This is a genomic window from Amycolatopsis coloradensis (genome assembly GCF_037997115.1).
GTDB lineage: Bacteria > Actinomycetota > Actinomycetes > Mycobacteriales > Pseudonocardiaceae > Amycolatopsis > Amycolatopsis coloradensis_A.
On sequence record NZ_CP150484.1, the window covers coordinates 984,177 to 1,099,519 of the forward strand.

A 115,343-nucleotide genomic window follows, 5' to 3' on the forward strand; every position below is an offset into this window, starting at 1 on the left:
TCTTCCGATCTTTAGAACCGTCCTTACCACTCACGAGCCGGTCGGGCGGATCAGGCGCCGATGGTCGCCGCGTCGATGACGAACCGGTACCGGACGTCGCTGTTCTCGACCCGGTCGTAGGCCACGTTCACCTGGTCGGCCGAGATCGTCTCGATCTCCGCGCCGATCCCGTGCTCGGCGCAGAAGTCGAGCATCTCCTGGGTCTCGGCGATTCCGCCGATCATCGAACCGGCGAGCACCCTGTTCCCGCCGAGCAGCGAGAAGGCGTTGTACGACAACGGTTCGCCGGGCGCACCGACGTTCACCATCGCCCCGCCGACCCGCAGCATGCCGAGGTAGGAATCGACGGGCAGCGTCGCGGAAACGGTATTGAGGATCAGGTCGAAGCGGCCGCGCAGCGTCTTGAACGTCGACGCGTCACCGGTCGCGAAGTAGTCCTTCGCACCCAGCTTCAGGCCGTCTTCCTGCTTCTTCAGGCTCTGGCTGAGCACGGTGACCTCGGCGCCCATGGCGACCGCGATCTTGACCGCCATGTGGCCGAGCCCGCCGAGGCCGACGACGGCGACCTTCTTGCCCGGCCCGGCGCCCCAGCGGTTCAGCGGGGAGTAGGTGGTGATGCCCGCGCACAGCAGCGGAGCGGCGACGTCGAGGCCGATCCGTTCCGGGATACGGCAGACGAAGGCGTCCTTCACGACGATCTGCCTGCTGTAACCGCCGTAGGTGTTCTCGCCGTCGAACCCGACACCGTTGTACGTCTGGATGTTCCCCTTTACGCAGAACTGCTCGGTGCCCGCGAGACAGTATTCGCACTCGCCACAGGAATCGACCATGCAGCCGACCCCGACGCGGTCGCCGACCCGGTACTTCGTCACGTCGGAGCCGACCGCCGCGACGACGCCGGCGATCTCGTGACCGGGGACCATCGGGAAGATCGCGCTGCCCCAGTCCTCCTTCACCTGGTGGATGTCGCTGTGGCAGATCCCCGCGTACGCGATGTCGATCAACACGTCGTCCGGACGCAGGTCGCGACGCTCGATCGTCGTCGGCGACAGAGCGGCGCCCGGGGACGGCGCGGCGATGGCGTGCGTGGTCGTCGTCATGAAACCCTCCGAGAAACAGTGAGACCATGTAAGAGGTCACTTACAACGAGCGTAAGAGGGCTCTTACATATTCCGCGACCGGGACGGTGTGATCCACGACATGGGCGGCAAGTACCATCACGGCGACCTCCGCGCCGAACTCGTGCGGGTCTCGCTGGACCTGATCGCCGAACAGGGGCTCGGCGCGTTCTCGGTCGCCGAGGTCGCCAGGCGCGCGAAAGTCAGCCCGGGGGCGCCCTATCGACACTTCCCGGACAAGGAGAGCCTGCTGGCCGCGATCGCGGCCACCGTCGCCTGCCAGCTGGCCGACAGGGTGCAAGAAGCCATCGAGGCCGAGAGCGACCCCGTCGCCGCACTCGCCGCGGCCGCCGGCGCGTACACGGAATACCTCATCGAACGCCGGGCAGGGATGAACATCATCTACTCGGACGGCCTCCAGGGGCCCGAGCACGCCACCCTGCACGAGCAGACCCGCCGCCTGACCGACCAGTTCGTCATGCTCTGCCTGACCGTCGCGGACCGGCCGCAGGACGGGCTCGAACTGATGGAGCAGCTGTTCACTCAGGCGCACGGCTACGGCACGTTCTATCTCGATGGCGTCTTCACGAAACAGGGCTACTCCACGGAAGTCGTCGTCCGGAAGTCGGTAGAGGCCGCCCGCGCCGCCATCGAAGGCCGCACGAAAATGCGACCTGATTAACGTCTGATTTGTCCGATTACCGAGCCTCCCCGCGCCGACAGGATGCGAAGCGCAATTCCTTTCGACAACAAGGAGAACCGCGTGAGCATCGGGCAAGAGGTCGGATCGTGGCGGGAACTGGGCCGCCATACGAGCACCGGCAGGCGGCGGCCACGATCGCGACGATCCTGGCGATGTCGACCGCGTTCGGCGCGGCGGTCGCCGGTCTGCTGGTCAACTTCGGTGGTCACGTCTGCGAGGTGGCTGTTGCGGCCTGAGTCCGGTCAGTTCCGGGAGCGCCTCGTGCGCACGCGCGGGGGCGCTTCCGGACAACGGCCGTCGCACCGGATGTGCGCCCAGACGATCTTCCCGCCCCGCACCGGCTCACGCCGGACGCCCCACTGCACCGCCACCCCGTCGACGACGAGCAGCCCGCGGCCGCGGGGATCCTCGATCTGCGAACACCGCGCCCGGGGTTGCTCGACACTGACGTCCGCGACCTCGATGCGCACCGCGCAGGGTGTCACGCCACGCCACAGCTGGATGTGGCGCGCGCCACCCCCGTGCACGTACGCGTTGGCGACGAGTTCCGTCGCCGCCAGCAGAACGTCGTCGAGATGCTTCTCGCCGAGATCGGGAAGGCATCTGACCACCCAGGCACGCATGTCCGGCAACGCCCGTGGCGTCGTGGCTCGCAGGTCAAGCACCCAGGTTCCCGGCACCGGATGCTCCGCGATACTGATCATGGAGCCACCCTTTCCCGTCGCGCGCGGCCTCCCTGCTGAAGTCGCACATCCGGGTTACCCAGAACGCCCGCCGATCAACCCGTGTCGGACCCGGCACTCCGATCATCGGGCCGCGATACCCTCCAGCACCGTCCTGACCACGGCCTCCACCTCCGGCGAACCGGTCACCGAGGGGCCGTGCGGAAGCAGAGCGGAGAGCACTGTTTCGTGGCAGACACCGACCAGCATCGCCGCCGCCGCGCCGACATCGCCGTCCAGCCTGCCCAGTTCCCTTTCCGCCCGCAGGTATCCGGCGAGACGATCGCGCCAGGTCTCGCCGTCGCCTGTCCGTTCCCCGAACCGCGCGAGCACGACGGGACGGGCCAGCAGCCCGGCGAACGCGGGCAGGATCTCCTTGTGCAGAGCCAACCCGTACGCCACGTGAGCACGGAGATTGGCCTCGACCGTAGCCGAACCGGGGTCGGGCAGCTCGCCGAGTCCGGCTTCTACTCTCCGTACGTGTTCGGCCAGTGCGTCGGCGAGCAACTCCTCCTTGTCGGCGAAATGGTTGTACAGCACGCCATCGGCGACTCCAGCCGCACGCGCGATCACCCGCACCGTGAGTTCCGCGGTGCCGTGCGCGGAAATCAGGTCCGCAGCGGTGCCGATCAGGTGCTCGCGCAGGCTCCGGCCGTCTTCCGCGTGGCGCAGGGCGGCCGCTTTTCTCGGTGACATCAGGATTTCGCCCTGACCAGCCAGGCGGCGCCGCGCAACCGGACACCGCCGGAACCCTCAAAAGGCCCTAGCGCGGCGGAAAGCGCTTCTCGGACACTGTTCGCCGCTTCGGCGCTCACCTGGCCGAGGTGGTACTTGACCGGACCCCAGTCCGCGATGAATCCGGCCGCGTCGGGCACATCCCTTCCCCACACCTGGTCCGCCTCGACACGGTCGCAGGCGACATCGCGGAACCCGGCACCGGTCAGCACCGAGCGAACCCGCGCCGGGTCTGCGAACGCCGTCGGGCCCGTGCCGTCCTCGCCGGTCGGGGTCGGCAGAAACGGCGCCAGTGCACCGAAAACTGCACCGAGATCGGTTCCGGCGAGCGCGGTCATGCACAGAAAGGCGAGCCTGCCGCCCGGTTTCAGCGCCCGGCGGACGTTCGCGAAAGCGGCGACCGGATCGGCGAAGAACGTCACCGCGAACCGGCTGAGCGCGACGTCGAAAACCCCGTCCCCGAACGGGAAGACCTGGACATCACCCTGTTCGAACACCACGTTCGCGACACCTTCGGCCTCCGCGCGCGCCCGCGCCGTGGCGAGCATCGGCGCGGACAGGTCGATCCCGGTCGATCCCCCGAGGGGCGCACGGACGGCGGCGAGCCTGGTCACCTGCCCGTTGCCGCAGCCGATGTCGAGCACCCGGTCCCGCTCGCCGATTCCGGCGGCGTCGAACAGGAATTCGTTGAACCCACTGTTCACCGCGTCGTAGCGCTCGTCGTGCTCGGCCCAGTGCCGTCCCTCGTAGCCGTTCCACGCCTCGGACTGCGCGGTGTTGACGATGCCGGACATCCCAGAACCTCCTCCGTTATGAACCTGCGTTCATGAACATGTGTTCATACTGGAGGAGGTCTGGTCCGCTCGTCAAGCGGCACATGCCCCAGGGGTGTACCGCAGGGGCCTGCGGACACCTGGAGGGGGCATGGAGCAGCGACGTGCGTCATATACGGGGTAGGGGTAAGACTGAGTGGCGTCTCGATACAGCCAAGAGCGTCTTGGGTACCTGCTGGATTTGGCTGGGGCTGATCATGTGTCCGTGAAGGCCTCCTTGCCTACCTTGACGGTAGTGAAGGAGGCCTTCACTACCGTCAGGGTCGCCGCTCTCGTCCCAGGTACACCGCGACCACAGCAGGCACAACTGCCGCGCGTGAAGGCCCCCTTCACTTGCGTCAGGCGCAAGTGAAGGGGCCTTCATGTACTTAAGGCCGGCACGGGCGCCGGTAATGACGGCCTACGCCAGCCGAAGCTCCCTGCCCGGCAAGGAGCGCCGCCGGTCCGTCACCAGGATCATCGCCAGCGTCCCGATTCCCAGCCACACCACCAGCTGCACGATCCCCGACGCCAGGCCGTCCGTCCCCGTCAGCAGCGATCGCAGCGCGACCAGCGCGCCGTTGGTCGGCAGGATCCCCAGCACGGTCCCGAAGAAGCCGGGCACGGTCGAAATCAGCGAAGCGCCGACAGTGAGCACGAGAATCGCGAGGGCGGCGAAACGGCCAGGGCGTTTGAAGATCGCCACCAGCGCTTGGTTCACCACGGTGAACGTCCCCGCCGCGAGGACAAGGAGCACCAGCAGGGTCACGGCCTTTCCGAAACTCAGGCCGAGGAACGCCCAGAACACCCCGGTCAGGATCAACGCGGTCAGCACCGCCAGCGTCGCACCGGGGACGGCCGCGGCGAGGATGATCCGCCAGCTCGGTTCGCGGGTGGTGAGCACGCTCGGCGGCACCGCCTGGATCACCTGGTACGTCGCCAGCGCGCACACCCACAGCGCCAGCACGAGGATCAGCGCCACCGCGCCTTCGCCGAACGTTCCCGAGCCCGCGGTGTCGGCGATCGCGGGCGTGGCGGCGACCTGTTTGAGGTGATCGCGTTCGGCCTGGGTGTAGTCGGGCACCTTGCCCCGGCCGTCGTCGAGGCCCTTGGCCAACTCGGACGCGCCGGATTCGGCGCGCTCGGCGCCATCGGCGGCGGTGCGGGCACCGGTGGCGAGTTCACCCGCGCCGGTCGACAGGGTGGTCGCGCCACCGGCGAGCTGACCGGACCCGTCGGCGAGCTGCCGCGCACCCGAGTCTGCGGCCTTGACGCCGGCGTCGAGTTTCCGCGCACCGGCGGCCGCGGTGCCGATGCCGCCCGCGAGGTCCTTCGACCTGTCCGCGAGCTGCTTGTTGCCGTCGGCGACCTTCTGGGAGCCCGCCGAAAGGTCTTGCACCGCCTTCTTCGTCCGCACGACGGCGTCGCGGATCTCGGCGCGTTTGCCGTCGAGGATCGCGGCATCGGCCGTGAGCTTTTCCGAAGCGGCCTTCAGATCGGCGCAGAACTTGGTGTCCTGCTCGCACTTCTGCGCCAGCTCGGCGAACTTCCGCGCCGAATCGCCCGCCGTGGGCAGCGCGTCGATGATCCGCACGACCTTGTCCGCCAGCGGCGAGATCTTGTCGGCCAGCTGCTTGTTGCCGTTCGCGACCTGCTGCGCCCCGTCGGCCAGTTCTCTGGTCAACCGGGGCAGTTGCGCGGTGTCCTTCTCCGCCTGGGTCAGCCCCGACGACAACCGGCCGGAGCCGTCGGCGAGCTGCCCGGTGCCGTTCGCGAGCTTACGGGCGCCGTCCGCCAGCTGACCGGCCGCACCGCTGAGCTTTCCCGCCCCACCGGCGAGTTCTCCCGCTCCCGCGGCCAGTTTCCCGGTTCCGTCGGACAACTGGCGCAGCCCGACGACGAGCTGATCGCCGCCGTCGGCCGCGGTCACGAGCTGCTGGTGAATCGACGAGAATCCGACGTACAGATTGTCCACATAGGTCTCGACGATCTGGCGGTTCAGCGCGGTGAGCGTCGCGTTCGCGACTTCCCGGCTCGCCACCGGGTCGACGAGGCCGGTGCGCTGCGATGTTTCGACGCGCATGATCGCCTGCTTCGCGTCGAGCGGCTTCCCGGTCGTCGACGTGGCCTGTGCGGAGAAGTCCGGCGGGATGGTGACGACCGCCGAATACGTCCCGTCGGAGATGCCTTCCTTCGCGTCCTCGGCGTCGGTGAGCACCCAGGTGTACGCGGAATCCTCGCCATGCACGAGATTTCCGGCCAGCTCGCGGCCGAGCGGGATCACCTGGCCGTTCACGGTCACCGGCTCGTCGTTGTTGACCACGGCGGCCTTGGCCGCGCCATGGTCGCCGTCGGGCGACCAGAACGCCCACGCCAGACCGAGTGCGACGATCACCGGGACGAGCACGATCCCGAGCCAGGTCTTCCAGGTCAGCGGGCCGAAGGCGGTGGCACGGGCGGAGCCGGTGAAGAAGCGGGGCATCAGCGGACCTCGGCGGGGACGGTGGCGGGCGCCATGGCGAGGCCCGCGACGGCGGTGGTGGGCAGCAGATCCCGCACGATCGCGAGGCTCTGGCAGGACACGGCGAACGTCGCGGCCCTGCTCGCGAACGCCGCTCGCAACCCGGCGCGCTGCGCGGTGGCGACGACGGTGTCCAGGTCGTCGAGGAAGACGAGGCCGACGCCGTCGTCGAGCGCGCGGCGGACCTCCCCGGCCGGGTCGTCGGTCTCCTTGCAGGCGATGAAAGCGACCTTCCGCCGGACCGCGTGCGCGTGCTGTGGCAGCACCCGGCCGAGGACCTTCAGGTCACCGCGAACGTGCGGGACACGACCGGCCAGCGCGTAGAGCAGGGCGCTCTTGCCCGCCGGGCCGGAACCGTGCACGGCGAGGATCTCTCCCGGGCCGAGGTGCAGTTCGACGTCGCGGAAGACGGTGCGCCCGCGGTCGTCGTCGACGCGGAGACCGGCGGCGCTGATCACTTCGGCCGAGCCGGGCGCGGGCCAGTCGGCGAGCCGCAGTTCGTGGACGAGACCGTCGCCCTCGGCGTCGAACACCGGGAGTTTGCGGTCCAGCCACGGCGGCAGCCCCCAGGCGCGTGGGCCCAGCAGCGCCAGGATCGCCGGGACGAGGGTCATCCGCACGAGGAAGGCGTCCACGAACACGCCGACGGCGAGACTGAACGCGATCGGTTTGATCGTGGCGCTGCCGTCGGGCACGAACGCGGCGAACACGCCCAGCATGATCACCGCCGCCGCGGTCACGACCCTCGACGCGGACACGAACCCCGTCTCGATCGCCTTGTGCGCGTCGCCGTGATGGACGTAGTCCTCCCGGATCCGGGACACCAGGAACACCTCGTAGTCCATGGCGAGTCCGAAAAGGACACCCATCAGGATGATCGGCAGGAAGCTGATCACACTGCCGGTGCGGGTCACCCCGAGCGCCTCGGCCAGATGTCCTTGCCCGAACACGAACGACGTGGCGCCGAACGCGGCGCCGATCGACAGCAGGTATCCGAAGGTGGCTTTGAGCGGGACGAGGATCGAGCGGAACACCATCGCCAGCAGCACCAGCGAAAGCCCGACGACCAGGATGCCGAACGGCAGCAACGCGTCGCCGAGCTGCGTGGACACGTCGATGCCGACTGCGGTGAACCCGGTGACCGCGGTCTGCACGCCGTACCGCTCCTTGAACTGCCCTTCCATCGCGCGCAGTCGTTCGACGAGGTCGTCGGTCGCCTCGTCGTACGCGCCGGTCGTCGGCACGACCTGGATGATGGCGGTGTCGCCCTTGGGGTTCGGCGTGGCGAGCGGGACGACGGCGACGCCGGGCACCCCGCGGATGTCGTCGGCGATACCGCTGGTGATCCCGATCGGGTCGGTGGTCGACAGGATGTCCGCGGTGACGACCAGCGGGCCGTTGAAGCCGGGCCCGAAATGCTCGGCGACGACGTCGTAGGCGACGCGGGCAGGCGTGCCGTCCTCGTCGGTTCCGTTGTCCGGCAAGGCGAGCCGGAGATCCAGCGCGGGCGCCGACGCGACCAGGAGCACCCCGACGATCAGCGCGATCGTCACCCACGGCGATTTCGTGGCGAGCCGGACCCAGCGGAGGCTGAAACGCGGCTTCTTCTTGGTCTTCCTTGCCTTGCGCGGTTTCTTGGGCCGCAACCGCTCGCCGGCGAACGCCAGCAGCGCGGGGATGAGCGTGATGGCCACGATCACCGCGACGGCGACACCGCCCGCCGCCGCGACACCCATGGTGGTCAGGAACGGGATCCCCGCGACGAACAGGCCCAGCAGGGCGATCACCACGGTGAGCCCGGCGAAGATGACCGCGGATCCCGCGGTGGCGGTCGCCCTCGCGACGGACTCTTCGACTTCGAGTCCCTCGGCGAGCTGATCCCGGTGCCGGGAAAGCAGGAAGAGCGCGTAGTCGATGCCGACGGCGAGCCCGAGCATGACCGCGAGCATCGGCGCCGTGGAGGACACGGTCGCCACCGAGGTCGCCGCGTAGACCAGCGCCACCGAGACCCCGACGCCGAGGATCGCCGTCAGCAACGGCATTCCGGCCGCGATGAACGAACCGAACACCATCAGCAGCACCACGAGCGCGATGACGAGACCGATCCCCTCGGTGGGGCTGAGCTTCGGCACCTTGTCCGAGAACGCGTCGCCGCCGGTGAGCACCTCGGTGCCGTGGCCGATCCGGTTCTCCAGGTCCTGCGCGATCCCGGCGAGCGCGGTCCTCGTCGACGGCTGGATGTCGGCGAGCCCGACGTCGAGCTGCACGGTGACCAACGCGGCGCGGCCGTCCTTGGACACCGCGTCGTGCACGTTCGGGTCGAAGGGGTTCACCACCGTCGCGACCTGTGGGGCCCGGCTCAGCTCGGGCACCGCGGCGGAGACGGAGTCGCGCACGACGGCGGCATCCGCCCGCCGCCCTTCGGGAACGAGCACGACCAACTGTGCCGAAGTCCCGCTCACCTGCGGGAAAACCCGGCCGAGGTGGTCGAGTGCCTCTTGGGACTCCGAGCCCGGGATCGCGAACGTGTCGTCGGTCCCCTGGCCGAACAGCAGCGCCGCGCCGCCGGCGACACACAGCATGACCAGCCATAACGCGGTGACCAGCACGCGTCCGCGAGCGGCCAGCCTGCCGAGGCGGTAGAGGAATGACGACACGATCGGCTCCCGGCAGTCGTTGGATACATGGCGTATCGTAATGCACGGTGTATCCGATTCACGATGTATCCTGTCCCACAGCCGGGTGAACCGGGCCGATGCGAAAGAATGGCGAGATGACCGAGGAGCGGGGCGCCACCATGACCAGGCGCCGGGCGGATACCCGCCGACGGCTGATCGACGCGGCATACGAGGCCTTCTCCGAACGCGGCATCCGGGACACCCCGGTCGAGCTGATCTGCGAACGCGCCGGCTTCACCCGCGGCGCCTTCTACTCGAACTTCAGCTCGAAGGAAGACCTCTTCCTTGCCTTGTTCCAGGAGGAGAACACCCTCCGGCTCGAACGGTTCCGCGAGGCCACCGAGAGCGTGCTCGGCGAGGCCGCCGTCGGCGCGCACGAAGACCTCTCCCCCACCCTCGGGCGGATCGCCGAACTGTTCATGGTCGCGCTCAACGCGGACAAGGACTGGTACCTGCTGTGCGCGGAATTCCGCACGCAGGGCCTGCGGCAGCCGGAGATCCGCGACCGGATCGGCGCCGCGTTCCGGCATTTCCACACCGAACTGGGCGCGATCCTGGTCGGCACGCTCGACCGGATCGGCAGGCGGCTGACGATCTCCGCGGACGACGCGGTGCTCGTCCTGGTCGCCCTTTACGAGCAAGGACTGCAGAACTACCTGCTGGACGGCAGCGAACTCCCCGCCGACGGCCGGTTCGTCAGCGAGCTGATCCCGAAGGTGATGGCCTCGCTCATCGTCCCGGCGAACTGATCCTTCAGCACCGGGGCGGGAGCCAGCCGGGCGTGGTCACGACCTGCTCCGGCGCCACCGTCGGTTGCGAGGTCCCGAAACCGAACCCGACGAGCCCGCCGGGGCAGACCCGCACCGCGCGGGGCCCGCCCTGGGTGCCGGATTCGCGCCACGCGACGGGATCCAGCCCGACGCGCCACACCTTCCAGAACGGCGCGCCCTGCCGATGACCGGCACAGGCATCGTCGCCAGGAAGACCTTCGATGGCGCAGACGTAGCGAGAATCCCCATACGGTCCGGTTCCGCTCCCCAGCCGTACCGCGAGCCCGGAACGCTCGAGCGCGGCCAGCGCGTCACCGGGTGAGCCGGGCACGCATCGCACGAGCACTCCGGCCGCCATGCCGACCGCGACGGTCACCCCCTCGGTTCCCGCACAGGCACCGGTTCGCGAAACCGGGTCCACGGCGGGAAAAAGGGTCACCAGGGCGAGAAGCACAGACAAGATCGACACCTGCCGAAGACTACGGGTGTCCGACCAGATGCGCACAGTGACCATCTCGGGGAACGCCGGCACGAATCACATTCCGTTTCGCACGAAAGGAGAGAATATGTCGGAAATCGGCCGGATCAGGGGGCTTGCGCCTTCTTCGGCACAGGAAAAAGATGTGTTCTTCTCGTCCGCGCCACTACATCGGGTGCGGCCGAATTTGTCCGGATGATCATAGTTCGTCCGGGTCCTCGAAAGGTTCAGAGCGTGACGCGCAGGCGCCTTACCGCATTCGTCGTTCCCCTCGTCCTCACCGGATTCCTGCTCGCCGCGGGCGGTACCGCCCAATCGCGTCAGCCCACGCAGAGCCCGGTCGACATCTCCCCCGGCGCCATCAGGTTCGATCCCGCTCAGCCGAGGCTGGAGATCTCCTACGGCCATTCGGATCTCGACCTCGAATACATCCGGAAGGACACCTCGGACACCAACGGCTGCGGCACGAGGAATCACGAAGAAACCGAAGAGGCCGTGGTCCGGCCGGGCACCGGGCACGTCACCCTCGCCGGGGTTCGCTACGAACTCGAACAGTTCCATTTCCACACTCCGTCGGAGCACCGCTTCCAGGGCCGCGCCGATCCGTTGGAAATGCATTTCGTGCACCGCGGCGCCGCCGGGAAACTGCTGGTGATCGGCGTGCCCCTGCGCGCGGGCGCCGGGTCGCCGGTGGATCACGTCCTGGCGACGCTCGCCCCGGAATGCGGGGAACCGGTGGCACTGGCGGACTTCGACCTCGACACGCTCCTGCCCCGGAACAGGAGCACACTCCGGTATCAAGGCTCGCTCACCACGGCCCCGTTCTCCGAAGGCGTGCAGTGGTTCCTGATGTCCGAGCAGACCGTCTCGCCGTCGACGATCGCCCGGTTCCGTGGCCTGTTCGGCGACGGCAACGCCCGCGAGCCCCAGCCGCTCAACGGACGGAAGTTGACCGTGGTGCCGCAGAGCTCGTGAGTGGTAATGACGGTTGGAACCAAGGGTGTCTTAGTGCCTGCGGTTGATCCCGGGCCCCGGTCCGTGAAGGCCTCCTTGCCTACCTTGAGGGTAGGGAAGGAGGCCTTCACCACCTTGGCGACCGCCACGTGCGCTCCACCTGCATCAGCAGTCACGCGCAGCCGAGTACCGATCGGTCAGGTCTCGTTTCATCGGGATTTCATGGCTCCGCTTTACGGTTCCGGGCACGGATCCGCGGCCGCGGACCGGTGGTCCACGAGGAGACGTGCATGAGCCCGGCGAGCCGGACCCCCTACAACATGGTGCTGCCCAGGGAAGACTCGCCGAGTCCCGGGGAACGGGATGGGCTCGTCGGACCGGGCTGGAGCTGGGCCGCGTTCTCCACGCCGTGGGCCGACGGCCGCCCGTCGCCGAAGTACCGGTGGACGCTGTTCGAGACGGCCGCCCACGCCGTTGAAGACCTCCGTCACTGCCTCGACGACGGCAACGTCGGCAGACGCGGCGCCCTCTGCTCTTCCGTGCTCCGCAAGCGCGGGGCACCGCGGGAGCTGGTGCTGTGCGACGGCGCGGAATGGGCTTGCGTCGTCCACGAGGTCCGCGCCGGGGTGCACCTGGCCGACGCGGCCGACGCCTACTTCGCGCGCTGGCGGACGAGCATGGCGGGGCACCGCTTCACGATCATCAACGCCGGCGTGCCGACTGTCTGGTGAGGTCCAGACCTTCCAGCGCGAGAGTGCGCTGGAGGGAATCGCCGTCGGGACCGATGGTGGTCAGTACCCACTCGAAGTGTTCCCTGGCGGCCACCGGATCTCCCGCGGCGAGATGGGTGCGGCCGAGCCGGTTGCGGATCTCGGACTCCATCCCGACGATCGTCTCCTCGGTGACCGCTGTCAGCGCCCGCCGCTGGAGTTCGAAAGCCGCGTCGAGATTCCCCAGTTCCAGTTCCGCGGCGCCCATCCTGGCGAGGCTGGTGGCGGCCAGCAGGCCGTCCGTGGTCTCCTCGGCGAGTTCGACGGAGCGCCGGAAGTCCAGCACCGCTTCGGCGAACCTGCCGGTTTCGAGGCGGACGGTGCCGCTGTGGCACAGCACCCTGGCCAGCATCCCCGGACTGCCGATCTCCTCGCTCAGCTCACGAGCGCGGCCGAGGTGGACGAGCGCCTCTTCGTGCTCGCCCTGCAGGTAGGCGAGATACCCCAGGGCGGACAGCGACCGTTCGGCGAGCCAGCTGTCCCCCACCTCCTCGGCGAGGATCATCACCCGCCGCATCCCGGAAATGGCGAGATCGTGCCGCCCGGCGATCAGATCCGCCATGGTGAGCCCGCCGAGCGCCCGCGCCTCCACTCCGCGGTCGCCCGATGCCTGGCCCGCCCGCAGCGCGTCGTCGAACCAGCCACGAGCCCGGTCGAGTTGCCCTTGCATGGCATAGGCGTAGCCCAGGCAGAACCGCAACGACGAGACCAGGCGTTCGTCTTCGGCCTGTTCCGCGAGCGGCAGCGCGACCTGCAACGCCGTCCGGCATTCGTGGTACCGCTGCTGACGCGCGAGATAGTCGACCAGCCCCTCGGCGACCGAGCACGCGAGGTCGGCCAGCCCGGCTTCGGCCGCTTGCGAGACCACCTCCGGCAGGTCGCCGGCCGCGTCGAGCCAGGCGGAAGCGTCACGCTGGCCGGTGAACGGTCCTCCGGTCTCCACCGGGAATCGCGCGACACCCCACTCGCTCGCCCGGCGAGCGGCACTGAGGTAGAGCCCGTACACCCGTTTTCGCGCCGCCTCGGCGGCGCCTTCGGGCATCTCCCCGGCGAGCCGCCGGGCGTAGACCGCCACCAGGTCGTGCAGCCGGTATCGGCCGCTCGCGGGCTCCTGCACGAGGCTGGCGTCGACCAGACTTTCCAGCCGCCGCTCGGCTTCGGCGGGCGAGCAGTCCAGCAGGGCGGCGACCGACAGCCGGTCGAATTCGGTCGTCGGCGACAGGCCGAGCACGCTGAACGCGTTCTGCTCAGCGGGCCGCAACTGGTCGTACGACAGGCGAAGCGCTACCTCGACACTGCGGTCCTCGGCCGTCAGTTCACCGAGCCTGCGCTCGTCGTCCGACATCCGGTCGACCAGGTCCTTGAACGTCCACATCGGACGGTTCTGTAACCGGGCACCCGCGATCCGCAGCGCGAGCGGCAGCCGACCGCACAGCCCGGCGAGCGCGCGCACGGCGAACCGCTCCCCCTCCGCCCTCGGCGCCCCCACTATGCGGCCGAGCAGCCGCTCGGCCGCATCGAGACCCAGCGCGCCAAGGGAAACGCGGCGGTCGGCGTCCAAACCGGACAGCCGACGGCGGCTGGTCACCAGCACGCGGCTACCCGGCCCGGACGGCAGCAGCGGCCGCACCTGGCCTGCGGACTCGGCGTTGTCGAGAACCAGCAGCAACCGCAGCTGCGCGGTCGCCGCCCGCCACGACGCGGCCAGTTCGTCGAGATCGTCCGGCATCGCCCCGTCCTCGACACCGACCGCGCGCAGCAACCGCCGCAGCGCGCGCTCCGGCGTCACCGGCTCGCGACCTTCGGTGTAGCCGTGGAGATCCACGAACAACGCACCGTCCGGATAGGACTCACGGAGCCGGTGGGCCGCACGCACCGCGAGCGTGGTCTTCCCGGCACCGGGGACACCGTCGACGGCGTCGACCGAGACCGACTCCGGATCGCCGTCTTCGACGAGCAGCGCGAGTTCCCGGTCTCTGCCGACGAGTTCGCCGTTGGTGGCGGGCAGTTCGTTGCGGATCCGGCGGGACGGTTCGCGGCGCGGCGCTACACCGAGCAGCGTCTCGTCGCCGCGCAGCACCGCTTCCTGCACCTGCCGCAGTTCCTCACCCGGCTCGACGCCGAGCTGCTCGATCAGCCGCTCGCGGACGTCGGTGAACACCTCCAGCGCCTCCGCCTGCCGCCCGCCGCCGTAGAGCGCCCGCATCAGCAACGCGGCCAGCGGCTCGCTCGGCGGGTCGGCGGACACCAGCGCCGACAGCTCGCCGATCACCTCGTCGAACCGCCCGAGTTTCAGCTGGGCCCGCAGTTTCCGGCGCAGCAACAGAAGCCTGCGTTCCTCCAGCCGTCGCCGCTCGCCTTGGACGAACGCGCCGGGCAGCCCCGTCAGCGGCTCGCCGTGGAACAGCCGGAGCGCGTCGGCGAAGGTGTCCACCGCGGCGACGAGGTCGCCCGACTCCTCGGCGGCGGCCGCGACGGCGGCGACCTCCTCCAGCCGGACCACGTCCAGCCGGACCCCGCCGCTGGCGAACCGGTAGCCGCCGCGATCGGACACGATCACCGAGTCCCGCGGCTTCTGACCCGAGGTGTCCAGGCATTGCCGCAGTCGGCGGACGTACACCGGCAGCACGTTCGACTCCGGCGGCTTCTCCCAGAGCCCGTCGGTGAGTTCGTAGTGGCTGACGGTCACGTCCGGGCGCAGCAGCAGCGCGGCCAGCACTGCCTGCTGCCGGACCGGCCCCAGATCCAGCCGGGTCTCCCCGTGCCAGGCCCGCAACGGGCCGAGCAGTTCGAAGCGAAGTCGCGAGTCCGGCATGATCCCCCCGTCGTTGCGCATCAGCCCGGCACCACGATCCCGTGGTCGAACGCGTACACGATCGCCGCCGCCCGGTCCCGCAACTGGAGTTTGGTGAAGATCCGGCCGATATGGCTTTTCACGGTCACCTCCGAGATGACGAGGGTCGCGGCGATCTCCGCGTTGGTCAGCCCGCGGCCGATCGCCCTGAGCACGTCCTGCTCCCTCGGGGTCAGCAGCTCCGGTGAGCGTCCGCCACTGCCGTTCCCGGCGGCCTGCCGGTACGCGGCGAGCACCCGCCCGGTGACACCGGGGTCGAGCCACGCGTCGCCCGCGGCGACCGCCCGCACGGCCCGGATCAGGTCCTCGGCCGGGGAATCCTTGAGGACGTACCCGGCCGCGCCCGCCCGCAGCGCGTCGGCCAAGAGGTTGTCGTCGTCGAAGGTGGTCAGCGCGAGCACCGGCGGATGCCCGCCGGACCGCCGCAGCCGCCTGGTCGCCTCGACGCCGCCGACGTTCTTCATCCGCAGGTCCATCACGATGACGTCGACCTCGTGCGCGGCCAGCGCCGCCGGAACTTCCGAACCGTCGCCGCATTCCCCCGCGATGACGAACCCGTCGCGGCGCCGCAGGATGCGCCGCAGTCCGGACCGGACCAGCTCCTGGTCGTCGACCAGCAGCACCTGGATCTCGGCGGCGGTCACGGCTTGCCCCCCGGCACGGTGACCTGCACGATCCACTGCCTGCCGCTGGGCCCGGCACTGAGATCGGCGCCGAGCTGGGCCGCGCGGACGGCCATCCCCGCCAGTCCCGAACCGTCCTCCGCCGCGCGCCGGACGGTCGCGGGGAGGGTGTTGCTGACGATGAGCTTCAGCCCAGAACGGCCGGCGTTCAGCCGGACCTCCGCGGTCGCGCCGGGGGCATGCTTGACGACGTTGACAAGTGATTCCTGCACGATCCGGTAGAGGCCCAATCCTTCCGAGGCGCCTACCCGGCCGAGGTCGCCTTCCTGTGTATAGCGCACCGCCAGTCCGGCGCTGCGAGTGCGTTCCACCAGCGTCGCGATGTCCTCCACACCCGGCAGCGGGGCGCTGCCCGACGGGGAGTCGGCGAGCAGACCGACCGTGCGGCGGATGTCGGCCATCGCGGCCCGTCCCACCTGCTCGGCTTCGGTGAGCGCTTCGATCGCCTCGTCGACGTCGCGGTCCTGCTGCAGCGCGTGCCGGGCGCCGGTCAGGTGCAGCAGCGTGATGCTGAGCGAATGGCCGACGACGTCGTGCACCTCACGCGCGATCCGCTGGCGTTCGGCGAGCAGGGCCTTGTCACGGGAAGCGTCACGGTTGCCGCGTTCGGCGTCGAGCACCCTGGTGTACCAGCGGACCATGAGCCCGCCGCTGAGGCCGAGCAGGATCGCGACCATGTACACCGGCCCGCCGATCAGCCCGCCCCAGATCCCCGCCACGACCAAGACCGCTTCGCCCACGATGGTGACGAGGGCGATGCCCCACGTCGTCCGCAGGACACTGCCCGCTTCGGTGGCCGCGACCAGCAGCAGCAACGGCGCGAAATCCGGCAGCACGGGCTCGATGAGCAGCACCGAGGCGGCGATGATCAGCGCCGTCATCCGCACCCACGGCATGATCCAGTCGGTGACCACCCAGATCACCGACGGCGCGATCACGATCAGACCGGCCAGCGCGATCGGCTCGGGCGGCAGCAAGGCGTCCCTTTGCACCAACGCGACCACCGTGAACACGAAGCTCACGGCGCTCGCGCACAACGCCCCCCACCACGGCAGGGTCAGCCCGGCCCGGGTGAGACTCGCCTGCACCCGGGCCCGGAACCGGTCCCGCAAGATCTCCAGCACGGCATCAGCCTAGGAAGTCCCGCTGAACGAGTCATCGTGCGGCGGGCGGCACCCGTCTCCGCCCACGGTAGGAGGCCGGCCGAGCACGGTGGGATGAAATCCGGATGAAACCCGGGGCGGTCATTCCCGGCTGAGCGCCACCCAGTTCAGTTTCTCCTGTTCTCGTTTCGGCAGGCCCGCGACGACGAGGTCATAGGAGTCCTCGGTCAGCTCCCGTACGAAGTCGTCGGTCAGCGAGCCGTCCAGCTCGACGGTATTCCAGTGCCGTTTGTTCAGGTGGTAGCCGGGGACGATGGCCGGATGCTCGGCACGCAGCCGGACCGCCAGATCGGGCTCGCATTTGAGGCTGATCCGCAGCGGCTTCGCCTTGAGCGGGCCGAGCGCGAAGATCTTGCCCGCGACTTTGAACACGCTGATGTCCTCGCCGAAGGGGAACTCCTCCCGGGCGCCGGGGAAGCCGAGGCAGATCTTCCGGAGAGCGGCAGGTGTCATGGCGTTCAGGCTAACCGCCCCCTCCGACAGAAACCTGTCCTGTCCAGGGCGTTGACCGCTTGTCGGTGATTCCTTGACGATGAGTGGAGCCGACTGGGTGGAGGCGGAACCGACATGCGCGTGAAGTATCTCGCCATCGCGGGAATCCTGGTGCTGGGCTTGATGCCGGGTGCCGCGGCAGCCCAAGTGCGGAGCCCCGCCGGCAGCGGCTGGGTGGGAACCTGGGCGGCGGCGCCCGCGGCCGGGGTGGCCGGGACCGACAACGGCTACCCGAACTTCTCGATCCGCAACATCGTCCACACCAGCGCCGGCGGGCACGAGGTCCGCGTGCGGCTGTCCAACGCCTTCGGCCGGACTCCGGTGCTGTTCGGCCGCGTGACCGTCGCGGTCGCCGCGGGCCCGGACACCCCGCAGGCCGTGCCCGGCACGATGCGCACGCTGACCTTCGGCGGAGATCGCGAGGTCACCGTGCCGCCGGGCGCCGACATCGTCAGCGACGGCGCGGCGCTGACCGTGCCGAGGGACGGCGACCTGCTGGTCACCACGTACACCCCGACGCCGTCGGGTCCGGTCACCTACCACCCGCTCGCGATGCAGAACTCGTACTTCACCCGGAACGGCGACAAGGCGGCCGACGAGTCGGCGGCGGCGTTCCCGGAGAAGACCGCGGTCTGGCACTACGTGTCCGGTGTGGACGTCCGCGGCACCGGGTTGCGGGGCAGCGTCGTGGCGATCGGCGACTCGATCACCGACGGGGCGAATTCGACCTGGGGCGCGAACCTGCGCTGGCCCGATCAGTTCGCCGACAAGATCAGCGCGCGCCTCGGCGTGCTCAACGCCGGGATCAGCGGGAACCGCCTGCTGCTCGACGGCGGCAACTACGGCGTCAACGCGCTGGCCAGGCTCGACCGGGACGTCCTGAACCAGTCCGGGGTACGGACGGCGATCGTGTTCGAGGGCATCAACGACATCCAGCAGACCCCGCACCAGGCCGATCCGAACAAGATCATCTCGGCGCTGAAACAGATCGCGACGAGGGCGCACGACCGCGGCCTGCGGGTGCTGGGCGCGACGATCACGCCGTGGAAGGGCTGGGGTTCGTACACTCCGCAGCTCGAAGAGACCCGGCAGGCGGTGAACCGGTTCATCCGGACCAGCAGGCTCTTCGACGGATACATCGACTTCGACGCGGCGATCCGCGACCCCGCCGACCCGCAGCGGATGAAACCCGAGTACGACTCCGGCGATCACCTCCATCCCGGTGACAAAGGCTTCACCGCCATGGCGGACGCCGTCCCGCTGCACCGGCTCCGGCACGAATGAGGGCTGCGCCAGGCGGTTCAGTGGGGCACGATGAACTGATGGCGAGCGGCGACAGCGGTATCCGGGAGACGGCGCGGCTGGTCCGGTTCGCCGAACACGAAGCGCGGGCGGAAACGCTCCGCGCGCAGCTCGCCGATCTCCACGGCACGATCCGGCTGGCGAAGCGGACGTCGAACCTGTTCCGGGCACGGAAGGCGACCAGCACTCCGGGGCTGGACGTCTCGGGATTCACGCACGTGCTCGACGTCGATCCCTTGGCGCGTACGGCCGACGTCGAAGGCATGGTCACCTACGAGCAACTGGTGGACGCGACCCTGCTCCACGGGCTGATGCCGCTGGTCGTGCCGCAGCTCAAGACGATCACGCTCGGCGGCGCGGTCACCGGCCTCGGCATCGAGTCGTCCTCGTTCCGCAACGGGCTCGTGCACGAGTCGGTGCTGGAGATGGAGTTGCTCACCGGTGACGGCAGGATCGTCGTCGCGCGGCCGGACAACGAGCACAGCGACCTGTTCCACGGCTTCCCGAACTCGTATGGGACGCTCGGCTACGCGCTGCGGCTGAAGATCGAACTGGAGCCGGTCGAACCGTATGTGCGGCTCGACCACGTCCGCTACGAAGACACCGAGGAGTACTTCGCGGCACTCGGCGAAGCCTGTCGTAACGGGTCCGCCGACTTCGTCGACGGAACGGTCTTCGGGCCGGGCGAGCAGTACCTGACGCTGGGCACGTTCACCACCTCGGCGCCCGCGACCAGCGACTACACCTGGCTCGACATCTACTACAAGTCGATCCGCTCCCGCGAGACGGATCATCTGAGCGTCCGCGACTACCTGTGGCGCTGGGACACGGACTGGTTCTGGTGCTCGCGGGCGTTCGGCGTGCAGCACCGGCTCCCCCGGCTGCTGCTGGGAAGGCGGCTGCTGCGGTCTTCGGTCTATTGGAAGGTCGTGGCGCTCGACCGCCGGTTCGGGATCGCCGCGAAACTGCTCAAGCTGCGCGGGCTTCCCCCGGAAGAGACCATCGTCCAGGACATCGAAGTACCACTCTCGCGGGCGGCGGAGTTCCTGGACTTCTTCCGCCGCGAGATCCCGATCAGCCCGGTGTGGATCTGCCCGCTGAAGCAACGGCCGGGCGGCGTGAACTCGCCGCTGTACGAAATGGACCCCGAAACGCTGTACGTCAACTTCGGGTTCTGGTCCGCGGTCCCGCTGGAGCCCGGCGAGGCACCGGATACGCACAATCGGCTGATCGAGGCCGAAGTGACCCGGCTCGGCGGGCGGAAGTCTCTGTATTCCGACAGTTTCTATACCGAAGACGAGTTCTGGCGGCTGTACAACGGCGACGCCTACCGGAAACTGAAGACGGCCTACGACCCCGACGGCCGCCTGCTCGACCTGTACGCGAAATGCGTGCGGCGGCGGTGACCCGGGCCCGGAGAAGAGAGACGACCATGGCTGAGACGACAACCGTCGGCGAGATCTTCGAGCGGTTGCTCGGCCCGAGCACCGAAGTGTCGATCACCGCCTTTGACGGCAGCACGAGCGGACCCGCGGACGCACCTGTGTCGATCGAGGTGCGATCGCCGCTGGCGTTGACGTACCTGATGTCGTCCCCAGGGGACCTCGGTCTCGCGCGTGCCTACGTCGCCGGCGCGCTCGACGTCGACGGCGATCTCTACACGGCGTTGCGCGCGCTCGTTTCCCAGGTCGATCAGCTCAGCGCCGCCGACCGGCTGTGGCTGCTGCGCAAACTCGGTCCCACGCATCTGCGCCGCGTCGCCCCGCCCGCGGAGGAACTGCCGAGCCGCCTCAAGCGCACGGTCGATGGGCTGCGGCACTCGAAAGCGCGGGACAGCAACGCGATCTCCAACCACTATGACGTCTCGAACCGGTTCTACGAACTGGTGCTCGGGCCGTCGATGGCCTACACCTGCGCCGCGTATCCGTCCGCCGACGCGTCACTGGAAGAGGCGCAGGCACACAAATTCGACCTGGTGTGCCGGAAACTCGGCCTCCGGCCGGGGATGCGGCTGCTGGACGTCGGCTGCGGCTGGGGCGGGATGGTGGAGCACGCCGTCGCGAACTACGGTGTCGAGGCGCTGGGCGTGACCCTTTCGCGTGAGCAGGCGCAATGGGCGCAGAAGGACATCGTGGCCAAGGGGCTCGCGGACAAGGCCGAAGTACGGCATCTCGACTACCGCGATGTCACCGAAACGGGCTTCGACGCGGTGTCGTCGATCGGGCTCACCGAGCATATCGGCGCCCGCAACCTGCCGTCGTACTTCCGTTTCCTCGCCGGGAAACTGAAGCCGCACGGGCGTCTGCTGAACCACTGCATCACCAACCCGGACACCTCCGTCGCGCACCGGTCACGCGGGTTCATCGACCGGTACGTCTTCCCCGACGGGGAGCTGGAGTCCGTCGGGGAGATCGCCACCGCGATGCACGACAGCGGGCTGGAGGTGCGGCATTCGGAGAACCTCCGCGAGCACTACGCCACCACCCTCGGCGCGTGGTGCGCCAACCTCGACGCGAACTGGGACGCGGCCGTCGCCGAAGCGGGCGCCGGGCGAAGCCGCGTCTGGGCGTTGTACATGGCCGCGTGCCGTCTCGCCTTCGAGCGGCGAGAGATCGAACTGCACCAGGTGCTCGGGGTGAAGGTCGGCCCGGACGGTGACTCGGGCATGCCACTGAGGCCGGACTGGGGCGTTTAGCGGGCTCAATGCCGGAAGGCTTCGGCGAGCCACCACGAGCCGCCGTCGTCGGCGATCTTGGCGTCGACGACGAGCGGCGCGTCCCGTGGCCCGCCGAGCCATTCCGTGACGGCGGCCAGGTCCTCGACCGACCGCACGGTGATCCCGGCGCATCCGAAACCGCGCCCGACCGCCGCGACGTCGGTGTCGGGGAACCTGACGGTGGTCATGTCCGCGTCGCCGAAATGGTGGATCTCGGCGCCGGGCGCGGCTCGCGAGCTGGCGGGCGGCGGCCGGGGTGCGGTCGATGAGCGCGGCGATCTCGTCGAAGGGCACCGCGAACATGTCGTGCAGGACGAACGCGAGCCGCTCGGCGGGCGCGAGCGTGTCCAGGACGACCAGCATGGCCGGCCCGACCGAGTCGGCGAGCACGGCGTCGGCGGCTGGATCAGCTGTGGAGTCGATCGGTTCGGAGAGCTGGTCGTCGAGTGGTTCTTCCCGCCGGTGGTCACGCGAGCGCAGCACGTTCAGGCACACCCGCGCCACCACCGTGGTCAGCCAGCCGCCGAGGTTCTCGATCTCGGCCGTGTCGGTGCGGTCGAGCCGCAGCCAGGTCTCCTGTACGGCGTCTTCGGCCTCGCTGACCGAACCCAGCATCCGGTACGCCACCGCCCGCAGCCTGGTCCGATGTTCCTCGAAACGCTCAGTCAGCCGATCCACGGCTCCTATCTAACAGCCACCGAGATCGTCGGCGAACCGCACGCCCGAGGACCGGTACGACGCGGCCCGTTCGGTGGCGGCCTGCGGCGTCAGGACCTCGTTCTTCGCGTAGTAGACCCAGTCGACCTGCTCGAGGTAGGTACTCGTGCCGCCGCTGTGCTGCGTGAGATCGATGAACCACTGGTTGAAGTTCAGGGACATGTTCTGCCGCGGGTACACGTCGAACGGCCCGCTGCGGTCATGGTCGGCCACCAGGGCGCCGTCGATGTAATACCGCACATGGCCGCCGGACACGGTCGCGACGACGAAATGCCAGCCGTCGATGCTGCGGCGCTGGCTGTCGCTTTTGTTCTCGGCGTACCACGGCTCCGGGGTGTAGGTGTGCCAGCTGGTCTGGAAGTTCACCGGGCCCGCCTCGCCCCAGCCGCCGTTGGGCAGGTACTCCGAGAAGTCGAGCTCGCTGTAGATCGGGTCGTTGTCGTAGCGGAGCGGGCTGATGGTGAAGAACGTCTGGTTGATCCGGTCACCGTCCGGGCCTGACACCGGCGCGTCGGAGAAGCGGATCCGGGCCGCGTAGGTCCCCTCGAAGAACCGCCGGCCGGGTTGCATGATCTCGGTTTGCGTCGTGCCCGCGGGCGTGCCGTCGGTGGTGGAGGCGAGCTGCAGCACCTTGTCCCCGTCGGACGTCGGGAAGGTGATGCCCTCCGGAGCCCAGCGCGCACCGCCGACGCCGGGGCCGCCGGCGCCGGAACGCACCTGCCAGCCGTGCCGGCCGAGGAGCCCGTCGATGTGCGAGCCGTAGTGGAAATCGTCGAACAGTGCCCCGCAAGCGGCCGCTCCGGCCGCGGCACCCGGCGCCACCGCCAGTGCGGCGACCGACAACGCCGCGACGGCGGCAACGCGAAACTTCCCTGAGGTCGACATCTTCGTCTCCTTTACCACTGGTCAGTTTCTTTCACCGTCTCCCCCGCGAAGTGGTAAAGTCAATAGGTCTAGACAACTTGTCCACCAGCCAATTCACGCTGACCACTGGGTAGGCTGTGGTCATGCGGCGAACAGAGGTCAAGGACCGGCTCCGCCAGCTCATCGAGCGGCGGCAGCCGGGTGAGGTCCTGCCTTCCGAACGCGCGCTGAGCAGTGAAATCGGCGTCTCGCGCCCCACCCTGCGAGCCGCGATAGACGAACTGGAGCGCGACGGCCTCGTGGTCCGCGAGCACGGCCGCGGCACCTTCACCGCTCCGCGCAAGATCTCCCAGGACCTCGTTCCCGCCACCGGCGGCGAGCAGTTCGCCCCACCCGCCGAGGGGCACTGGACCAGCCGGGTGATCGAGTTCTCCACCACGCCGGCGGGCGCCCGGCTCGGCAAGCGCCTCGAGGTCTCCCCCGGCCAAACGCTGGTGGCCGTCACCCGCGTCCGCGTGGTCGAAGACGCGCCGATGGCGATCGAACGGATCCTGGTCCCCCGGGATCTCGTGCCGGACATCACGGCCGCGGGCTTCGAATCCGGTTCGTTCTACGAACTTCTCCGCACCCGGTACGAGGTCGTTCCCGCGACGGCCGTGCAGATCATCGAGCCGACCGTCACCGACCCCGACGAATCCGGCCTGCTCGGCGTCCCGCAGCATTCCCCCGCGCTGCTCTTCGAGCGCACCACCCGCGACGCGGGCGGCCGCGTGATCGAGTACACCCGCTCCCTCTACCGGGGCGACCGCTACCGGATAACCTCACATCTGAAGTTCGACCACACCTCCGGCTGACTCCGGCGCGCCGGGACCGTCCATCCGGGAGTCCGTGCGAGACTCCCGGGCGATGTACACCCCGTCCGATCTCGCCGACCTGCTCGAATGCGAGCACCGCAGCCTCCTGAACCAGGCGCTGGCCGCCGGCCTCCCGGGAACGCCGCGGCCGGGCTCCGGGCCGGATCAGCTGGCGGTCACGCACGGGCGCGCGCACGAGGCCGCGACGCTGGACAAGCTGCGAGGCGAACGGAGCGCCGTCGTCGAGATCGACGAACGCGACCCGGTCGTCGCCGCGAAGGCCACCGAAGAGGCGCTACGGGCCGGCGCGCCGGTGATCTACCAGGCGGTCTTCCACGACGGCGAGTTCTCTGGCCGCGCCGACTTCCTGATGCGGGACGAGGAAGGCCGTTACGAGGTCTACGACACGAAGCTGGCCAGGCACGCGAAGCCCGCCGCGGTCGTCCAGCTGACCGCGTACGCCGACGCGCTGCGCCGGGCGGGCTGGCCCGCCGGTCCGCGGATGCATCTGCTGCTGGGCGATCACAGCACGCGTTCGTTCCGCGTCGACGACTTCCTCCCGCTGGTAAACCGGCTCCGCGCCCGGCTGCGAAACCGGCCGCCGACCCTGCCGGTCCCGCTGTGGGCCGACGAGCGGCCCGCGTGCGGCGGCTGCTCCTACGCCGCGCACTGCGCGAGCGCCCGCGAAGCCGATCGCGATCTTTCTCTGGTCGCGGGGATGCGCGGCGATCAGCGGCGCAAACTCGTCGCCGCGGGTCTCGGCACCATCGACGCGCTCGCGGCCGCCGCACCGGAAGACCGGCCGCGCGACATCTCGACCACGTCGTTCACCACGCTGCGCGCCCAGGCCGCGATCCAGGTCCGGCAGGACGCCACCGGGCAGATCGCCTACGAGGTCATCGATCCGGACGCGCTGGCCGAACTCCCGCCACCCGCGCCCGGCGACGTGTTCTTCGACATGGAAGGCGACCCGTACGCCTTGGCGGGCGAAGGGCTCGAATACCTCTTCGGCGCCGTTACCGCCGAGGAGGGCACGAAGTTCACGCCGTTCTGGGCGCACAACCGGTCGCAGGAGAAACGGGCCTTCGAGGAGTTCGTCGACTTCGCCACCGCGAGGCTCGCGGAGCATCCCGGTTCGCACGTCTACCACTACGCCCCGTACGAGGTCACCGCGATCAAGCGGCTCGCCGCCGTGCACGGGACCCGCGAGGACGCCGTCGACCACCTGCTGCGCAGCGGTGGTCTGGTGGACCTGTATTCCGTGGTGCGCAAGGCACTCCGGGTCTCGCAGCGGTCGTACTCCATCAAGTACCTCGAACCGCTCTACATGCCCGAAGCCCGCGACGGCGACGTCAAGACCGCGGTTTCGAGCATCGAGGCCTACGAGGAATACCTGACGCTCACCGCCTCCGGCGAGACCGAACACGCGGAAGAAGTGCTGCGCGGGATCAGCGACTACAACGAATACGACTGCGTCTCCACGCTGCGGCTCTTCGAATTCCTCCACAAAGTCCGTGTGAAGGAAGAGATCGCGCTCGCCGAGCCGCCGGAAGAGTCCGATATGGACGCACTGCTCCGGCAGTCCGAGGAGGACGTCGCCGCCCAGAAACGCGCCGAACGCGCCGCTCAGCTGGCCGCGCTGGTCGATCCGCTGCTGGACGGGCTCCCCGACGATCCGGCCGAGTTCACCGGAGAGGATCGCGCCCGCGCGCTGCTGGCCGCGTCCGTCGGCTACCACCGCCGCGAGACGAATCCGGCGTGGTGGGAGTACTTTCGCCAGCTGGCCGCCCCGCTCGGCGATCTGGAGACCGACAACGCCTGCACCGTCCCGGTCTCGTTGGAGGCCGGGGAATGGGTGCCGCCGTCGGGCCGGGTCCGGAAGGCGAAGCGCTCGCTCGTGCTTCGCTGCGACCCGGACCGGCCGCATCCCTTCGCCCCCGGCGACGACGTCCGCCTGCGGTACGGAGCGGCCGCGAGGGACGCCAAGGTCGTCTCGGCCACCGCCGTCGAGCTGACCCTGGAAGAGAGCTGCCCGCCCGACGAGACCACCGCCGACCGGCCGGTCGCGGTGCTGCCCGGGAGCCCGGTCCGCCCCTCCCCCAAGGACGACGCGGTCGCGGATCTCGCCCGCCTCGTCGTCGACACGCTGCCGGTGCTGCCCGCCCATCCCGGCGTCGATCTCCTCCGGCGTACGACGCCGCGGCTGCGCGACGACCGGGGCTTGCCCGAACCCGGGCCGGACCTGGTGACCACGGTGATCGAGGCCGTCGAGGCGCTCGACGGCTCCACGCTCGCCGTCCAGGGCCCGCCCGGCGCGGGTAAGACGTACCTCGCGGGCAGGCTGATCGCGAAACTCGTGCGCGCGGGCAAGACGATCGCCGTCACGTCGACCAGTCACAAGGCCGTGGAGAACGTGCTGTCGGCCGCGCTCAAGAACGCGCCGGATCTGCCGTGCGCCAAACGCGCCAAGCGGACCCCGGATCCAGCCGCGCCGTGGGAGCAGCCGAAGACCAATCCCGCGCTGGTGAAATGGCGCGAGGAGCACGACACCGGCCATCTGGTCGGCGGGACGGCCTGGACGTTCGCGAACGCCGCGATCCGGGAAGAGCCGTTCGACCTGCTGATCATCGACGAGGCGGGCCAGTTCGCCCTCGCCGACGCGCTCGCGGTGTCGATGTGCGCCAAGAATCTCCTGCTGCTGGGCGATCCGCAGCAGTTGCCGCAGGTCGTGCAGGGTACGCATCCCGCGGGCGCCGAAGCGTCCGCGCTCGGACACCTGATCGGCGAGGCGGACATCATCCCGGCCGAGCTCGGGTACTTCCTCGACGAAACCCGCCGGATGCATCCGGCCGTCTGCGCGCCGGTGTCGCGGCTGTCCTACGCGGGCCGCCTGCACTCGCATCCCTCGGCGGCCGAGCGGTCGATCGACGGCGTCGAAGCGGGCCTGTACCTCGCCGAGGTCGACCACCACGGCAACACGACACGGTCGATCGAGGAGGCCGAGGCGGTCACCTCCCTCGTCGCCGAACTCCACGGCCGCGCCTGGACCGATCACGGCGAGCCCCGGCCGCTCGGCGACGCAGACATCCTGGTGGTGGCGCCGTACAACCTGCAGGCCAGGGTCGTGGCCCGCGCACTGGACCAGGCCGGGCACCCCGGCGTCAGGGTGGGCACCGTGGACCGGTTCCAGGGGCAGGAGGCGCCGGTGGTGATCACCACCATGACCTCGTCGTCGGCCGTCGATCTGCCGCGTGGCCTGGACTTCCTGCTCTCCCGCAACCGGCTCAACGTGGCGCTCTCACGGGCGCAGGCGCTCGCGATCGTGGTCTGCTCGCCGCGGCTGGTCGAAGCCGACATCCGCACGGTCGACCAGATGCGGCTGGTTTCGGGCATGCTCGGGTTGATGACCGAAGCCGTGCCGTGGCACGCAGGACGGAGTGGACGATGACCGAGAACAACCCGGACAAGAAGCCGGAGATCCTCGACGCCGAGATCGTCGAAGAGACCCCGACCGCGCCGGTCGAGGTCCCGGAGCCGGATTACAGCGAGAGCGGCGTGCCCTCGTTCGACCACGTGCGGGACCGGATCGAGCAGCGCTACACGACGTCGCTGGGCTCGACCGAGCTCGCCGGGCTCGGCGGCAAGGAAGACGTCGCTTCGCTCGACAAGAAGATCGCCGACCGCGACAAGGCCGCCAAGGACAAGCTGGCCGAGATCCGCCGCGCGATGCGCGAGCAGTGAGCTAACCCCAGTGCGGTGAACCGGCCTTCACCGCGATGTCCCGCGCCTTCCGATGGTGCTCGGCGGCCGCTTCTCGCAGGCCGAGGGCGGTGGCCAGCTCGCCGAGGTAGTACGCGACCGGGCGGAGGGTGAGCATCCCGCTCCCGGCGCCGGCGATCTCCCCTTCGGCGGGCAGGAGTTCGGCGTACAGGCTTTCCATCGTCGTCCGGTCACCGAGTTCGAGCGCGACGACGGCGTGCAGACAGGTGCGTGCCTCGAACAGCAGGTCTCTTGGCGAATCCGGGATCGGGAGCGCCGGGCGGCACCAGCTTTCGTAAGCGCCGTAGTCGTCTTCCCAAGCTTCCGGCGGCAAACCACGCTGGATCCGGTCGCAGTACAGCGCGAGCGCGAGGATCCCGTTGTCCACACCGGACATGGCCGTTCCCGCGAGACCCGCCGCCGCGGCGCGGTAGGCGGCCTCCCCACCGGGACCGGTCATCGCGGTCCGCATCGCGCGATACCACCGGGTGAACACGCCGACGAGCGGAAGACCGTATCGCTCGCCGAGTTCGTCCGCCGACGCGGCGTGCCGGTCCGCGGCGGCGAAATCCGCGAGCGCGCTTTTCGCCTGCAGGAGCACGAGGTGCCCGAGCACCTCGAACGTCACGAGCCCGTGCCGCGCGGCGAGGCCGACCAGTTCGGCGCCGATCGCGGCCCGCTCGGGGGCGAGACCGGCGCGGTCGAAGGACTGCAGGAACCGGGCGTTGAGCGCGAACGCCAGCAGAGCCGGATCTTCCAGCCGCCGGGCGAGCTCCTCGGCTTCCCGGGCCGCCTCGCGTGCCCGCGGTCCACCCGCGTTCCGCATCTCGACGGCGAGGGTCGCCAGCAGACGGCACCGCTCGGCCACGTGTTCGGCGGGCAAGGCGGCGAGGGTGCGCTCGACGGCTTCCGCGATCCGGGAAGCGAGTTCCCTGTCGTCGCTTTCGGTCCAGCTGGCGGGGACGTCGAAGGCACCGATCACCCGTGCGGTCAGCAGTGGATCGTCCAGCTTTTCGGCCAGTTCCAACGCTTCGGCCCGATGCTTCCGCGACTGGCCGAGCCCGCCGGCGACGGCCGAAGCGCGGGCCTTGCCCATGATCAGCTCCAGCCGCTTCGCCGTGTCGGAGGCGCCGAAGCGGTCGAACGCGGCGAGTGCGGCGTCCCAAAGGCGTGCCGCTTCCGTTGACGCGAAACGGTTCTCGGCCCGTTCGGCGGCGGCCTGCGCGTACCGCGCGGCACGGTCGTCGTGCTCCTCCGACAGGAGGAAGTGGTGCGCCAGGGCGTCGACGTCGTCCGGGCGGAGATCTTCCAGCGCTTCGGCGATCTCGCCGTGTTCGCGGGCGCGCCGTGAACGGGAGAGATCGTGGTAGAGCGTGTCCCGCACGAGCGCGTGCGCGAACCGGAACCGGCGCGGCGCCCGCTCGGTCAGGAATCCGCGCCGGACCGCGATCTCGGCGGCGTCGAGCGCGGTCTTCCCCACCAGGGTTTCGAGAAGGTCCAGATCGACGTCCGTCCCGATCACCGCCGCCCGCCGCACCACGCCGCGGACGTCGTCCGGCAGCGCGTCCACCCGGTGGCGGACGACGTCGCGGACGCCCGGCGGCACCGCGTCCAGGGCGGCCGCGCCTTCGGTGGCCAGCAGGCGGGCGAGTTCACGGACGAAGAACGCGTTCCCACCGGTGCGCCGATGGAGCACCGCGGCGGTGTCCGGATCGATCTCTTCTCCGGTCGTGGCACGGACCAGGCCGACGACCTCGGTCTCGGGCAAGCCGCCGAGATAGATCCGCGTCGGCTCGTGGCGAGCGGCCCTGGCGAGGAAGTCCGTCAGCCGGGCGGGCGGGTCGGTGCCGCGATAGGTCGCGATGATCGACACCGGTTCGGCCAGCACCGAGGTCAGCAGCGCCAAGGTCTCTTCGCCCGCCCAGTGCAGATCGTCGAGGACGAGCAGGAGCGGCGCGGCAGCGGACAGATGAGCCGCGACGGCGCGATGCCACCGCCAGCGCGCGGCCAGTGGGTCTTCGGTCCCCGGCTCCGCCGTCGGCGCCGGGCCGTACCCGGCGTCGGCGAGCGTGGTCAGGATCCGGGTCCAGGCGTAGGCGGGCGGCGCGCCCTCGTCGTCGGGATCGCTTCCCCACGCCGTGGTCCAGCCTCGCGCGGCGAGACGTGCGGAGAACGCTTCGGCGAGCGCGGTCTTCCCCACCCCGGCGTCGCCGGAGACGAGCACCAGCCGAGACCGCGTCACGGCTTCTTCGAGCTCGGCCAGCTCCGCGTCGCGCCCGACCAATGGCCGCTCGGCGATCTTGGGCGCGGACGGCTCCAGCCGAGGCGCTTGCGCGAGGATGTCGGCCTCCAGTTCCCGCAGGCCGGCGCCGGGATCGATGCCGAGTTCGTCGGCGAGGTGTTCGCGCGCCGTGCGCAACACCGCCAGCGCGTCACCCTGCCTCCCGGCGCGATAGAGCGCGAGCGCCAGAAGCCGGGAACCGTTCTCCCTCAGCGGATGCGCACGCACCAGCCCTTCCAGCCACGGGATCGCCTCGGCGGCGCGCCCGAGCGCGAGGAGCGCTTCGGCACGGAGTTCTCCCGCCAGCGAACGGAGTTCGGTCAAGCGGGAGACTTCGCCGACGGCCCAGCCCTCCTCGGCGAATTCGGCGTACGCGGGGCCGCGCCAGAGCGCGAGGGCGGTGTCCACTTGCGACAGTGCCGCGTCCGGCCGCCGGGCGTCGAGCAGTTCACGGGCCGCTGCGACGGCGGTCTCGAATTCCCACGCGTCGACGGAATCGGCGCGCAGGGCGTAGCCGCGGGCGACCGTGACGAGCAGCCGCGCGGGCTCACGAGGCGCGCGATCCGGCTCGAGGGCGCGGCGCAGGGCACCGACGAACGTCTGGACGGCGCCGACCGCGCCCTCGGGCGGGCGTTCCCACAGGTCGTCGACCAGGCGTTCCACCGGCACGACCCGGCCACGGGCGATCAGCAGCCTGGCCAGCACCGCGCGGTGCCGCGGGCCCTTGAGCCCGGCTTCGCCCCGCGCGTCCTCGGCCACGAGCGGACCGAGCACCCCGAACCGCATCGTCACCTCCTCGCTGCACCGACGGTGATCATCGTGCCCCGGCCGCTCGGTCGCCGCTGACCGGGTGCTGATTCGGACCGGGCACGCTGGCGATCGTCACGGAACGACCAGGAAGGTACCCATGCGCATCACCGGATTCGACTACCAGCGTGTGCCCGTCGCGGACGGCGTAGCGGTCAACGTCGCCGTCGCCGGGACGGGCAGCCCGATCGTGCTGTTGCACGGTTTCCCCGAGACCCATCTCATGTGGCGGCACGTCGCGGCCGATCTGGCGGCCGACCACACCGTCCTCTGCCTTGACCTGCGAGGATACGGCGAAAGCGACAAGCCCGCCGACACCGGCGAGACTTACTCGAAGCGGTCGATGGCGGACGATGTCGTCGCCGTCGCGAAGGCCTTCGGTCACGACCGATTCGCCCTCGCCGGGCACGATCGGGGCGCGCTGGTGGCGCTGCGCGCCGGCCTCGACCACCCGGACAAGGTGAGCCATCTCGCGATCCTCGACGTGCTGCCGACGCTGGACATGTGGGACGTCCTGCACGGCACCACCGCCGCGGTCGGCTTCCACCTCTACCTGATGGCCCAGCCGCCCGGACTGCCCGAACAGCTGATCGGCGCCGCTCCCGACGCGTTCTTCGGTCACTTCCTCGACGCGTGGACCCAGCGCGGCGACGCGATCCCGGCCGACGTCCGGGCCGCGTACCTGGAGGCGTCACGGAACGCGGTGACCTCGATCGTCGCCGACTACCGCGCGTCGGCCGGCATCGACGTCGAGCACGACCAGGCGGACCGCGCGGCGGGCAACCGGCTCACGATGCCGCTCACCGTGCTCCAGCAGGATTGGGGCGCCGCACTGGGCTACGACGCCGTCGCGCTCTGGCAGGCGTGGGCGACCGACTTGGACCACCGGACGGTCACGTCGGGGCACTTCATGGCCGAGGAATCACCGGCGGAGGTGGTGAAGGCGCTGCGGGACCTGCTCACGCGCTAGGGCCGCCTCCCAGGCAGAGGCGACGCGCCGCCAGTGTCCACAAAGGGTCGTGAGCGGTGAGGGGGTTGTGTGGTGATCATGCGGCGATGGGCAGAGCAGGGTTTGTCGCCGCGATCGTCAAGGCCGCCGCGGGCGAGAAGATCAACGTGGCGCGGTTCCAGGCCGAGGGGACCGTCGGGTTCGCCTGATGGTCCCGCCGCCCTCGCGGTCGTCGATCTACCGGATCCTGCGCGATCGCGGCCAGATCGAGCCTGCAGAAATGGCTCGCCGCCCGGCCACCAGCCGAGAACCTGGCCGCTCTGCAACACCTTCTCGACGATTACCGCCTGATCTACAGCAACCGGAGACACCAGAGCCTCGACGGCCACACCCCGCGGCAACGCTACGACGCCAGCCCCAAAGCCACTCCACTCGAAGGTTCCACAGCTCCCAGCGGAACCACCCAGCGCGCCGTCTCCAGCACCGGGGTCATCGCCTTCCCCGGCTGTTCCATCGTGCTAGGCCGACACCGTCTTCTGGCAGGGCGACCGCGTCGCCATCATGATCAACGACACAGTCGCCCGCCGGCTCACCCTCAACAGATCAGTACGCTACCGACCACTGACCAACCCAGAACTGTCCGACAAGTACTGAAACACAACTGTCCGTGAGGTCCTGAAACAGGACAGACGGTTAGAACCGCCTTTATCACTCACGACCCCCTCGCGAACCCACGCGAATGCCTCAAACCGGGCACTGGATTCAAAGAAGGGTGTCCCTTGTGGACGGTCGCTGGAACTTCGGTTCCGGCATGGACCTGCTCGGCGCGACGGTCGCGATCCGTCCTTGCGTCTCCATCCGCGCCCGAGCGTTGGGGTAACCGGCGTAGTAGCCGGGCACGACCCGTCCCACCATCAGCTCTTCGAAGGGACGAACTCCACGTCGGCTGACTTGAGCCGTTCGAGTGCCGGGCTTTCGCCCCGTTCCGCGGCGGGCGCGACCGCGAGATTCTGCTCGGCCGCCGCCCACGACGACGCGCCGAGGTAAAGGAGCTTACGGGCACGATCAGGGCGGTCAGGCACCACGGACACACTCGCCAGGCCAGGACGGTGCTGGCGAACTCCTGGAGACCTCGGATGTGGGTCAGCACCTTGTCGCGGAAGTCCTCGTCCGTGAGGAACCGGTCGGACAGCTTGTTGACCACGGCCCGCAGGGCGCGCAGGATTCGGCGCCTGCCGCGATACTTGGGCTCCAGCCAGGCGATGCTCCGGAGTCTCGACGCGCGGAACAGCGGGGTCACGACGGTGTCCAGCCAGTGCGTGACAGCGAGCGACAGGGTGCCGAGAAGGTAGGCGGCGAAAGTGGCGGCCGCGAAGACCGCGGCCTTTCCCGCCCAGGACCCGAGGTCCAGCAGGTCCCGGTAGACGCCGGAAGCCTGAGCCGATGGAGGCAGGCCCGGCCGCGGGGCGAGCCAGAGGCCGAGAAGCCAGACGTATCCCGCGGCGAGCGGTGCCCGGAGCTCCCGCAGCCCGGGAAGAAGACTCGACAGCATGGCCCTCCGCCCGCCGACGACCGGTCGCACCAGGCGATGTCACCCGGTCTCTCACCGTTACAGAACCCGCGACGTGAGCCGAACGGCGCAACCCGCACCTCCACCCGCGCCAATCCGGCGGGCCTTCGGGTTTAGCGCTCGCACCGCGGGGTAACGGGAATCGGCACGACGAATGAGGGGCCCGACATGACACCCACTGCCAAACGCGCGCACACCGTCGCCCGCGATCTCCTTTCGCTCACCAGATCGGGTGAAGCCGACCGGCTCGCCACCGCGCTGGTGTCCATCGCTTCCTCCACCCGGCGCGCACCGGCGTTCGGCGACGTCGTCGGACGACTGGTCGACACGTTCTCCTTGGCGGCCAAGGATCGCCGCCGGTCGCTGCGGATCGGTGAACCGTTCACCCTGCGACTGCGGGATCACGCGGGTATGGCGGTCCGGCCGGACCGGCTCGATCCCGGCGTGGCCGCGATCGTCCGCGCCATCGCCGCCAGTGTCCGCGACGACCGGGTCACCTGCGCCGACCAGATCGACGAGGCCTGCGAGAACGCCGATCTCGACCGGCGGATCCGGGTTCTCGCGCATTGCCTGGTCTGGACGTCGGATCTCCTCAGCACCGATACCACCGCCTATCCCCCAGTACTGTCCTGCTTCAAGGTGGCGCGCGACCAGTGTCCACAGTAGACATTGCGCGGTTCGGATGACTTCCGGCCCGTCGTGTGGACATCCCTCTCGGGGAGCGGCAAGCTGGACCACCGCGCACGAAGTCCCAGTCCCCGATGACGGGCGCACCTTGGCGGCCAGTTCCCCTGAACCAGGAGTGCAGACTTGGACGAGGTAGCGCCATCGACGGTCCCCGCGGACTCCCGTGCCGCCGCCACGGCGGGGCGACTGCCCAACCCGGACAGCAGAGTGGTCCGGGCGGCCGTGGCCGGTGATCCGGACGCGATCCAGGAGTTGACCCGTTTCCTTTGCCCACACGTGTTCCGCTACTGCGCGAGCAGGCTCGGGAGCGCTGGAACGGGCGCTTGCGACGCACAGGACTGCGCACAGGAGGTACTGCAGGCGGTCCTGATCGCCTTGCCCCGCTACCGGTACCGCCCGGACCGGTTCCTCGCGTTCGCCCTCGGGATCGCCGGGCACAAAGTGGCCGATCTGCACCGGCGCCGTTCCCGCGAACCGGTCGCCTCCGTCCCGGAGATCGGCGACGGGCTGCCACTCTGGACCCGCCGCGACCCGGACGAGATCGAACGCCTGGAACACCGGCTGCAGGCCGGTGTCCTGCTGGCGAGATTGCCGATGCCGCACCGGCAGGTGCTGGCGCTCCGGTTCGTGTTCGGGCTTTCGGCCGAGGAGACGGCCGAACGGCTCGGCCTGCCGAGCGCGGGAGCGGTCCGCGCGGCCCAGTTCCGCGCGCTCGCGCGGCTTCGGACACTGCTCACCGAGCGGAACGCCCGTTACGCGAATGATGTCCCAATCATCGAACAGGCCGCCGAACCGGAGCTCGTCCCGGTATAGAACCGTCCACTTCGGACGGTTGATTTCTTGTACGCGCCTTGTACGGGGATCCGCCATCCTGTCCCCCTATTCGGGGAAACCACTGGAGGACAGAGATGAAGATCCGATCGAGGATCGCCAGGGGCGCGGTGGGCACGATCGCCCTGGCCGGGGCGATCATGCTCGGCGGCGCGGGCGAGGCGCTCGCGGCGACGGGCACGGTGAACACCGACTCCGGGGTGGCGGTGACCGTGCGGTCGAGCCCGAGCACCAGCGCGAGTTCGGTCGGCACCGTCGCGAGCGGCACCGCCGTCACGATCGACTGCCAGACGAACGGCTCGACCGTGACCGGGAAGTACGGCACCACCGACATCTGGGACTACGTGCCGTCGAAGGGCGGCTACATCAGTGACGCCTACGTCTACACCGGTTCGGACGGCCGCGTCGCCCCGGACTGCGCCGGCAGCACCCTTTCCTGCTCCACCGCGGGCACCGGCAACCCGCGGACCTGCGCCGAAGCCGTCGCTTGGGCGAAGGCGCACGTGCACACGAACAACGATCCCGACTACTACCGCTGGTGCGACCGGATCAACGCGTGGGCCTACGGCTGGACCGCGAGCGGTTCGGAAACCGCCTATGTGCACTGGACCCAGATCCCGGGTTCGTACAAGCACCCCGGTGACACCCAGGTCCCCGCGGGCGGGCTCGCGTTCTTCAGCAACGGCGGCACCGGGCACACGATGATCTCCATCGGCGGTGGCAAGTTCCTGTCGAACGACATCCACGGTCCAGGCAGCTTCACCGAGACCACGATCTCGGAGATCAAGAACGCGTGGAACTACACCTATCTCGGCTGGTCGCAGCCGTGGTTCAAGATCAACCACTGAGCGCGCGAGTGGCCTCGAAACGCTGCCGGACGAAGGGGTCCTCGTCCGGCAGCGTTTCCTCCGCCCGCCAGGAGAACCTCTCGCCGGTCAGCTCGGAGAAGATCCACCGGCGCCGGACACCGTCGGTGTCGGCTTCGATCTCGAAGCCGTCCTCCGTCGGCTTCCCGAGGAACGGGATCACCCAGCCCTTGCCGGGGCCGAGCCAGGTCGACCGGAACGCGCCGATCTTCTCGTCGTAGAAGCGCAGGCTCATCCCCCACTCCCCGTCCATCCCGTCGCCCCTGCTCGCCCGGGCGGGACTGATCCACACGTCGGCCAGCGCACGGCCGTCGAGCGCCCAGCCGAAATGCCATTCACCGTCGACGGTTCGGACACTCCCGTCCTCGGCGTAGTTGTGCACCACGAGATCCCAGCTGCCGATCAGCGGCTCGAACACGCCCAGCCGTCCGGCGAGTTCGGGACGCGGCCCCTTGGCGGTGAAGACGGCGGCGATCCGTTCCGTGACGTCCATACGGGCCAGGATGACAATTTGACAGTATGCTGTCAAACATGACCGACTTCGTCCACGACTACCGGCTGCTGATCGCCGACGTCTACGAAGTGGCGGGCCTGAGCCGCCGGATCAGCGAGCGGGAGGCCAGCGGACTGGGCACCACGGTCGCACGCTGGCACGTGCTCAGCACGGTGTCCGAGGAACCGCTCGCCGTCCCCGCCATAGCGCGGCGACTCGGACAGGTCCGCCAAGCCGTGCAACGCGTCGCGGACGACCTCACCGAGGCGGGCCAGCTTCGCGCGGAGCCGAATCCCGCCCATCGCCGCTCGCCCCTGTACGCCATCACGCCCGAGGGCACACGGTTGCTGGAGCGCCTGTGGGACGCGAGTGAATCACGGCGTCGCGCCGTGCTCGACGACAGCGGTGTCACCCCCGATGAGCTGCGGCAAGCCCGCGACACACTCCGCAGGTTGTCAACGGCACTCAGCTCGTGAAACCGCCCTTTCGTCGCATCGTGATAAAAAGCGGCCACTCGATCGGGTTAGAGTTGACGGATGGGCACCGAAGCTCTCGCTACTCCCGCACCCCGGGAGCAGCGTGTGCTCATGCAGGCGATGCTCACCCGGCTGCCCGAATTCAGTGATCGGCTCGCCCAGCTCCTCAGCGACGAGGACGAGTTCTATCACCAGGTGGACAGCACCGCGCCGGACGAGTTGCGCAAGGTCTGCCGCGCGAATCTCGAACGGGCGCTGACCGCGCTCGTCGAGGGGCGGGGACTCCCGCTCGACGCGGCCCGCAAGACCGGGCTGGCCCAGGCCAGGCAGGGTATCCCGCTGCCGTCCGTACTCCGCGCGTTCCGGATCGGCGGGATCTTCGTCTACGAGCGTCTGCTGGAGCTGGCCGGCCCCGGCTTCATCAACCCCGCCCGCACGGTGGAGATCAACTCCAACGTGTGGAAGACCATCGACCTCTACTCCGACGCGCTGACCACCGCGTACAGCGAGGTCGCCGCCGAACTCTCCCAGGAGAAGCTCGCCCTGCTGGACGGCCTGCTGCAGGGCCGGTTCGCCACCCAGGCCGAGCTCGAGAACGCCGCCAAGGAACTCGACCTCCCGGCGTCGGGCACCTTCGTCGCCGTCGTGACCGAATCCATCGAACCGGACGAGCCGCCCGGCGTCGAAGCCCTGCTGCGAGCCCGGCGCTGGAAGTCGGCCTGGCGGCCCGGCGCCGGGGTCGGCCTGGTCGTGATCGACCGCGTCGAGGACGTCCGGCGGCTGCGCGACGTACTGGGCACCCTGCCGCTGGCGGCGGGGATGAGCAGACCTTTCAACGGATTCCTCGAGATACCGGACGCGGTACACCGCGCCCGGATCGCCCGCCGCTCACTGACCACCGGTGCCGCCGGCGTCGCCGTCTTCGGCGACTCCCCGGTCACCACGCTGGTCGCGAGCGCGCCGGAGATGTCGCGGGACGTCCTGCGCTCGGTGCTGGCCGGGCTCCTGGTGCTGCCCAAGCCGGAACGGCAGGTCCTGCTCGACACGCTGGTCGCGTGGTTCGCCGGGCACGGCTCGGCCAAGGAGGCCGCGGACCGGCTGATCGTCCATCCGAACACGGTCCGGTACCGGCTGCGCCGGGTGCAGGAACTGACCCGGCGCGACCTGTCCGACCCGGTCGACGTCGGCGAGCTCTACGTCGCGCTGGAGGCGGTCCGGCTGGCGGACGCCTAGCTCCTTCTCTCCGGCGCCATGTCGGCGTCGATGATCCTCGCGAGATCCAGCAGCGTGTGCCCAAGACCGGGCCGCGCGGTGAGCCGCACCGCGAGGGTCCGGCCGCGCGCGGTCGTGGCGACCGGCAGGGTCACCTCGGGGTTCGCCGATCTCGTCCACTGTGGACGTCTGCCGGCCGCGGACAGGACGATGTCGGGATGCGGGGACCGCCGCCCGGGGCGCCACCGTGATCTCCTGGCGTCGAGATCACGGATCACGTTGCCGTGCAACGAAAGCAGCGCGGCGACGTCGGCGACCGCGTCGCGGAGCTCGATGTCGGTGATCGAATCCGAGTAGGCGCCGATGTCCAGCGCGCGGGGATCGTCCAGGTCCTGCGGCACAGAGTTCCTTTCCACGCACCGGAAGTCGTCCGATGGTGGTCCCGCTCACGTTGTTCCCGGGAACAAACATGTTTGGCTGCCTGCGCCGAATGGCGGCGCGCGTACCGCCTTCCGGTCGCACGCGGTGCCTGTGACCGCCGGTCACACCTTTGACGCTGACCGGCCCAGGAGCCAGTATCTGGCGACTGATTACCGATGGGTAATGTGGATTTTTCCGTGGTCTCACCAGGAGGACCGTTGCGTCGAGCGTTGAGCCTGATCTTCTTGGCACTAGGGGTGTTCGCCGTCGCCGGCGCGGTGTTGCTGCCGACCTACGTGAAGCCCGAGCTCGCCAAGGTGCCGCTGAACCAGGAATCGACGTCGGTCCTCGAAGGCACCGCGTCCAAGGTGCTCGCGGTGAAGACCGAAGGCGGCAAGACCGTCACGGAGATCCGTGACGACGCCAAGCTGAAGGCGACCGCCCGCGTGGTGGCGAACTTCGCGCCGCCGGAGATGCGGGAGGGCACGGACGTCGCCGTGTGGCTGATGGCCGTCTCGGTCGTCGACACCAGCGACCAGACCGTGGTCAGCGCGAGCAAACGCCAGGTCTGCTTCGACCGCCGCACCGCGGAGGGGTACCTCCCGCCGGGCGGTGACCAGGAGGCGAAGTGCTCGGCCAACAGCAGCTTCGTCACCAAACTCAAGGAGAAGCCCGAAAAAGAGGGCGAGAAGCCCGAGGAGGTCCAGGAGTACAAGCCGCAGCCCGGCCTGAACTTCAAGTTCCCCTTCGGCACCGAACAGAAGGATTACCAGGTCTACGACGACAACACCGGCCGCCCCGTCCAGGCCCGCTTCAAGGGTGTCGAGGACATCAAGGGCGTCGAGGTCTACAAGTTCGTCCAGGAGATCCCCGACACGAAGATCTCGACCAAGAAGGTGCCGGGCTCGCTCATCGGCGCCGCCGGCGACTCCGTCGAGGCGGGCCAGTTCTACCAGGGCACCATCACGAGCTGGATCGAGCCGGTGACGGGGATCCAGGTCAAGCAGGAACAGCGGTCGCACCAGGAACTGCGGTCGGCCGCGAATCCCACGCCCACGGTGGTCTTCGACGGCAAGCTTGCCTTCACCGACGCGACGGTCGACGCGATGGTCAAGCAGGTGGACGAGAACAAGGGCAAGCTGGACTTCATCGGGAGCACCGGGCCGATCGTGCTCGGGATCGGCGGCGCGGCCTTCCTCGCGCTTGGGGTCTTCCTGCTGGTGAAGCGCCGCCCCGCACCCTCACGTCACTGACGCTTGCGCAGCACCATCACCAGATTCCACGACGCGACTTCCCGGATCCCGGGGACGTGCGCGATCCACTGGGCCCAGGAGGGGTGATAGCGCGGGTACACCTCCTGGAGATCGGCGAGCGGCGCGGCCTTCCCCCACCGGATGGCCGCGCCGGCGGAAAAGGCGAAAAGGCTCTCCCCGAATTTGTTCTTCGGCTCCTTGCCGTTCTTTTCGAGATAACGCCGCCGGGCGTAGTGGCCGCCGAGGAAATGCCACGGCGCCGTCTCGTGACCACCCCACGGCGAATACCACGGCGTGAACGAGGCGAAAATCGTGCCGCCGGGTTTGGTCACCCGGCACATCTCGGCCAGCATGACCTCGGGTTCGGAAACGTGTTCGAGGACGTTCGACGAATAGCAGACGTCCACGGACGCGGTGCGCACCGGCAGATTCGTCCCGCTGCCGCGGACCATGTTCTCACCTGCCTCTCCGCGCGCCGTCAGCTCTCCGACGTCGGGATCTATGCCGAGGTACGTGGCTCCGGCGGCACGAAACGCATCGGAGAAATAGCCGGGCCCGCCACCGACGTCGACGATGGTCCGTCCGTTCAACGGAGTGTGCCGCGCCAATTGACGGACCGAGTCACCGGCGAGCACCGAGTAGAAACCGTCCGGATCCGTCTGTTCGGTGAGAAAGGCCCGGAACAACGTCACCGATCTGCGCAAAGTGGCGCGATGAGGCATCGTTGCTGGGGTCACCGACCGATTACCGACCATCGAACCATCGCTTTCCGAGAATGATTCCTCTACCGTGTACGCACCGGTAACCTAGCATTGTCGCTAACAGGTTGGGAGAACCACGATGGAAAGGCCACGTGTGCTGCTCGTCAACTGGCGCGACACCGGGCATCCGGAGGGCGGCGGCTCCGAGCGGTACGTCGAGCGGATGGCCGAAGGACTCGCCAAAGCCGGATACCGGGTCGAGATCCAGTGCGCCGCGTACCCGGGCGCGAACGCCGGGGAATGGCGCGACGGTGTCCGCTATCGCCGCCGTGGCAACAAGTTCGGTGTCTACCTCCATGCGCTCCGGGCGATCCGTAAGGCGCACGCCGACCTCGTCGTCGACGTCCAAAACGGGATGCCGTTCTTCGCCAGGCTCGTCGCCGGCTGCCCGGTTCTCGTGCTGGTGCACCACGTCCACAAGGAACAGTGGATCAGCGCGCTCGGCGAGACGCTGGGCCGTATCGGCTGGTGGATCGAGTCGCGGCTGGCGCCGTGGCTGTTCCGGCACTGCCGCTACGTCACGGTTTCCGAGATCACCAAGGGCGAACTGGCCGGACTCGGTATCGAAGGCTCGCGGATCACCGTGGTACCGAACGGGTTGGACACTCCCCCGCGCGGCAAGGCCGTCCGCGAGACCGAGCCGACGCTGGTCGCGGTCAGCAGGCTGGTACCGCACAAGCGGATCGAGCACGCGATCGACGTCGTCGCGGAACTGAGCCGGCGCTGGCCGACGCTGAAGCTGGAGATCGTGGGCCAGGGACCGTGGGAAGAGGTCTTGCGCAAACACGCCCGCGACCGGGGCGTCGAAGACCGCGTGCGGCTGCACGGCTGGGTGGACGAGGACGAGAAGCACGAGATCCTGGAACGGTCCTGGCTGCACCTCTGCCCGTCGGTCAAGGAAGGCTGGGGAATCGTCATCATGGAGGCCGCCGCGCACGGCGTGCCCTCGGTGGCCTACCGGGCGGCGGGCGGGGTGGCCGAATCCATCGTGGAGGGCAAGACCGGGCTGCTGGCCGACGACTTCGCCGATTTCACCGCACAGGTGGACGGGCTGCTCGCCGACCGGGTACGGCGGACCGAGATGGGCAAGGCAGGCATCACGTGGGCGAGCCTGTTCGACTGGGAACACAGCGTGAACCGCTTCGAATCACTCGTGCGCGACGTGGCCGGGGTGACCATCCCCCACCCCAGGGTCCTGACGCCTGCCGGCGGAGCTGAGGTCTTGTCCGGAAAGTGACCATAGGCGTGAACCCGCTGTGTCGAATCACCGGCGGATTCACCTACAGACACTGACGCCGCAAGGCTTCCACGATCCCGTCGGCCAGGTCGGCCGTGGCGGCGTCGTCGAAGTCCTTGCGGCGTGCGCGCACGGTGACGGTGCTCGTCTCGCCGACGGTCACCGCACCGAACGCCACGCCTGAGCGGCCGCTGGCGGCGGGATAGAACGCGATCGACGTGACCGCGTCCGCCGCTGAAACGACGCCGAGATTGGAAACCAGGTAGGTCGAACCGAGCCTGCTCGCCAGCAGACGGGTGCCCAGCCGGGCGATCCTGCTGCTGCGGGCGGGAAAATCGGGTTCCGGCGGCTGCGCGGCCAGCAGCGCACCCACTTCGGCGACCGTGGGTTTTCCGCCGAGCCGCAACCGGAAGAACGCGCTGTCGTGCAAGGGTTCGGGCGCGGCTCCGCTTCGCCAGGACGCGCCGACCGCGGCCACCACCCTGACGGCCTCCTCGCCGTGCCGGGCGTTCCACGTCTCGGTCAGCTTGGCGGCGGCCGCCGCGAAGGCGGAGGATCCGAATCGCGAGCGAGGGAGAATCCTCGCACTGAACACGTCTCCTGAGCGACTTTCCGCCCGTTCCGGGGTGATTCTCGCCGGAGGCGCGAAAAGTGCTTCCGCGAGGCGCTGGAAGGCGGACACGAGAAAGGACCGATCGGCCGTGCGTGCGCCGATTCCCTTGGCGGCGGACGAGATCGGGATGTCCAGGGCCAGCCCGAGAACGGCGAGCAGGCCGAGACCGTCGAGGGCGCCGTGATGCGCGGCGATCAGCACGACGGGCTCGTCGACGCCGACCGCGACCCGGATCAAGGGCGCACCGCGTTCGTACGAGGTCTCGGCGAACCGATCGCGGATCGCCGGAAGTTCTTCGCCGGAAACGGCCACGACTTCGGGAGCGGCGCCGAGCCACGGCCGTTCCTCGACCGCGACCGCGAGCCGCATGCGCGCCTTTTCCGGCGTCAGCACCGAAGACAGTCTCGCTTCCAGGAGGATGCTCCAGGAAACGGTGGGGTCGCCGTAGAGCCCGACGACCCGGCCGGCGTGGTCGGAAGCGAGCTCGGACACCGGCTCAGCGGTTGCCGTAAATAACGTGCTCGGGGCTCGAGTTCGGGTTGAACTGCTCCTTGATCTTCGCCTGCACCTGAGGTGCGGCGTCCGGATCCGCGGTGTTCGTCAGCGCGTAACTCCCGCCCGCGGCCGTCGCGAGCCCGATGATGACGGCGGCTGCCGCGCCGATGAGGGTGCCCAAGACCTACTCCTTCCGAGACAGGGAATTCCTGCGTCGGCTCAATGTACGCACCGGTAACTTAAGGCACAACAGTGCGGCCGCGATCGATAACAGCGCTACTCCGTTTGCCAGCGCCACGGGGATCGGTGATCGCGCCCCGGTCACGACGGGCTCACCGGGAGTGCGGTGAAGCGTGAGCCAGTCACCGGACCACACCGGTTCCGCGCCGGTCAGCAACCGCGGGTCGACCCGGCCCGGCGTCCCGTGTTCGACCAGGATCCAGCCGATTCCCGCCGCTGACAGGTCTTCCGCCGACCGCGCGGCACGGACACGGTCCATTCTGGAATCCTCGCCGGAGATCTCCTCGCCGCCGACGCGCAGTGTGTCGTCGACGAGGACGGTCTCGGGCAGTGCCCGCGGCGCCGGATCCAGCTGTGTCCGGTGGTCGTTCCAGGCGAAACTCCGAAACGTGGACAGCGGTAGCGTGACGACGTCGCCGGGCCGGTCGTCTTCGGCGAGCACCCGATGGACGGCGTTCCAGTCATCCGGGTAGCGCACCGCTTCGAGCCTTCCCCAGCCGCCCCAGGCGAGATCGGGCATGGTGAGCAAGGGAAAGAGCCCGGCGGCCACGACGAGCGCCCCACGCGCCGCCCCGGTCCGCAGGCGCGCGGCGGCGGCTTCGACCGCCAGCGCGAACCCGAGCGCGACCGGAAGCGCCCACCAGGCCACCCATTTCTGCGCGTCCCGCAGCAGTCCCGCGCCGGGGACGTGTCCCATCGCCCAGGAGAGCACAGGCTCGCCGAACGGCAGTGTCGCCAGCGCGGCGAGCACGACACCGAGAACTCCCAGCAACAGCAACGCTCTCGCCGGCGGTGTCCCCCACTTTCGCGCGAGGGGGCGGAGCCCGGCCAGCGCCACGGCGACCGTGACGAGGATCAGCACCGGGGTTATCGGCGCGCCCCGGCTGCCGGGGACGACGTCACCGTTCCAGATCCCGCCGAGCCCCAGCACGCTCAGGATCGCCGGGCCCCAGCTTTCCGCGCGGGCACTGAAGGCGGCCACTCCGGCGGGATCGGACAGCGTGCCACCGTCGTGCAGGAGGGTCGGGACGAGCCACGGAAGGTTGAGCACGACAGCGAGACCGAGGGTATGGCCGAGTTTTCGCGGTCCGGCCAGCGCGATCGCGGTGAGCGCGGCCAGCACGCCGCCGGGTGGCGTGAGCACCGCGGGGGCACAGGCGAGCATCAGCCCTGCGAGCGCCCTCGGTTCGTTCCGGCGCAGCGAAAGCGCGGCGCGCACGATCCACGGGAGGCAGGCGTAGGTGAGCAGGAGCGGCCAATGCCCGATGAACAGGCGCTCCGCGAAATAGGCCGTCCACGCGTAACCGGTGGCCGCGACGATCCGCGTACCGAGTTGCTCCGTCGGGACCAGCCGCCCTGCACCGTATGCCGCAAGGAACAGCGAGAGCAGCAAAACGATTTTCTGGACGACGTCGCCGGGAACGACCGCTGTCGCGAGCGCGATCACGGCGTCGGCGGGAACCGATCGCGGCAGGGCGGAGCCGAGCCCGAGCGCGTCCGGGATCAGCGACTGACGCTGGGCGAACACCATGTCGTAACTCAGGACGAAACCGCGTCCGAGCACGGGCAGGAACACCAGCGACGCCAGCCCGGCCGACACCGCGGCCAAGGCGAGACGTTCGCGCCGTGCGTCCAACTGCTCTTCCCTTTCCGCCTCGATCGCGGTTATGGTCGCCCGATTACTCGCCGGTAATGGGAGCACCGTTGAGCGTAGACGTCGAGGTCGAAGAGACCAGGACCGACAAGCGTGTCGCGGCGATCCTCGTCTCGCTCGCGCTGGCGGCCAACAACGCCGGCGCCTACGCGCTGAGCATCATCGCCGCCCGGCTGCTCGCGCCGAGTGCGTTCGGCGAGCTGAGCTCGCTGCTGGCGGTGCTGGTGATCGGCGTCGTCCCCGCGATGGGTCTGCAAACCGTCGTCGCGCTGCGGGTCGCCCGCAAACCGCGGGACAGTGGGACACTCCTCGCGCTCGGCCTCACGACGAGTGCCATCGTGGCGACCATCGGCCTGCTCCTGGCGCCGGTGCTGGTCTTCGTGCTGCACCTGGATTCCGTGGTGCCCGCGCTGCTGCTCGCCGTCACACTCGGCCCGCTGACGCTGCTCGGCCTCTTCCACGGCCTTTTGCAGGGCAGCGGCCGCTTCGCCCTCCTGGCCGGACTCATGGCGCTCGAAGGGGCTGGGAAGGTCGGCGGCTCGCTGGTCGGCCTGCTGATCGGCGGTGACGCCACCGGCGCCCTGGCAGGCACCGCGATCGGCTCGTACCTGGTGATCTTCTGCGGCTGGGTCCTCTGTGGACGGCAGCGACCGCGGAAGGCGGGCTGGCACGCGGGCGAAGTCCTGCACGCGGCGCAGGCGATGCTGGCGCTGGTCCTGCTGGTGAACCTCGACCTGGTGCTGGCGCGCCACACCCTCCCCGCGACCGAAGCCGGCGAATACGCACTCGGCGCGATCGTCACGAAGATCGCCTACTGGCTCCCCCAAGCCGTCGGCGTCCTGGTCCTCCCCCGCTTCGCGAACGGCGACGACCGCCGCCGCATCCTGCCCGCCGCCCTGGCCGTCTGCGCCGCCCTCGACGCCGTCGTGCTCCTCGTCTCGGTGGTCGCCGGCCCACGCCTGCTCTCCTTCATCGGCGGCTCCGGCTACGCCGCCAGCACCATGCCGGTCTGGCCGTTCGCCCTCGCCGGCTCGATGCTCGCACTGGTGCAGATCCTGCTGTTCTCGCGCCTCGCCGCCGGTGACCGGCGGGTGACCGTGCTGATGTGGACGACCGTCGTGGTGGAAACGGTGCTGGTGACCGCTTGGCTGCACTCGTCGGCTGTTCAGGTGGTGACCGTCGCTGCCTGCTGCGCCGGGGGTCTGGCACTGTCCGGTGCCGTCCTGGAGTTGCGGTCGCGTCGCGCTTGACCGGCTCATCCGATGTGCACGTCGGGTCGTGGACGCCGCTGAGCACTGCGAAACGCTGCTCTGAGCTCGTCCAGGACCAGATTCGGTTCGGTACGGATACGGGACGGCAAGGTTTGGAGAACGACGATCCCTGCCGCGGCATAACGCGCGTTTCGCGCGAGGGTCGCACGGAACTGATCACCTCCGGAATGATAGCCGCGGGAATCGACTTCCCAGGCGAACCCGACCTCGTCGCACCAACCATCCGGCTTCGCGACGAACCGGCCTGTCGCATCGAAGACCTTCACGTTCCAGCGGAACGCCGGTAGCCCTGAACGCGCCCACAAGCTCCACGCGTCGGCCTCGGCGACAGAGTGCGCGCCGCCCAGAATCGGCGCCAGTCCCCGTAGCAGTCTCGCGTCGAATCGAGACCGCTCGTCGATCTCGACGGCGAGCGCCCGCGGCACGCAATGACGCTCTTGCACCGCTTCGGCCATCATCGCCACGATCGGATCTAGTTCGGGGGTTCGTCGTGCCGCGTCGATCACCGCCCGCGGCACGGGAGCGGTGGGAACACCGGCTCTGATCCGCGGTACCGGCAGGCGTCGCGTCCGTTCGACATGGACGAACCCGGTACTGGCGATTGCTCTTCCGGCCGGTACGAGGACATGCACGTCGCCGAAATCCGGCAACTTTTTCAAGCCATAACGCCTGAGCGCGGACACGCCGGTGAGCATCGAACTTTCACGCGCATGAATCAGGCCGGCCTCGATCCGCTGTTCTTCGGTCGGCTCACCGTTCCCGAGCAGCACGACTCCTGGCAGCAACATCCGCCACACACCACCGGGCTCACACCGGCGCCAGATCGTTCTTCTGGGCACACCGAGCTCTTCGAGCCGCTTTGCCTCGACCACGGCCTGGCCGCTCGTCATCAGTGGGTGCTGCGCCCACTCCCCTCTACGCACATGATCAGCTTGAGCCAGCCCACCGACAGAAAACGCGGACTCATGTCGTGACCGGTCCGGTGAAGCGGGGGTGTGTGGAAATAGGGACGTTCAGCGTCTCTATTTCCACACACCCCTCACGCTCAGTCACCCACGGGCTCGCGTCCACCGAACCAAGGCACACAAGTCGCCACCATCGCCGCCGCCGCCAGCAGCAGCGAAGCCTGGGTCATCGGACCGTAGGCCCACTCCTGACCGTGCCCCAGCAGCCGCCCCACCACCGCGACGAGCGTTCCCACGACCATGCCGCCGACAGCGAGGTACCGCGGCGCGCGTTCGCTGAACTGGCGGGCGAGCAGGACGGCGATCAGCAGCACGATCGGCAGCATCCCGCCCAGTACGGCCAGCAGTCCGATGAGGACCACCGGGACCACCCGCCCGGAGCCCGCCTCCACCGGAAGACGTCGCCGACGGGCAGGCCAGAGCGCACCGATCAGCACCAGCAGGATCGCGACCGCGCCGATCAGCAGACCCGACCGGTACTTCCAGTCCGGAGTGAACTCCAGCCGCACGACGCCACCGGAGCCGGCGGGCAGGATCCACGCCTGCTGCCAGCCGTCGACGCGCGTCTTCACCAGCGGAGTCCCGTTCAGCGAAGCGGCCCAGCCCGCGTTCGCGTTCTCCGGAACGGCCAAAATGGACTCCTCGCCGCCCGCCACGGTGACCGATCGGGACGTCGCGTCCCAGGACTCCACCGTGACGGCGCGATGCGCGGCGGGCGAAGCGGCCCGGCCGGCGGGTTTCAGCCAGAGATCCTGGACCACAAAGGACTCGGACCGGTCTGTCCGCAGTTCGTGTCCGCCCGCCGTCAGGTCGACGCCGCCCGCCGAATCGGGACACGCGGAGAGCGTCAGCGGCCGGTGCGCGACGAAATCGGCGAGGGTGCCGCGCACGGACGTGTCGTAGTCGAGGCCGTCCAGGCGGACGTTCGGGCCCGATCCGCAGGGTAGCGTGAATTCCGCTGCCGGGGTGGGGAGTTCGGCGCCGGTCAGGGACAGGCTCCCGATACCCAGCGAGTTCCGGGTCCGCTGGTCGTCGTCGAGACCGGCGAACGCGATCTTCAGCTGCGAGGTGTCCAAGGGGGCGAAGGTCGCGGCGCCGGAAGCGTCGAGTTCGACGGAGCGGCTCGACGTCGGTGTGGTCAGTTCCAACCGCGCGGGCGCGCCGGTGTCGGCCGCGACGCGGATTCCCGAGATCGTCTGGGGTTTCGCCCAATCCAGGGTCAACGTCGGCCGCAGGTCGGTGACGTCGGGCAGCCACGTGGTCGCGGGATTCCCGTCCACCGCGGCGAATCCGCTCGCCGAGGGATCCCCGCCCAGTTGCGAAGTCGCCGACACCTGCACGCCGGGCAAGGTCACCGGGAACCGGCCACCGCCGGCGGGCAGCACGGTGCCGCCGAACTCGTAGGCGCTCGGCGACGTCGTCGAGAACAGCCGCCGGATTCCGTCCGGTTCTTCACCGTCGCGGCCCGCGTTGGCATCGCAGCGGACATGCCCTCCGTCGGGCACGCACGCGTAACGCGGCTGCGCGCCCCTGGTGAACGCGAAGCCCGGCGCCGAACCAGGGCCGAGGTCGGCCGGGACTTCGAGCGCGCGTTGCGGGTCGACGCCGGGGATCGTCAGTTCCGAGATCCCGACGTTGCCGTCCTGCCTGCCGACCACGAGCGACAGCAACGTGATCCGCACCTTGCGCGTCACCCCCGCGGGCGCCGGGTAGGTATGCGCCCCCGCGCCCCGGACGACCTGGTGATCGACGGAACCGTTGTCCGTGGTGATCCGGATCCGGGTCGGCGGCCAGCCGACGCGGATGTCGTCGACCATCGCGAGATCCACCGAGTTCACCAGCCTCGGCGTATCGAGCTCGACTTCGAGCCATTCCCCGATCGGGCCGGTGAAACTCGACGAATGCCAAGCGGTGCGTGGATCCCCGTCCAGCGCGGCGAACGGCTGATGGCTCGGGTCCGAACCGCCGAACGCGTCCGCGAACGAAGCCGCCGTCGACGCGTTGACCGAACGGATCCCCCGGTAGGCGGCGACGGTCTGGTGCTGCTCGCCGGGGAACGGCAAGACGTCCAGCGCGGCTCGTTGCTGCCGCGCGGATTCCCCGGCGGTCAGGGTCTGGCTCAGGTTGTCCCGCACGCCGCCGACGTTGCGTTCGGCGCGACGCAGCCCGTCGGTGACCAGCCGCGGCCCGGTCGGCGAACCACCGTCCCCGGTCAGCACCGTCGGCGTGCCGGGGTCGAGCTGCCCGGAGTTCATCAGCGGCAGCAGGTTCTCCGGCCCGCCGCTCACCGTCGGGACGTCCTTCGCGGAAGTCGCGGTGACGAGCGGCACCGGCCGTTTCACCTCGAAGATCTCCAGCGGCCCGAACTGGGCCGACTTCTCGATCCCCGGCGACCCGGCCAGCCCGGCGCGCAACGTCGTGAAATCGGGCGCGCCGACCTTGGCGCGGTCGATGTCGCCGCGCAGCACCAGGAACCGGTAGCCCGACCGCGCGAGCAACTCCGCGAGCCCGGGATCCCCTCTGCCGTCGGCCAAAGCGGCGTCGACCGAGTCCATCAGGCGGGTGTTGCCCTCCGAGCCCAACGGCACATGATTGCGCACCGCCCACGGACTGTCCGCGATGGCCTGCGCAGGTTCGTCCACCGTGCGGCCCCAGTCGTACTCGCCGAACCCGGTCGCGGGCAGCAGCAGGGTACGTGTCGTCGCGTCGGTCTTGGCGACGTAGCCCATGGCGTCGTACCAGTATCCCGGCACTTCGTCCCAGCCCGGTCCTGGCCGCAACGTCAGCAACCACACCGGCGCGGCCATCGCCACCACCAGCAAGGCGCCCAGCGCGGGCCGCAGATTCCGGCGCGGCGCGGGCGCGGCGCTCGTGATGCCGTGGACGAACGCCAGCATCAACGGCAGTCGCAGCACCGGTTCGAACTTGTGCACGTTACGCAACGGCGCGAGCGGGCCGTCGAGCAGATGCCGCACCGGTTCCGCCAGCGGGCTGTCGAGCGTCCCGACATAGCCGACGGTCAGCAGCGTCAGCCCGGTCAGGACGCCGAGCACCAGGAAACGCCGTTCGGGCAGGCCACGCCGCGCGAGGCCGAGCAGCCCCACCGCGGCCACCAGCCCGGTGGCCGCCATCAGCACGGGATTGTCGATCAGCGCCCAGCCCGACGGCCACCACGGCGTGCCCTGCACGACGTAGGCGACCCACTGGTTCGTGCCGCGCAGCACCTCGAACAACGACATCGGCGCCGTGGTGTTGGTCGCGGATTCGATGTAGTCGAGGAACGGCAGGCTGTACTGGCCGAGCAGCACCAGCGGCAGGAACCACCACAGCACCACGCCGACGACGAAGACGAACCACCAGATGACCAGCGCGACGTGTGTGCTCCGCCATTTCCGGGTCAGCAACCACAACCCCGGGAGCACGAGCGCCATCACGACCATCGCGCCGTTGATCCCGCCCATGCACAGCACGGCGAGCGCGGACAACCCGGCGGCACGGCGCGGCGAGCCGATGCGGTCGGCGAGGATCAGCGGCAGCAGCACCCACGGCAGCAGGACGGCCGGTAGCATTTCCGAGGACAGCGAACCGATTTCGGTGACCATCCTCGGCGCGAGGGCGTAACCGACTGCTCCGATCAGCCGAGTCCGTTCGTTTCCTATTTTCAGCGCGCGGGCCACCAGCAGGGCGCCCCCGAAAGCGACCGAGAGCAGGATCGCGCACCACAACCGCTGCGCGATCCACACCGGGATCCCGACCGCCTGGCACAGCGCGAAGAACGGTCCCATCGGGAACAGGTAGCCGTACGCCTGGTTCTGCAACTCCCCCGCCGTCGCCTGGGGATTCCACAGGTGCAGCGCCCTGCCGAGGAAGGCGAGCGGATCCACGGCGAGATCGAGTTTCGTGTCGAAGGTCGTCCTGCCGGGACGCTGCACAAAGGACAGCACGGTCAGCGCCAGCACGATCCACGTGCTCGGCCGTTTCACGAGCGCCCCGGGGGTTACCATCCGGTAGATACTAGGCGGAAACGTGGCTACTATGCGCCTACCCATTCGTCCCCGCGACCTGAGCAGGTGCGTCATCACGCAGAAGCAAAGACCCCTGACGGACGGTTTCGAAGAAACGTGGTCGCTCGCCGAGCCGGTCAAAGGCTGGATGACCCGCGATCAGGGCCTGGCCTTGTGGAACGCGGCCCGCCGCCTGTCCGAAGGCGATCTGATCGTCGAAATCGGCAGCCACCAGGGCCGTTCGACGATCGTGCTCGCCAGTGCCGCCCGCACGGTCGGCGCGCGGGTGGTCGCCGTCGACCCGTTCGTCGACGGCCGCCTGTTCGGCGGATCGCCGACACGCCAACGGTTCGAGGCGAACCTGAGAAAGGCGGGTGTCGAGGACGTCGTGGAGCTCGTGGCGGAGTACAGCACGAAACTCCGCCCGACCTGGGACCGTCCGATCCAGCTGCTCTACATCGACGGCAAACACGACTACTGGACCTACACCGACGACCTGCGCTGGTCGGCCGACCTGGCCGATGGCCGGGAAATCCTGGTCCACGACTGTTTTTCGTCGATCGGCGTCACCCTCGGCACCATCGCCAAAGTCCTCTTCGGACGGCGCTACACCTATCTCGACCGCGCGACGTCGCTGGCCCGGTTCCGGCTCTCCCCACCGTCGTTCAAGGACAGGCTGCGCGTGCTCGCCCAGATGCCGTGGTTCCTGCGCAACGTCGGGATCAAGGTCCTGCTGCGGCTCCGGCTGGCGCCCGTGGCCAGGGTCTTCGGCCACGACAGCCCGTACGACCCCTACTGAGTGAGCGGCTTGCCGACGTCGACCTTCGCGAGACAGACGGGAGCACCCTTGGCGGACAACTGAAAGCCGATCTTGTCGAACAGGCCCTCGATCGGCAAATACATCGTGTGCAGGCCGGGCTGGAACCACACCGGCACGCGGAGTCCGTCGCGGTCCACGAACCCTTCGCCGCCGTCCGAGGTGAAATAGTCGATCCGCAGCAGGTGGCGGCCGAGAACGGGCGTGTCCAACGGAACGCGGACCAGGTGCTCGCCGACGGTGTACCCGCAGCCCGCCACCGGGCCGGGCACGCCGCGGGAAACCGGCTCCACACCGGTGATCGTCCGCGCGGTGCCCGCATCGTCCAAAAGGGACATCCGGCTCGTCGGCTGGTCGAACAGGAAGCCCGGGATCAGCCCCACCACCCGTGACGTGCGGGCGTTTTCGCCGAACCAGCCGTGCAGGACGTCGTTCGGCACCGCCGTGTCGAACAGCACGAGATCGGGATCCCGTTCGATCGAGGCCCGCGCGTTGGCGAGGAACTCACGGGAGTGGTCGAACCGCAGTCCGGGCGCCAGCCGGGAGAACCCCACGGCGGAACTCGCGAGCAGGGCGAGGCACAGCGCCAGGGCGATCGGGCGTTTCGCCGCGGACGGCACGATATCCGAAGGCCGGTCGAGCGGTCTCGGTTCCAGGAAGGCGAAAGCGAGACACAGCACGACGACGAGCGCCAGATCGGCGACGTAGCGGGGATCGCTGCCCAGTTCCGGGCCGACCTCGGTGAGCCGGGTGGCCGCCGAAAGCCCGATGTCCGCCACGAACACCAGCCCCAGCAGCAGCCACGCCTTCTTGGCCCGGAGCCCGCCCACGCGGATCCCGGCGACCAGCACCACGACGGCCAGGAGGAGCAGTGGAATCCGCACCGCCACGGGTGAAGCGGCGAACGTCGCCCCGGGCCCAGGGCCCGACCAAGGCCCGCCCACGAGTCCGGGGATCAGGGTGTCACCGAGCATCCGGCCCGTCATGTCCGCGACCGTGCCGACGGTGACCGCACCGCCGCCTTGCCCGACCTGGCTCGTGGTCAAGGCCAGGAAAACGACGGCGTAGCCCGCCAGGACGGCGGCGAGGACACCCATCAGCACGAGGTGACGGCGCAGGGAAATGCCGAGCAGCACGGTGATCCCGGCGATCAGCACCGGGATGAACACGGCCTTCTCGTAGAAGGCCAGCCCGAACACGGTCCAGGCAACGGTGGCGATCGCCCAGCGCCCACCGTCGGCGAGATACCGCACGTGCGCGTGGAGGGCGGCGGTGGCGGCCAGCAGTACGGGCGCGATCTGGATGGCGTACGCCCACCACAACGTCGGGACGAGCAGCAAGGTCGACGTCGTGAACATCGTGAACGGGACGAGAATCCCCCACCGGCGCCCGAAGCAGCGCACGAGTACCGCCCACAACAGCACCGAGGACGCCGCCTGCATCACCAGGACCGGCGCCATCAGCACGGCGAAGTTCAGGGGCGCCCACGCGGTCAGCACGTCGGCGAGCAGGAATCCGCCCGGCGCGAGATGGCCGTGGTAGTCCTGGAAGAAGTAGCCGAAGTCGAACGGGCCCGACTTCGCGGCGTGGTAGGTGATGACGAAATCGTCTTGTGCGAGGCTGCCGCGCAGGGCGGCCCACGCGTGCAGCACGAACGGGATCACACCGGCGGCGAACGCGGCCAATGTGACCGGCGAAGGTCTTTTCCCCCGGATAGCCACGGGTCGCCTCAATTCTTGCAGGTCGGCGGCTGGCACATGATCTTGCTCAGCGCCTGGTAGAAGACGTCCGAGATCTTCCTCGGATCGGGGGTGGTGAACGATTCCCCGCCGGTGGCGGTGGAAACCCGCCGCAGTTCGGACGCGTCGATATCCGGCCCGATGCCGATCCCGATGACGGGCAGCGGTTTCCTCGGGTCCTGGAGTTCGCCCAGTTCCTCCAGCAGCCGCGGCAGCCCGATCGTCTCGCCGTCCTCGTTGCGCCCGTCGGTGAGGACGACGACCAGGTTGATCCGGCCGGGTTTCCAGTTCTGCCTGGCGTTCTGGTACGCGGCGAGGATCGAATCGTAGAGCCCGGTCGCGCCACCGGCTTTCGGCCGCACGGCTTGCAGCCGCTCGACCCCGCCCGACGACTTCTGCTCGGCGATCGTCTTCATCGGCAACAGGATCCGATGGTCCTTGTCACCGTCCAATTTGGTCGAGAACAGCCACAACCCCAGCTCCGTGGAGGGTTTGAAGAGTCCGAGCCCCTGCGTCGCGGCCTGCAGGGTGAGCTCCATCCGGCTCTTCCCCGTACCCGGCACGGAGGCGGCCATCGAACCGGAGACGTCGAGCAGCACCTGGACCCGGGCGCTCAGGTTCGTCCCGGCCCAGGCCTGCAGCGCGGCGTACAGGTCGGTCACCGGCGGCGGTCCCGGCGGATGCGGCGCCGGGTCGGTCCGGCTGTCCTGCGCCCGCGGCACGGCGAACTGACCGCTGGGTGCCCGGAATCCTTCGTCGGCGAAGATGCTCCCGGCGAGCGGATCGAGCAGCAGCCGCAGAAAACGTTCCGCCGAGGTCCTCGACGCTTCGGATGCCTTGGGCAGCACGACATACGGGTAGTCGAACCCCTGCACCGGGACACCGGGGTACGCGGCGACCAGATTCCGTGCGAGTACCGCCTGTTCGGTCGCCGGGGCAGCCGCCGGGGCCTGGCCCGGCGCGGGGTTCAGCTTCCGCATGGCGGCGGTGAAGGCCGCGGCCGGATCGGGCTCCTTCTCGGTCAGCTTCCGCAGGGCGAGCAGGGTGCCGACGCCGAGCGGATCGCGCGCCGGGTCCGGGATCCCGACCGGGGAGCCGTCGAGGATCTCCTGCCAGGAGGGCGCCCTCCCCGGCCAGCCGAACCGCCGCGCGGTTTCGTCGGGAAGTCCCAGCACCACCGGGGAATTCGCCACCGACTGACCGGATTCCGGCAGGTTCCACGCGCCGGCGTCCCTGGCCTGCGACAACATCGTGCTCGACTCGGGAACCCAGACGTCGGGCCCGCCGGAGGCGGTGGTCCCGAGCAGATCGGCGACTTCGGCCGACTCGCGCGCGGTCACGTTGACACTGAAGCATTCTTCCTGCGGCACGGTCTTCGCGAGCCGCGTGAGCACCGGTGCCACGTCGGGCGCCGCGGTGATCTCGACCGGCGTCAGAGCGTCACAACCGTTGCCCGCCAACCGGGCCCGCAGATAGTCCACGCCCCACCAGGCACCGAGCGCGATCACCAGCAACAGGCTCAAGACGACGACGGGCGCGTTGAAACGCCCGCCACGCCTCGGGCCTACCTGCATGTGCATGCCTCCGAGGTGCGGGGTGAGGACCTGGGATGTTGCCCAATCCGCCCGCGAACGTCAACCCTCGGGTAACTTAGCGCCTTCGGCTGCGGCAAACGGCCTAACCGAAATCGTGTCGTCCGTCCGATCACGCGTGTCGTCCATCTGATCACGCGTGTCGTCCGCCTGATCACGCGAGATGAGCTTTCGCCTAACCGAAATACCTTCCGGCCCCGATGTGGGCACCGGCGTTCTGCCACCATCCCGCGTCGCCGGTCGAGTCGATCCCGTCCGCGATCACCGTCGCGCCCGCCATGGTCGCGGTATCGATGAGGTTCCGCAGCGAACGTTCCGCCAGTGGTTCCGTCCGCCGCTCCGCCAGCCGGGGCGCGATCCGGACCGTCCGCACGGGTACGTCGACGAGGCACACGACGTCACCGGCCGCGCCGAAGTCCTGCAGTTCCGCGTCCACGCCGATCTCGGCGAGGAGATGCAGGTTGTCGACCGTCTCGCCGAGTTCGGCGAGCACCGCGCCGGCGGGGAAGCCCAGCCGCAACCGTGACGGCCCGACTCCGGTCGCGGTCAGGATGGTCCGCACCGACCCGACGAGATCGGGATCCGCGGCCTGGTGCGGGGTCAGTCCCACGACCATCGGGAGCCTGTCGTCCGACTCCTCGCAGGCGGTGCGGATGAGCCATTCGCCCAGCGGCGTGATGAGACCAGTCTCGTCGGCGAAGCGGGCGCAGGTGTCGTGACCGATCCGGCCGTGGCGCGGGTGGTTCCACGCGAGCCTCGCCTCGATACCCGCCGGCCTGCTGTCCGCCAGCCAGGTCAGCGGCCGGAAGCCGACCTCGATCTGGCCGGTCTCCCAGGCGCCCGCCATGGAAACGGCCAAGCCGAACTCGTGCCGTTCCCTGATGTCGAGAACGGAATCGGACAGCGCCCACTGACGGTAGCCGTTGGCCTGCGCCCGGCGCAGCGTCATTCCGGAGACGCGCAGCAGCTCGTTCGGCGCGATGTCCCTCGGTGGCCGGTGCACGACCCCGACGCAGGCCGAGACCGCCACCCCGCTGCCGCTTTCGAGGTAGACCGGTTCGGAGAGCTCCTGGTTGATCATGCCGATGACGGTGGCGACGTCCGGGCTGGCCGCGGTGTTCTGGATGAAGATGCCGAATTCGTCGCCGCCGATCCTGGCGACGAGCGCGTCCTCGCCGCCGACGACGGCCCGCAGCTTCGCGGCGACGTTTTTCAGCAGGTCGTCGCTCTGTTTCTGGCCGAGCCCGCCCGCGATCAGGGAGAAACCGTCCAGGTCGAGGTGATAGACGGTGACGCCGAAGGACGGGTCGGCGTGCTGCAGTGCCCGTTCCAGGCGCGTTCCGAAGCACTGCCGGTTCGGCAGGCCGGTCAGCGGGTCGTGCAGGGCTTGACGGCTCAGCTGCCGCTGCAGCAACGAGACGTCCGTGTCCCCGTCGACCAGGGTGATCAGCTGCTGGGCCTCGCCAGCCGGGTCGCGGATGACAGCACCGGTGAAACCGGCCCACGTCGGTTCCTCGTCCTCGGCCACGAGTCTTCGCGACAGCTCGAGCCGCTGGCTCTCGCCTTCGAGCAGCTTCCGGTAGCCCTCGCGCAGTCCCTCGGCGTCGTCCGGATGCACGAGGTCGTAGAGGTTGAGCCCGGTCAGGTCCGCGACGGGCCGGTTCAGCATTTCGGCGAACGCGGGGTTCACCCGCTGGACGCGGCCGTCGACCCTGGTGACGGCCACGCCGGTGGCCGAACCGGTGAAGAGCTGTTCGAAACGTGCCTGGGTCAGCACCAGTTCGCGCCGGGTCTCGCGTTCGAGCGTGACCAGGGTGCGGCTCAGATCCTCTTGCTGTGTCTGGATGCTCTCGCGCAACGCCTCGCCGTAACCGGCCGCGAGCGCGCCGAGCACCTGCAACACCCGTTCGGGGAGCGACTTCACGCTCCGCAACTCCGGTTCGTGCAAGAGCCCCTTGCCGAGCACCTCCATCGTGCGGCGGAGGCTGTCCGGGCCGACACATCTGAGCGCGACGAGCCGCGCGCCGGCTTCGGCGGCCTGCGCGGGCTCGGCGTCTTCGCTCAGCACCGCCGCGAAGACCTCGTCCAGCAGAGCGGCGAAATGCTCTTCGATCTGCGCGTGGGTATACGGAAGATACGCCGTACCGGTGACCAGGTAAGCCCACTTGCGGGCCAGCGTGGCGCGGGTCGGCGCGGTGTTCTTCCGCTTCGGGGATGCGGAGGATGAAGTTCTCTTCGGGGCGTCCGGCGATACGGGGAACTCTTCGCCGTCCGAAAGTGGGGCAGTCACGTCCGCCGGTCCTGGGGTCGCTTTCGTATTCCGTGGTGGAGAAACATCTTCCACGATTCTCTAACCGTACTCACGGTTCGCCGATCATCCAATCGGGTGGTCACCCTACGGTACTGCAACTCCCACCTTGTCCCTCAGCCAAACGCGGGTGGCGTCCCGATATTCGGACGCGTTGCGGTGTAAGGCCAGCGAATGTCCGGCACCGGACAGAACATACGTGGAAAGCTGTGCCTCAGGCCGGTAGAACGGCGCTTCCGCCGGGCGCAGCGTCTCGCCGCTCGAGCAGTCCCGAAGCGCGAAAAGGCCGCAGAACAGGATGTCCTTCGAGCCGACCGCCTGGAGAACCGGCACCCGGATCGCTTTCGTCGCGGGCAGCACGATCCCGAACACGGCGACCGTTCCCATTCCCGGGACCGAAACCTGATCCTTGGTCGCCTCGTCGGCTTCGATGACCCGGGGGTCGGCATTTTCCGTCGCGTAGAACAGTCCGGCACGTGCACCCGGTTTCGTCGTGAAATACAGCGGATCGCTGCCGAGCGAACCGAGTTTCCCGTCGGTGAACGCGGGCTGGAGGCCGAAGAGCACCCCGAAGGTCAGCGCGGGGACCGATGGCAGATGCGTCATTCCGGTGAGGATCACGCCGTCCACGTCCTGATACGTCGAGGCCTCGGCCGCGACGATGCCGGAACCGACCGAATGCCCGACGATCACGACCTTCTCGAACGGCGCGCCGCCGATCCGGCCCGCACGCAGATGGCCGATCACCTCGTGCATCGAGCGCGCCAGCACCGGCAGCAGGAGCGGAAGGCTGGACGGTTTGCTGCTCCCGCCCGTACCGAGCTGGTCCGCGGCGAAGGTCGCGTAACCGTGCTTGGCCATGTCCCGTTGGTACGAATAGCGATCCGGGTCGTAAGGCAGGTCCCAGTAGGCGCTGTTGTAGGTACCGCCGTGCACCAGCAACTGCACCGCCTCGGGCACCGGGCCGTCGGGCAGGCAGAGCCGGCCGTGGACCGTGGCGGGTTCGCCGAGCGGGCCGGTGACCGGCAGATCCAGATCGGAACAGCGGACGTCGACGGCTTCGGCCGGAGCCGCGACCAGGAAACCACCGAGGAGCACGCAGCAGGCGGCCACCGCCGTGGCCAGTTTGAGCGGCATTCTCACAGAACCCTCTCCGGAATCGGGACGCTCGGAAGGAGCATGAACCCTACACGGGGTGATCGGACGCTCACCGTCAGCCCGAGGTTCTCGGCCGCGCGATCATCGGCAACCGGTTCGGCTGCATCGTCGCTTTGATCTTCGGAAAGACCTTCACACCCGGTACCGGTTCCATCCGCCACCGGGCGCCGATCGTCGCCGCCACCAACGCGATCTCGGTGGGTGCGAACTGATGTCCGGGGCACAGCCGGGCGCCGGCGCCGAACGGGATGAACGCGCCCTTCGGTACCTCCGCGGCGCGCTCCGGCTCCCAGCGATCCGGGTCGAACCGTTCGGGATCGGGGAACCAGCGCGGATCGCGGTGCAGCGTGTGCTGGCTGACCGCGACCTCGGTACCGGCGGGGATGCGCACGCCGCCGAGTTCGACGTCCTCGCGCGCCCGCCGCATCAGGATCACCGGCGGGGTGCGGCGGACGACCTCGTTGATGATCCGCTGCGTGTAGACCAGGCGCGGCACGTGTTCGAACCGCGCGGGCCCGCCTGCCAGCACCTCGTCGACCTCCGCGTGGAAGCGGCGCTCGATCTCCGGCCGCGCCCCGATTTCGTGGAAGAACCACGCGAGCGCGACGGCCGTCGTCTCGGCGCCGGTGGTGAGGATCGTGATGACCTCGTCCTCTACTTGACGGTCGGTCATCTTCTCGCCGGTCTCGTCGTCTTCGGCCAGCAACAACATCGACAGCAGGTCGCCCTGATCGCCGCCCTTCCCGCGCGCCTGGACGACGGCGTCGCCGATGACCCGCCGCAGGCGTACGGCCGCCGCGTCGAACTCGCGGTTCGCCGGGATCGGCAGGCGTTCCGCGAACTTCGGCGAGAACGCCCTGACCATGACGTACTTCAACATGATCGGGATCGACCGCCGGATCTCGGTGAGCGCGTCGTCGCCGAGTTCGGTGGAGAACAGCGTGCGCCCGGAGACGGTCAGCGCGAGATCCTGCATGCGCCGGTCGAATTCGACCACTTCGCCCGGTTTCCACGCGTCCGCAAGGTCTACAGCGACCTTCGTCATCGTCGTCTCGGCGTAGAGCGCGATACGGCTTCGCTGGAAGGCGGGCAGCATCATCCGTCGTTGCCGCTGGTTGAAGGCTCCGTTGGAGGTCGCGAGCCCGTCGCCGAACAACGGCCGCATCTTGTCGAACACGATGCCTTTGTCGAACTTCGCCGCGTCGACGGCGAGCAACCGCCAGGCCAGTTCCGGCGTGGTGACCAGGTAGACCGGCATCGGGCCGAAGTCGAGCCGCACGACGTCGCCGTGCGATCGCAGTGAGGACAACAGTTTCACCGGATCACGCAGCATCGGCACGGTATGTCCCAGCAGCGGCCACCGGCCTGGTGCGACGGCGACGTCCGGAGGTGGTTCCATCGTGCTCGTCTCCCCGGTGACTGGGCGCTGAACCCAGCCACCTTAGGGCCACGAGGCCGCGAAGGCGGCTCCGCCGTCGGACATCCACACGATCGGACGATGGCGGCCAGGTCCCGTGAGCCCGCTAGACTCCTGTGCCCCAACGGATCCCAACCGAACGGCGGCGACGACGGTGACTTCGAACCTGAGCTGGGTACCCCCCGAGGTCGACACGACCGTGCCGAATCCCGCCCGGGTCTACGACTACTGGCTCAACGGCGACCACAACTTCCAGGCCGACCGTGTCCTCGGCGAGCAGATCCTGAAGATCATGCCAGGGATCCGCGACGCGGCCCGCCTCAACCGGGCGTTCCTCCAGCGCGCCGCGCTGCACATGGTGGACGCGGGCGTGCGGCAGTTCCTCGACATCGGCTCCGGCATCCCGACCGTCGGCAACCTCCACGAGATCGTCCAGCGGATCGACCCGTCCTGCCGGGTGGTCTACGTCGACCGCGAGTCCGTCGCCGTGGCCCACGCCAAACTGCTGCTGCGCGGCAACGACCGGTGCGCGGCGATCCAGGCCGACCTCCGCGACGTCAACGACATCCTCGACGCTCCCGAAACGAAGGAACTGCTGGACCTCGACCAGCCGGTCGGCCTGTTCATGTTGCTGCTGCTGCATTTCGTGCCGGACTCCTGGGATCCGCACGCGATACTGGCCCGCTATCGGGAGCGAATCGCCCCCGGCAGCTTCCTCGCCATCTCGCACGTCGCCGCCGACGCGAACTCGAGCGGCCTCGACGAGGCCATCGAGGCGTACAAGAGCACCCAGAACGACCCCATCCCCCGGACCCACGACGAGGTGCTTTCGTTCTTCGCCGGATTCGACGTCGTCGAGCCCGGCGTCGTCGGCTGCGCGATGTGGAACCCCCAGGGAGCCGGCGACATGTCCGAGGACCCGGAGATCAACGCGTTGCCGTACGCCGGGGTGGGCCGGAAACCCTGAGCCCCGATGTCATGAAAGGGTCGTTCAGGACATCTTTCGTCCTGAACGACCCCTTCATGACCTTTCCCCCCTCGCCCGGGATCAGGGCACCACGTCGGTCACGGTGTCCTTGATGACCAGCCACTTGCCGTGCTCACGCACCAGCGTCAGGCTGATCGTGTAGTGCCGGTCGATGTTCTGCGACGGAGCCTTGTAGTAGGCGTCGAGGATCGCGTAGCCCATCTTGCAGCCCTCGACGACGGTGTGGGTCACCGTCCACGGCATGCTCCACTCGTACGGGAGCTTGAACTGCACATCGACCACCGGGTCCACGTTGGCGTCGTAGCCGATGATCGTCTGGCCCTTACGGCCGATGGTGACCATGTTCTGGTGGATGATCGCCCGGTAGCGGGCCTCGTCGCGTTTGTTGAAGCTGTCCATGTCCTCCCAGACCGCGCGGTCGAACGCGCGCTGACAGGCCTGCCGCTCCGTCTCCGCCTGCTGCTCGCCGGCCGCCGCGGCGGGCACGCCGATTCCCGCCGCGGCCACGACCAGCCCGGCCAACGCCGCGTAATACCGCTTGCGCATGGGTTCTCCTCATCACGTCCCGTATTCCGTCCTCAGCAGGTTCGCCCGGCGGCGCATCACAGCTGCATCACTTCCGCACCGGCGCGGGCAGGCGGCCGGTTAACCTCGCGGAAGGGGGTGCGATGGAGTTTCGGATACTGGGCCCGGTGCAGTGCCGCAGCGGCGCGCGGGCGCTGAAGCTGGCGGGCTCACGGCAGGAGCGGATCCTGGCCGCGCTGCTGCTCGGCGCCGATCGCGTAGTCTCGGTCTCCCGGCTGGTGGACGTCGTCTGGGACGAGGATCCGCCCGCCACGGCCACCCGGCAGATCCGCAATCTCACCACCGCGCTGAAACGCGCACTCGTCGCCGAGGGCGCCGACGACGACGTCCTGACCTCCGAAGGCCCCGGCTTCGTCCTGCGCCCGCGCGCCTTCGATCTGCGCACGTTCGAGGAGCACGTCTCGCGCGGCGAGTTCCGTGAAGCACTCGCGTGCTGGCACGGCCCGGCTCTGTCCGGTGTGGACAGTATGGCACTGCGCGGCGAGGCCGAAGAACTCGACGAGCGTCGTCTGTCCGTTGTGGAGCGTTGCCTCGACGAAGAGATCTCAGCCGGGGAGGACACCGTCGCTGAACTGACGGCGCTGGTCGCCGAACACCCGCTCCGGGAGCCGTTCGCCGGGCTGCTCATGCGCGCGCTGCACCAGCAAGGCAGGCAGGCCGACGCGCTGAACGTCTACCGGCAGGCGCGGACGCGGCTGGTGGAGGAACTCGGGATCGAACCCGGGCCGAAGCTGCGCGAACTCTACGAGCGGATCCTCCGCGACGAGCCGGAATACGGCAAGACCCGGTGCTTCCTCCCTTACGACGTCCCGGATTTCACCGGCAGGGAAGCCGAGATCGGCCGTCTGCTCGACACCGTCCGGCTCGGCCGCCCGGTGGCCGTCGACGGGATGGCCGGTGTCGGCAAGACCTCGCTCGCCGTCCACGTCGCGCACCGGCTCGCCGCCGATTTCCCCGACGGGCAGCTGTTCGTGGATCTGCACGGGCATTCCCCCGCCCGTGAACCGCTCTCGCCCGAGGCCGCGCTCGAAGCCCTGCTCGGCCAGCTGGACATCCCGGCGAGCAGGCTCCCCGGCGGCGTGGAGCGGCGGGCCGAGCTCTGGCGCGCCCGAACGGCGGGCCGGTCACTGCTCGTGGTGCTCGACAACGCCGCGAGCGCCGAACAGCTGAGACCGTTGGTGCCGGGTTCCGCCACGGTCGCGCTCGTGGTCACCAGCAGGCGCCGGCTGGCCGCGGTCGACGGTGCCGCGTCGATCAGTCTCGAAGTCCTGCCGGACGAACAGGCGAGCGCCCTGTTCGCGGCGGCGTCCGGACGACCCGGCTCGGGCGTGGCCGCGTTGTGCGGGAACCTGCCCCTGGCGATCCGGATCGCGGCGGCCCGGTTGCAGCATCGTCCACAATGGACTGTTGAGCACCTGGCCGAACGGCTGGGCTCCGAACACGACAGGCTGGCCGAGCTGAAGGTCGCCGGACGTGACGTGGCCGCGGCCTTCGCACTGTCCTATCGGGAACTCGACGCCGCGCAGCAGCGCATGTTCCGTTTGCTGGGAGGGAATCCCGGCACCGACATCGGAGTACCCGCGGCGGCCGCGCTGGCCGGTACCGGCGAGCACGAGGCCGAACGGCTGCTGGAGGACCTGCTCGACGCCCACCTGCTCAGGCAGCCCGCACTGGGCCGCTACGCGTTCCACGACCTGATCGCCGAGCACGCCCGCACCGTCGCGCGCGACGAGGAATCGGGTCCGGCGATGACCAGGCTGCTCGATCACTACCGCGACGGCGGCGGCCCCGGCTGGTACCGCGAGGAGCGGGCGAACCTGGTCGCGGTGACGCGCCACGCGCTCGACACCGGTCTCGACGAGTACGCCTGGCGGATCGCCGAGGACACCACGGAACACCTTCGGGAATGCGGGTATCTCGACGAGTTGCTCGCCGTGGCGCGGACCGGGGTCGCCGCCGCCCGCCGGATCGGGGATGCGCACGCGCTCCAGCTGAGCCTGGCGAGCCTCACTCTGGCGTTCTGGGAGAACGGGCGGCTCACCGAGGGGATGGACTGCGCCATGGAGCGGCTGGACGTCGTCCGGAGATCCGGCGATCGCGCGGCCGAAGCGATCGCGCTCTCCCGGGCGGGCGCCCTGCACAGCATGCTCGGCCACTACGCCGAAGCGATCCGGTTCTACCGGGGCGGCCTGGCTGTCGCGGACGGCGACACCGACGCCGCCGCGACGCTGTGGACCAACCTCAGCAACACGCAGGAGGTCCTCGGCGACTTGGCCGGCGCGCTGGAGTCGGCCCGGCGGTCGGTGGCGCTGCGCGAGGACGACCGCGGCACGATCCTGAGTTCGGCCCAGCTCGGCCTCGTCCTCGCCCGGCTCGGCCACTTCGACGAAGCCTTCGCGACCATCGAGCGTTCGATCGGCTCATCGCGGGAACTCGGGTACCTGTTCGGTGAGGCGTGGAGCCGGATCGACCTCGCCGACGCCCTGCTGCTCGCCCATCGTCCGGGCGACGCGCGTGAGCAGGCCGGACGCGCGTGCGCGATCCTCACCCGGCTCAACCATCCGCTGTTGCTGGCCATGGCGGCGAACAGCCTCGGAACCGCCTGCCTCGCGGCCGGCGAGACGACGACGGGCCTGCGGCAGCACCGGCTCGCGCTGGAAACGGCGAGGCGGGTCGGCTACCGGCTGCAGGAAGCCCGCGCCCTGGCCGGGTTGGGACAGACCCGCGCCGCACGAGACCATTACGCGGCGATGGGCCTGTCCCCGAACCGCTGAAGGTCGTCACCTGAGGAATCCGGTGAGCAGGTCGCGCAAGGTGTCCGGCTGGTGGAGGACGCCGTGGTCCTGCCCATCGACGGTGGCGTAGCGAGCGCCGTCGACCGTGTCCGCGACCGCGCGGGCGCCTGCCCGCATCCAGGCGTCGCTCTCGCCGCCGTCGATGACGAGCGTGGGGACCGCGATCTTGGCCAGCCTGTCCGCGGGCAGCACGTTGCCCGGACCGCAGAGCGCGAGGTCGTAGGGCAGTGTGTGGGCGAGTCCGGTGAACCACGCCCAGAACGCGTCGTCCCGCATCCCTTTCACGACCTCGGCCGGGGTGGCCGTCCCTTCGACCAGGAAGAGCTCGGCCGCGCCGTCGCGGTCGCCGTCGGCGATCAACGCCCGGACGCGGTCGAAGAGGTCGGGCGCGGGCCGCGTACGGCTGTCGTCGACGACATACGGCGGCTCGTACACGGCGAGGCTTGTCATGGCGACGCCTCTGGCCGCCGCCTCCAGCCCCAGCACGGCACCCGACGAGTGCCCGAACACCGCCGCCGAACCGCCGACGTGCTCGATCAGCGCGGCGAGGTCCTCGACCTCGCGCTCCACCGAATAGACGGCGCCCGCGCCGCTGTCGCCCCGCCCGCGCCGGTCGTAGGCGATCACGGTGAAGTGCGGGGCCAGTGTCGCGGCCAGGCCGGCGACGGTCGTCCGGTCGTTGAACGCGCCGCCGACCAGGATCACCGGCGCGCCCCGTCCCGTGCGCTCGAAGGCGATCGCGGTGCCGTCAGCCGAGGTCACGGTCTCGAACGAGGTGGTCATCAGGTTCCTCCATGGGGTCGCTCGCACTTTAGCTTCGTCCCCAGGTCGGAGCCGACGACCACCGCTCGACATCACATCCGGATATTTCCGAAGAATTCGCGGAGTTCGGTCACCACGTCGTCCGGGACGGCCATCGCGACCATATGGCTGGGGCTCTCGTGATCCGCCCAGCGCACGATGTCGTTCTTGCGGGTGGCGATCGTGCGCAGCGCGGACGGCCCGCCGTGGGAGACGCCGGTCGGCACCACGGTCTGGTCGATCGGCATCGCGGCCGCTCCCTCGTAGTACGGCCACAGCGAGGTGCCACCGGTCCCGGTCAGCCAGTACAGCGTCGCGTTGGTGAGCAGCAGGTCGCGGTCGATCGGCTCGGCGGGCGCCGCGCCTTCGGGCCAGCCGTCGAACTCCTTGAACCGTTCGACCAGGTACGCCAGCTGCGCGACCGGCGAATCGAGGAAGCCGAAACTGAGCGTCTGCGGCCGGTTCGTCAGGTACGGCGCGTATCCGCTGCCGCCCGCGAAGCGCTCCATCAGGCCCGCCAGATCGGCCTGATCCTGTTCGGTGAGCCCGTCGAAGTCGGCCGGATCGCCCATCGGCACTCCCAGGCCGGACGTGATGTGCGAGCCGATGACGTGCTCAGGCGCGTGCACCGCGAGGCAGGGCGTCACCAGCGCGCCGGCGTCGTTCCCGTGCGCGCCATACCGTTCGTAACCGAGACGGCTCATCAGTTCCGCCCAGGTCCGCGCCACCCGCGCGATGTCCCACGGCCGCTCGTCGGCCGGCTCGGGAAACGGGGAGAAGCCGAAGCCCGGCAGAGACGGCGCGACGACGTGGAAGGCGCGTGACGGGTCGAGACCGTGGGCTCGCGGGTCGGTGAGCGGGCCGAGTACGTTCAGGAACTCGGCGATCGAGTTGGGCCAGCTGTGCGTCATGATCAGCGGGATCGCGTCCGGTTCCGGCGACCGGACGTGCAGGAAGTGCACGCGCTGGCCGTCGATCTCGGTGAGGTACTGCGGGAATTCGTTGAGCTGCTTCTCCCACGCACGCCAGTCGTAGCCGTCTCGCCAGTATTCGGCCAGGTCCTTGAGGTAGGCGACGGGGACGCCGCGGCTCCACTCGGCACCGGGCAGCGCCGACGGCCAGCGGGTGCGGGCGAGCCGGTCGGTCAGGTCGTCCAGATCGGACTGCGGGATGTCGATGCGGAACTGCTCGATGTCGGTCATGAGATGACCGTAGGGGTCATTCAGGTCAGAACGTGACCTAAATGACAGTCGGCCGGGATCCCGGCGTGCTCGTGGTCAAGGCGTGTGGCGAAGGGGACTTTCCCCGCATCGGATGCGACGAAAGTCCCCTTCACCCCACCCCAAGCCCCGCATTCAGTCGACTAAACGCGGACGACCTGCGTGGCGCCGAACGTGTCCTTCACCGGCACCTCGACGGTCTTCCGCCGCACGGTCACGCGCAGGACTTCCTGCCGCTGCGTCGGGTCCGAAACGGCCATCCGCCAGCCGTCGCGGGTCCGCCCGAGCGCCACCGACGCCGGACCGGACACCGACACCTCGTCGACGGAGCCCGCGGCGAAGAAGTTCGCCAGGAGGGTCGCGTCCCACAGCCGGACGGCCTGCACGGTCGCGGTGTTGGACCGCACACGCCACGACCAGGCCGAGGCGATCGTCTCCAGCACCGACGCGGTGGGAAGGACGGCGTAGGCGTAGCTCGCGTTCGACGGCTTGGCCCCGTGTTCGATGACCAGCTTCTGGTAGCGCCGCGTGTACGGCACCGTGGTGCCCTTGGTGTTGGCGCCCTTGTCGATGTCGCGCCAGGTCCCCGTCCGGTCCTCGCGCAGCGCGGTGACCTCGGCGTCGTCGAGCAGGACGTAGCCGCCGACCTTCTCCAGATGCAGCCATCGCCTGCGCCGCAGGGACTCCGAGCCGTCGACGAGATGGCCATCGGCCAGCAGGACACCGGAGCCGTTCTCGCCGAGGTTGCGGTTCTCGATCGTGGTGCGGATCCGCTCACCGGAGGAGTCGGTGATCCCGGCACCGAGGCACAGCACCCCCGACGGCGTGAAGAACCACGACTTCTTCGCGGTCAATGTGCCGTCTTGGGAGATGAAGTCGAGGGCGTGCGCGCCGTGCCGCGCGTCCCAGCGGACACCACCGCAGTGATCCTTGCTCGTCAGCGGCACCGACTCCAGCTTCGGGGGCGGACCGCTCTTGGTGGTGGTGCCCGGCGGCGCCAGCGCGTCGACCGTCGGCCAGTAGGCGTCGGTGAAATGGCCCTTCGCCTTGGGCAGGAACAGATACAGCGAACCGTCGCCGACGTACCAGCCGTGCAGGTTCATCGAGTTGATCGACTCGTACCGCGAAATCCGGGTCGAGGCGACGCCGAGCGAGGCCGACCAGCCTTCGGTGATGTGCACCATCCGGTCCTGCTGGCCGAAAACGCGATGCGTCGCGACCGTCGGTGCCGGCCGGATCTTCGTCGCCAGCAACTCCTGTGCGAACTCGATGCCGGGGATGCCGACGAGGTCCGGCCCCGGCGCGAACCGTTCGGGATCGGGAATTTCGAGGTACGGCGCGAAAGTGTCTTCGGTGATCCACTTCGCGGCGAGGCCGCCGAGCTCTTCCTTGCGCTTCCCGCTCGCCGACCGCGCCAGCAGGACCACGGCGCCGGTGAGCTGGTGCCCGATGTCGTGCGCGGATTCCCCTTGCCGCGAAAGGAACCGGCCGCGGACCGACTCCATCAGCGCCCCCGCGTAGACGAACGGCGCGAACGTGTCGGAGACCAGCGCGTACGTCGCCTCGCGCACGTCGGCGGGCAGCGCGAACTCCGTGCCCTTGGTGACGTGGATGGCGGACGCGACCGCGGTGAGCAGGATGATCCCGTAATGCCCGGGATACGGCACCGAGTCGTGCTGCAGGAACGAGCCGTCGGTGTGGAAACCGTCGCCCGCCGCGCGGTGGAGTTTGGCGATGACACTCGCCGCTCCCCCGCCTTCGACGTCGGTGAACGCGCCGACGCCCCGCTTGATCCGTTCGACGTCGCCGAGCATCGCGCCGGAGACGATGGAGATCGTCGACTTGTCCGCGCGGTTGGCGCCGGTCTCGACGACGCTCGGGTTGTTGGTGCGGCGGTTCGGGTCGCCGGAGAACTTCAGCACCGGCTTCAGGTACTTGGCGAGTTCGTCCTCGGTCAGTTCGTCGGCGACCGTCGCGAGGATGTGCAGCAGGTAGAGCGGGATGCCGATCTCGTAGGTGTACCAGTTGCCGATCTCGGCGGTCTTCTCGCTGTACTGATCGCTGGTGTACAGCAGTTCCAGCGCGCCCTTGATCCGGGCGAGCACGGCGGGATCGCCTGCCAGCGCGCCTCCCGAGGTCCCCCAGTTGACCGCGATCGCGCGGAGCCGCGCGTACATCGACGTCGTGAACTCGCTGCCGGGACCGAGCGGGAGGTCTTTCCACAGTGGACCACCGCCGACCGTCATGCTGTCGTGGTAGGCCTTCGCGACCCGGTCCAGGTTCGCCAGCGCGGCGGTGCGTTCCGCCGAGGGCCGGTTGATCCCGATCTGCAGTTCGCGATAGCCGGTGACGATGGAGGCCGAACCCGGAGCCGCGGGCCGCGCTGACGAAGGGCTCGCGAGAGCGGTCGTGAGCGCCACCGAAGCGGCCGCTGCCGCGCCTCCCCTCAAAGCCGTTCTCCTGTCGAAGTGACCGAATCCGGACATGACGGTGCCTCCCAAGGGGGTCGAGACGTATCAAGGGCGGCGGCGGGTGGTGGGTCTCGTGAGTGGTAAGGACGGTTCTAACCGTCCTCACCACTCACGAGGTTTACTGGCGTTTCCCGTCGATCCTGCGGGGCAGGTCCCACGGGTTGTTCTCCTGCAACGGTTCTGGCAGCAGCGCGTCGGGGAAGCCCTGCCAGGCGACCGGTCGCAGGAACCGCTCGATCGCGGCGGTGCCGACCGAGGTGCTGGTCGGCGCGGTGGTCGCCGGGTAGGGACCACCGTGTTCCTGTGCCCAGGTGACCGTGACCCCGGTCGGCCAGTCGTTCCACAGCAGACGACCGGCGACCCGGGTCAGCGACGGGAGCACCGGACGGATCCAGTCCACATCGGACTCTTCACCCTGGATGGTCGCGGTGAGGCCGGGTTCCATCACGCCGAGCAGGCTGATCAGTTCGTCCTGATCTGCGTAGGTGACGATCAGCGACGCGGGGCCGAAGCATTCCTCGCGGACGGTGTCGGCGTCGGCCAGGAAGGCCTTGGCGGTGGTGGCGAGCAGGGTCGCACCGTGCGAGATCCCTTCCGCGCCACCGGATTCCGACAGCACCTCGACACCGGCGACGTCGCTCAGCTTCGCCAGCCCGTCGGCGAATCCGGCCGCGATACGCTCGTTGAGCATCGGCTGCGCCGGGATCGCCGCGACGGCCTCGCGCAGCGTGTCTTCGAGGCCGTGGCCCTCGGGCAGGAACAGCAGCCCCGGCTTGGTGCAGAACTGGCCGGCACCGAGGGTGAACGAACCCGCGTAGCCCTTGGCGATCGCTTCACCGCGCGCGTCGATCGCGGCCCGCGTGACGACGACCGGGTTGACGCTGCCGAGTTCACCGTAGAACGGGATCGGCGACGGCCGCGAGGTCGCGATGTCGAACAGCGCGCGCCCGCCCGGCACCGAACCGGTGAACGACGCCGCCTGGATCCTCGGGTCCTTCAGCGCCGTGACGCCGTTCTGCTGGCCCTGGATGACCGCGAAGATCCCTTCCGGCGCGCCGGCCCCGACCAGCGCTTCACGCAGGACGTCGCCGGTGCGGGCGGACAGCTCCGGGTGCCCCGAGTGCGCCTTGAGCACGACCGGGCAACCGGCGGCCAGCGCGGACGCGGTGTCCCCGCCCGCGACACTGAACGCGAACGGGAAGTTGCTGGCGGCGAACACCAGCACCGGCCCGATCGGGGTGAGCAGCCGCCGGATGTCCGGCCGCGGTCCCATCGGCCACGCGGCGTCCGCGTGGTCGACGGTGACGCCGAGGAACGCGCCGTCGGCCAGCACCTCGCCGAACAGGCGCAGCTGGAAAGTCGTGCGCTTCAGCTCTCCCTGCAGTCGCGGCGAGGCCGGGAGATGCGTCTCCCGGCTGGCCAGCGCGATCAGCTCGTCGGCGGCCGCGTCGAGGGCGTCCGCGGCGGCGTTCAGCCATCCGGCGCGCTGGGCTGGGGTCGCGGCCGCCGTCGTGCCTGCCGCATCGGCGGCGGCCGCGAGGATCTGTTCGAGCGTGGCGGGATCCGTTGCCTGGCTCATTTTCTTGCGTCTCCTAGAGTTCTTGCGCGGCGCTGACGGCGGCGATGAGATCCGCCCAGCGCCCCGGGCCGGCGAGGCCGAGGTGGTACAGGTGCAGCTCGGCGGCGCCTGCCTTGCCGAGTTCGATGGCGTAGGCCTCGATGTCGGGCACCGGGCTGGCCGCCACCGCTGTGATGTAACTGCCGACGGCGACCTTCTCCGGCAGTTTCGCCCGCGCCGCCGCGACGGCGCCCACACTGGGCCTGCCGGGTGCCCAGTTCTGCAGCACCACCGCGTCGACGTCGTCCGGGGCCGACGGCGTCAGCCCCGGCAGCGCGCCGGTGACCCACGGGTCCATCGCGCCGTGCAGCACGATCCGGGGCCCGGACGGGATCTTCGCGAGCACCTCGCGCCGGAGGGCGTCGGTCGCCCGCTGCCGTGTGTCGAGCAGGACCTGCCGCAGGGTGGGCAGGATCTTGTCCTCGGTCGCCCGGAGGTCACCGCTGTCGATCAACCGCCGGACCTCGGCCCGCAGCTTGCCCAGCGCCTTCGCCGGGTCCTGCCCCGCCGCGGCCCAAGCGTCGAGGCAGGCGTCGCAGCAGCAGATCGAGAGCAGCCGGGCCACCGCGGGTGACCAGACGCCGTCGGTCTTCTCGTGCTGGTGCTGGTGCACGGCGCCGAGCGGACCGCAGGCCTCGAGGATGACCGTCGCGAAGTCGAGCCCGGCGAGGCTTTCGGCTGTCACGTTCGCCGCGTACTCCCGGACCGCGGGCTGCCCGGGGCACAGCGCCCACGGGTACCGCTCGCCGAAACAGTTGCGCACGGTGAAATCCGGGAACTTCGTGCCCAGCTGCGAATTGTGAGTCAGCACGAGCCACGCGGCCGCCGGGACACCCGCCTCGTTCAGCATCCGGACGGCGTCGCCCGCGCTGTCGCGGCTTTCGACCCAGTCCGGTTCGGCGGGCTTCAGCTCACCCCACGCCTCCTCACGCACCGGCCGGTACAGCGCCGCGTGGCGCGCGACGACCGAGGTGCGCTCGGGCGACCAGGGCGTCGCCGCGCGGGCGCTGTGGTACGACACGGCGACGGCGACCTCGTCGACGCCGAGCTCCCGTACCCGCTCGACGAAGCCGGGATCGTCGACGACGTCCCAGGGGTAGGCGTATCCGGTGACCTTCACCTCGTCACCACCGTGCCGTATTCGGTTCGAAGCTTCCGACGAACTTCCGCATATAGGTCACGTCATCCCGTTTGGTCTGTCCACTTCGGACATAGTCTTCATGGGCCCGCGCCAGCGCGTCGGGGTCGAGTTCGACCCCGAGGCCGGGCTTGTCGGGCACCGCGACCGCACCGTCGACGAACTCCAGCGCACCCGGGGCGATGACGTCGGCCGTCTTCCACGGCCAGTGGGTGTCGCAGGCGTAGGTCAGGTGCGGCGTCGCCGCGGCCACGTGCACCATAGCGGCCAGACTGATCCCGAGATGACTGTTCGAATGCATGGACAGCCCCACGTCGAAGCATTCCGCCGTGGTCGACAGGGCTTGGGTGTCCCGCAGGCCACCCCAGTAATGATGGTCCGAAAGTATTACGCCGACCGCTCGCTGCCGGAACGCCGGCTCGATGTCCGCGAAGCGCACGACGCACATGTTCGTGGCCAGCGGCATGTTCGCCTTCTCCGCGACCCGCGCCATGCCCTCGATGCCCGGCGTCGGGTCTTCGAGATACTCCAGGACACCGTCGAGTTCTTCGGCGACCCGGATCCCGGTCTCGACGGTCCACGCCGCGTTCGGGTCGATGCGGAGCGGGTGGTCCGGGAACGCGTCCGCGAGCGCGCGGATCCCGTCCATCTCCTGGTCGGGGTCGAAGGCGCCGCCCTTGAGCTTGATGGAGCCGAAGCCGTACTCCTCCACCATGCGGCGTGCCTCGCCGACGAGCGCGTCCGGCGTGGTCACTTCGCCCCACGAGTCCTCCTCGGCGCCGAGGTGGGCGCCGAACTTGTAGAAGAGGTACGCGGAGAAGTCGACGGCGTCGCGCGCCTTGCCGCCGAGCAGGTCCACCACGGGCCTGCCGAGGTAGTGGCCCTGCGCGTCGAGCGCGGCCACCTCGAACAGCGAGTACACGCTGGCGACGGTCTTGCTGACGGAGAAGCCGCCGGTGAGCCCGTGCGCGTCGGCGAAGACGACTTCGCCGAGGGTGGTGGCGACCTTCCGGCGGAGGCCGGGAAGGTCGAACACATCGTGCCCCTTCAGTTCCGGGAGCACCTTCCGGACCTGGTCGAGGAACGCGAGGTCACCGTAGGACTCGCCGAGGCCGACCACGCCGTCCTCGCAGATCAGCTGGACGACACCGCGCAGCGCGAAGGGCTCGTGCACGCCCATCGCGTTGAGCAGCGGGGGGTCGGCGAAGGCGACCGGGGTCAGGACGACGTCGAGAACCTTCATCTTCAGGCACCGGCCTCGACGGACTTGAGGACGGCGAACCCGTCGTCGATGATCTTCTCCAGGCGGGCGATCTGGTCCGCGGTGGGCTCGACCAGCGGCGGCCGGACCGAGCCGACCTTGTCACCCCGCAGGCGCGCGGCGGCCTTGACCAGTGACACGGCGAAGCCCTTCCCTTCGTCCCGCAGCGCCACCAGCGGCAGGTAGAACCCGGCGAGCAGCGCCTCCATGACGGCGTCGTCGTTCTCCGCGAGCGCGCGGTGGAAGCGGGCCGCGATCTCGGGGGCGAAGCAGTGCACTGCCGAGGAGTACCGCGCCACGCCGACCGCGGCGTAGGCGCGCGCGGAGACCTCCGCCGTCGGAAGACCGTTGAAGAACAGGAAATCCTTGGCCCGGTCGGTGCCGACGGAGCGGATCGTGGTGATGATCCGGCTCATGAGTTCGACGTCGCCGAAGCCGTCCTTGATGCCGACCACCGACGGGATGCCGAGCAGTTCCACGGCCGAGTCCGGGGTGAACACGCCGGTGGAACGGTGGTAGACGATCACCGGGATCGAGGAGTCCCCGACGGCGTACCGGACGTGGTCCACCAGACCGGACGGCGGGCCGGTCACCAGGTATGGCGGCAGGAGGAGGACGCCGTCCGCGCCGCCCGCCTCCGCCGCCGCGATCCCGGCACGGGCCGACGCCGCGCCTCCGCCCGCGCCGACCCACACGGGCACACGCCCGGCCACGACCTCACGAGCCTTGCGCAGGATCGCTGCGTGCTCGTCCGGGGACAGCGAGCTGAATTCGCCCGTACCGCAGGCGACGAACAGCGCACCGGCTCCGGCGGCCACGTGGCTCTCGACGGTTTCCGCGAACGCGTCGAGGTTGAGTTCCAGCCCCTCGGTGAAGGGGGTCAAGGGGAACGCCAGTAGGCCGTCGAGTTCGATCTTGGGCTGTGCCATGAATTTCTCTTTCGTTCTTTGTGGATGGTCCCGGGTACGGGCCCGGTCAGGCGGGCACGGTGGTGCCGTCCTGCGACTTGCGGGGTAGGACGTCGTCGTCGCGGTCGATCGTGTCGATGAGTTCGTCGGTGGAGGCCTTGCGCTCGGGCATGAGGTAGCCGAGCCCGATGAACAGCCCCAGCGAGACCAGGATCGGGGTGGACACGGTGACCGCGAGGGTGGCCTTGAAGCCGTAGTAGGCGATCGCGTAGGCGATGAGACCGCCCGCCCACGAGATCAGCGCCGCGCGGGAGCCGGACCGGCGGAACCACGGGAGCATGCCGAGCAGCAGCGGCACCGAGATCGGGCCCATCAGGGCCGCGACCCAGAGCACCACGATCCCGAGCACACCGCCGAGTTTGGGGGCCTGCGTGGCGACCGCCATGGTCAGGACGATGAAGATCGCGGTCGTGATGCGGGCGGCCAGCAGACCCTGCGCTTCGGTCCACCGCCGGGTCTTCTTGATCAGCACCGGCAGCATGTCGCGGGTGATGACCGCGGAGATCGCGTTCGCGTCGGACGACACCATCGCCATCGTGTGGGAGAAGATGCCTGCCAGCACCAGCCCGATCAGGCCCGGCGGCAGGAAGGTCGTCGTCATGATCGCGTAGGCGTTGTCCGGGTTCTCGATGTTCGGGATCAGCAGCGGTGCCGCGAACATCGGGAACATCATGAACAGGGGCCACACCAGGTACAGGATCGAGGAGAGCCGCGCGCCCCGGCGTGCCGCGTGCGTATCCGGCGCGGCCATGTAGCGCTGCGCCAGGTTCCACATACCGCCGTTGTACTCCAGCGTCTTCACCAGCACATAGACGAGCAACACGACCGTGGTGAACTTCGACGTCGTCGGGTTGAGGTGGCTCGGCGGGAGATCGCCCCACATCGTCCACAGACCGGAAACGCCGCCGAGTTTGCCCAGCACCACCCAGAGCATGGCGATGGCCGCGATGGCCTGGATCACGAACTGGCCGAAGTCGGTGAGCGCGTCGGCCCAGAGACCGCCGACGGTGCAGTAGACCAGCGTGACCGAACCGGTGATGATGATGCCCCAGGTGTAGTCCACCCCGGCGAAGACGTTGAGGATCGTGGCGATCGCGAACCACTTCGCCGCGATGTCGAAGATCTTCAGCAGGCTGCCGCTCCACGCGAGCGCCTGTTGCGTCGGGACGTTGAACCGCCGCGCGAGGTACTCGAGCGGGGACGCCACCCCCAGCTTCGACCGGAGCCTGTTCCACCGTGCGGCGAACAGCCAGCTGCCGATACCGACACCGATGCCGATGCTGGCCATGCCCCAGAAGTAGACGGTGATCCCGCTCGTGTAGGCCACGCCCGCGTAGGCCACGAACAGCACCGCGCTGTAGCCGGACATGTGATGCGAGATCCCGGTCAGCCACCAGGGCATTCGGCCCCCGGCGGTGAAGAAGTCCTTCACATCGTGGATCCGCTTGTGCGACCACCAGCCGATCACGACCATCAACGCGAAATACGCGCAGACCATCGCCCAGTCGAGTACGTGCACCGTTGACTCCTCTCCGCGTTCACGAAGGCCCAGCCCGACCTGTTCACATTCATGAACGGAGTCTGTTATAGTGATTATGTTCATCCATAAGAACGCTGTTCGGGACGCTAATATGGCCGGAGTCACAAGTCAACGGCCGGATGGAGGAGCGCGGATGCCACAGGAGGAAGCCGCTGTCACCGTGGCGAACGGCGCGCCCGCCGCCGAACCCGCCGGGGTCAAATCGGCCCGGCGGGCGATCGACCTCATCGAGACCTTCGCCGCGAACGACGTTTGGCTCTCGCTGTCGGATCTCCACGCGCGGACCGGATTCCCCAGGTCGAGCCTGCACGGGCTGCTCCGCACCCTGCTCGAAGCAGGCTGGCTGGAGGTGGACACCAACACCGCCCGCTACCGCCTCGGCGTCCGCGCGCTGATCTGCGGCACGGCCTATCTGGACCGCGACCCGGTCGTCCCGTACGCGACCGAGGCGCTGGAGCGGATCCGGGAGAAGACCGGCTACACCGCGCATTTCGCGCGCCGCGAGGGCACCGACGTCGTCTACCTGGAGACGCGCGAGTCACGGCACTCGACGCATCTCGTGTCCCGGGTCGGCCGCACGCTGCCCACCCACGCGACCGCGCTGGGGAAGGCGTTGCTGGCCGAACTGACGCACGACGAGATCGACGGGCTCCTGACCGGAGAGCTGTCGGCGCTCACCCCGAACACCATCACCACCGTCGAAGCGCTGCACGCCGAATGCGCGAAGACCCGCGAACGCGGCTATGCGGCGGAAATCGAGGAAGGCAGCCTCGGCGTCCGGTGCGTCGCGGCCGTGATCCCATACCGCATCCCCGGCACCGACGCGATCAGCTGCTCCATGCCGGTCACCGAGGTCACCGACGCCGATGCCCAGCGCGTCGGCGAACTCCTCGCCGAAATCACCGCGGAACTCGGCCAGCAACTGCGTCGCGCCGGCATCCGCTGATCATTCCCTGCTTCTTTCACTGACAAGGGGTTCACATGGCAGACCAGCGCGTCCTGATCACCGGCTCGGCGGGCATCGTCGGCACCCTGATGCGGCCTCGGCTGCGCCGATCCGGCCGGGTACTGCGGCTGCTCGACCTGGCTCCGCAGCCCGAAGCCGAGGCCGGCGAGAACGTCGAGCTGATCACCGCCTCGGTGACCGACCCCGAGGCGATGGCGGAGGCGTGCGCCGGTGTCGACGCGTTGATCCACCTGGGCGGGCACAGCCGCGAGAACTCGTGGGAAGCCACCCTCGACGTCAACATCAACGGCACCCACACCGTCCTCGAAGCCGCGCGAGCCGCCGGTGTGCCGCGCGTGATCCTGGCTTCCAGCAACCATTCCGTCGGCTTCCGCCGCAACGACGAAGCGGGCGAGGACGGCCTCCCCGCCGACTCCACGCCCCGGCCCGACACCTACTACGGTGTCAGCAAGGCGGCCATCGAAGCGCTCGGCAGCCTGTACCACTCGCGGTTCGGCATGGACGTGATCGTCATCCGGATCGGCTCCTGCTTCGAAAGCCCGCTCGTCCTCGGCCCGCGCGGCCTGACGACCTGGCTCTCCCCCGACGACGGCGCGCGCCTCTTCGAGGCCTGCCTGAGCTACCCCTCCCCCGGCTACCGGCTGATCTGGGGCGTCTCGGACAACACGCGCCGGGTCTACTCGCTCGCCGAAGCCGAGGCCCTGGGCTACAAGTCGCTCGACAACGCGGAGACCTACGCCGACCAGCTGGCGGACAAGCCCGCACCGACCGGGATCGCGGCGGAGTACGTCGGCGGACCGTTCTGCACCGCGCCGCTGGGTGCGCACAACCCGCTCTGAGCCGGGCTTTTCTCGGTTCACGTTGCGTGACGGGTGTGTGGAAAAAGAGACGTTGAGTGTCCCTGTTTCCACACACCCCCCTCGCGATCAACCGGTCAGACGTTCCCCGAGACGGCGCGCGAGGTCTGCCAAGTCGTCTTCGGGGATGTCCAGGTAGCCGCGCGACGGATCGAACACCGCGGTCTGCTGCTGTTCGTAAGGGACGCCAGGCGGTAGAGGCGCGAGGTGCCAGTGGACATGCCTGTTGGCTTGTTGACTGCCCAAGGACAGCACGTACAGCCGTTCGATCGACAGCAGAGCACTCAAGGCGCTGCCCGCGCGGTGCACGAGCCGCTGAATGGCCAAGTACTCGTCGACGGTGAAATCGCCGATCACGTGTTCGCGATGTTCGACCGGGGCTACGAGGAAGTGCCCGAACACAGAGGGGAAACGGCTGGCGAAGACCACGCCGTCGGCGTCCCGGTACGCGACGTGATGAGGATATCCGGCGTTGCCGGCGAGAAGTTCGCAGACGAAGCAGGCTCTGCGGGCGAGGTCGAGGTACGCGTCGGCCTGCCACGGAACACGATCGGTCATGCTGTCCAGGTGTACCCGCCTTCGTCTCGTCCCTGAACCCACCACGTGGAGCGTTGCCACCACATAGGGCCTGCTCGGTCTCGGCACCAGGTCGGCTTCGCGCCGAACCCGGGCCCGGTCGACTACCCCGATGGCGCCGCGGGCGGGTTTCCAGCCGCCGCAGCCGGGCCACCCGCGCTGGAGCGGGCGAGCGCTGATCGACGGCTGAACGTCCGCTGTACGGCCGGACGAAGACGTAGGGTCGTGTCATGGCGCGTCTGATCCACCTCAACGGCCTGTCACGCGTGGGAAAGTCGACTCTCGCCCGCCGCTACGCCAACGAACACCCCGGAACGCTCGCGCTCGATCTGGATGTACTCGCGGGGTTGATCGGCGGGTGGCAGGAGAACTTCTTCGCGGCTTTGGAGCTCGCCCGGGGCCACGGACGGGAGTTGGCCACGCGGCACCTGCGCCATGGACACGACGTGATTCTCCCGCAACTGGTGACCGTTCATGACCGCGATCCGGATCCGGCCTTCGAGGCGGCAGCCCGCGCGGCCGGAGCCACTTACCTCGAAGTGGCTCTCCTCATCGACGACCGCGAGCATCTGCGACGCGTGCGCGACAAGCGTCCGATCAACGCCGTCGAGGCACGGCTCCAGGCGGTGCTGGAAGATCCCGATTCCGGCCTGATCGACAGGATCCGCGGTCACCTTGATGAGTATCTGGCCAAGCGCCCGCACGCGATCCGGCTCGACACGACCGGCGCCGGGGAAGACGAGTCATACGCGCGCCTTCTGGAAGCACTCGACGCGACATAGGAGACTGAGCGCTTCAGCGCTAATCGGCCACCGCGAATTGAGACGTCCATCCCGTTGCACAAGGCGGAATTTCATGGCCCGCACAGGCGGAGCCGACCCGCTTTCAGCACCGTGAGCTGCGCCGATCCGCCTACGGCCGCAGAACGAGTCCACGAACGGGCCTTTCTGTTGCCTGACTCGGAATTTCGTGCCCCCGACGGCACGCCGATAGCGTCGAATTCATGGAATCGACCTTTCAGACGGCCGAAGAAATGATTGCCGCGTTGCGCGCCGGTGCGGTGACATCGGCGGAACTGACCGGCGAGGCGATCGCCCGGATCGAGCGCGACGACGAGGTGATCAACGCGATCTGCGTGCCGGACTTCGACCGCGCGCGGGCCGCCGCGCACCATGCCGACCGGGCACGGGCGCAGGGTGAGGACCGGCCGCTGCTCGGCGTCCCGGTGACGGTCAAGGAGTCGTACGACATGGCCGGGCTGCCCACGACCTGGGGCATGCCCCCGCACCGGGACCACATGCCCGCCGAGGACGCGGTCCAGGTGTCGCGGCTCAAGGACGCGGGCGCGGTGGTGCTCGGCAAGACCAATGTGCCGCTGGGGTTGCAGGACATCCAGAGCTTCAACGAGATCTACGGCACCACCGTCAACCCGTGGGACCACGATCGGACGCCGGGCGGGTCCTCCGGCGGGTCGGCGGCAGCACTGGCGTGCGGGTTCGGCGCGCTGTCCATCGGCTCCGACCTCGCCGGCTCGCTGCGCACCCCCGCGCATTTCTGCGGCGTCTACGCGCACAAGCCGACGCTCGGGCTGGCGGCCGCCCGCGGCATGGTCCCGCCGTCCGAGCCTGCTTTTCCGGCCGACCTCGACCTCGCCGTGGTCGGTCCGATGGCGCGCACCTCCCGCGACCTCAGGCTCCTGCTCGACGTCATGGCCGGGCCGGACCCGTTGACGCACGGCGTGGCGCACCGTTCGGCTCTGCCGCCCGCCCGCCACGAGCGGCTCCGCGATTTCCGGGTCTTGGTCCTCGACGACCATCCGCTCATTCCGACCGGGTCCGCCGTGCGAGCGGGCGTGCACCGGGTGGCCGACGCGCTCGTCGACGGCGGCGCCCGTGTCGCACGGCGCAGTCCGCTGCTGCCCGACCTCGCCGAGGCCGCGACGCTCTACATGAAGTTGCTGATTTCGGGCTCCGTCGCGCGTTTTCCCATCGAATCGCCCGAGCAGTTGCGGGCCGGCACGGACGACCAGAGCCTTGAGGCCGTGCGGCTGCGAGCCATGCTGTTCAGCCATAGCGACTGGATGGAGGCGGACAAGCGTCGGGAGGTCCATCGCCACGGCTGGCGGCGGCTGTTCGCCGAGTTCGACGCCGTGGTGTGCCCGATCACGCCGACCCCCGCGTTCCCGCACGACCACCACCCCAATCCGATGGAACGGCGTATCGACATCGACGGCGTCGAGTACCCGTACTTCGATCAGCTCGTCTGGGCGGGCCTGGCCACCATGCCCGGCCTGCCCGCCACCGCGATACCCACGGGCCGGTCCCCCGAGGGCCTGCCGGTCGGGGTGCAGCTCATCGGTCCGATGTTCGAAGACCGCACCCCGTTGCGACTGGCCGAACTGCTCGAGCAGGAGATCGGCGGCTTCCAGGCACCGGAGCAACGGCGTGCGCTAGGTTGCCGCCCATGACGAAGCTCGATCACGTCGCTTGGCCGCCTGCCCCGATCAAGACCGAGCGGCTCGTGCTCCGCGGGTCCGAGGCCCGGGACCGTGCGGCGTTCATCGAGCTCTTCGCCTCGCCGGAGGTCGGCACTTACATCGGCGGCGCTCGGCCGCGTGACGAGCTCGAGCGCACGAGACCAGACGTGCCGGGCCGGCGCCCGGGGCTGTTCGTCATCGAACTCGACGGATCGATGATCGGCATGATCACGCTCGATCAGCGTGACGCGGAACGTCCGGGGCATATCCGTCCGGATGCCGGGGAGACCGAGCTCGGTTACCTGATCTTGCCGCAGGCGTGGGGACGCGGGTACGCCGCCGAGGCGTGCGCGGCGGCGCTCGACTGGTTCGCCGACGCGCTGCCCGGCGAACCGGTGGTGCTCTGCACACAGACTGCCAACGAACGCTCGATGCGCGTCGCGGTGAAGCTCGGTTTCACTGAGGTGGAGCGGTTCGAGGAGTACGACGCCGAGCAGTGGTTCGGTGTTCGGTACCCGCCATCCCGCTGAGTGCACGAAGCGAGTCGTCCTGCCGGGTGCGCGGGTGGCGGTTTCGCGTGACTGGATGGACGACACGCGTGATGGGAGGGACGACACGCGTGATGGGACGGACGACTCGCGGCGGAAGCGGGCCGCGAGTCGTGTCGTCCGTCCCATCACGCGTGTCGTCCGCCGGATCACGCGTGTCGTCCATCCAGTCACGTGACATCGCCGGTGCTGAAACCTCGTGAGTGGTGAGGACGGTTGGANTGCGCAAGCAGACGCAGAAGCAAGAGGTGTGAGGAAGATGCGCGTACTGGCCGCGATGAGCGGGGCGGGAAACCGTGTCACCCCACCGCGATCGACTGGAACGTCACCGGGATCCGCGGCGGTCCGGTCCCGTCGCCCGGCCCCTTCTCGTCGTCCACCCCGCCGCGCGCGACCTTGTCCAGGGTCTGGAGTCCGGCGTCCGAGATGCTCCCGAACACGGTGTACTCCGGCGGCAGTTCCGCTTCACCGAAGACCATGAAGAACTGGCTGCCGCCCGAGTTCGGCGCCTGCTTCTTCGCCATGGCGAGGATGCCCCGCCCGTACCTGAGTCCGGAGAAGACCTCGTCCGGAACGGTGTATCCCGGCCCGCCCATTCCGGAGCCTTCCGGGTCGCCGCACTGGAGCATCTGCAGTCCCGTGGTACCGAGCCGGTGACATGAGGTGCCGTCGAAGTAACCCTGCTGCGCCAGCGAGAGGAAGCTCGCCACGGTGCACGGCGCGAGCCCGCGGTCCAGCGTCAGCCCGACTTCGCCCGCCGTCGTCTTGAGGGTGACGGCCATCGTGCCGGACGCCGGGGTCGGGCCCGCCGCGGGCGGGTTCACCTTCTTCGGCACGGGACCGGAGGAATCCGCCGGGAACGCGCAGTCCGTCGGATCCGCCAGCGGTGTGCTGCGCTGCGGCACCGGAACCCTGCTCGAAGGGATGTTCACCGGACTCTGCGTCGCCGTGTCCTCGGAGCTCGACGTCGGAGCCGACGAGGACGACGACGCGGCCGTGCTCTTGTCCTTCGCGTCCGGCAGGAAGAACCCCGGCGCCACGAAGCCGGTGATCGCCACGACGGCGACGATCACGACGAGTCCCAGCGCACCCAGGCCTACCCAGAGCGCCGTCTTGTTCGACGACGACGGCGGCGGCTGTTGCGGCGCGCCGTACCAGCCTTGCTGCTGGTACGGCTGCTGCGGATAGGGCTGCTGATACTGCTGGGGATGCTGCCCCTGCGGTGCCCCGGGGTCGGGCGCCTGGCCTTCGGGCTCGCCCGGCTGCGGTGGCTGGGACATCTGTGCTCCTGTCGTCCGGAAGAAGTACAGGAACACTCTCGCGTATCGCCGCTCACGACGTCACGGCATCCCCCATGCCGCGCTGTTCCCGTTCGCCGGGACGGGCCGGATCTCGAGGTCGGGCTGGTCGCCCGCGCGATGCACGACGGCCTCCTCCCCACGCCGCAGGTCGAGGTGGACGTCGCCGTTCGGCAGCCGCCGCCAGCGTTTCGGCCGCCCCCACCGGTCGCGGACGGTCAGCTCCCCGTCCATGTCCGTCCGCAGCACGCACGGCACCCCCGCCTCGCTCGTGACCTTGACCCAGCGTGTCTTCCCGGCCTGCCGGGAGGCACTGAGCAGGAACGCGCCCTCCGTGCGGAAATCGCGCAACGCGGCGTCCGCCCATGCGGCGGGCACGGCCGGGAACAGCCGGATCACCCCGCCCCAGCTCTGCACGAGCATGTCGTGCAGCGACTGCGCGGCCGAAAGTGGCGTCTCGATCACCGGACCGGATTCCTTGTACATCGAGTTCGGCTGGATATAACGCCGCTGCAGCTCACCGAGGTAGAACGCCGCCTTGTCGCCGCGCAGCATCTGCGCCGACATCGACGCGGCGCCGGTGAACGTGTAGCCCTGCAACGCGCCTTCGAAGCCCACCCAGTGGTCGAGCGAGGTCTCGATGATCCGCCGGTGCTCCGGCCGCTCCCAGGTGATCTCGTACAACGGGTAGATCTGCAGCAGATGCGAGTAGTGCCGGTGCGATTTCGCGAACGGCACACCCGCGCCGATCATGTAACCGTTGGCGTCGGCCGGATACGGGACCAGCGTGGCCAGCACTTCCCGCCACCGTCCCGCGAGCGGGTCGTCGACGCGCAGTTCCGCCGCCGACTCCAGCAGGATCTTGCAGCCCCAGCGGATCAGCGCGAGGTCGTAGTTGCAGTCCGGCGCGTTCACGCCGTACTCCGGGGAGAACGTCGCCGGCAGATGCAGTTTCCCGTCCGGCCCCGGTGCCAGGAAATGAAGGTAGTAGTTGATCGCCTTGCGCAGCAGCGGGAACAGCGTGTCGCGCAAAAGGCGCCGGTCCATCGTGTGCCGATAGGACAGCCAGACGTTGTGCAGCGCCCAGGTGAGATTGCCGACCTCCGGAGTCGGCGTCTCCTTACCCGGGATGCCCACCGGGAACCCGGCGTTCGTACCGACCGCGCCGTTGAGCAGGGTCATGTCGGTCGTGCGCGGGATGCCCGCAGAATCGTGTTGGTAGGGCTCGGCGACCTGGCTCGTCAGGTTCGCCCGGAACTTGCCGAGCGCGTGGCTCACGGCGTCCAGTTCGAGGTGATTGGCCCCGTGGATGAGCCAGTACTCGAGCTGGACGTTCAGGTTCCACCAGGTCGCGGGCCACGGGGTCGGCTCCAGCCACGGTCCGCAGGTCGCCATCACCGGCGCTTCGCGGCGCGCGGCGGAGGCGATCTTGTACAGCTGGATCCAGTAGAAGCTCTGGAGCCGGGTGTCCGGAACGGACAGGAAACCGTGCCGATAGTAGTCGTGCCACCAGCGACGATGTCCGGCCGTCAACGCGGAGAACGGCTCTGCCCGGCGGACCGTCTTCAACGCCTCTCGCGCGGCCGTCCGCGTCGGGAACGACCATGCCACGGACGCGTACAGCGTCCGCTTCGATCCGCGGGTGACCTCGCGCCACGCCGTGACGTGCTCCCCGCCGGACAGCAGGGTCTGCACGGAAAGCCTGGTGTCACCGCTACTTTCCAGGCTCGCGGGCGGGTTGGCGACATACCCGGCGGGCGGCGGCTTACCGAACTTCGGATCCGTTCTGGGGCTCACCGCCTCGGCCGGGTGGAAGACCCACTCGAAGCCGCGCTCCCCCTCGGACGGCTCGATCTCGACGGCCAGCAGCGACTGTCCGGTGTGGACGATCGCGCGCAGCGCGAGACTGCCCGCGACAGTGGTGATCGTGCCCCTGAGTTCGGCGTTCCAAAGGTCCATCCGCCAGTCGATCCCGGTGATGGCGCCGACCGGTTCGAGGGTGAAGTACCCGATCGGCAGCCGCGCGAGCCCGAACAGGGAGCCGAACTCCGGCCGGTGATCCTGCACCTCGCTGTGCTGGACGGTGAAGCGGACGGCGTTGCGGTCCGGTTCGGCGTAGCTGCCCGAGCCGAGGAAACCGTTGCCCAAAAAGGGACCTTCGTACCAGGTCTTCGGCATACGGCGCCAGATCAGGTCGGCCGTGCCGAGGAAGCCGGGCCAGTCGAGGCCGCCGAGCGCGAAGTCGTTCTCCACCGCCGACACCGGCGGCGCGAATCCGGCCGCCGCCACGCCCGCCAGCGCTCCGCCGAGCACCGTCCTGCGAGTGATGTCCATCTTCAGACCCCCCATGCCGGAGTTCCACGGTCGCCGGGTACGTCGCGGGGCTCCAGCGCCGGACGCGTGCCGCGTCGCGTGACGACGGCCGTCCCCTCGCGGCCGAGCGGGATCGAGATCGTGCCGGGGCCCGCGTGCCGCCAAGGAAGCCGCCGTCCGCGCCCGTCACGCACCTCGATGTCCCCGGGGATGCCGTGCCGCAGCGTGAGCGGCTCGCCCGCCTCACTGTGGACGCGGATCCATTCGGTCGCGCCGTTCGCGCGGGAAGCGTCCACGAGGAAGGCCCCCTCCGCGCGCAAGCTCTCGAAGGACGCGTCCGGCCACGTCGACGAGACCGACGGGAAGACCTTGAGCACACCGTGATCGCCCTGCAGCAGCATGTCCACTATGGACTGCGCGGCGGTGATGGGACTTTCGATCGCGAGGTTCGCGCCCTCGCGGTACATCGTGTTCGGCGTCAGCTGCGTGTTGGCCACGACGGTCCCGTCGAGGAAGATCTTCAGATAACGCAGGGCTTCCTCCGGCGCGTCCATCACGGAGCTCATCGACGACGCCGCCGCGAAACTGTAGCCGTGCCATTTCGCCTGCGCGCTGGACCAGTGCGCGAAGGTGCGGCGCATGATGTCCCGGTCGCCGGGACGGTCCCAGAGTTTCTCCCGCAGCGGATAGAGCCAGAGAAGATGCGAGAAGTGCCGATGAGAGTCGGCCAGCGGGACACCATCACCGATCAGCACGCCCTGGACGGGATCCTGGTGGTACGGCACCAGCTTCTCGCCGATCTCCCGCCACGCCGGCACCCGCGGGTCGTCGATCCGCAGCTTGGCCGCCGATTCGACGAGGGTGCGCGCGGCCCAGCGGATCAACGACAGGTCATAGGTGCAGTCGGCCGCGTCGGCGTACTCGGGTGACCTCGTCATCGGAAGGTGCAAGGCGCCGTCCGGGCCGATGGCGAGGAAGTGGCGGTAGTAGTTGAGCGCCTTGGCCAGCGTCGGATACAGCACGTCGCGCAGGACACCGACATCCATGCTGTGCCGGTACGCGAGCCAGACATTGTGCAGGCCCCAGATCAGGTTGCCGGTCTGGTCGTTCTTGGTGGTGGGGCCCGGGATCCCGACCGCGCGGGTGCCGCCGGGCCGCAGCCGCCAGTCCCCCGGATGCGAAAGGGCGTACGTGTCGCCGTCCCGGTAGGCGGGAGGGACCGAGAGTTCGAGGTTGGCGTGATCGTGGCGGAAGGTCGCGGTGACGGCGTCGAGTTCGGGATGGTTGCTGCTGTTGACGATCGGATACGTGACCTGCACGTTGAGGTTCCACCACACCGCCGTCCAGCTGTTGCCGACCTCCGGGAACCACGGCCCCCATTCGGCGACGACCGGCCCGTCCGCACGGGTGGCGCAGGCGGTCTTGTACAGCTGGATCCAGTAGAATCGCTGGACACGTTTGTCCGGAACGGACACGAAACTGCGCCGATAGAAGGCGTTCCACCAGCGCCGATGGCCGGTGACGAGACCGTCCGGGTGCACCGCCGACGCTCGATCGACCCTCCTGATCGCCTCGGCGGTGTGGGTCGGCTCGGGGAACGCGTACGCGACCGTCGCCACCAGGAGCCGTCGCGTGCCGATCTTCCGCTCACGCCACGCCGTCGTGTACCCGCCGCCCGCGTGGAGCGGCTGTTCGCAGTACCGGACCTCGCCCGCGCCGGCGAGCTTCGGATCGGGATTGGCCGTGTACTCGGGCGGTTTGCGGATCGTCCTGGTCGTCGCCGATTCGAGCGGCGTGAACCCCCATTCCGCGGACGCCTCCCCGGTGAGCGAGACGAGGAGGAGGTCCTGGTCGTTGTGGACCAGCGCGGAGAACCGCACCGAACCCTGGGTGGTGGTGATCGTGCCGCCGAGTTCGGCGTTGTACAGGTCCAGGTGCCAGTCCACCGCCGTGATCGCGCCCTCGAAGGTGAGGGTGAGACAGCCGATCGGGAGCCGCGAGTACCCGATGCCCGCTTCCCACTGCCCGCGCTGGTCCTGGACCTGGGAATGGCCGAGCATCACCTTGAGGACGTTCGGCTGCGCGCCCGCGTAGAACTGCACGCCGAGGAAGCCGTTGGCGAGGAACGGGCCCTCCTGCCAGTTCTTCGGCATCCGCTTCCAGAGCATGCGCGCGTCGTCGACGATCCGGCGATGGACGTCCTGCCCGGCGAGCGCCGGCGGAGCCCCCTGAGCCCAAAGGCCACCGAGCGCGGCTGCCCCCGCCGCGACCCTCAGCATCGATCGCCTGGACAGCTCGGCCATGGGGCGCCTCCAGATTCATACTACGTTTACCGCAGATCAAGTCCTGGCGACCGGCATGTTTCCAGAAATAGTCGGGCTTTGGCCACCCCCTTCACTCGCGCAGAGGTACATACATCCGATGTCTTATCGGACAATTCATCTGCCGCTGAGTAAATTCGCGCGCAGCGCCCTGACCGCCGCGTCGGACACGCCACGTTGCCGCGCCCAGCCCGCGAATCCGCCGAAGTCGTCTTCGACGGTGCCCAGCAAGGCGTTGATCGTGCCCTCGGTGCACCGGAACAGTTCCTCCGGCAACCCGCGTGACCGGAACCGCGCGATCACCCTGGGCAGGCTGTACGCGCTGCGCAGGTAGTCGAGGACGATCATCTCCCGCGGCGCCCCGGCGAGGCCGAGCGCGAGGGCGGTGACGATCCCGGTCCGGTCCTTGCCCGACGCGCAGTGCACCACGACGGGCCGGGACAGCAGGACCGCCAGGATCTCGACGGCGACCATGAGGTTGTCGTCACGCCGGAGATGGTCGGCGTAAATCTCCTCCAGTGCGGTCGATCGTCCTCTTTGGACGGCTTGGAGGGGCACGTTCACGTAGTGGGCGCCGGGCAGCTCCGCACGGCCCTCGCTGACGGTCTCGGCGCTGGAGCGAAGATCGAGGACTCCTTCGACACCGAACCGCCCGAGCAGGAGCTCCTTGTCGGTCGAGGTCAGCGCCTGCAAGGTGTCGCTGCGGAACAGCCTCCCCCGCCGGACCGGCCCACCGCCGGCGTCGCGGAAGTTGAACGCGCCGGTGAGCGCGTAAGCCACCGCCGTCACCGTGACTCCTCGCCGAACCTGATGGTCCCCGCCGAACCGTCGACAGTGATCACCTGCCCGGTGGTGATCACCGCGGTCGCACCGGGAACGCCGACCACGGCCGGGATCCCGTGCTCCCTGGCCACGGTGGTGCCGTGCGAGATCATCCCACCCGTTTCGGTCACCAGCGCGGCCGCCGTCAGGAACAGCGGCGTCCACCCGGGGTCCGTCGTCGCGGCGACCAGGATCTCGCCCGGCTCGATCCACGCCCCGTCGGGATCGTGGATCACCCGCGCCCGGCCCGTCACCACCCCGGCCGCCGCGGCCAGTCCGGTGAGACCGCCGCCCGGATCGGATTCGAGGGCGGGCACGGTACCGTCGGAAAGCACGACCGACGGCACCCTCGACCTGCGGGATTCCCGCTCCCAGAGCTGCCGCCGCCGCGCCACCGTCGCCCGGAAATCCTTGCCGCCCAAGGCTTCCCTGACTTCGGCGAGGTCGAGGAACATCACGTCGCCTGCCCGTTCCAGCCACTCCGACCGGACGATCTCCTCGCCGACAAGGAGCAGCTGCGTCCGGAGTGCGGCGAAACCGCGCATGAGGCAGAACTTCGGGAACTCGCGCAACCCCCGCAGCCGCCTCGACCTGTGGAGCAGAAAGCGCGCGAGTACCGCCCGGTGCAGCTTGGTCGCTGGGAGACGACGGGTGAGTTCGACGATCCGCGCTTCGGCCGTCGCCGCCGCGTGGGCGAACCGGGTTTCCGCGTCCTGCTCCTCACCTTCCGCGCGAAGCAGATTCGACAGCATCGCGAAAACCGGCTCGGGATCATCCGTCCAGCGGGGGACGCCGAAGTCGATCTCCGAGGTGGCGCGGCAGCCGTATTCCGTCAGGAACGCGGTGACACCTTGCTGGATCACCTCCGGCAGCGTCCCGGCGAGCTGTTTGACGGCGAGCTCGTCGGGCGCGGTCTCCAGCAAGAGCCGGAAGGCCTCCTCGTCGCGTCGGATCGCCTTCCCCACGCGCCACAGCGCCAGATCCATCTCGGTGGTCGGATTGTGCGGGACCCCCCGGAAGACGGCGGCCACCTCGGACTCGTCCACGTGGCCGCGCAGGAGCCGCACGGCCAGCTGCCCGCCGGTCGCACCGGCGGTGTTGGCGTCGCGAGGGAGATTCGCCTCGATCCGGCAAACGTCACGCCGGACCGATTCCACAAAGGACAAACGTTCTTCCGCGGTCGCCTCGGCCGGCCCCGAGAAGTCCGCGATCCGCCGTTCGGCGTCGCGGACGACCTTGGCACGGGCCTGATCCGGCCACAGCCACGCGAGGACCATCCGTTCCCAGCGGCGGCGCGGGTTCTTCGGCGGGACATCGTGGCCAGGAGGCACCGACGGGAACCGGCGAGCACGACCGAGTTGCTCGACGATCCGACCCGATGGCGCCGCGAGGCTGTCGGCGAACGCGGCCATCTTCGGCCGCTTCGCCGGACTCCGCACGCCGTCGGTGATGTCCCAGTACAGCCACCCGTCCACATCGGTGATCTCGTCGGAGAAGCCGAGCGCGGTCATGTACCCCGCCATTCCCCGCTGACGCTCCCGGATCATGGCCGCGCCCATCGGCGTGAAGGGACGGCTGATCCCTTGGTAGACGTTGACCGACCAGTACGCGCGCAGTTCCCCCTCGCTCTCCGGTACTGGGAACAGGGTGGTGATGTGCCGTGACTGGGTCAGCCACAGTTCACCCTCGCCATCGAACGCCCACTCGACGTCCTGCGGCGCGCCGAAATGCTTCTCCAGCCTTCCGCCGACCGCCGCGAGCGCACCCAGTCGCGACGGCGTCAGGCAGCCGTCGCCCGGCCCCTCGATGATTTCGCCCTCGACGCCCAGGCGGTAGTGGTCCGGAGTCACCGCGCCGGACACGACCGCTTCGCCCAGCCCGGGGGCGGCGTCGACGATGACTTCGGATCGGTTGCCGGACACCGGATTCGCCGTGTACAGCACCCCGGCGCATTCGGCGTCGACCAGCCGCTGCACGATCACCGCGATGGCGGGAGCGCGATCGGTGTCGTGCGCCGCACGGTATCTCGCCGCCCGGTCCGACCACAGCGACGCCCAGCAACGGCGCACCGCGGCGAGCACCTCTCCGGCGCCCTGTATGCCGAGAAAAGTGTCGTACTGGCCCGCGAAACTGGCGTCCGGCAGATCCTCGGCGGTCGACGAAGACCGCACCGCGACCGGCCCGTCCCGCGAAACCCTTTCGTACGCCTCGACGATCGCGGTTTCGAGCCGTTCCGGGATCGGCACGGTCAGCACATGGGCCCGCAACCGGTCCGCGATCCGTAACTCGTCGTCAGGCGGCGCTGTGGCCAGCTCGCTGAGCAATCGCGGCCCTTCGCCTTCGGCCAGCACCTGCCGGTACGCGGCGGTCGTGACGCAGAAACCCTCCGGCACGGGGAATCCCGCCGAAATCATCTCCGCGAGGTTCGCCGCCTTGCCACCGACGAGGTCACGCGGGCGGTCTCTCGCTTCAGCGAGCTCGAGAATCACTTTCGTTCCTCCCAGGGGATGTTCGCTTGAACCAAGCCTGCATCCTCAACCTGGGTTGAGTTCAACTGACGAGCCGCCGCGGCGTTGTACGCGGCGCGAAGCTCTTCGGCGACCTTCTCGGGCTCAGTCCGGAGACGGCTGGGCAGGGGCTGCAGCACAGCGATCCCTGCTGCGGCATACCTGGCGTTCCTGTCCAAAGTCTTCGCATAGGCCTCCTTCGCGAAGTGGAAGTCGTAGGAGTCGATCTCCCAGGCGAGGTCGACTTCCTTGAAGTAGCCGTCGGGCGTCGCGATGTACTCACCGCTTCCGTCCCTGAGCGGCTGGTTCCAGATCGGTTCTGGCAGCCCGGAGAGCCGCCATACGTTCATCGCGTCGATTTCGGCGACCGACCGGGCACCGGCGACTACGTCACGCAATACCTCGCGAGGCAACGCACTACCTCGGTCACTGCCCGCGTCCAACTCTCGGATGAGGACTTCGGGATTCAGCCGTCCTCGCTGGACGGCCTCCGTCAGCAGCGCCCCGATCGGGTCGCGCGCCGTGAACCTGCGACATGCGTCGAGAACGGCCCTGCCGAGCGGTGCCACGTGCACACCGTTCACGGTGACCGGCCGCGGCATCCGCGTTGTCCGCTCCACGACCACGAATCCGGAACTGCTGATCCGGCGAGACGCGGGCACCAGCAGGTGGACTCGCTCAGTGTCGCCTCTCGGACCTCGCAAACCCTGAAGGAGACAGGCCTGTAGCCCGGTGACGATCGCTTCCGGCCCTCCGTAGAGAAGAGCGCCTTCGATCACCTGCCGTCGAGTCGGCCGTCCAGGACCGAGCAAAACCACCCCTGGGAGCAACCGTTGCCACGGGCCTCCCGCCAGACAACGCCGGTGGCAAGTCCTCTTCGAGACACCGAACGCCACAAGCCGCGCGACGGTGATCACCCCGTCGCGGCTCAGCTTGTAAAGGGCCTCGTGATCGCGAGCCCATGCACCGGATCGCACACACAAGATCCTCGACGGCGCTGACTACCGCCGTCAGCACCGATTTCGCTCCCTGTGGACAACTCGCCACATCAGCCCCACTGTGGATAACTCAGACACGCGCCCAATGTGGCATTGGGGACGCTGAGTGTCCCCAATGCCACATTGGGCGCATCAAGGAACCTTCAGGGAAGCGGAGGCAGCGCAGGAGCGTCCAGCCAGGCCCCGAAGAAAGCGGCAAGAGAGCGCCCAGCGAACCGTTCGGCCAGCGCCACGAAACCGGCGGTGGTCACCAAACCGTGCCGGTTCTCCGTCGCCCAAGCTTTCACCAGCGGGAAGAAAACCTCGTCACCGACCGTGCAACGCAAGGCGTGCAACAGAAGCCCGCCGCGTTTGTACACGCGCTCGTCGAACATCCGCGCCACCCCGGGGTCGGCGAGACGCAGATCCGCGGGTTTCGCCTTCATCCGGGCGTGCCAGGTCTTCGCCCACGCGTGCGCGCTCTGCCCGCCGGATTCCTCGGACCAGAGCCATTCCGCGTACGTCGCGAAGCCTTCGTTCAGCCAGATGTGCCGCCAGTCGGCGACGGTCAGGCTGTTGCCGAACCATTGGTGCGCCAGTTCGTGCACGACGAGCCGTTCGTGTGTGCGCCGACCGTCGACGTGGTTGGCGCCGAAGATCGACATGCCCTGCGCTTCGATCGGGTCGTCGAGGTCGTCGTCGGTGACGACGATGACGTACTCGCCGAACGGGTAGGGCCCGAACAAGCGCTGCAGTGACTCCATGATCCGGCCCTGGCGCCCGAAATCGCGGGTGAAGGCCCGGCGCAGGCGCGGCGGCACGGCGGCCCGTTGCGGAACGCCGCCGGAGACCAGCACGATGTCGTCGTACCGTCCGATTTGGACACTCATCAGGTACGTCGGAGTCGGCTCCGGCCGTTCGAAGACCCACTGGGTCGTGCTCGCGCGCGTGTACCGCGAGACGAGATTTCCGGTGACGGCCACGAGATACGGCGACGAAGTCGTCAGCGCGACACGGTAGGACGCCTTGTCCGCCGGGTGGTCGTTGCACGGGAACCACGACGGCGCCCCGACCGGCTGGCTCGCGACTAGCGAGCCGTCGGTCAGTTCGTCCCAGCCGATGTCGCCCCACAGCCCGGGAAGCGGCCGCGGGTTGCCGACGTAGTGGACCTCGACCACGAACTCGCTGCCGAGCGCCAGCGACTTCGACGGCTTCACCTGCAGCTTGTGCGCGCGCCGCAGGTACTTGGCCGGTTTCCCGTCGACCAGCACGCGGTTGACCCGGAAATCACCGAAGTCGAGCGTGAACCGCGACAGCGCCTGCGTCGCCTCCGCGGTGATGGCCGCGGAGGCCGACAGCCGGTTGGGACCGATCTTGTAGTCCAGCTCCAGGTCGTAGTGCCGGACCCGGTAACCGCCGTTACCGTGACGGGGCAGATAGGAGTCGCCGGAGGTGTCCGCGCCGGGCGAGGGCTGCGCGGAGGCCTTCGAAATCACCCGCGAAAGACCCCGCTTCCCATGATGTCTGTCAGTGAACCCGCGATCGACGTCTGCAGGGCGCAACCTGGCAGAAGCGCGTCACGGTGAGCGGACAAGGCGCCCTGCCACCGCGATAGCGGGGCCTTCGGCCGGGGCGGGTTCACTCGTACGGTCACCATTTCGAACACACCTCAGCTCCGCCACCAGTCCCTACTTGGTCCAGGCCGAGATGGGATTCCCCAGCCAGCGAGAATCGGCGGGAACCGCGTCGCCCCGGGTCACCAAAGAGCCCGGTCCGACCGTCGTCCGCGCGCCGATGCTCGCGCCAGGCAGCACGATACCGTGCGGCCCGAGCGTCGCTCCCTCGTCCAGGGTCACCGGCGACATCGTCATGATCCGGTCGTGGAACAGGTGCGTCTGCACGACGCAGCCGCGGTTGATCGTCGCGCCGTCGCCGAGGCTCACCAGGTCCGACTCGGGCAGCCAGTACGTCTCCAGCCACACGCCGCGGCCGATCTTGACGCCCATGGTCCGCAGCCACGCCGGAAGCAGCGGCGTGCCACCGAGGGAGCCGATCAGCCACGGCACGGCGAGCGCCTCGACGAAGGTGTCGGCGAGTTCGTTGCGCCAGACGAACGAGCTCCACAGGGGATGGTCGACCGCGCGGAACCGGCCGACGAGCAGCCATTTCATCGCGGTGGCGGTCAACGCGGCGACGGCACCGGCGGCGAGTAGCAGCGGCCCCCCGAGCAGCACCGCGACCAGGAAGCCGTACGACGCCGCCAGCGCGAAGATGCCGGCGGCCACCAGCACGGTCAAGGCGACACCGCACATCACCGGCACGATGCGGCACAGTTCGACGAGCGCACGCGCCGCCTTCAGCCGCAGCGGCGGTGTGTACGTGCGGCTCGTGTCGGCCTCGCCGACCGACCGGCGGACCGGCAGCGGCGGCATCCCGAGGTACGACGAGCCCTTCTTCGCCTTGAGCGGGGCCGACGACAGCACACCGACCAGACCGCGTTTCGGCACCGAACGTCCCGGCGCGGCCATCCCCGAGTTGCCGAGGAACGCCTGCTTGCCGATCCGCGCCGGCGCGACGTGCAGCCAGCCGTGGCCGAGTTCGTAGGTGGCGACCATGGTGTCGTCCGCGAGGAACGCGCCACTGTCCACCTGGGTCATCTTCGGCAGTGCGAGGACGGTGGACGCCTCGACGTTGCGGCCGACCTTCGCCCCGAGCATCCGGAGCCACACCGGGGTGAACAGGCTGGCGTACAACGGGAACAGCCCTTCCCGCGCCATGCCCATCAGCCGCTCGGTCGCCCAGACCTGCCACGCGACGCGTCCGTGCACGGGGTGGTAACCCTCGACCATGCCGATGCTCAGCGAACGGACGCCGACGAGCACGAGCAGGGCGTAGGACAGGAAGTACGCGATGGTCGCGAGCGGCGTGAACAGCAGCGCCTGCCCGAGGGCGGCGCCGAGCGAAGCCGTCCCCGCGATCGCGTAGCCGAGCACCGCGACCGCCGGAAGCGCGGCGACAGCGGGCAGAAGACCGAGAGCGACCGAGGTCGCGCCGTAGACCGAAGCCCAGAACCGCGAGCGCGGCGGGCGGCTCGACGGCCACTTCAGCGAATCCTTCGTGGCACGGGCGGCGGGGGCACCGGCCCAGCGCTGCCCGGCGGGCACGTTGCCGCGGACGGTCGACCCGGCCGCGATCTCCGCGCCCTTGCCGATCCGGGCGCCGGGGAACAGCGTGCTGCGCGCGCCGATCCGCGCGTCGGCGCCGATCCGGATCTTGCCGATGTGCACGAGATCGCCGTCCACCCAGTGCCCGGTCAGGTCGACCTCGGGTTCGATGGCGGCACCGCGGCCGAGTTTCAGCAGGCCGGTGACCGGCGGCGGGGAATGCAGGTCGACGTCCTTGGCGATCCGCGCGCCGAGGGCCTTGGCGTACGTCGTCATCCAGGAAGCGCCCGCGACACTGTCCGCGCCGCTGAATTCGGCGAGCTTCTCGGCGGTCCACAGTCGCAAGTGGACACTCCCACCGCGCGGGTAGCTGCCGGGACGGACTCCGCGCAGCAGCAGCCGCGAGCCGGTCGCCGAGATCGCGATCCTCCCGGCCGGGCTGAACAGCACGATCCACGCGGCCGCGATCCACGCCCAGTTCAGCGTCGGTGCCCAGGCGAAACCGGCCAGCGACAGCACGTTCGACAGCGTCGCCGCGATGGTCGTCCAGCGTAGGCCGACCAGGCCCATCAGCGGGATCATCAGCAGCGACTGGATGACGCCCGTCTTGCGCGGGGTGGGCGCGATGTCACGACGTTCGGTCTTCTCGCCGCTCAGTGCGTCCAGCAGCGACGCGAGCGCGCCCAGCTTCGGGTTGGCGTAGATGTCGCTCACCGACACCTGCGGGTGCCGGGTACGGATCCGCGCGATCAGCTGCGCGGCGGTCAGGCTTCCGCCGCCGTTGGTGAAGAAGTCGGCCTTCGGGCTGTCGACCGAGACGCCCAGGATCTCCGCCCAGCCTTCGGCGAGCCAGCTCTCCGTCGGGGACAGCCCGGATTTCGCTGCATCCACAGTGGACAGCGGCCAGGGCAGCGCGTTGCGGTCGACCTTGCCGGAGGTACGCGTCGGCAGACCGTCGATCAGGGCCAGCAGCGGGACGAGCGCGGCGGGCAGCTGCTCACGCAGCCGGGTCGCCGCCTCGTCGTGGTCGAACTCGACTCCTTCGGCGGGCACGACGTACCCGACGAGCACCTGGTTTCCCGCCTTGGTGCGGCGGACCGCGGCAGCGGCGCCCTGCACGCCGGGGAGCGCCTGGAGTGCGGCGTCGACCTCGCCGAGTTCGATCCGGCGGCCGCCGAGTTTGACCTGCTCGTCGAGACGGCCGAGGAACAGCAGCCCCTCGGCTTCGGCGCGGACCATGTCACCACTCCGGTACGCGCGACGCCAGCCCAGCGAGGGCAGGGGCGCGAACTTTTCGGCGTCCTTCTCCGGGTCCAGGTAACGGGCCAGGCCGACGCCGCCGATGACCAGTTCGCCGGTCTCTCCCATCGCGACCGGCTCGCCCGCCTCGTTGACGACGGCGAGCTGCCAGCCCACCAGCGGCAGGCCGATCCGGACCGGTCCCTCGCCGGTCATCTGCGCGGCGCAGGCGACGACGGTGGCCTCGGTCGGGCCGTAGGTGTTCCAGACTTCGCGGCCTTCGACGGCGACGCGCTCGGCCAGTTCGGGCGGGCAGGCCTCGCCGCCGAAGATCAGCAGGCGGACGTCCTCGAGCGCGTCGGCGGGCCACAGCGCGGCCAGCGTCGGCACGGTCGAGACGACGGTGATGCCCTGCGCGACCAGCCACGGGCCGAGGTCGACGCCGGTCCGCACGAGCGAACGCGGCGCCGGGACCAGGCAGGCGCCGTGGCGCCAGGCGAGCCACATCTCTTCGCACGACGCGTCGAACGCGACCGACAGGCCGGCGAGCACGCGGTCACCGGGGCCGATCGGCTCCTCGGTGAGGAACAACTGCGCCTCGGCGTCGACGAAGGCGGCGGCCGAGGCGTGCGAGACGGCGACACCCTTCGGCTTCCCGGTCGAGCCGGAGGTGAAGATGATCCAAGCGTCGTCGGCCGGTGCGGGAGTGCCCTCGACCCCACCGGGCGAGCCGAGCACGGTGATCGCGCCGCCATCGGAGACGACGGCGGCGACATCGGCCTCACCGAAGACCAGTTCCGCGCGCTCGTCCGGGTCGTCCGCGTCGACCGGCACGTAGGCGGCGCCGACGGACAGGATGGCGAGGATCGCGACGTAGAGCTCCGCGGTGCCGGAAGAGATCCGGACGCCCACCCGGTCGCCGACGCCGACACCGTTGGCGGTCAGCTTGCGGCCGTAGGCGTCGATCTCCTCGACGAGCTTGCGGTAGGACAACGTGGTCTCGCCGTCGTCGATCGCGCCCGCGTTGGGGTGGCGGGCGGCGGTCTCGGCGAGGATGTCGAGCAGGGTGCGCTCACCGGCTCCGAGGCCGGACCAGAACAGGGCCCGGTCGGCGACGGGGGCGGGCGAGGGAGCGACGGTGACGTCGGCGACACAGGCGATCGGCCGGGAATCTGCGGTCAGTGTCATCGGGCGGTCACCACGGGCAGGACGGAACCATGGGCGCTCAAGCCCATCACACACCTTTCGCGAAGTGCGTCATTCGGGCTCGCTCTCCGAATGAGGCGCCCGCTAGCAGACCGTTCACTTTACCGCAGGTGAACGGCATATCTCGGGAGGGTCTCGGCAGAGTGTCGCAACTCACCGGTGGACACGCCGAAACCGAGGTCATCGGCGTGCCCACCCAGTGAAATATTCACCTACATCGTGAGAATCAGCGTGCTTTCGGTTTACCCGCTGATTTTCCGGCCGCTTTACCACCGGCCTTGGGCTTTTGCTTCTTTTCCCGCACCCGGACATTCACCCGGACGGGGCTGCCTTCGAAACCGAAACGCTCACGGAACTTCCGTTCGATGAACCGCCGATAGCCCGCTTCGAGGAATCCGGTGGTGAAAAGGACGAGCGTCGGCGGCCGGATGCCCGCCTGGGTCGCGAACAGCACCTTCGGCTGCTTGCCACCGCGCACCGGCGGTGGGGTCGCGGCGATGAGGTCGGCGAGCCAGCCGTTCAGCTGACCGGTGGGAACCCGCTGGTCCCAGGACTTCAGCGCGGTCCGCAGCGCGGGCGCGAGCTTGCGCACGGACCGGCCGGTGAGCGCCGAGATGTTGACCTTGTCCGCCCACGGCACCCGCACCAGGCCGCGGTCCAGTTCACGGACCATGGCGTGGCGGCGGTCCTCGTCGACGAGGTCCCACTTGTTGAAGGCGAGCACACAGGCGCGGCCGGCCTCGACGACCATCGTCAGCACCCGGAGGTCCTGCTCGGAAAGCGGCTCGGCGGCGTCCAGCAGCACGATCGCGACCTCGGCCGCGTCGATCGCGGTCTTGGTCCGCAGCGACGCGTAGTACTCCGCCCCGTTGGCCGAGTTGACCCGCTTGCGCAGGCCCGCCGTGTCGACGAACCGCCAGGTCTCGCCGTCCAGCTCGACCAGCGAGTCGACCGGGTCGACGGTGGTGCCCGCGACCGAGTCCACGACGGACCGCTCCTCGCCGGACAGCTTGTTGAGCAGGCTCGACTTGCCCACGTTCGGCTTGCCGACCAGCGCGACCCGGCGCGGGCCGGTGGTGGCGCGGTCACCGTCGCGCGGCATCTCCGGCAGTGCCTTGACGATGGCGTCGAGCAGGTCGCCCGAGCTGCGGCCGTGCAGCGCGCTGACCGGGTACGGCTCGCCGAGGCCGAGCGACCACAGGGACGCGGTGTCGGCGAGCAGACGGTCGTCGTCGACCTTGTTGGCGGCGAGCAGCACCGGCTTCTTCGACCGGCGCAGCACCTTGGAGACGGCCTCGTCGGTGGCCGTCGCGCCGACGCTGGCGTCGATGACCAGCAGGACCGCGTCGGCGGTGGCCATCGCCATCTCGGCCTGCGCGGCGACCGAGGCCTGGAGCCCGGTCGCGTCCGGCTCCCAGCCGCCCGTGTCCACCAGCGTGAACCGGCGGCCCGCCCAGAAGGCGTCGTAGGCGACGCGGTCCCTGGTCACGCCGGGGACGTCCTGCACGACCGCCTCGCGGCGGCCGAGGATGCGGTTGACCAGGGTCGACTTGCCCACGTTCGGCCTGCCGACGACGGCGAGGACCGGCTGCGCGAGCTGCGCCTCCTCCTCGGCCTCGCCCGCGGCGATCTGGGCGTCGAGCGCGGTGAATTCGGATTCGTCGGACCAGGAGCCGTCGATCTCGCCGACTCCGTCTAGCTCTGTCATGTACTCAATCCTGTCGCGTGTCTCGGAGCCCGTGCTCCAAGCGCCATTCGTCCAGTGCCTTCACGAGGTCCGCGAGCGCGATGCGAAGCCGCTCGGTTCCCTCCTCCAGCCCTGTCCTCCCCTTCCCGATCGCGGGAGTGAAAGGTTCGCCGACCATGATGTCGACGCGTGGCCGCCAACGCCTCTTGGCGCCGGCGGGTTTGTACGTCCCCCGAGTGGCGACCGGAACCACGGTCGCGTTCCCGGCGCGGACCAGGAAGGCCGCGCCGCGCTCGAAGTTTTCGGCGTCACCGAGGCCGCGGGTGCCTTCGGGGAAGATCCCCACCGCACCGCCGTCCTCGAGCACCTTGACCGCCATCATCAGCGGTTTGCGGTCCACCGCACCCCGTTTCACCGGGATCTGGCCCAGTTTCGGGAAGAACCAGCCGACGAACCCCCGGAAGAGTTCCTCCTTGACCAGGAACGCCGTGCGGCGCGACAACATTCCGAACAGCAGCTGCGGTTCCACCATCGAGCTGTGGTTGGCGATGAACACCACCGGACCCGACGCCGGCACCCGCTCGCCACCGTGGACCCGGACCCGGAAAGCGGGCCGGACGATGAACTTCGAGATCCCCCTGCCGAAGGTGTGGATCGGGCCGCTCGCGCCTTCAGGCAGTCCCTTCGCGCTCACCTGGCGGCCTCGGCGGGGCACCCTTCGAGGAGCCCGCGGTGCAGTGCCAGTTCCGCCAGAGCGACGATCACCTGGTCGATGTTGAGCGCCGAAGTGTCCACCTCGACGGCGTCTTCGGCCGCGCGCAGGGGCGACGCCGCCCGCGTGGAGTCGAGGTGGTCGCGCCGCTCCACCGCCGCCTTCGCGACATCCACGGTGGACTCGCGACCGGCCGCGGAGTCCTGCGCGCTGCGCCGCGCGGCGCGGACCTCGGCCGAAGCGGTGAGGAAGATCTTGAGCGGGGCGTCGGGCGAGACGACCGTGCCGATGTCGCGCCCCTCGACCACGATGCCGCCGACGCGGCCGAGCACCTCGGCGATGATCTCGCGCTGCCGGGTGACCAGCAGTTCGCGGACCGCCGGGACGGCCGAAACCGGCGACACCGCAGTGGTGACGTCCGCGCCGCGGATCTCGGCGGCGACGTCCTCGCCCGCCAGGGTCACCGTCGCCTCGTCGGGGCTGGTCCCGATGCCGAGTTCGGCCTTCACGGCGACGTCGGCGACCGCGTCCGCGTCGGCCGGGTCGACCCCGGCGCGCAGGACGGCGAGGGTGACCATGCGGTACATCGCGCCCGTGTCGAGGTAACCGGCGCCGAGCTTCGTCGCGAGCTTCCGCGAAACCGTGGATTTCCCGGTTCCGGACGGGCCGTCCATCGCGACCACACCACGCAGGGCTCCCGTCACCGAAACTCTCCTCAGCTCATCCGTCGCTCACCTGATCGACGACCATTCTGCCTGGTGGCACGCGACACGCCTCAGCCGCCCACGGCGAACCGGTCGACGAGCATGCCGATCCGCTCCGCGCGCGCGGGCGCCGGGAGCCGGGAGCTGCGTTCGAGGGTGACCAGGCCGTGCAAAGCCGCCCAAAAGGTCTCGGTGTAGAGGCCGGGGTCGTATTCGCCGGAGACCGGGCCCACGACTTCGAGCAGCGCGCCGAACGCGTCCTTCAACGGCGCCGGGCTGTCCGGGCTGGCGAAGTCCAGTTCGCTGGCGAGGGTGAAGATCGCGTCGTAGAGCGCGGGTTTGCGGTCGGCGAAGTCGAAGTAGTTCTCGGCCAGCCGCAGCAGCGCGTCCCGCGAGCCCTCCGCCGCCCCTGCCCCCTTCCGCATGTCGGCGGCCATTTCGGTGCATCCCTCGAGCGCCGCGGCCGCCATGATCGCCCCCTTGCCGGAGAAATGGCTGTAGAGCACGGGCTGGCTGTACTCGATCTTCGCCGCCAGCCGACGTGTGGTGACCGCGTCCCAGCCTTCTTCTTCGGCGATCTCGCGGGCGGTGGTGACGATCAGCTGTTCGCGTTGCGAGCGGTCCCGCTCGCGCCGGGGGTTGGTGACCATACGAACATGCTAGCACCGCTAGACAAGCTAGCGGCGCTAGCGCTAAGGTCGGTCTCGTTCCTAGCACTGCTAGCTTTTGGAGTCGGAGATCATGGCCAGAATCAAGATCGCTTACGTCCTGTCCGCCGCCCTCGTGCTCTTCGTCCTCTATTTCGGAAGCGGTTACGTGTTCTTCCCGGCGTCCCAGACGGGCGGATTCGGATTGCCGGTGATGCCGTCCGAGGGTGACCCGATCCTCGCCGTCAAGGGGGTCCGCGACATCGGCACGGCGCTCGTGGTGCTCGCGCTGCTCCTGTTCCGGAACGCCCGCGCACTGGGCCGGGCGATGCTCGCGCTGGCGTTCATCCCGTTCGGCGACATGCTGATCGTGTTGACCCACAACGGATCCATGGGCGCCGCCCTCGGCATCCACGGCGCGACGTGTGCCTTGATGCTCGGGATCTCGGCGCTGTTCCTGATCCGTCCCGCGCGAAACGAACGGTGAGTTACTGTTGTTCACGTGAACGTCGAAGTGACCCCGCTCCCCGGAATAGGCGTCCGCAAGGACTTCGCCACCCGCAACGGCCGCCGCGTAGGAGTGGTGACCCATCGCGATGGACACGTCGAGCTCATCGTGTCCAAAACGGACGATCCCGACGCCTGCCTGGCCTCACTTCCGCTCACCACCGACGAAGCGGGCGCGCTGGCGAACCTGCTCGGCGCGCCCCAGCTGGTCGCCCAGCTCACCGAAGAGCATCGGGATCTGCCCGGTATCAACACCAAGCAGCTGCCGATCAAGGCGTCGTCGCCGTTCGACGGCCGGACGCTGGGCGACACCGCCATGCGGACACGCACGAGCGTCTCGGTCGTCGCGGTGATGCGGGCCGGGCAGGTCCACCCCTCCCCCACGCCGGACTTCAACCTCACCGCCGGCGACGTCCTCGTCGCGGTCGGCACCTCCGAAGGTCTCGAGGCCGCTGTCAAGATCTTGAAGTACGGCTGATCGCCGATGGATCACACCGCACTGTCCTTGATCGAACTCGGGGCGGTCTTCTTCGGGCTGGGCGCGTTGGGCCGCCTCGCCGGGAAGATCGGGATGTCCCCGATCCCGCTGTACCTGATCGGTGGCCTGTGCTTCGGGCAGGGCGGGCTGATCCCGCTCGGCGACATCGGCGACTTCACCCACCTCGCCAGCGAGATCGGGGTCGTCCTGCTGCTGCTCCTGCTGGGCCTGGAGTACTCGGCGGCCGAGCTGTTCACCGGGCTGAAACGCTCGTGGGTGGCGGGTCTCGTGGACATCGTGCTGAACGCCGCGCCGGGCGCGATCGTCGCGCTCATCCTCGGCTGGGGGCCGATCGGCGCGATCGTCATGGCGGGCGTCACCTACATCTCGTCGTCCGGGATCATCGCGAAGGTCCTCGGCGATCTCGGCAGGCTCGGTAACCGGGAAACCCCGGTGGTGCTGTCGATCCTGGTGTTCGAGGACCTGGTGATGGCGCTGTACCTGCCGATCCTCACCGCGGTGCTCGGCGGGGTGAGTTTCCTCGGCGGGATGAAGGCCGTCGGGATCTCCTTGATGGTCATCACCGTCGTCCTGGTGATCGCGCTGAAGTTCGGCCGGTACGTCTCCGCGGCGGTGGACAGCCCGGACCGCGAGGTGTTCCTCCTCAAGGTCCTCGGCGCGGCCCTGCTGGTCGCCGGCCTGGCTTCGGCGATGCAGGTGTCGGCCGCGGTCGGCGCGTTCCTGCTCGGCATCGCGATCTCGGGGTCGACGGCGGAGAACGCGACGCACATGCTCGAACCGCTGCGAGATCTCTTCGCCGCCGTGTTCTTCGTCGTGTTCGGGCTCAACACGAACCCGGCTTCGATCCCGCCCGTGCTCGGCTGGGCGGTCGTCCTGGCGGTCGCGACCACGCTCACGAAGGTCGGCACCGGCTGGTGGGCCGCGCGGAGGCAAGGCATCGGGAAGATGGGCCGCGCGAGAGCCGGGGCCGCGTTGGTCGCCCGAGGCGAGTTCTCGATCGTCATCGCCGGGCTGGCGGTGGCGGCGGGCGCGGTGACCGGCGAACTCGCCGCCCTCGCGACGGCGTACGTGCTCCTGATGGCGATCCTCGGCCCGACGGCCGCGCGCATCGTCGAACCGGTGGCGCGGGCACTGCAGCGGAAGCCCTTCGGTTCGAAGAGCCCGGCCTCGCAGACCGGCTGACCCCGCCCACGCGCGCTAGGAACGGTCCCTTCCTTGCAAGTTTCGCGAGGAAAGGACCGTTCATTGCATTCGTCTAGCCGCGCTCCAGGCCTGGCGCGAGCAACTGCGCGGCCAGAGTCTCTTCCACCCAGCGCTCCCATTCCTCGGGTGACCAAGCGCGGTCACGGGTGAGGATCAGGAACATCTCCGGGCTGAGCAGGGCGTAGAGGACGTCCGCCGCCCTGTCGACGGCAAGACCGGTGACGGCGCCCGGTTTCTCCAGCAGGGCCTTCGCCGCCGTCGCGTGCACGGCGTGGCGCGGATCCTCCTGATCCGGCCACAGTTCCCGCAGTTCGGGGTGCGCCGCGGTCGCGGTGCGGACCATGTCGGTGACGGCGGCGACCCGTTCGAGCACGGCCCGGCTGCCGGTGACGAGCGCGGCCAGCGCCTCGCGCGCGTCCGGCGCGTCCGTCACCCGCGCGAACCACGGCCGCTCCATCGTCGCCAGTGGACCGTCGTCGCCGGCGATCGCGACATCGACCAGTTCCTTCAGCAACGTCGGCTTGTTGCGGAAGGTGAAGTAGATGGTCTGGACCGCCACCCCCGCCCGGACCGCGACCTGCTGAAGCGTGGTCGCGCCGTAGCCGTCGGCGAGAAAGAGCTCTGTGGCGGCCGTGATGATCCGCCGCCGGGTTTCCGCCGCCCGTTCGGATCGGGCGCCCTTGACACCACTCATGATTGGAGTCTATCTCTAGAGTCAACCACTAGAGTTCAACTCTACTAACGACGCGGATGGGGTGCCGGGATGACGGCGATCGTCAATCAGCAACAGGCCGAAGCGTGGAACGGCTGGGAGGGCAGGCTTTGGGCGGCTCGCCCGGAGCGCTACAACGGAATGATGGAAGCCTTCGACGCGCCGCTTTTCGACGCGGCGGACATCGGTGACGGTCACGCCGTCCTGGATGTGGGCTGCGGCGCCGGACTCACCACCCGGCTGGCCGCGAAGAAGGCCGGAAGCGGGCACGCGCTGGGCATCGACCTTTCGGCACCACAGCTGGAAAGGGCTCGCCTGGACGCGGCGGCCGAAGGAATCACCAACATCGCGTTCGAGCAGGGAGACGCGCAGGTGCACCCGTTCGACGAGCCAGGCTTCGACGTCGTCATCAGCCGGGGTGGCGTGATGTTCTTCTCCGACCTGGTCGCGGCGTTCGAGCATCTTCGCGAAGCGATGGCTCCGGCCGGGCGGCTGACCTTCGTGGGACCACGGTCAGGCGACGCCGACAGCGCCTACGCCCGGGCGACGGCGGCGCTCGCGCCCTACCTGCGCGAGCCCTCCCCCGCCGCACGCGGGATGGGTTCACTGCTGGCCCCCGAACGGATCACCGAAGTGCTCACGGCGGCGGGCTTCCGCGACATCGAGATCAGCCCGGTGGACGCGGACATGGGCTTCGGGGTGGACGCCGACGACGCGACGGACTTCGTCTTCTCGATGGCCCCGACCCAGCACAACCTGCGGGGCGTGGACGAGGCCACCCTCGCCAGCCTCCGAGACGGCGTGCGGGGCGCACTCGGCGAATTCGAGACGCCGCACGGGGTGCGGATCCCTGGCGGGGTCTGGGTCGTCACCGCCGGGCGTTGAGACATGAAGGGTCCCCCTAGGACGATCCGCCCTATGGGGACCCTTCATCACCTAGCCGCGCTCGAGACCCGAGACGGTCGCCGGCGCGATCTGCGCCGGAGCCGCCGGAAGCGCCGCCGGAACCGCCGACGGACCCGCGCCGACGACAGGCAGCGCCAGTGACGTCTTGTCCAGGTCCACCGTGATCTTCGGATACTGCGCAGGCCCGCCGATGAACGAGCCGTCGGTCCCGCCGATGATCAGCGCGAGCTGATGTCCCGCCGGGACGACGTGATCCGTACTCGCCAGCCGGAACGTCATCGTGTACGGCTGCCCCGGCGTCAGCGGCGATTCCTGGCTCAGCGAACGGTGGTTGGCCAGATCCGCCCAGCCGCGGCTGATGATGTTGAGCCCCACCGAGACGGCGTCGGTGCTCGTGTTCAGGTAGCAGGCGTCGTTACCGGGCGCGCTCGCGCCCCAGCACGACTGGGTCAGCTCGTTCTTGATGCCTTCCTTCGGTCCCGTGTAGTTCCGGATCGTCGCCGGGCCGTAGTCGACGAGAACCGCCGAGAGCCGCGCCGTGGACGTCGACGGCGTCGCGGTCACGGTCACCTTCGCCGTTCCGGAGACGTGCAGGTCCTTCGCGAGCGCGCCGGTGCTGAACAGCACGCGTCCGCTCGTGGTCTCCGTCGGCCTCGCGGCCCAGCTGTTCGAGGACTGGCCCGACGAATCCGTGAACGACACCGTGCCCGTCCCCGCGGTCGTGCCGAGCGTGCCGACGCCCGGTGTGCTCCCGGCCGCGGGGCGCAGAGTGACGGCGCTGCCGGCGGGCCATGCGGGCTGGTCCACCCAGACGTCGGGCTCGCGTTCCACGCTCGCGCCCGGTGTCTTCTCGATACCGTTGTCCACGCCGAGCAGGTAGTGGTCGAACCACTTGTGCAGGGTGTCGACCCACGCCGACCGCCGGTAGTCGAACGGATCGACGTGACCGGCCTGCGTCAGCCAGATCTTGCGCTCGACGTTCAGCGCTTCCCACCACTGCCCGAAGTTGATCGTCTTGACGTTCAAGTCACCAAGGCCGTGTGAAGCGAGCACGCTCGCCTTCACCTTAGAAGCGCTCTGCACGTAGTCCCGGTCGAGCCAGAACGCGTTGTAGTCGCCGTTCGAGGTCGCGCCCGCGGTGAGCTTCTGGTTCGCCGCGCCGCAGTTCTGCCCGCCGTTGCGCCGGGACACGGTCTGCGCCAACCCAGCCGGGCTGCCCTGGCGCAGGTTCGCGCCGTCGGAGCGGTAGTAGTCGTACCAGGAGCTGATGGCACCGATCGGCACGATGGTCTTGAGCCCATCGACGCCGGTCGCGGCGACGCCGTTGGCCACCGTGCCGTCGTAGGACTTCCCGATCATGCCGACCGCACCCGTCGACCAGGTCGCGTTCGTCCTGGCCGGACCGGTGGCCGTCGTGTAGCCGTTCGCGCGGCCGTTCAGCCAGTCGACGACCTTGCGCGCCGAGTCGACGTCCGAGGGCCCGCCGATGTCGGTGCAGCCGCGGGACTTGTTGGTGCCGGCCAGATCGACCAGGACCACGGCGTACCCGCGCGGGACGAAGAAGTTGTCGTAGTAGAGCGGGAAGCCGACCGGCCTGCCCGCCGAATCGTAGGTCTTGAGTTCGCTCTCGTTGCCCCGCCCGCAGCACGAGTAATACGGGCTCGCGTCCATGATGACCGGGACCTTCTTGCCCTGCGCCGCCGGTTCCTTCGGGCGGATGATGTCGGCGGCGACCCGGTCCGAACGGCCGTCGCCGTCCCCGTCGAGCCCGATGTCCACCCAGGCCGTCTCGCGGACGGCCTGGGCGAAGTCGTAGACCGGTTCGCTGCCCCGCGGTTTCGCCGTGGCCTGCGGTGCCGCGACCACGGCCGCGGCGACCACCAAGATCCCTGCCAGCACAACTGTTTTCACGGTTGAGCCCTTCCCCGTCGGCTGAAAGCCCATCAGGAAGAGCTAAACGCGGAGATCACCTGTGCAGTAGAGCGGAAAGTTCTACAGATCGACTGCGCGGTACAGCGAACCGACCTCGCCGCGGTTCAGGCGCCGGATCGAACCCGACCGCTGGGCACCGAGCTGGACGTCGCCCAGCGCGGTCCGGACCAGTTTGCGCACCGGGTGCCCGGTGGCCGCCATCAGCCGCCGCACGATGTGCTTGCGACCCTCGTGGATGACCAGTTCGATCTGGGTACGCCCGGCCAGCATGTCCTTGACCCGGAACTGGTCGACCTTGACGATGCCGTCCGGCAGCTCGAACCCCGCTCGCAGCTCCTTGCCGAGCCCACGCGGGACGATGCCCTCGACCTCGGCGAAGTAGGTCTTCAGCACGCGGAACGACGGGTGCATCAGCCGGTGGCCGAGGTCGCCGTCGTTGGTGAGCAGCAGGAGTCCTTCGGTGTTTTCGTCGAGCCTGCCGACGTGCACGATGCCGGGGGTCTCCTCGTACCGTCCGCGCAGGTAGTCGCCGACGCACGGACGGCCGCGGTCGTCGTTCATCGTGCTGTGCACGCCCTTGGGCTTGTTCAGCAGGAGGTAGACGAGGTCCTCGCGGACCTGGACGCGGGTGCCGTCGACGTGGATCACGGAGTTGTCCGGATCGACCCGGCGGCCGAGTTCGGTGACCACCTTGCCGTCCACGCTCACGCGACCACGCACGATCAGGTCCTCGGCCGCGCGCCGCGAGGCGACGCCTGCCTGCGAAAGGACCTTCTGCAGCCGAATGCCGTCGGGATGCGGGTCAGATGTCATCGATGGTGTCCACTTCGGGTAGCAACGGAGCGATGGGCGGAAGGTCGGCCAGGGACGAGAGGCCCAGTCGCTCCAGGAACAGCTCGGTCGTCACGTACAGCGTGCCTGTGGTTTCGGGGTCGGTCCCCATCTCCTCGATCAGGCCGCGCGCCAGCAGCGTCCTGATCACCCCGTCCACGTTCACCCCTCGGACGGCGGCGACCCTGGCCCTGGTCACCGGCTGCCGATAGGCGATCACGGCGAGGCTCTCCAGTGCGGCTCGCGTCAGCTTGGAACGCTGGCCGTCGAGCAGAAGCTTCTCCACGAACGGGGCATAGACGTCCCTAGTGTAGAACCGCCACCCTTCGCCGACGCGGCGCAGGTCGATTCCGCTGGTCCGCTCGGTGAACTTCTGCGCCATCGTGCGCAGCGCCACGGTCACCCGCGACACGGGTTGCCCGACGGTGTCGGCGAGCGATTCCTCGTTGATCGGCGAGTCGACGACCAGGAGCAACGCCTCGAGCGCCGCTTCGAGCGCCTCGTCGGAGGTGACGTCGGGGTAGTCGCCGTCGCCCGCCGCGACGAGCCCCTCGTCGGCAGGCGGCTCCGCCTCCCCCGCCTCGGCGGTCTCCGGCGGGCCGAAAGCGTCCTTCGCCTCATCCGACGCGACGAAAGCGTCCTTCACCTCGTCGGACTCGGCGATGGGAGCCTTCGGCCCATCCCCGGTCTCGTCTGCTTCGGGTGCTTCGCTCTCTTCGGTCTTCTCGGTCTCTTCGGTGTTCTCCGGGCTCACCCGTACTCCTCGTCCTCAGCGGCGGCGCGATCGTGCTCGGCCGCCACCGACGCCTCCTCCACGGATCCGCCGGTCCAGCGCACGTGCAGTTCGGCGAGTGCCTCCAGCTGCTCGAACTGGACCGAGGCCTCCCGGTACAGCTCCAGCAGCGCGAGGAACCGCGCCACGATCTCGACGGTGTGCTCGCAGTCCTCGACCAGCTCACCGAAGGTCGCTTCGCCTCGTTCCGCCAGCTTGAGCCGCAGCAGCGCGGCGTGTTCGCGCACCGAGACCCGGCCCATGTGGATGTGCGCGATCGACACCGTCGGCGGCGGCTTCGGTTTGAAGACCGCGACCGCGATCTCGGCGAACTTCGCCGGGTCGACGCCGAGCATCACCTCGGGCAGCAGGCCCATGAACCGGTCCTCCAGCGCGACCGACCGGGGGTACCGCCGCAGGGCGCCGGCCTCCAGTTCCCCGAACAGGGCCGCGACCTGCTTGTACGCCCGGTACTGCAGCACGCGCGCGAACAGCAGATCCCGTGCTTCGAGCAGGGCGAGGTCGTCTTCGCTCTCCACCTCGGCGGCGGGCAGCAGCCGCGCCGCCTTGAGGTCGAGCAGGGTCGCCGCGATGACCAGGAACTCGGTCGTCTCGTCGAGGTTCCACTCCGTGCCGAGTGCACGGGTGTAGGCGATGAAATCGTCCGTGACCTGGTGCAACGCGACTTCGGTGACGTCGAGCTGGTGCTGCGAGATCAGCTGGAGCAGCAGATCGAAGGGGCCCTGGAAGTTCGACAGGTTCACCTTGAACTTGGACGTGCTCAGCTCTTCACTGGCCAGTCCTTCGGGGACCATCCCGCCGTGCACGGTCTCGTGCACGGCGGGGGTCTCGTCTGCCTCTGTCCGCTCGACCGGCTCTGAGCCGCTGGGAGCAGCCGCGGCCGGGTCGTCCATCAGCTCTCGGTCTCTTTCCCGTCCTCGCTGCCCGCCCGCAGACGCTGGACGAGGACCGAGTCCTCGCCCGCCGCGTCGAAGTCGGCCAGCAGCACGGCCACCGCCTCGCGGACCAGCCTGCCGCGATCGAGTACGAGGCCGTGCTTCGCCCGGAGGTTCAGCCTGGCCTGCTCCATCGCCAGCAGTTCGTCGCCGGAGACGTAGACGGTGATCTTCGCGTCGTGCTTGGTCCGCCCGGACCCGCTGCGCGCGGCACGGGTCAGCTGTTCCTTGTGCGCGTTCCCCGTCTCGTTCCCGTTGCCGTTCCCCTTCGCGGGGGCGGGCTGTTCGGGCGCGGGCGGCAGATCGAGCGCGGGGCTGGAGGTGATCCTGAAAAGTTCGGACGCTCCGGGCAGGGAAGCTCGCCTGCTCACCGAGCGATCACCTCACGGGCAAGCGCGCGATAGGCCGCCGCGCCTGCTGATTTGGGAGCCCAGGTCGTGATCGGCTCGCCCGCGACCGTCGTCTCGGGGAACCGCACGGTGCGGTTGATCACCGTGTCGAACACGGTGTCGCCGAATGCCTCCACCACTCTCGCCATGACCTCCTTCGAGTGCAGGGTTCTCGGGTCGTACATGGTGGCGAGAATCCCGGTGATGTCCAGTTTGGGGTTGAGGCGTTCCTGCACCTTCTCGATGGTGTCGATCAGGAGCGCTACGCCTCGCAGACTGAAGAACTCGCACTCCAGCGGGATGATCACACCGTCCGCGGCGGTCAGTGCGTTCACCGTCAGCAGGCCTAGCGAGGGCTGGCAGTCGACAAGAACATAGTCGTAGTCGTTCATGACCGGACGAAGGACCCGTAACAAAGTGTGTTCGCGCCCTACCTCTGCGACCAACTGGACCTCGGCAGCGGACAGGTCGATGTTGCTCGGCAGCAGGTCGACGCCGTCCACCCGGGTCTTCCGGATGACGTCGGTGATACCGACCGAGCGCTCCATGATGACGTTGTAGACCGTCTGGTCCAGCTCGTGCGGCTGAATGCCGAGGCCGACCGAGAGCGCGCCCTGGGGGTCGAAGTCGACCAGCAGTACCCGGCGGCCGCATTCGGCCAGCGCCGCACCGAGGTTGATGGTCGAGGTGGTCTTGCCGACCCCGCCCTTCTGGTTGCACATGGCCATCACCAGTGCGGGACCGTGCCGGTCCAGCGGCGGCGGATCGGGGATCTCGCGGAACGGACGGCCCGTGGGGCCGATACCGTCCCTCTCGAGTTCTTGCTGCTTGGTTTCTTTGGCGCGCTTGGCCTTGCGGCCGCGGGAAGAGATCGTGTCCTCCGACGGTTCGTCGCCGTCGTGTTCGGCGGGGGTTGCGATGGTCACCTGGCTGAGGCTCGCCGCGGCCGAACCGGCGGACGCGGACGGCTTCGCCGGCTCGTTCGGTGTCGACATGGCGCGAAAGCTCCTCTTCGGCAGGATCATCGGCAGCCTATGCGCGATCCGCGAGTCGAGCCAACGAGGCACGCCGGGACCGACCGGGTCGTTTAGGCGCTGTCTAGCCGAGCGCGCGGGGATGTGCTGTCGCGTAAACCTCGCGGAGCGTGTTGACCGTGACCAGCGTGTACACCTGGGTGGTGGTCACCGAAGCGTGGCCGAGGAGTTCCTGCACGACGCGGACGTCGGCGCCGCCTTCGAGAAGATGCGTGGCGAAGGAATGGCGCAGCGTGTGCGGGGAGACGCCCGCCGTGATCCCCGCGGATTCCGCGGTGTCCTTGAGAACCTGCCACGCGCTCTGCCGGGAAAGCCTGGAACCGCGGGCGTTCAGGAACATCGCCGGCGTCCCCCTGCCGTGGGTGGCGAGCGCCGGCCGCGCGCGGACGAGGTACGCGTGCACCGCTTCCAGCGCGGGACGGCCGATCGGCACGATGCGCTGCTTGCCGCCCTTGCCGTCGAGCAGCACGGTCCGTTCGGTGTCGTCGATGTCGTCGACGTCGAGCCCCACGGCCTCCGAGATCCGCGCGCCGGTGGAGTAGAGCAGCTCCAGCAGCGCCCGGTCCCGCAGCGGGCGTTCGCCCTCGGGCGGCGGGGTTTCCAGCAGTTTCAGCACGTCGGCCACCGGCAGCGCCTTGGGCAGCCGTTTGGCCGCCGCGGGCGGGCGGACCTCGCGGGCCGGATCGTGCTCGGTGATGCCGTCGGCGTGCGCGAACTTGTGCAGGCCTCGCACCGCGACCAGCGCTCGGGCCGCCGAGGACGCGGCGAGCGGCCGATGCTCTTCGTCGCCTTCGCGCAGTGCCGCGCCGAACGAGGTGATGTGCGCCGAGGTGACATCGCCGAAGCACTCGACGTCGGCATCGCCGAGGTACGCGGTGTACCGGCGCAGGTCGCGGGAGTAGCTGTCGAGGGTGTTCCTCGCGGTTCCGCGCTCGACCACCAGATGGTCGAGGTAAGCGGCGACCACCTGGGCGACTCCGGTACCGCCGGCCCGTGACACACGGACACTCTAGGACGACCGCGACCCGTTCGGGGGTTCGCCGCGCGTACCGCGTCGCGGGTGTGAAACGGGCTACCTTGGGAGCATGTCCCAGCAACCGGACCCGGACGAAATGCGCGCCGGCACCGCCGAGCGCGAGGAGGCGGCGCGGCTGCTCGCCGACCACTACAGCCAGGGAAGGATCACGCCGGACGAGTACGAGGGCCGCGTCCTCGCCGCGTACGAGGCCGTGACGTTCGGCGAACTCCGGCCGCTGTTCCAGGACCTTCCCGCGCCTCATCCGGCGTACCTGGCGCCGCGGTTCGACCCGCCGCCGTTCGTGCCCGTGTACCAGCGGCCCGCCGCGGTCGCGCCGTACTCACCGAAGTCGAAGGTCGCCGCCGGGGTGCTGCAGATCGTGCTGCCGTTCGGGATCGGGCGCTTCTACACCGGCCATGTCGGGCTCGCGCTGGGCCAACTGGCGGTCGTGGTGGTCACCTGCGGCATCGGCGCGGTCTGGCCGTTGGTCGACGGGATCGTGCTGCTGGCGAACGGCGGCACCGACGCGCAGGGCCGCCGTCTCCGGGACTGAACGCCTCGTGAGTGGTAAGGACGGTTAGAACCGTCCTTACCACTCACGAGCGCTAGAGACCGCGTGAAGCGAACTTCGTCGGCCGATCCTCCCAAGGCGCGTCGGCGGGCCGCGCCGAAGCCGCCCCCGAAAGCACCGCGTGTGCGGCGAGCACGCCACCGACGGTCGATCCGTTCACCAGCTCACCGGCCAACGCCATCCGGACCGCCTCGGCGAGCGGGAACTTCCGCATGACGAGGTCCGCCTCCTCATCGCCGAGGACCTCCCTCTCCACTTCGGACAGGTCGCGGGCGAGATAGACACGGACGACCTCGTCGGTGAAGCCGGGCGACGCCGCGACGTCGACCAGGGTCTCCCAGCGCTCGGCGCTGAGCCCGACCTCCTCGACCAGCTCGCGTTGGGCCGCGCCGACGGGGTCCTCCCCCGCCTTGTCGATCAGCCCGGCGGGCAGTTCCCACAGCCGCCGCCCGATCGGGTGCCGGTACTGGTGGATCAGCGTCACCGCGCCGTCCTCGTCGAGCGCGACGACGGCGACCGCGCCGAGGTGCTCGACGACCTCACGGCGGGCGGTGCCGCCGCCGGGCATCACGACCTCGTCGACCCGCAGCCCCACCACACGTCCGATGTGGACGTCCTTTGTGGACGCGACGGTGAACTCGTGCTTACCGGGCTCGCTCACCGGGCCACCGTCTGAGGGGCCTCGGGCAGCTCGACCGGCAGCCGCTCGGCGACCTTGCGGTCGACGACGGCCTTCACGAACGCGCTGAACAGCGGGTGCGGGCGGGTCGGGCGGCTCTTGAGCTCTGGGTGCGCCTGGGTGCCGACGAAGAACGGGTGCTTGTCGGCGGGCAGCTCCACGAACTCGACCAGGTGGTCGTCGGGCGAGGTACCCGAGAACACCAGACCGGCGTCGGAAAGGCGCTTGCGGTAAGCGTTGTTGACCTCGTAGCGGTGACGGTGCCGCTCGGAGACCTCGGTGCTGCCGTACGCCTTCGCGACCTGCGAGCCCGGCTTGAGCTTGGCGACGTAGGCGCCGAGCCGCATGGTGCCGCCCATGTCGCGCTCGCCGGCGACGACGTCACGCTGGTCGGCCATCGTCGAGATGACCGGGTTCGGGCCGTCCTCGAACTCGGCCGAGTTCGCGTCCTTGATACCCGCCAGGTTCCGCGCCGCGTCGATCACCATGCACTGCAGGCCGAGGCACAGGCCCAGCAGCGGCAGCCCGTGGGTGCGGGCGTAGGCGATGGCGCCGACCTTGCCCTCGATGCCACGGACGCCGAAGCCGCCCGGGACCAGTACACCGTCCACATCGGACAGCGCCGCGGCCGCACCGGCCGGGGTCTCGCAGGAGTCCGAGGGGACCCAGGCGATTTGAACCTTGGCACGGTGGGCGAAACCACCCGCGCGCAGGGCTTCGGTCACCGACAGGTAGGCGTCCGGCAGGTCGATGTACTTGCCGACGAGCGCGACCCGCACCGTCTCCGACGGGTTGTGCACGCGGTCGAGCAGGTCGCCCCACACGGTCCAGTCGACGTCGCGGAACGGCAGCCCGAGGCGGCGCACCACGTAGGCGTCGAGCGCCTCACGGTGCAGCACCTTCGGGATGTCGTAGATCGACGGCGCGTCGGGGCAGGCGATGACGGCTTCGGTGTCGACGTCGCACATCAGGCCGATCTTGCGCTTGAGGTCCTCCGGCAGCTCACGGTCGGCGCGGCAGACGAGCGCGTCGGGCTGGATACCGATGTTGCGCAGCGCGGCGACCGAGTGCTGGGTCGGCTTGGTCTTCAGCTCGCCCGACGGGGCGAGGTACGGGACCAGGGAGACGTGGAGGAAGAAGCACTGGTCACGGCCGACGTCGTGGCGGACCTGACGGCAGGCCTCCAGGAACGGCAGCGACTCGATGTCGCCCACGGTGCCGCCGACCTCGGTGATCACGACGTCCGGGCTGTTCCCGTCCTCGTCGGCGCCCGCCGCGGCGGTGATCCTCGCCTTGATCTCGTCGGTGATGTGCGGGATGACCTGTACGGTGTCGCCGAGGTACTCACCGCGGCGCTCCTTGGCGATGACCTCGGAGTACACCTGCCCGGTGGTGACGTTCGCCTTGCCGTCGAGAGCCCGGTCGAGAAAACGCTCGTAGTGCCCGATGTCCAGATCGGTCTCGGCGCCGTCGTCGGTGACGAACACCTCACCGTGCTGGAACGGGTTCATCGTGCCCGGATCGACGTTGAGGTACGGATCCAGCTTCTGCATCGTGACCCGGAGCCCACGTGCGGTAAGGAGCTGACCCAGGCTGGAAGCCGTGAGTCCCTTACCCAGAGAGGAGGCAACGCCTCCGGTGACAAAGACATACTTGGTAGCCCGCGACTGAAGTCCCACGGGCTTCCACCTTATCGCACGCCCGCCGGGGCGCTCACCGGCCACGCCGCAAGCGTCCGATGGAGTGGAAAACCGCTACTCTCGCGGCGTGACAGACGCGCACGACACCTGGACCGCACCGGTCGCGGAAGGCCCGCTCGACGCGGACATCCGTGTCCCCGGTTCGAAGTCGATCACCAACCGGGCCTACGTCCTCGCCGCGCTCGCCAGCGCGCCGACGCGGGTGCGGACCCCGCTCGACTCCCGGGACGCGCGCCTGATGCTCGGCGCCATCTACGCACTCGGCGCCCACTCGCAGGGCAGCATCGGCGGCTACCTCGTGCACCCGCTCGGCCCCGGCCGCGTCCATCCCGACGAGACCGTCCGGGTGGAGCTCGGCAACGCGGGCACGGTCGCCAGGTTCACCCCCGCGCTCGCCGCGCTGGGAACCGGCCCGGCGCTGTTCGACGGCGACGAAGCCATCCGCCGCCGTCCCATCGGGCCGCTGCTGAAGGCACTTCGCGACCTCGGCGCCCGCATCGACGACGACCGCCGCGAGGCGCCGCCCTTCACCGTCCACGGCGAAGGCGGCTTGCGGGGCGGCAGGGTCGATCTGGACGCCTCGGCGTCGAGCCAGTTCCTGTCCGCGCTGCTGCTCGCCGGGCCGTCGTTCCAGCAGGGTGTCACCGTGCGCCTCGTGGGCGGCCAGGTGCCGAGCGAGCCGCATATCGCGATGACCGTCGAGATGCTCCGCCGGTTCGGGGCCACTGTGGACCGCGAGGGCGCCGAGTTCCACGTCGCGCCGACACGGCTTTCCTGCCCCGAGTACGTCGTCGAGCCGGATCTTTCGACGGCGGCGCCGTTCGTCGCCGCCGCGATCGCGACCGGCGGCACGGTGCGCATCGCGGGCTGGCCGCAGCGGACGACGCAGCCCGGGGACTGGCTGCGCAGCCTGGCGCCCGTTCTCGGCGCCACCGCCGAACTCGACGCGGCAGGCCTGACGGTCACCGGCAGCGGCACGATTCCCGGCGTCGAACTGGACCTCCACGACGTCGGCGAGCTGACGCCGGTGATCGCGGCGCTGCTGTGCTTCGCCGAGGGACCGTCGGTCATCTCCGGGGTGGCGCATCTTCGCGGCCACGAGACCGACCGGCTGACCGCGCTCGCCACCGAACTGTCGTCGCTCGGCGCCGACGTCCGCGAGACCGAGGACGGGCTGCGGATCACGCCGGCGCCGCTGCACGGCGGGAAGTTCCACACCTACGACGACCATCGGCTGGTGATGGCGGCCGCGGTGCTCGGCCTGAAGGTCGAAGGGGTCGAGGTGGAGAATCCGGGGACGGTCGGAAAGACCTTCCCCGGATTCGCCGAAGCCTGGACCTCGATGCTCGGCTAGGCGAGCCCGCCCGCGAACGGGGTCTCCCGCCACTGCTCGATCATCGGCTTCAAACCTTCCAGCAGCATCGGCAACCCCGGCGCCATCGCCAAG

95 protein-coding genes and 2 pseudogenes (1 of these 97 only partly in view) are annotated in these 115,343 nt (G+C 69.3%); 34 read left to right on the top strand and 63 right to left on the bottom strand.

Annotation, left to right across the window (positions count from 1 at the left end):
• Nucleotides 1-50: 50 nt before the first annotated feature.
• Nucleotides 51-1,100 carry an NAD(P)-dependent alcohol dehydrogenase gene (locus LCL61_RS04410; protein ID WP_340685642.1) on the bottom strand — a complete coding sequence of 350 codons (1,050 nt, stop codon included), beginning with the start codon at nucleotides 1,098-1,100 and terminating at the stop codon, nucleotides 51-53.
• Nucleotides 1,101-1,188: 88 nt separating this feature from the next.
• Between LCL61_RS04410 and LCL61_RS04415 the strand changes: the two genes are divergently transcribed.
• Together LCL61_RS04415 and LCL61_RS04420 are read left to right on the top strand one after the other, a co-directional pair.
• On the top strand, nucleotides 1,189-1,800 hold the full coding sequence (locus tag LCL61_RS04415; RefSeq protein ID WP_340685643.1) for a TetR/AcrR family transcriptional regulator: 612 nt from the start codon (nucleotides 1,189-1,191) through the stop codon (nucleotides 1,798-1,800).
• A gap of 107 nt (nucleotides 1,801-1,907) precedes the next feature.
• The gene (locus LCL61_RS04420; protein ID WP_340685644.1) at nucleotides 1,908-2,057 is read left to right on the top strand and encodes a hypothetical protein; all 150 of its coding nucleotides are present in this window, start codon (nucleotides 1,908-1,910) and stop codon (nucleotides 2,055-2,057) included.
• A gap of 6 nt (nucleotides 2,058-2,063) precedes the next feature.
• On the opposite strand, the gene LCL61_RS04425 is transcribed toward LCL61_RS04420, so the two are convergent.
• The 5 genes from LCL61_RS04425 to LCL61_RS04445 form a co-directional block, all read right to left on the bottom strand.
• A complete protein-coding gene (locus tag LCL61_RS04425) occupies nucleotides 2,064-2,525 on the bottom strand; it encodes an ATP-binding protein (RefSeq protein WP_340685645.1) in 462 nt (153 codons plus the stop codon).
• 102 nt (nucleotides 2,526-2,627) lie between these two features.
• A complete protein-coding gene (locus LCL61_RS04430; RefSeq protein WP_340685646.1) occupies nucleotides 2,628-3,239 on the bottom strand; it encodes a TetR/AcrR family transcriptional regulator in 612 nt (203 codons plus the stop codon).
• Nucleotides 3,239-4,072, bottom strand: coding sequence for a class I SAM-dependent methyltransferase (locus LCL61_RS04435; RefSeq protein ID WP_340685647.1), 834 nt, complete (start codon nucleotides 4,070-4,072; stop codon nucleotides 3,239-3,241). The genes LCL61_RS04430 and LCL61_RS04435 overlap by 1 nt, the downstream gene beginning before the upstream one ends.
• 439 nt (nucleotides 4,073-4,511) lie before the next feature.
• Nucleotides 4,512-6,572 (bottom strand): YhgE/Pip domain-containing protein, encoded by a 2,061-nt coding sequence (locus tag LCL61_RS04440; protein ID WP_340685648.1) that lies wholly within the window; start codon nucleotides 6,570-6,572, stop codon nucleotides 4,512-4,514.
• Nucleotides 6,572-9,268, bottom strand: a complete 2,697-nt coding sequence (locus tag LCL61_RS04445; protein WP_340685649.1) for an MMPL family transporter — start codon at nucleotides 9,266-9,268, stop codon at nucleotides 6,572-6,574. The genes LCL61_RS04440 and LCL61_RS04445 overlap by 1 nt, the downstream gene beginning before the upstream one ends.
• 116 nt (nucleotides 9,269-9,384) lie before the next feature.
• Between LCL61_RS04445 and LCL61_RS04450 the strand changes: the two genes are divergently transcribed.
• The gene (locus LCL61_RS04450) at nucleotides 9,385-10,038 is read left to right on the top strand and encodes a helix-turn-helix domain-containing protein (protein ID WP_340685650.1); all 654 of its coding nucleotides are present in this window, start codon (nucleotides 9,385-9,387) and stop codon (nucleotides 10,036-10,038) included.
• Nucleotides 10,039-10,042: 4 nt separating this feature from the next.
• On the opposite strand, the gene LCL61_RS04455 is transcribed toward LCL61_RS04450, so the two are convergent.
• Nucleotides 10,043-10,528, bottom strand: coding sequence for a hypothetical protein (locus LCL61_RS04455; RefSeq protein ID WP_340685651.1), 486 nt, complete (start codon nucleotides 10,526-10,528; stop codon nucleotides 10,043-10,045).
• A gap of 243 nt (nucleotides 10,529-10,771) precedes the next feature.
• Here LCL61_RS04455 and LCL61_RS04460 point away from each other — a divergent pair, with 243 nt between their 5' ends.
• Both LCL61_RS04460 and LCL61_RS04465 read left to right on the top strand, forming a co-directional pair.
• Nucleotides 10,772-11,512, top strand: coding sequence for a carbonic anhydrase family protein (locus LCL61_RS04460; RefSeq protein WP_340685652.1), 741 nt, complete (start codon nucleotides 10,772-10,774; stop codon nucleotides 11,510-11,512).
• A 269-nt stretch (nucleotides 11,513-11,781) separates the two neighbouring features.
• Nucleotides 11,782-12,222, top strand: coding sequence for a hypothetical protein (locus LCL61_RS04465; RefSeq protein ID WP_340685653.1), 441 nt, complete (start codon nucleotides 11,782-11,784; stop codon nucleotides 12,220-12,222).
• Here the strand turns inward: LCL61_RS04465 and LCL61_RS04470 are convergent.
• From LCL61_RS04470 to LCL61_RS04485, 4 genes are all read right to left on the bottom strand, one after another.
• Nucleotides 12,194-15,097, bottom strand: coding sequence for an AfsR/SARP family transcriptional regulator (locus LCL61_RS04470; RefSeq protein WP_340685654.1), 2,904 nt, complete (start codon nucleotides 15,095-15,097; stop codon nucleotides 12,194-12,196). The genes LCL61_RS04465 and LCL61_RS04470 overlap by 29 nt on opposite strands.
• Nucleotides 15,097-15,759, bottom strand: coding sequence for a response regulator transcription factor (locus LCL61_RS04475; protein ID WP_340685655.1), 663 nt, complete (start codon nucleotides 15,757-15,759; stop codon nucleotides 15,097-15,099). The genes LCL61_RS04470 and LCL61_RS04475 overlap by 1 nt, the downstream gene beginning before the upstream one ends.
• The gene (locus LCL61_RS04480) at nucleotides 15,756-16,922 is read right to left on the bottom strand and encodes a sensor histidine kinase (protein ID WP_340685656.1); all 1,167 of its coding nucleotides are present in this window, start codon (nucleotides 16,920-16,922) and stop codon (nucleotides 15,756-15,758) included. Before LCL61_RS04480 ends, LCL61_RS04475 begins: the two co-directional genes overlap by 4 nt.
• A gap of 120 nt (nucleotides 16,923-17,042) precedes the next feature.
• Entirely contained in the window at nucleotides 17,043-17,414 is a 372-nt protein-coding gene (locus LCL61_RS04485) for an MmcQ/YjbR family DNA-binding protein (RefSeq protein ID WP_340685657.1), read from the bottom strand.
• A gap of 114 nt (nucleotides 17,415-17,528) precedes the next feature.
• Between LCL61_RS04485 and LCL61_RS04490 the strand changes: the two genes are divergently transcribed.
• The 3 genes from LCL61_RS04490 to LCL61_RS04500 are packed head-to-tail and all read left to right on the top strand — an operon-like array spanning nucleotide 17,529 to nucleotide 21,450.
• The gene (locus LCL61_RS04490; protein ID WP_340685658.1) at nucleotides 17,529-18,737 is read left to right on the top strand and encodes an SGNH/GDSL hydrolase family protein; all 1,209 of its coding nucleotides are present in this window, start codon (nucleotides 17,529-17,531) and stop codon (nucleotides 18,735-18,737) included.
• A gap of 38 nt (nucleotides 18,738-18,775) precedes the next feature.
• Nucleotides 18,776-20,161 (top strand): FAD-binding oxidoreductase, encoded by a 1,386-nt coding sequence (locus LCL61_RS04495; RefSeq protein WP_340685659.1) that lies wholly within the window; start codon nucleotides 18,776-18,778, stop codon nucleotides 20,159-20,161.
• 26 nt (nucleotides 20,162-20,187) lie between these two features.
• Nucleotides 20,188-21,450, top strand: coding sequence for a class I SAM-dependent methyltransferase (locus tag LCL61_RS04500; protein ID WP_340685660.1), 1,263 nt, complete (start codon nucleotides 20,188-20,190; stop codon nucleotides 21,448-21,450).
• Nucleotides 21,451-21,455: 5 nt separating this feature from the next.
• Here the strand turns inward: LCL61_RS04500 and LCL61_RS04505 are convergent.
• The 3 genes and pseudogenes from LCL61_RS04505 to LCL61_RS04515 form a co-directional block, all read right to left on the bottom strand.
• A pseudogene (locus LCL61_RS04505) lies at nucleotides 21,456-21,701 on the bottom strand (thiamine pyrophosphate-binding protein); the annotation flags it as partial.
• Nucleotides 21,685-22,149 (bottom strand): annotated as a pseudogene (locus tag LCL61_RS04510) (sigma-70 family RNA polymerase sigma factor); the annotation flags it as partial. The pseudogenes LCL61_RS04510 and LCL61_RS04505, both read right to left, overlap by 17 nt.
• A gap of 9 nt (nucleotides 22,150-22,158) precedes the next feature.
• Nucleotides 22,159-23,073, bottom strand: coding sequence for a glycoside hydrolase family 16 protein (locus LCL61_RS04515; protein ID WP_340685661.1), 915 nt, complete (start codon nucleotides 23,071-23,073; stop codon nucleotides 22,159-22,161).
• Nucleotides 23,074-23,195: 122 nt separating this feature from the next.
• On the opposite strand from LCL61_RS04515, the gene LCL61_RS04520 reads away from it, so the two are divergent.
• The 3 genes from LCL61_RS04520 to LCL61_RS04530 are packed head-to-tail and all read left to right on the top strand — an operon-like array spanning nucleotide 23,196 to nucleotide 27,647.
• Nucleotides 23,196-23,906 (top strand): GntR family transcriptional regulator, encoded by a 711-nt coding sequence (locus tag LCL61_RS04520; RefSeq protein ID WP_340685662.1) that lies wholly within the window; start codon nucleotides 23,196-23,198, stop codon nucleotides 23,904-23,906.
• Between the two features lie 52 nt (nucleotides 23,907-23,958).
• On the top strand, nucleotides 23,959-27,354 hold the full coding sequence (locus LCL61_RS04525) for a TM0106 family RecB-like putative nuclease (protein WP_340685663.1): 3,396 nt from the start codon (nucleotides 23,959-23,961) through the stop codon (nucleotides 27,352-27,354).
• Nucleotides 27,351-27,647: a hypothetical protein gene (locus LCL61_RS04530; protein ID WP_340685664.1), complete on the top strand. Its 297-nt coding sequence runs from the start codon at nucleotides 27,351-27,353 to the stop codon at nucleotides 27,645-27,647. Before LCL61_RS04525 ends, LCL61_RS04530 begins: the two co-directional genes overlap by 4 nt.
• Nucleotide 27,648: 1 nt before the next feature.
• Here LCL61_RS04530 and LCL61_RS04535 read toward each other — a convergent pair whose 3' ends face one another.
• Nucleotides 27,649-30,732, bottom strand: a complete 3,084-nt coding sequence (locus LCL61_RS04535; RefSeq protein WP_340685665.1) for a BTAD domain-containing putative transcriptional regulator — start codon at nucleotides 30,730-30,732, stop codon at nucleotides 27,649-27,651.
• A gap of 121 nt (nucleotides 30,733-30,853) precedes the next feature.
• Between LCL61_RS04535 and LCL61_RS04540 the strand changes: the two genes are divergently transcribed.
• On the top strand, nucleotides 30,854-31,723 hold the full coding sequence (locus LCL61_RS04540; RefSeq protein WP_340685666.1) for an alpha/beta hydrolase: 870 nt from the start codon (nucleotides 30,854-30,856) through the stop codon (nucleotides 31,721-31,723).
• A gap of 741 nt (nucleotides 31,724-32,464) precedes the next feature.
• Here the strand turns inward: LCL61_RS04540 and LCL61_RS04545 are convergent.
• Together LCL61_RS04545 and LCL61_RS04550 are read right to left on the bottom strand one after the other, a co-directional pair.
• Nucleotides 32,465-32,617, bottom strand: coding sequence for a hypothetical protein (locus tag LCL61_RS04545; protein ID WP_340685667.1), 153 nt, complete (start codon nucleotides 32,615-32,617; stop codon nucleotides 32,465-32,467).
• Nucleotides 32,617-32,784, bottom strand: a complete 168-nt coding sequence (locus tag LCL61_RS04550) for a hypothetical protein (RefSeq protein ID WP_340685668.1) — start codon at nucleotides 32,782-32,784, stop codon at nucleotides 32,617-32,619. Before LCL61_RS04550 ends, LCL61_RS04545 begins: the two co-directional genes overlap by 1 nt.
• Before the next feature lie 656 nt (nucleotides 32,785-33,440).
• Between LCL61_RS04550 and LCL61_RS04555 the strand changes: the two genes are divergently transcribed.
• The 3 genes from LCL61_RS04555 (at nucleotide 33,441) to LCL61_RS04565 (ending at nucleotide 35,638) form a co-directional block, all read left to right on the top strand.
• A complete protein-coding gene (locus LCL61_RS04555) occupies nucleotides 33,441-33,938 on the top strand; it encodes a hypothetical protein (RefSeq protein ID WP_340685669.1) in 498 nt (165 codons plus the stop codon).
• Between the two features lie 144 nt (nucleotides 33,939-34,082).
• Nucleotides 34,083-34,772 carry a sigma-70 family RNA polymerase sigma factor gene (locus LCL61_RS04560; RefSeq protein ID WP_340685670.1) on the top strand — a complete coding sequence of 230 codons (690 nt, stop codon included), beginning with the start codon at nucleotides 34,083-34,085 and terminating at the stop codon, nucleotides 34,770-34,772.
• Between the two features lie 95 nt (nucleotides 34,773-34,867).
• Nucleotides 34,868-35,638 carry a hypothetical protein gene (locus tag LCL61_RS04565; RefSeq protein WP_340685671.1) on the top strand — a complete coding sequence of 257 codons (771 nt, stop codon included), beginning with the start codon at nucleotides 34,868-34,870 and terminating at the stop codon, nucleotides 35,636-35,638.
• Here LCL61_RS04565 and LCL61_RS04570 read toward each other — a convergent pair.
• Complete coding sequence (locus tag LCL61_RS04570) at nucleotides 35,628-36,149, bottom strand: hypothetical protein (RefSeq protein WP_340685672.1); 522 nt, start codon at nucleotides 36,147-36,149, stop codon at nucleotides 35,628-35,630. The two genes, LCL61_RS04565 and LCL61_RS04570, sit on opposite strands and share 11 nt — an antisense overlap.
• Nucleotides 36,150-36,187: 38 nt before the next feature.
• Between LCL61_RS04570 and LCL61_RS04575 the strand changes: the two genes are divergently transcribed.
• Together LCL61_RS04575 and LCL61_RS04580 are read left to right on the top strand one after the other, a co-directional pair.
• Complete coding sequence (locus tag LCL61_RS04575; RefSeq protein WP_340685673.1) at nucleotides 36,188-36,625, top strand: MarR family winged helix-turn-helix transcriptional regulator; 438 nt, start codon at nucleotides 36,188-36,190, stop codon at nucleotides 36,623-36,625.
• A gap of 60 nt (nucleotides 36,626-36,685) precedes the next feature.
• On the top strand, nucleotides 36,686-37,858 hold the full coding sequence (locus tag LCL61_RS04580; protein ID WP_340685674.1) for a helix-turn-helix domain-containing protein: 1,173 nt from the start codon (nucleotides 36,686-36,688) through the stop codon (nucleotides 37,856-37,858).
• On the opposite strand, the gene LCL61_RS04585 is transcribed toward LCL61_RS04580, so the two are convergent.
• Entirely contained in the window at nucleotides 37,855-38,238 is a 384-nt protein-coding gene (locus LCL61_RS04585; RefSeq protein ID WP_340685675.1) for a hypothetical protein, read from the bottom strand. The two genes, LCL61_RS04580 and LCL61_RS04585, sit on opposite strands and share 4 nt — an antisense overlap.
• A gap of 237 nt (nucleotides 38,239-38,475) precedes the next feature.
• Between LCL61_RS04585 and LCL61_RS04590 the strand changes: the two genes are divergently transcribed.
• Nucleotides 38,476-39,510 (top strand): DUF3068 domain-containing protein, encoded by a 1,035-nt coding sequence (locus LCL61_RS04590; protein ID WP_340685676.1) that lies wholly within the window; start codon nucleotides 38,476-38,478, stop codon nucleotides 39,508-39,510.
• Here LCL61_RS04590 and LCL61_RS04595 read toward each other — a convergent pair.
• A complete protein-coding gene (locus LCL61_RS04595; RefSeq protein ID WP_340685677.1) occupies nucleotides 39,504-40,202 on the bottom strand; it encodes a class I SAM-dependent methyltransferase in 699 nt (232 codons plus the stop codon). The two genes, LCL61_RS04590 and LCL61_RS04595, sit on opposite strands and share 7 nt — an antisense overlap.
• A 148-nt stretch (nucleotides 40,203-40,350) precedes the next feature.
• On the opposite strand from LCL61_RS04595, the gene LCL61_RS04600 reads away from it, so the two are divergent.
• A complete protein-coding gene (locus tag LCL61_RS04600) occupies nucleotides 40,351-41,508 on the top strand; it encodes a glycosyltransferase family 4 protein (RefSeq protein WP_340685678.1) in 1,158 nt (385 codons plus the stop codon).
• Nucleotides 41,509-41,551: 43 nt separating this feature from the next.
• Here the strand turns inward: LCL61_RS04600 and LCL61_RS04605 are convergent, their stop codons facing one another.
• Genes LCL61_RS04605 through LCL61_RS04615 form a run of 3 tightly spaced genes read right to left on the bottom strand, consistent with a single transcriptional unit; the run spans nucleotide 41,552 to nucleotide 44,492 of the window.
• Complete coding sequence (locus tag LCL61_RS04605; RefSeq protein ID WP_340685679.1) at nucleotides 41,552-42,613, bottom strand: hypothetical protein; 1,062 nt, start codon at nucleotides 42,611-42,613, stop codon at nucleotides 41,552-41,554.
• A gap of 4 nt (nucleotides 42,614-42,617) precedes the next feature.
• Nucleotides 42,618-42,797, bottom strand: coding sequence for a hypothetical protein (locus tag LCL61_RS04610; protein WP_016335312.1), 180 nt, complete (start codon nucleotides 42,795-42,797; stop codon nucleotides 42,618-42,620).
• Nucleotides 42,798-42,800: 3 nt separating this feature from the next.
• Entirely contained in the window at nucleotides 42,801-44,492 is a 1,692-nt protein-coding gene (locus LCL61_RS04615; protein ID WP_340685680.1) for a hypothetical protein, read from the bottom strand.
• Nucleotides 44,493-44,560: 68 nt separating this feature from the next.
• On the opposite strand from LCL61_RS04615, the gene LCL61_RS04620 reads away from it, so the two are divergent.
• A complete protein-coding gene (locus tag LCL61_RS04620; RefSeq protein ID WP_340685681.1) occupies nucleotides 44,561-45,760 on the top strand; it encodes a polysaccharide biosynthesis protein in 1,200 nt (399 codons plus the stop codon).
• Nucleotides 45,761-45,765: 5 nt separating this feature from the next.
• Here the strand turns inward: LCL61_RS04620 and LCL61_RS04625 are convergent, their stop codons facing one another.
• Nucleotides 45,766-46,671 carry a hypothetical protein gene (locus LCL61_RS04625; protein ID WP_340685682.1) on the bottom strand — a complete coding sequence of 302 codons (906 nt, stop codon included), beginning with the start codon at nucleotides 46,669-46,671 and terminating at the stop codon, nucleotides 45,766-45,768.
• A 155-nt stretch (nucleotides 46,672-46,826) separates the two neighbouring features.
• Nucleotides 46,827-50,750, bottom strand: a complete 3,924-nt coding sequence (locus LCL61_RS04630; protein WP_340685683.1) for an alpha-(1->3)-arabinofuranosyltransferase — start codon at nucleotides 50,748-50,750, stop codon at nucleotides 46,827-46,829.
• 31 nt (nucleotides 50,751-50,781) lie between these two features.
• Between LCL61_RS04630 and LCL61_RS04635 the strand changes: the two genes are divergently transcribed.
• Complete coding sequence (locus LCL61_RS04635) at nucleotides 50,782-51,549, top strand: class I SAM-dependent methyltransferase (protein WP_340685684.1); 768 nt, start codon at nucleotides 50,782-50,784, stop codon at nucleotides 51,547-51,549.
• Here the strand turns inward: LCL61_RS04635 and LCL61_RS04640 are convergent.
• From LCL61_RS04640 to LCL61_RS04660, 5 genes are all read right to left on the bottom strand, one after another.
• Nucleotides 51,543-53,288, bottom strand: coding sequence for a hypothetical protein (locus LCL61_RS04640; protein ID WP_340685685.1), 1,746 nt, complete (start codon nucleotides 53,286-53,288; stop codon nucleotides 51,543-51,545). The genes LCL61_RS04635 and LCL61_RS04640 overlap by 7 nt on opposite strands.
• A gap of 8 nt (nucleotides 53,289-53,296) precedes the next feature.
• Nucleotides 53,297-54,880 carry a substrate-binding and VWA domain-containing protein gene (locus LCL61_RS04645; RefSeq protein WP_425342030.1) on the bottom strand — a complete coding sequence of 528 codons (1,584 nt, stop codon included), beginning with the start codon at nucleotides 54,878-54,880 and terminating at the stop codon, nucleotides 53,297-53,299.
• Nucleotides 54,881-55,073: 193 nt separating this feature from the next.
• Nucleotides 55,074-57,188 carry an EAL domain-containing protein gene (locus LCL61_RS04650; protein ID WP_340685687.1) on the bottom strand — a complete coding sequence of 705 codons (2,115 nt, stop codon included), beginning with the start codon at nucleotides 57,186-57,188 and terminating at the stop codon, nucleotides 55,074-55,076.
• A 105-nt stretch (nucleotides 57,189-57,293) separates the two neighbouring features.
• The gene (locus tag LCL61_RS04655; protein WP_340685688.1) at nucleotides 57,294-58,343 is read right to left on the bottom strand and encodes an alpha/beta hydrolase; all 1,050 of its coding nucleotides are present in this window, start codon (nucleotides 58,341-58,343) and stop codon (nucleotides 57,294-57,296) included.
• Nucleotides 58,344-58,419: 76 nt separating this feature from the next.
• Entirely contained in the window at nucleotides 58,420-59,763 is a 1,344-nt protein-coding gene (locus tag LCL61_RS04660) for a cytochrome P450 (RefSeq protein WP_340685689.1), read from the bottom strand.
• A gap of 172 nt (nucleotides 59,764-59,935) precedes the next feature.
• Here LCL61_RS04660 and LCL61_RS04665 point away from each other — a divergent pair, with 172 nt between their 5' ends.
• The gene (locus LCL61_RS04665; protein WP_340685690.1) at nucleotides 59,936-60,748 is read left to right on the top strand and encodes an SAM-dependent methyltransferase; all 813 of its coding nucleotides are present in this window, start codon (nucleotides 59,936-59,938) and stop codon (nucleotides 60,746-60,748) included.
• 81 nt (nucleotides 60,749-60,829) lie between these two features.
• Here LCL61_RS04665 and LCL61_RS04670 read toward each other — a convergent pair whose 3' ends face one another.
• Nucleotides 60,830-61,315 (bottom strand): hypothetical protein, encoded by a 486-nt coding sequence (locus LCL61_RS04670; protein ID WP_340685691.1) that lies wholly within the window; start codon nucleotides 61,313-61,315, stop codon nucleotides 60,830-60,832.
• Between the two features lie 122 nt (nucleotides 61,316-61,437).
• On the opposite strand from LCL61_RS04670, the gene LCL61_RS04675 reads away from it, so the two are divergent.
• The gene (locus tag LCL61_RS04675; RefSeq protein ID WP_340685692.1) at nucleotides 61,438-64,128 is read left to right on the top strand and encodes an AfsR/SARP family transcriptional regulator; all 2,691 of its coding nucleotides are present in this window, start codon (nucleotides 61,438-61,440) and stop codon (nucleotides 64,126-64,128) included.
• A 6-nt stretch (nucleotides 64,129-64,134) separates the two neighbouring features.
• Here the strand turns inward: LCL61_RS04675 and LCL61_RS04680 are convergent, their stop codons facing one another.
• The 8 genes from LCL61_RS04680 to LCL61_RS04715 all read right to left on the bottom strand — a co-directional run bounded on the left by LCL61_RS04680 (nucleotide 64,135) and on the right by LCL61_RS04715 (nucleotide 75,145).
• Nucleotides 64,135-64,932 (bottom strand): alpha/beta hydrolase, encoded by a 798-nt coding sequence (locus LCL61_RS04680; protein ID WP_340685693.1) that lies wholly within the window; start codon nucleotides 64,930-64,932, stop codon nucleotides 64,135-64,137.
• Nucleotides 64,933-65,003: 71 nt separating this feature from the next.
• Nucleotides 65,004-66,152, bottom strand: coding sequence for an epoxide hydrolase family protein (locus tag LCL61_RS04685; RefSeq protein ID WP_340685694.1), 1,149 nt, complete (start codon nucleotides 66,150-66,152; stop codon nucleotides 65,004-65,006).
• Between the two features lie 161 nt (nucleotides 66,153-66,313).
• On the bottom strand, nucleotides 66,314-68,656 hold the full coding sequence (locus tag LCL61_RS04690) for a polysaccharide lyase 8 family protein (RefSeq protein ID WP_340685695.1): 2,343 nt from the start codon (nucleotides 68,654-68,656) through the stop codon (nucleotides 66,314-66,316).
• 103 nt (nucleotides 68,657-68,759) lie between these two features.
• Nucleotides 68,760-70,220: an aldehyde dehydrogenase (NADP(+)) gene (locus tag LCL61_RS04695; protein WP_340685696.1), complete on the bottom strand. Its 1,461-nt coding sequence runs from the start codon at nucleotides 70,218-70,220 to the stop codon at nucleotides 68,760-68,762.
• Nucleotides 70,221-70,233: 13 nt separating this feature from the next.
• Nucleotides 70,234-71,379, bottom strand: a complete 1,146-nt coding sequence (locus LCL61_RS04700; RefSeq protein WP_340685697.1) for a hypothetical protein — start codon at nucleotides 71,377-71,379, stop codon at nucleotides 70,234-70,236.
• Nucleotides 71,380-71,383: 4 nt separating this feature from the next.
• The gene (locus LCL61_RS04705) at nucleotides 71,384-72,640 is read right to left on the bottom strand and encodes a glucarate dehydratase family protein (RefSeq protein WP_340685698.1); all 1,257 of its coding nucleotides are present in this window, start codon (nucleotides 72,638-72,640) and stop codon (nucleotides 71,384-71,386) included.
• A gap of 2 nt (nucleotides 72,641-72,642) precedes the next feature.
• Nucleotides 72,643-73,587 (bottom strand): 5-dehydro-4-deoxyglucarate dehydratase, encoded by a 945-nt coding sequence (locus tag LCL61_RS04710; RefSeq protein WP_340685699.1) that lies wholly within the window; start codon nucleotides 73,585-73,587, stop codon nucleotides 72,643-72,645.
• Nucleotides 73,588-73,633: 46 nt separating this feature from the next.
• The gene (locus LCL61_RS04715; RefSeq protein WP_340685700.1) at nucleotides 73,634-75,145 is read right to left on the bottom strand and encodes a sodium:solute symporter family protein; all 1,512 of its coding nucleotides are present in this window, start codon (nucleotides 75,143-75,145) and stop codon (nucleotides 73,634-73,636) included.
• 154 nt (nucleotides 75,146-75,299) lie between these two features.
• Between LCL61_RS04715 and LCL61_RS04720 the strand changes: the two genes are divergently transcribed.
• Together LCL61_RS04720 and LCL61_RS04725 are read left to right on the top strand one after the other, a co-directional pair.
• A complete protein-coding gene (locus LCL61_RS04720; protein ID WP_340685701.1) occupies nucleotides 75,300-76,112 on the top strand; it encodes an IclR family transcriptional regulator in 813 nt (270 codons plus the stop codon).
• A gap of 35 nt (nucleotides 76,113-76,147) precedes the next feature.
• Nucleotides 76,148-76,972 (top strand): NAD(P)-dependent oxidoreductase, encoded by an 825-nt coding sequence (locus LCL61_RS04725; RefSeq protein ID WP_340685702.1) that lies wholly within the window; start codon nucleotides 76,148-76,150, stop codon nucleotides 76,970-76,972.
• 87 nt (nucleotides 76,973-77,059) lie between these two features.
• Here the strand turns inward: LCL61_RS04725 and LCL61_RS04730 are convergent, their stop codons facing one another.
• On the bottom strand, nucleotides 77,060-77,548 hold the full coding sequence (locus tag LCL61_RS04730; RefSeq protein ID WP_340685703.1) for an HIT domain-containing protein: 489 nt from the start codon (nucleotides 77,546-77,548) through the stop codon (nucleotides 77,060-77,062).
• 248 nt (nucleotides 77,549-77,796) lie between these two features.
• Between LCL61_RS04730 and LCL61_RS04735 the strand changes: the two genes are divergently transcribed.
• The 3 genes from LCL61_RS04735 (at nucleotide 77,797) to LCL61_RS04745 (ending at nucleotide 80,572) form a co-directional block, all read left to right on the top strand.
• Nucleotides 77,797-78,348, top strand: coding sequence for an AAA family ATPase (locus LCL61_RS04735; protein ID WP_340685704.1), 552 nt, complete (start codon nucleotides 77,797-77,799; stop codon nucleotides 78,346-78,348).
• Nucleotides 78,349-78,569: 221 nt separating this feature from the next.
• A complete protein-coding gene (locus tag LCL61_RS04740; protein WP_340685705.1) occupies nucleotides 78,570-80,033 on the top strand; it encodes an amidase in 1,464 nt (487 codons plus the stop codon).
• Nucleotides 80,030-80,572 carry a GNAT family N-acetyltransferase gene (locus LCL61_RS04745; RefSeq protein WP_340685706.1) on the top strand — a complete coding sequence of 181 codons (543 nt, stop codon included), beginning with the start codon at nucleotides 80,030-80,032 and terminating at the stop codon, nucleotides 80,570-80,572. Before LCL61_RS04740 ends, LCL61_RS04745 begins: the two co-directional genes overlap by 4 nt.
• A 317-nt stretch (nucleotides 80,573-80,889) precedes the next feature.
• Here the strand turns inward: LCL61_RS04745 and LCL61_RS04750 are convergent, their stop codons facing one another.
• From LCL61_RS04750 to LCL61_RS04805, 12 genes are all read right to left on the bottom strand, one after another.
• Nucleotides 80,890-81,870 carry a peptidylprolyl isomerase gene (locus LCL61_RS04750; protein ID WP_340685707.1) on the bottom strand — a complete coding sequence of 327 codons (981 nt, stop codon included), beginning with the start codon at nucleotides 81,868-81,870 and terminating at the stop codon, nucleotides 80,890-80,892.
• 60 nt (nucleotides 81,871-81,930) lie between these two features.
• Nucleotides 81,931-84,222 carry a glycosyl hydrolase family 95 catalytic domain-containing protein gene (locus tag LCL61_RS04755; RefSeq protein ID WP_340688488.1) on the bottom strand — a complete coding sequence of 764 codons (2,292 nt, stop codon included), beginning with the start codon at nucleotides 84,220-84,222 and terminating at the stop codon, nucleotides 81,931-81,933.
• A gap of 2 nt (nucleotides 84,223-84,224) precedes the next feature.
• On the bottom strand, nucleotides 84,225-86,504 hold the full coding sequence (locus LCL61_RS04760) for a glycosyl hydrolase family 95 catalytic domain-containing protein (protein ID WP_340685708.1): 2,280 nt from the start codon (nucleotides 86,502-86,504) through the stop codon (nucleotides 84,225-84,227).
• Nucleotides 86,505-86,639: 135 nt separating this feature from the next.
• Entirely contained in the window at nucleotides 86,640-87,311 is a 672-nt protein-coding gene (locus LCL61_RS04765) for a tyrosine-protein phosphatase (protein WP_340685709.1), read from the bottom strand.
• Complete coding sequence (locus LCL61_RS04770) at nucleotides 87,308-89,833, bottom strand: PEP/pyruvate-binding domain-containing protein (protein WP_340685710.1); 2,526 nt, start codon at nucleotides 89,831-89,833, stop codon at nucleotides 87,308-87,310. The genes LCL61_RS04765 and LCL61_RS04770 overlap by 4 nt, the downstream gene beginning before the upstream one ends.
• On the bottom strand, nucleotides 89,830-90,420 hold the full coding sequence (locus LCL61_RS04775) for a hypothetical protein (RefSeq protein ID WP_340685711.1): 591 nt from the start codon (nucleotides 90,418-90,420) through the stop codon (nucleotides 89,830-89,832). The genes LCL61_RS04770 and LCL61_RS04775 overlap by 4 nt, the downstream gene beginning before the upstream one ends.
• Nucleotides 90,421-90,992: 572 nt before the next feature.
• A complete protein-coding gene (locus tag LCL61_RS04780; RefSeq protein WP_340685712.1) occupies nucleotides 90,993-92,324 on the bottom strand; it encodes a M1 family metallopeptidase in 1,332 nt (443 codons plus the stop codon).
• A gap of 192 nt (nucleotides 92,325-92,516) precedes the next feature.
• Nucleotides 92,517-96,419 carry a Pls/PosA family non-ribosomal peptide synthetase gene (locus LCL61_RS04785; RefSeq protein ID WP_340685713.1) on the bottom strand — a complete coding sequence of 1,301 codons (3,903 nt, stop codon included), beginning with the start codon at nucleotides 96,417-96,419 and terminating at the stop codon, nucleotides 92,517-92,519.
• 244 nt (nucleotides 96,420-96,663) lie between these two features.
• Complete coding sequence (gene der, locus LCL61_RS04790; RefSeq protein WP_340685714.1) at nucleotides 96,664-98,145, bottom strand: ribosome biogenesis GTPase Der; 1,482 nt, start codon at nucleotides 98,143-98,145, stop codon at nucleotides 96,664-96,666.
• A gap of 4 nt (nucleotides 98,146-98,149) precedes the next feature.
• On the bottom strand, nucleotides 98,150-98,818 hold the full coding sequence (locus LCL61_RS04795; protein WP_340685715.1) for a lysophospholipid acyltransferase family protein: 669 nt from the start codon (nucleotides 98,816-98,818) through the stop codon (nucleotides 98,150-98,152).
• A complete protein-coding gene (cmk, locus tag LCL61_RS04800; protein ID WP_340688489.1) occupies nucleotides 98,815-99,519 on the bottom strand; it encodes a (d)CMP kinase in 705 nt (234 codons plus the stop codon). Before cmk ends, LCL61_RS04795 begins: the two co-directional genes overlap by 4 nt.
• Nucleotides 99,520-99,611: 92 nt before the next feature.
• On the bottom strand, nucleotides 99,612-100,190 hold the full coding sequence (locus LCL61_RS04805) for a TetR/AcrR family transcriptional regulator (protein ID WP_340685716.1): 579 nt from the start codon (nucleotides 100,188-100,190) through the stop codon (nucleotides 99,612-99,614).
• Between the two features lie 91 nt (nucleotides 100,191-100,281).
• On the opposite strand from LCL61_RS04805, the gene LCL61_RS04810 reads away from it, so the two are divergent.
• The 3 genes from LCL61_RS04810 to LCL61_RS04820 are packed head-to-tail and all read left to right on the top strand — an operon-like array spanning nucleotide 100,282 to nucleotide 102,375.
• Nucleotides 100,282-100,674 carry a DUF4267 domain-containing protein gene (locus tag LCL61_RS04810; RefSeq protein ID WP_340685717.1) on the top strand — a complete coding sequence of 131 codons (393 nt, stop codon included), beginning with the start codon at nucleotides 100,282-100,284 and terminating at the stop codon, nucleotides 100,672-100,674.
• Between the two features lie 15 nt (nucleotides 100,675-100,689).
• Nucleotides 100,690-101,172, top strand: a complete 483-nt coding sequence (locus LCL61_RS04815) for a cation:proton antiporter regulatory subunit (RefSeq protein WP_125786286.1) — start codon at nucleotides 100,690-100,692, stop codon at nucleotides 101,170-101,172.
• A 6-nt stretch (nucleotides 101,173-101,178) separates the two neighbouring features.
• Nucleotides 101,179-102,375 carry a cation:proton antiporter gene (locus LCL61_RS04820; RefSeq protein ID WP_340685718.1) on the top strand — a complete coding sequence of 399 codons (1,197 nt, stop codon included), beginning with the start codon at nucleotides 101,179-101,181 and terminating at the stop codon, nucleotides 102,373-102,375.
• A gap of 73 nt (nucleotides 102,376-102,448) precedes the next feature.
• Here LCL61_RS04820 and LCL61_RS04825 read toward each other — a convergent pair whose 3' ends face one another.
• Entirely contained in the window at nucleotides 102,449-103,090 is a 642-nt protein-coding gene (locus LCL61_RS04825; RefSeq protein ID WP_340685719.1) for a helix-turn-helix domain-containing protein, read from the bottom strand.
• Nucleotides 103,091-103,159: 69 nt separating this feature from the next.
• Here LCL61_RS04825 and LCL61_RS04830 point away from each other — a divergent pair, with 69 nt between their 5' ends.
• A complete protein-coding gene (locus LCL61_RS04830) occupies nucleotides 103,160-103,993 on the top strand; it encodes a class I SAM-dependent methyltransferase (protein ID WP_340685720.1) in 834 nt (277 codons plus the stop codon).
• Between the two features lie 51 nt (nucleotides 103,994-104,044).
• Here LCL61_RS04830 and LCL61_RS04835 read toward each other — a convergent pair whose 3' ends face one another.
• The 7 genes from LCL61_RS04835 to xerD all read right to left on the bottom strand — a co-directional run bounded on the left by LCL61_RS04835 (nucleotide 104,045) and on the right by xerD (nucleotide 110,895).
• Nucleotides 104,045-105,913 (bottom strand): Xaa-Pro dipeptidyl-peptidase, encoded by a 1,869-nt coding sequence (locus LCL61_RS04835; protein WP_340688490.1) that lies wholly within the window; start codon nucleotides 105,911-105,913, stop codon nucleotides 104,045-104,047.
• A gap of 93 nt (nucleotides 105,914-106,006) precedes the next feature.
• Nucleotides 106,007-106,759, bottom strand: a complete 753-nt coding sequence (locus LCL61_RS04840) for a pseudouridine synthase (RefSeq protein WP_007035528.1) — start codon at nucleotides 106,757-106,759, stop codon at nucleotides 106,007-106,009.
• On the bottom strand, nucleotides 106,749-107,531 hold the full coding sequence (gene scpB / locus LCL61_RS04845) for an SMC-Scp complex subunit ScpB (protein WP_340685721.1): 783 nt from the start codon (nucleotides 107,529-107,531) through the stop codon (nucleotides 106,749-106,751). The genes LCL61_RS04840 and scpB overlap by 11 nt, the downstream gene beginning before the upstream one ends.
• Nucleotides 107,528-108,463 (bottom strand): segregation and condensation protein A, encoded by a 936-nt coding sequence (locus LCL61_RS04850; RefSeq protein WP_340685722.1) that lies wholly within the window; start codon nucleotides 108,461-108,463, stop codon nucleotides 107,528-107,530. The genes scpB and LCL61_RS04850 overlap by 4 nt, the downstream gene beginning before the upstream one ends.
• Nucleotides 108,463-108,876: a cobyrinic acid a,c-diamide synthase gene (locus LCL61_RS04855; protein ID WP_340685723.1), complete on the bottom strand. Its 414-nt coding sequence runs from the start codon at nucleotides 108,874-108,876 to the stop codon at nucleotides 108,463-108,465. The genes LCL61_RS04850 and LCL61_RS04855 overlap by 1 nt, the downstream gene beginning before the upstream one ends.
• On the bottom strand, nucleotides 108,873-109,889 hold the full coding sequence (locus LCL61_RS04860; protein ID WP_340685724.1) for an AAA family ATPase: 1,017 nt from the start codon (nucleotides 109,887-109,889) through the stop codon (nucleotides 108,873-108,875). Before LCL61_RS04860 ends, LCL61_RS04855 begins: the two co-directional genes overlap by 4 nt.
• A 103-nt stretch (nucleotides 109,890-109,992) precedes the next feature.
• Nucleotides 109,993-110,895 carry a site-specific tyrosine recombinase XerD gene (xerD, locus tag LCL61_RS04865; protein WP_340688491.1) on the bottom strand — a complete coding sequence of 301 codons (903 nt, stop codon included), beginning with the start codon at nucleotides 110,893-110,895 and terminating at the stop codon, nucleotides 109,993-109,995.
• Between the two features lie 118 nt (nucleotides 110,896-111,013).
• Between xerD and LCL61_RS04870 the strand changes: the two genes are divergently transcribed.
• The gene (locus LCL61_RS04870) at nucleotides 111,014-111,499 is read left to right on the top strand and encodes a DUF1707 domain-containing protein (protein WP_340685725.1); all 486 of its coding nucleotides are present in this window, start codon (nucleotides 111,014-111,016) and stop codon (nucleotides 111,497-111,499) included.
• 52 nt (nucleotides 111,500-111,551) lie between these two features.
• Here the strand turns inward: LCL61_RS04870 and LCL61_RS04875 are convergent, their stop codons facing one another.
• Nucleotides 111,552-112,178: an NUDIX hydrolase gene (locus tag LCL61_RS04875; protein ID WP_340685726.1), complete on the bottom strand. Its 627-nt coding sequence runs from the start codon at nucleotides 112,176-112,178 to the stop codon at nucleotides 111,552-111,554.
• On the bottom strand, nucleotides 112,175-113,875 hold the full coding sequence (locus tag LCL61_RS04880; protein WP_340685727.1) for a CTP synthase: 1,701 nt from the start codon (nucleotides 113,873-113,875) through the stop codon (nucleotides 112,175-112,177). The genes LCL61_RS04875 and LCL61_RS04880 overlap by 4 nt, the downstream gene beginning before the upstream one ends.
• A gap of 88 nt (nucleotides 113,876-113,963) precedes the next feature.
• Here LCL61_RS04880 and aroA point away from each other — a divergent pair, with 88 nt between their 5' ends.
• Nucleotides 113,964-115,250 (top strand): 3-phosphoshikimate 1-carboxyvinyltransferase, encoded by a 1,287-nt coding sequence (aroA, locus tag LCL61_RS04885; protein WP_340685728.1) that lies wholly within the window; start codon nucleotides 113,964-113,966, stop codon nucleotides 115,248-115,250.
• Here aroA and LCL61_RS04890 read toward each other — a convergent pair.
• Nucleotides 115,247-115,343 carry the 3' end of a hypothetical protein gene (locus tag LCL61_RS04890; RefSeq protein WP_340685729.1) on the bottom strand. It continues 200 nt past the right edge of the window, so the window shows 97 of its 297 coding nt (coding positions 201-297); its start codon lies off the right edge, out of view; the stop codon is at nucleotides 115,247-115,249. The two genes, aroA and LCL61_RS04890, sit on opposite strands and share 4 nt — an antisense overlap.

Excerpts from the sequence above, each read along its gene's own strand:
- LCL61_RS04805 (WP_340685716.1), bottom strand. The coding sequence starts at position 100,190 with ATGGTCACCAACCCCCGGCGCGAGCGGGACCGCTCGCAACGCGAACAG.
- LCL61_RS04740 (WP_340685705.1), top strand. The coding sequence starts at position 78,570 with ATGGAATCGACCTTTCAGACGGCCGAAGAAATGATTGCCGCGTTGCGC.
- LCL61_RS04515 (WP_340685661.1), bottom strand. The coding sequence starts at position 23,073 with ATGTCGACCTCAGGGAAGTTTCGCGTTGCCGCCGTCGCGGCGTTGTCG.
- LCL61_RS04440 (WP_340685648.1), bottom strand. The coding sequence starts at position 6,572 with ATGCCCCGCTTCTTCACCGGCTCCGCCCGTGCCACCGCCTTCGGCCCG.
- LCL61_RS04675 (WP_340685692.1), top strand. The coding sequence starts at position 61,438 with ATGGAGTTTCGGATACTGGGCCCGGTGCAGTGCCGCAGCGGCGCGCGG.
- LCL61_RS04730 (WP_340685703.1), bottom strand. The coding sequence starts at position 77,548 with ATGACCGATCGTGTTCCGTGGCAGGCCGACGCGTACCTCGACCTCGCC.
- LCL61_RS04850 (WP_340685722.1), bottom strand. The coding sequence starts at position 108,463 with ATGGACGACCCGGCCGCGGCTGCTCCCAGCGGCTCAGAGCCGGTCGAG.
- LCL61_RS04530 (WP_340685664.1), top strand. The coding sequence starts at position 27,351 with ATGACCGAGAACAACCCGGACAAGAAGCCGGAGATCCTCGACGCCGAG.
- LCL61_RS04630 (WP_340685683.1), bottom strand. The coding sequence starts at position 50,750 with ATGGTAACCCCCGGGGCGCTCGTGAAACGGCCGAGCACGTGGATCGTG.
- LCL61_RS04565 (WP_340685671.1), top strand. The coding sequence starts at position 34,868 with ATGAAGATCCGATCGAGGATCGCCAGGGGCGCGGTGGGCACGATCGCC.
- LCL61_RS04720 (WP_340685701.1), top strand. The coding sequence starts at position 75,300 with ATGCCACAGGAGGAAGCCGCTGTCACCGTGGCGAACGGCGCGCCCGCC.
- LCL61_RS04860 (WP_340685724.1), bottom strand. The coding sequence starts at position 109,889 with ATGTCGACACCGAACGAGCCGGCGAAGCCGTCCGCGTCCGCCGGTTCG.
- LCL61_RS04760 (WP_340685708.1), bottom strand. The coding sequence starts at position 86,504 with ATGGCCGAGCTGTCCAGGCGATCGATGCTGAGGGTCGCGGCGGGGGCA.
- LCL61_RS04785 (WP_340685713.1), bottom strand. The coding sequence starts at position 96,419 with ATGACACTGACCGCAGATTCCCGGCCGATCGCCTGTGTCGCCGACGTC.
- LCL61_RS04660 (WP_340685689.1), bottom strand. The coding sequence starts at position 59,763 with ATGGAACCACCTCCGGACGTCGCCGTCGCACCAGGCCGGTGGCCGCTG.
- LCL61_RS04490 (WP_340685658.1), top strand. The coding sequence starts at position 17,529 with ATGCGCGTGAAGTATCTCGCCATCGCGGGAATCCTGGTGCTGGGCTTG.
- LCL61_RS04755 (WP_340688488.1), bottom strand. The coding sequence starts at position 84,222 with ATGGACATCACTCGCAGGACGGTGCTCGGCGGAGCGCTGGCGGGCGTG.
- LCL61_RS04425 (WP_340685645.1), bottom strand. The coding sequence starts at position 2,525 with ATGATCAGTATCGCGGAGCATCCGGTGCCGGGAACCTGGGTGCTTGAC.
- LCL61_RS04810 (WP_340685717.1), top strand. The coding sequence starts at position 100,282 with ATGGCCAGAATCAAGATCGCTTACGTCCTGTCCGCCGCCCTCGTGCTC.
- LCL61_RS04485 (WP_340685657.1), bottom strand. The coding sequence starts at position 17,414 with ATGACACCTGCCGCTCTCCGGAAGATCTGCCTCGGCTTCCCCGGCGCC.
- LCL61_RS04555 (WP_340685669.1), top strand. The coding sequence starts at position 33,441 with ATGACACCCACTGCCAAACGCGCGCACACCGTCGCCCGCGATCTCCTT.
- LCL61_RS04580 (WP_340685674.1), top strand. The coding sequence starts at position 36,686 with ATGGGCACCGAAGCTCTCGCTACTCCCGCACCCCGGGAGCAGCGTGTG.
- LCL61_RS04840 (WP_007035528.1), bottom strand. The coding sequence starts at position 106,759 with ATGACATCTGACCCGCATCCCGACGGCATTCGGCTGCAGAAGGTCCTT.
- LCL61_RS04470 (WP_340685654.1), bottom strand. The coding sequence starts at position 15,097 with ATGCGCAACGACGGGGGGATCATGCCGGACTCGCGACTTCGCTTCGAA.
- LCL61_RS04705 (WP_340685698.1), bottom strand. The coding sequence starts at position 72,640 with ATGAAGGTTCTCGACGTCGTCCTGACCCCGGTCGCCTTCGCCGACCCC.
- LCL61_RS04625 (WP_340685682.1), bottom strand. The coding sequence starts at position 46,671 with ATGACGAGCGGCCAGGCCGTGGTCGAGGCAAAGCGGCTCGAAGAGCTC.
- LCL61_RS04570 (WP_340685672.1), bottom strand. The coding sequence starts at position 36,149 with ATGGACGTCACGGAACGGATCGCCGCCGTCTTCACCGCCAAGGGGCCG.
- LCL61_RS04520 (WP_340685662.1), top strand. The coding sequence starts at position 23,196 with ATGCGGCGAACAGAGGTCAAGGACCGGCTCCGCCAGCTCATCGAGCGG.
- LCL61_RS04525 (WP_340685663.1), top strand. The coding sequence starts at position 23,959 with ATGTACACCCCGTCCGATCTCGCCGACCTGCTCGAATGCGAGCACCGC.
- LCL61_RS04575 (WP_340685673.1), top strand. The coding sequence starts at position 36,188 with ATGACCGACTTCGTCCACGACTACCGGCTGCTGATCGCCGACGTCTAC.
- LCL61_RS04745 (WP_340685706.1), top strand. The coding sequence starts at position 80,030 with ATGACGAAGCTCGATCACGTCGCTTGGCCGCCTGCCCCGATCAAGACC.
- LCL61_RS04870 (WP_340685725.1), top strand. The coding sequence starts at position 111,014 with ATGTCCCAGCAACCGGACCCGGACGAAATGCGCGCCGGCACCGCCGAG.
- LCL61_RS04750 (WP_340685707.1), bottom strand. The coding sequence starts at position 81,870 with ATGTCCCAGCCACCGCAGCCGGGCGAGCCCGAAGGCCAGGCGCCCGAC.
- LCL61_RS04655 (WP_340685688.1), bottom strand. The coding sequence starts at position 58,343 with ATGCCGCTCAAACTGGCCACGGCGGTGGCCGCCTGCTGCGTGCTCCTC.
- LCL61_RS04465 (WP_340685653.1), top strand. The coding sequence starts at position 11,782 with ATGAGCCCGGCGAGCCGGACCCCCTACAACATGGTGCTGCCCAGGGAA.
- LCL61_RS04830 (WP_340685720.1), top strand. The coding sequence starts at position 103,160 with ATGACGGCGATCGTCAATCAGCAACAGGCCGAAGCGTGGAACGGCTGG.
- LCL61_RS04500 (WP_340685660.1), top strand. The coding sequence starts at position 20,188 with ATGGCTGAGACGACAACCGTCGGCGAGATCTTCGAGCGGTTGCTCGGC.
- LCL61_RS04725 (WP_340685702.1), top strand. The coding sequence starts at position 76,148 with ATGGCAGACCAGCGCGTCCTGATCACCGGCTCGGCGGGCATCGTCGGC.
- LCL61_RS04735 (WP_340685704.1), top strand. The coding sequence starts at position 77,797 with ATGGCGCGTCTGATCCACCTCAACGGCCTGTCACGCGTGGGAAAGTCG.
- LCL61_RS04535 (WP_340685665.1), bottom strand. The coding sequence starts at position 30,732 with ATGCGGTTCGGGGTGCTCGGTCCGCTCGTGGCCGAGGACGCGCGGGGC.
- LCL61_RS04430 (WP_340685646.1), bottom strand. The coding sequence starts at position 3,239 with ATGTCACCGAGAAAAGCGGCCGCCCTGCGCCACGCGGAAGACGGCCGG.
- LCL61_RS04695 (WP_340685696.1), bottom strand. The coding sequence starts at position 70,220 with ATGAGCCAGGCAACGGATCCCGCCACGCTCGAACAGATCCTCGCGGCC.
- LCL61_RS04410 (WP_340685642.1), bottom strand. The coding sequence starts at position 1,100 with ATGACGACGACCACGCACGCCATCGCCGCGCCGTCCCCGGGCGCCGCT.
- LCL61_RS04710 (WP_340685699.1), bottom strand. The coding sequence starts at position 73,587 with ATGGCACAGCCCAAGATCGAACTCGACGGCCTACTGGCGTTCCCCTTG.
- LCL61_RS04680 (WP_340685693.1), bottom strand. The coding sequence starts at position 64,932 with ATGACCACCTCGTTCGAGACCGTGACCTCGGCTGACGGCACCGCGATC.
- LCL61_RS04670 (WP_340685691.1), bottom strand. The coding sequence starts at position 61,315 with ATGCGCAAGCGGTATTACGCGGCGTTGGCCGGGCTGGTCGTGGCCGCG.
- LCL61_RS04540 (WP_340685666.1), top strand. The coding sequence starts at position 30,854 with ATGCGCATCACCGGATTCGACTACCAGCGTGTGCCCGTCGCGGACGGC.
- LCL61_RS04645 (WP_425342030.1), bottom strand. The coding sequence starts at position 54,880 with ATGCAGGTAGGCCCGAGGCGTGGCGGGCGTTTCAACGCGCCCGTCGTC.
- LCL61_RS04685 (WP_340685694.1), bottom strand. The coding sequence starts at position 66,152 with ATGACCGACATCGAGCAGTTCCGCATCGACATCCCGCAGTCCGATCTG.
- LCL61_RS04495 (WP_340685659.1), top strand. The coding sequence starts at position 18,776 with ATGGCGAGCGGCGACAGCGGTATCCGGGAGACGGCGCGGCTGGTCCGG.
- der (WP_340685714.1), bottom strand. The coding sequence starts at position 98,145 with ATGACAGAGCTAGACGGAGTCGGCGAGATCGACGGCTCCTGGTCCGAC.
- LCL61_RS04690 (WP_340685695.1), bottom strand. The coding sequence starts at position 68,656 with ATGTCCGGATTCGGTCACTTCGACAGGAGAACGGCTTTGAGGGGAGGC.
- LCL61_RS04820 (WP_340685718.1), top strand. The coding sequence starts at position 101,179 with ATGGATCACACCGCACTGTCCTTGATCGAACTCGGGGCGGTCTTCTTC.
- LCL61_RS04825 (WP_340685719.1), bottom strand. The coding sequence starts at position 103,090 with ATGAGTGGTGTCAAGGGCGCCCGATCCGAACGGGCGGCGGAAACCCGG.
- LCL61_RS04435 (WP_340685647.1), bottom strand. The coding sequence starts at position 4,072 with ATGTCCGGCATCGTCAACACCGCGCAGTCCGAGGCGTGGAACGGCTAC.
- LCL61_RS04635 (WP_340685684.1), top strand. The coding sequence starts at position 50,782 with ATGCGCCTACCCATTCGTCCCCGCGACCTGAGCAGGTGCGTCATCACG.
- LCL61_RS04450 (WP_340685650.1), top strand. The coding sequence starts at position 9,385 with ATGACCGAGGAGCGGGGCGCCACCATGACCAGGCGCCGGGCGGATACC.
- LCL61_RS04600 (WP_340685678.1), top strand. The coding sequence starts at position 40,351 with ATGGAAAGGCCACGTGTGCTGCTCGTCAACTGGCGCGACACCGGGCAT.
- LCL61_RS04545 (WP_340685667.1), bottom strand. The coding sequence starts at position 32,617 with ATGGTGGGACGGGTCGTGCCCGGCTACTACGCCGGTTACCCCAACGCT.